The sequence below is a fragment of the Euzebya tangerina genome, assembly GCF_003074135.1.
In the GTDB taxonomy this organism is placed as follows: domain Bacteria; phylum Actinomycetota; class Nitriliruptoria; order Euzebyales; family Euzebyaceae; genus Euzebya; species Euzebya tangerina.
Window position 1 is genome coordinate 689,033 of sequence record NZ_PPDK01000001.1, and the last position, 115,343, is coordinate 804,375.

107 protein-coding genes and 2 pseudogenes (2 of these 109 running past the window's edge) are annotated in these 115,343 nt (G+C 68.3%); 61 read left to right on the forward strand and 48 right to left on the reverse strand.

What is annotated here, in order from left to right; translation table 11 throughout:
• Positions 1-484, forward strand: the 3' portion of a protein-coding gene (gene rplI, locus C1746_RS03250) for a 50S ribosomal protein L9 (protein ID WP_116713260.1). Its footprint begins 140 nt before the window's first position; the window shows 484 of its 624 coding nt (coding positions 141-624); its start codon lies off the left edge, out of view; it ends in the stop codon at positions 482-484.
• A gap of 156 nt (positions 485-640) precedes the next feature.
• On the opposite strand, the gene C1746_RS03255 is transcribed toward rplI, so the two are convergent.
• Entirely contained in the window at positions 641-2,026 is a 1,386-nt protein-coding gene (locus C1746_RS03255) for an L-serine ammonia-lyase (protein ID WP_205711674.1), read from the reverse strand.
• Positions 2,027-2,107: 81 nt separating this feature from the next.
• Here C1746_RS03255 and C1746_RS03260 point away from each other — a divergent pair, with 81 nt between their 5' ends.
• From C1746_RS03260 to dnaB, 6 genes are all read left to right on the forward strand, one after another.
• Positions 2,108-3,130 (forward strand): LacI family DNA-binding transcriptional regulator, encoded by a 1,023-nt coding sequence (locus C1746_RS03260; protein ID WP_116713261.1) that lies wholly within the window; start codon positions 2,108-2,110, stop codon positions 3,128-3,130.
• 72 nt (positions 3,131-3,202) lie between these two features.
• A complete protein-coding gene (locus C1746_RS03265) occupies positions 3,203-4,654 on the forward strand; it encodes a sugar ABC transporter substrate-binding protein (RefSeq protein ID WP_116713262.1) in 1,452 nt (483 codons plus the stop codon).
• 88 nt (positions 4,655-4,742) lie between these two features.
• Positions 4,743-5,687 carry a carbohydrate ABC transporter permease gene (locus C1746_RS03270; protein ID WP_116713263.1) on the forward strand — a complete coding sequence of 315 codons (945 nt, stop codon included), beginning with the start codon at positions 4,743-4,745 and terminating at the stop codon, positions 5,685-5,687.
• Positions 5,684-6,514 (forward strand): carbohydrate ABC transporter permease, encoded by an 831-nt coding sequence (locus C1746_RS03275; protein WP_116713264.1) that lies wholly within the window; start codon positions 5,684-5,686, stop codon positions 6,512-6,514. The genes C1746_RS03270 and C1746_RS03275 overlap by 4 nt, the downstream gene beginning before the upstream one ends.
• Positions 6,511-7,479, forward strand: a complete 969-nt coding sequence (locus C1746_RS03280; RefSeq protein WP_116713265.1) for a glycoside hydrolase family protein — start codon at positions 6,511-6,513, stop codon at positions 7,477-7,479. Before C1746_RS03275 ends, C1746_RS03280 begins: the two co-directional genes overlap by 4 nt.
• A 230-nt stretch (positions 7,480-7,709) precedes the next feature.
• Complete coding sequence (gene dnaB, locus C1746_RS03285; RefSeq protein WP_116713266.1) at positions 7,710-9,188, forward strand: replicative DNA helicase; 1,479 nt, start codon at positions 7,710-7,712, stop codon at positions 9,186-9,188.
• A gap of 27 nt (positions 9,189-9,215) precedes the next feature.
• Here dnaB and C1746_RS03290 read toward each other — a convergent pair whose 3' ends face one another.
• Genes C1746_RS03290 through C1746_RS03300 form a run of 3 tightly spaced genes read right to left on the reverse strand, consistent with a single transcriptional unit; the run spans position 9,216 to position 13,242 of the window.
• Positions 9,216-10,073, reverse strand: coding sequence for an aldo/keto reductase (locus C1746_RS03290; protein WP_116713267.1), 858 nt, complete (start codon positions 10,071-10,073; stop codon positions 9,216-9,218).
• 29 nt (positions 10,074-10,102) lie between these two features.
• Positions 10,103-12,547, reverse strand: coding sequence for a glycoside hydrolase family 3 C-terminal domain-containing protein (locus C1746_RS03295; protein WP_205711675.1), 2,445 nt, complete (start codon positions 12,545-12,547; stop codon positions 10,103-10,105).
• Positions 12,544-13,242 carry a nitroreductase family protein gene (locus C1746_RS03300; protein WP_116713269.1) on the reverse strand — a complete coding sequence of 233 codons (699 nt, stop codon included), beginning with the start codon at positions 13,240-13,242 and terminating at the stop codon, positions 12,544-12,546. Before C1746_RS03300 ends, C1746_RS03295 begins: the two co-directional genes overlap by 4 nt.
• Positions 13,243-13,396: 154 nt before the next feature.
• On the opposite strand from C1746_RS03300, the gene C1746_RS03305 reads away from it, so the two are divergent.
• Positions 13,397-14,506 carry a DUF4349 domain-containing protein gene (locus C1746_RS03305; protein ID WP_162867325.1) on the forward strand — a complete coding sequence of 370 codons (1,110 nt, stop codon included), beginning with the start codon at positions 13,397-13,399 and terminating at the stop codon, positions 14,504-14,506.
• Between the two features lie 211 nt (positions 14,507-14,717).
• Positions 14,718-14,975: a hypothetical protein gene (locus tag C1746_RS03310; protein ID WP_116713271.1), complete on the forward strand. Its 258-nt coding sequence runs from the start codon at positions 14,718-14,720 to the stop codon at positions 14,973-14,975.
• Between the two features lie 12 nt (positions 14,976-14,987).
• Here the strand turns inward: C1746_RS03310 and C1746_RS03315 are convergent, their stop codons facing one another.
• Both C1746_RS03315 and C1746_RS22910 read right to left on the reverse strand, forming a co-directional pair.
• On the reverse strand, positions 14,988-16,679 hold the full coding sequence (locus C1746_RS03315; RefSeq protein WP_116713272.1) for an aminotransferase class V-fold PLP-dependent enzyme: 1,692 nt from the start codon (positions 16,677-16,679) through the stop codon (positions 14,988-14,990).
• A gap of 42 nt (positions 16,680-16,721) precedes the next feature.
• Positions 16,722-16,856: a hypothetical protein gene (locus C1746_RS22910; RefSeq protein ID WP_276309948.1), complete on the reverse strand. Its 135-nt coding sequence runs from the start codon at positions 16,854-16,856 to the stop codon at positions 16,722-16,724.
• 154 nt (positions 16,857-17,010) lie between these two features.
• On the opposite strand from C1746_RS22910, the gene C1746_RS03320 reads away from it, so the two are divergent.
• On the forward strand, positions 17,011-19,164 hold the full coding sequence (locus C1746_RS03320; protein WP_116713273.1) for a serine/threonine-protein kinase: 2,154 nt from the start codon (positions 17,011-17,013) through the stop codon (positions 19,162-19,164).
• A 27-nt stretch (positions 19,165-19,191) separates the two neighbouring features.
• Here C1746_RS03320 and C1746_RS03325 read toward each other — a convergent pair whose 3' ends face one another.
• The 16 genes from C1746_RS03325 to C1746_RS03400 form a co-directional block, all read right to left on the reverse strand.
• Positions 19,192-20,955, reverse strand: coding sequence for a GGDEF domain-containing protein (locus C1746_RS03325; RefSeq protein WP_116713274.1), 1,764 nt, complete (start codon positions 20,953-20,955; stop codon positions 19,192-19,194).
• A 40-nt stretch (positions 20,956-20,995) separates the two neighbouring features.
• Complete coding sequence (locus tag C1746_RS03330) at positions 20,996-21,619, reverse strand: TetR/AcrR family transcriptional regulator (protein ID WP_116713275.1); 624 nt, start codon at positions 21,617-21,619, stop codon at positions 20,996-20,998.
• Positions 21,616-24,204: an efflux RND transporter permease subunit gene (locus C1746_RS03335; RefSeq protein WP_116713276.1), complete on the reverse strand. Its 2,589-nt coding sequence runs from the start codon at positions 24,202-24,204 to the stop codon at positions 21,616-21,618. Before C1746_RS03335 ends, C1746_RS03330 begins: the two co-directional genes overlap by 4 nt.
• Before the next feature lie 107 nt (positions 24,205-24,311).
• Entirely contained in the window at positions 24,312-25,460 is a 1,149-nt protein-coding gene (locus C1746_RS03340; RefSeq protein ID WP_116713277.1) for a M24 family metallopeptidase, read from the reverse strand.
• 12 nt (positions 25,461-25,472) lie between these two features.
• Positions 25,473-26,549: a DUF4432 family protein gene (locus C1746_RS03345; protein ID WP_116713278.1), complete on the reverse strand. Its 1,077-nt coding sequence runs from the start codon at positions 26,547-26,549 to the stop codon at positions 25,473-25,475.
• Positions 26,530-27,282, reverse strand: a complete 753-nt coding sequence (locus C1746_RS03350; RefSeq protein WP_116713279.1) for an SDR family NAD(P)-dependent oxidoreductase — start codon at positions 27,280-27,282, stop codon at positions 26,530-26,532. The genes C1746_RS03345 and C1746_RS03350 overlap by 20 nt, the downstream gene beginning before the upstream one ends.
• Positions 27,279-28,061, reverse strand: a complete 783-nt coding sequence (locus tag C1746_RS03355; RefSeq protein ID WP_205711676.1) for an SDR family NAD(P)-dependent oxidoreductase — start codon at positions 28,059-28,061, stop codon at positions 27,279-27,281. Before C1746_RS03355 ends, C1746_RS03350 begins: the two co-directional genes overlap by 4 nt.
• Positions 28,058-29,839, reverse strand: a complete 1,782-nt coding sequence (locus tag C1746_RS03360) for a transketolase C-terminal domain-containing protein (protein WP_116713281.1) — start codon at positions 29,837-29,839, stop codon at positions 28,058-28,060. The genes C1746_RS03355 and C1746_RS03360 overlap by 4 nt, the downstream gene beginning before the upstream one ends.
• Positions 29,829-30,359 carry a cupin domain-containing protein gene (locus C1746_RS03365; RefSeq protein WP_116713282.1) on the reverse strand — a complete coding sequence of 177 codons (531 nt, stop codon included), beginning with the start codon at positions 30,357-30,359 and terminating at the stop codon, positions 29,829-29,831. The genes C1746_RS03360 and C1746_RS03365 overlap by 11 nt, the downstream gene beginning before the upstream one ends.
• Before the next feature lie 34 nt (positions 30,360-30,393).
• A complete protein-coding gene (locus C1746_RS03370) occupies positions 30,394-31,068 on the reverse strand; it encodes a GntR family transcriptional regulator (protein ID WP_116713283.1) in 675 nt (224 codons plus the stop codon).
• A 2-nt stretch (positions 31,069-31,070) separates the two neighbouring features.
• Positions 31,071-32,249 carry a CaiB/BaiF CoA transferase family protein gene (locus tag C1746_RS03375; RefSeq protein ID WP_162867326.1) on the reverse strand — a complete coding sequence of 393 codons (1,179 nt, stop codon included), beginning with the start codon at positions 32,247-32,249 and terminating at the stop codon, positions 31,071-31,073.
• A gap of 61 nt (positions 32,250-32,310) precedes the next feature.
• A complete protein-coding gene (locus C1746_RS03380) occupies positions 32,311-33,633 on the reverse strand; it encodes a substrate-binding domain-containing protein (protein WP_116713285.1) in 1,323 nt (440 codons plus the stop codon).
• Positions 33,633-34,607, reverse strand: a complete 975-nt coding sequence (locus tag C1746_RS03385; RefSeq protein WP_116713286.1) for an ABC transporter permease — start codon at positions 34,605-34,607, stop codon at positions 33,633-33,635. Before C1746_RS03385 ends, C1746_RS03380 begins: the two co-directional genes overlap by 1 nt.
• Positions 34,604-35,584, reverse strand: a complete 981-nt coding sequence (locus tag C1746_RS03390; RefSeq protein WP_116713287.1) for an ABC transporter permease — start codon at positions 35,582-35,584, stop codon at positions 34,604-34,606. Before C1746_RS03390 ends, C1746_RS03385 begins: the two co-directional genes overlap by 4 nt.
• Positions 35,581-37,095, reverse strand: a complete 1,515-nt coding sequence (locus tag C1746_RS03395) for a sugar ABC transporter ATP-binding protein (RefSeq protein WP_116713288.1) — start codon at positions 37,093-37,095, stop codon at positions 35,581-35,583. The genes C1746_RS03390 and C1746_RS03395 overlap by 4 nt, the downstream gene beginning before the upstream one ends.
• Before the next feature lie 22 nt (positions 37,096-37,117).
• Positions 37,118-38,305 carry a Gfo/Idh/MocA family protein gene (locus tag C1746_RS03400; RefSeq protein ID WP_116715545.1) on the reverse strand — a complete coding sequence of 396 codons (1,188 nt, stop codon included), beginning with the start codon at positions 38,303-38,305 and terminating at the stop codon, positions 37,118-37,120.
• A gap of 128 nt (positions 38,306-38,433) precedes the next feature.
• Here C1746_RS03400 and C1746_RS03405 point away from each other — a divergent pair, with 128 nt between their 5' ends.
• Complete coding sequence (locus C1746_RS03405; RefSeq protein WP_205711677.1) at positions 38,434-39,426, forward strand: MBL fold metallo-hydrolase; 993 nt, start codon at positions 38,434-38,436, stop codon at positions 39,424-39,426.
• Positions 39,427-39,451: 25 nt separating this feature from the next.
• On the opposite strand, the gene C1746_RS03410 is transcribed toward C1746_RS03405, so the two are convergent.
• Entirely contained in the window at positions 39,452-39,943 is a 492-nt protein-coding gene (locus C1746_RS03410; RefSeq protein WP_205711678.1) for a GNAT family N-acetyltransferase, read from the reverse strand.
• Between the two features lie 105 nt (positions 39,944-40,048).
• On the opposite strand from C1746_RS03410, the gene C1746_RS03415 reads away from it, so the two are divergent.
• Positions 40,049-40,489 carry a helix-turn-helix transcriptional regulator gene (locus C1746_RS03415; protein ID WP_116715548.1) on the forward strand — a complete coding sequence of 147 codons (441 nt, stop codon included), beginning with the start codon at positions 40,049-40,051 and terminating at the stop codon, positions 40,487-40,489.
• Between the two features lie 28 nt (positions 40,490-40,517).
• On the forward strand, positions 40,518-40,955 hold the full coding sequence (locus C1746_RS03420; RefSeq protein ID WP_116713289.1) for a VOC family protein: 438 nt from the start codon (positions 40,518-40,520) through the stop codon (positions 40,953-40,955).
• Between the two features lie 23 nt (positions 40,956-40,978).
• On the opposite strand, the gene C1746_RS03425 is transcribed toward C1746_RS03420, so the two are convergent.
• Entirely contained in the window at positions 40,979-43,900 is a 2,922-nt protein-coding gene (locus C1746_RS03425) for an AfsR/SARP family transcriptional regulator (RefSeq protein ID WP_116713290.1), read from the reverse strand.
• Positions 43,901-43,980: 80 nt separating this feature from the next.
• The gene (locus C1746_RS03430) at positions 43,981-45,117 is read right to left on the reverse strand and encodes a class I SAM-dependent methyltransferase (RefSeq protein ID WP_116713291.1); all 1,137 of its coding nucleotides are present in this window, start codon (positions 45,115-45,117) and stop codon (positions 43,981-43,983) included.
• Between the two features lie 236 nt (positions 45,118-45,353).
• On the opposite strand from C1746_RS03430, the gene C1746_RS03435 reads away from it, so the two are divergent.
• The 4 genes and pseudogenes from C1746_RS03435 to C1746_RS23105 all read left to right on the forward strand — a co-directional run bounded on the left by C1746_RS03435 (position 45,354) and on the right by C1746_RS23105 (position 48,245).
• Positions 45,354-45,974 (forward strand): hypothetical protein, encoded by a 621-nt coding sequence (locus C1746_RS03435; protein WP_116713292.1) that lies wholly within the window; start codon positions 45,354-45,356, stop codon positions 45,972-45,974.
• The gene (locus C1746_RS03440) at positions 45,964-46,635 is read left to right on the forward strand and encodes a class I SAM-dependent methyltransferase (RefSeq protein WP_116713293.1); all 672 of its coding nucleotides are present in this window, start codon (positions 45,964-45,966) and stop codon (positions 46,633-46,635) included. Before C1746_RS03435 ends, C1746_RS03440 begins: the two co-directional genes overlap by 11 nt.
• A 71-nt stretch (positions 46,636-46,706) precedes the next feature.
• Positions 46,707-47,429, forward strand: a pseudogene (locus C1746_RS23100) (glutamine amidotransferase); the annotation flags it as partial.
• Positions 47,430-47,474: 45 nt separating this feature from the next.
• The gene (locus tag C1746_RS23105; protein ID WP_414627950.1) at positions 47,475-48,245 is read left to right on the forward strand and encodes a dioxygenase family protein; all 771 of its coding nucleotides are present in this window, start codon (positions 47,475-47,477) and stop codon (positions 48,243-48,245) included.
• On the opposite strand, the gene C1746_RS03450 is transcribed toward C1746_RS23105, so the two are convergent.
• The gene (locus C1746_RS03450) at positions 48,238-48,633 is read right to left on the reverse strand and encodes a VOC family protein (protein WP_116713295.1); all 396 of its coding nucleotides are present in this window, start codon (positions 48,631-48,633) and stop codon (positions 48,238-48,240) included. The genes C1746_RS23105 and C1746_RS03450 overlap by 8 nt on opposite strands.
• 17 nt (positions 48,634-48,650) lie before the next feature.
• Positions 48,651-49,310: a hypothetical protein gene (locus tag C1746_RS03455; protein WP_116713296.1), complete on the reverse strand. Its 660-nt coding sequence runs from the start codon at positions 49,308-49,310 to the stop codon at positions 48,651-48,653.
• A 139-nt stretch (positions 49,311-49,449) separates the two neighbouring features.
• Between C1746_RS03455 and C1746_RS03460 the strand changes: the two genes are divergently transcribed.
• The 17 genes from C1746_RS03460 to C1746_RS22915 all read left to right on the forward strand — a co-directional run bounded on the left by C1746_RS03460 (position 49,450) and on the right by C1746_RS22915 (position 65,346).
• A complete protein-coding gene (locus C1746_RS03460; protein ID WP_116713297.1) occupies positions 49,450-50,331 on the forward strand; it encodes an MBL fold metallo-hydrolase in 882 nt (293 codons plus the stop codon).
• Between the two features lie 12 nt (positions 50,332-50,343).
• The gene (locus tag C1746_RS21865; RefSeq protein WP_162867327.1) at positions 50,344-50,814 is read left to right on the forward strand and encodes a hypothetical protein; all 471 of its coding nucleotides are present in this window, start codon (positions 50,344-50,346) and stop codon (positions 50,812-50,814) included.
• Entirely contained in the window at positions 50,811-52,346 is a 1,536-nt protein-coding gene (locus tag C1746_RS03465) for a xylulokinase (protein WP_162867328.1), read from the forward strand. The genes C1746_RS21865 and C1746_RS03465 overlap by 4 nt, the downstream gene beginning before the upstream one ends.
• Before the next feature lie 91 nt (positions 52,347-52,437).
• Complete coding sequence (locus C1746_RS03470) at positions 52,438-53,646, forward strand: sugar ABC transporter substrate-binding protein (RefSeq protein WP_116713299.1); 1,209 nt, start codon at positions 52,438-52,440, stop codon at positions 53,644-53,646.
• Complete coding sequence (locus C1746_RS21870; RefSeq protein WP_162867329.1) at positions 53,643-55,157, forward strand: sugar ABC transporter ATP-binding protein; 1,515 nt, start codon at positions 53,643-53,645, stop codon at positions 55,155-55,157. The genes C1746_RS03470 and C1746_RS21870 overlap by 4 nt, the downstream gene beginning before the upstream one ends.
• Complete coding sequence (locus C1746_RS03495) at positions 55,154-56,170, forward strand: ABC transporter permease (protein ID WP_116713303.1); 1,017 nt, start codon at positions 55,154-55,156, stop codon at positions 56,168-56,170. Before C1746_RS21870 ends, C1746_RS03495 begins: the two co-directional genes overlap by 4 nt.
• A gap of 10 nt (positions 56,171-56,180) precedes the next feature.
• Positions 56,181-57,197: a thiamine pyrophosphate-dependent dehydrogenase E1 component subunit alpha gene (locus tag C1746_RS03500; RefSeq protein WP_116713304.1), complete on the forward strand. Its 1,017-nt coding sequence runs from the start codon at positions 56,181-56,183 to the stop codon at positions 57,195-57,197.
• Complete coding sequence (locus C1746_RS03505) at positions 57,190-58,227, forward strand: alpha-ketoacid dehydrogenase subunit beta (protein WP_205711679.1); 1,038 nt, start codon at positions 57,190-57,192, stop codon at positions 58,225-58,227. Before C1746_RS03500 ends, C1746_RS03505 begins: the two co-directional genes overlap by 8 nt.
• A complete protein-coding gene (locus C1746_RS03510; RefSeq protein ID WP_162867330.1) occupies positions 58,220-59,476 on the forward strand; it encodes a dihydrolipoamide acetyltransferase family protein in 1,257 nt (418 codons plus the stop codon). The genes C1746_RS03505 and C1746_RS03510 overlap by 8 nt, the downstream gene beginning before the upstream one ends.
• A gap of 11 nt (positions 59,477-59,487) precedes the next feature.
• On the forward strand, positions 59,488-59,880 hold the full coding sequence (locus tag C1746_RS03515) for a YjbQ family protein (protein ID WP_162867331.1): 393 nt from the start codon (positions 59,488-59,490) through the stop codon (positions 59,878-59,880).
• Entirely contained in the window at positions 59,877-60,356 is a 480-nt protein-coding gene (locus tag C1746_RS03520) for an RpiB/LacA/LacB family sugar-phosphate isomerase (protein ID WP_116713308.1), read from the forward strand. The genes C1746_RS03515 and C1746_RS03520 overlap by 4 nt, the downstream gene beginning before the upstream one ends.
• Positions 60,357-60,360: 4 nt before the next feature.
• Positions 60,361-61,767: an FAD-binding oxidoreductase gene (locus tag C1746_RS03525; RefSeq protein WP_162867332.1), complete on the forward strand. Its 1,407-nt coding sequence runs from the start codon at positions 60,361-60,363 to the stop codon at positions 61,765-61,767.
• 63 nt (positions 61,768-61,830) lie between these two features.
• On the forward strand, positions 61,831-62,622 hold the full coding sequence (locus C1746_RS03530) for a GntR family transcriptional regulator (protein WP_162867333.1): 792 nt from the start codon (positions 61,831-61,833) through the stop codon (positions 62,620-62,622).
• A 172-nt stretch (positions 62,623-62,794) separates the two neighbouring features.
• Positions 62,795-63,511, forward strand: coding sequence for a DJ-1/PfpI family protein (locus C1746_RS03535; RefSeq protein WP_205711680.1), 717 nt, complete (start codon positions 62,795-62,797; stop codon positions 63,509-63,511).
• 70 nt (positions 63,512-63,581) lie between these two features.
• Positions 63,582-64,160 (forward strand): TetR/AcrR family transcriptional regulator, encoded by a 579-nt coding sequence (locus C1746_RS03540; RefSeq protein WP_162867334.1) that lies wholly within the window; start codon positions 63,582-63,584, stop codon positions 64,158-64,160.
• 71 nt (positions 64,161-64,231) lie between these two features.
• Complete coding sequence (locus C1746_RS03545; protein WP_116713312.1) at positions 64,232-65,176, forward strand: SMP-30/gluconolactonase/LRE family protein; 945 nt, start codon at positions 64,232-64,234, stop codon at positions 65,174-65,176.
• A gap of 38 nt (positions 65,177-65,214) precedes the next feature.
• Positions 65,215-65,346 (forward strand): hypothetical protein, encoded by a 132-nt coding sequence (locus C1746_RS22915; protein ID WP_276309949.1) that lies wholly within the window; start codon positions 65,215-65,217, stop codon positions 65,344-65,346.
• On the opposite strand, the gene C1746_RS03550 is transcribed toward C1746_RS22915, so the two are convergent.
• Positions 65,327-65,680 carry a DoxX family protein gene (locus tag C1746_RS03550; RefSeq protein WP_116713313.1) on the reverse strand — a complete coding sequence of 118 codons (354 nt, stop codon included), beginning with the start codon at positions 65,678-65,680 and terminating at the stop codon, positions 65,327-65,329. The two genes, C1746_RS22915 and C1746_RS03550, sit on opposite strands and share 20 nt — an antisense overlap.
• A 693-nt stretch (positions 65,681-66,373) precedes the next feature.
• On the opposite strand from C1746_RS03550, the gene C1746_RS03555 reads away from it, so the two are divergent.
• Genes C1746_RS03555 through C1746_RS03565 form a run of 3 tightly spaced genes read left to right on the forward strand, consistent with a single transcriptional unit; the run spans position 66,374 to position 70,467 of the window.
• Complete coding sequence (locus C1746_RS03555; RefSeq protein WP_162867335.1) at positions 66,374-69,037, forward strand: FtsX-like permease family protein; 2,664 nt, start codon at positions 66,374-66,376, stop codon at positions 69,035-69,037.
• 9 nt (positions 69,038-69,046) lie between these two features.
• Positions 69,047-69,889 carry an ABC transporter ATP-binding protein gene (locus C1746_RS03560; RefSeq protein WP_116713315.1) on the forward strand — a complete coding sequence of 281 codons (843 nt, stop codon included), beginning with the start codon at positions 69,047-69,049 and terminating at the stop codon, positions 69,887-69,889.
• The gene (locus tag C1746_RS03565; RefSeq protein WP_116713316.1) at positions 69,886-70,467 is read left to right on the forward strand and encodes an ATP-binding cassette domain-containing protein; all 582 of its coding nucleotides are present in this window, start codon (positions 69,886-69,888) and stop codon (positions 70,465-70,467) included. Before C1746_RS03560 ends, C1746_RS03565 begins: the two co-directional genes overlap by 4 nt.
• A 260-nt stretch (positions 70,468-70,727) precedes the next feature.
• On the opposite strand, the gene C1746_RS03570 is transcribed toward C1746_RS03565, so the two are convergent.
• The 3 genes from C1746_RS03570 to C1746_RS21875 form a co-directional block, all read right to left on the reverse strand.
• Entirely contained in the window at positions 70,728-71,084 is a 357-nt protein-coding gene (locus C1746_RS03570) for a hypothetical protein (RefSeq protein ID WP_116713317.1), read from the reverse strand.
• Between the two features lie 622 nt (positions 71,085-71,706).
• Positions 71,707-73,407: a DEAD/DEAH box helicase gene (locus C1746_RS03580; RefSeq protein ID WP_116713319.1), complete on the reverse strand. Its 1,701-nt coding sequence runs from the start codon at positions 73,405-73,407 to the stop codon at positions 71,707-71,709.
• Between the two features lie 14 nt (positions 73,408-73,421).
• Positions 73,422-73,589 (reverse strand): hypothetical protein, encoded by a 168-nt coding sequence (locus tag C1746_RS21875; protein WP_162867336.1) that lies wholly within the window; start codon positions 73,587-73,589, stop codon positions 73,422-73,424.
• A gap of 65 nt (positions 73,590-73,654) precedes the next feature.
• Here C1746_RS21875 and C1746_RS03585 point away from each other — a divergent pair, with 65 nt between their 5' ends.
• Both C1746_RS03585 and C1746_RS03590 read left to right on the forward strand, forming a co-directional pair.
• A complete protein-coding gene (locus tag C1746_RS03585) occupies positions 73,655-74,995 on the forward strand; it encodes a hypothetical protein (RefSeq protein ID WP_162867337.1) in 1,341 nt (446 codons plus the stop codon).
• Positions 74,996-75,070: 75 nt separating this feature from the next.
• Entirely contained in the window at positions 75,071-76,246 is a 1,176-nt protein-coding gene (locus C1746_RS03590) for a hypothetical protein (protein WP_116713321.1), read from the forward strand.
• Positions 76,247-76,368: 122 nt separating this feature from the next.
• On the opposite strand, the gene C1746_RS03595 is transcribed toward C1746_RS03590, so the two are convergent.
• The 4 genes from C1746_RS03595 to C1746_RS03610 all read right to left on the reverse strand — a co-directional run bounded on the left by C1746_RS03595 (position 76,369) and on the right by C1746_RS03610 (position 81,816).
• A complete protein-coding gene (locus tag C1746_RS03595; RefSeq protein WP_162867338.1) occupies positions 76,369-77,007 on the reverse strand; it encodes a CHAT domain-containing protein in 639 nt (212 codons plus the stop codon).
• Positions 77,004-78,440, reverse strand: coding sequence for a hypothetical protein (locus tag C1746_RS03600; RefSeq protein WP_116713323.1), 1,437 nt, complete (start codon positions 78,438-78,440; stop codon positions 77,004-77,006). Before C1746_RS03600 ends, C1746_RS03595 begins: the two co-directional genes overlap by 4 nt.
• Before the next feature lie 948 nt (positions 78,441-79,388).
• The gene (gene dcd, locus C1746_RS03605; RefSeq protein WP_116713324.1) at positions 79,389-81,320 is read right to left on the reverse strand and encodes a dCTP deaminase; all 1,932 of its coding nucleotides are present in this window, start codon (positions 81,318-81,320) and stop codon (positions 79,389-79,391) included.
• 10 nt (positions 81,321-81,330) lie between these two features.
• Positions 81,331-81,816 (reverse strand): hypothetical protein, encoded by a 486-nt coding sequence (locus C1746_RS03610; RefSeq protein WP_162867339.1) that lies wholly within the window; start codon positions 81,814-81,816, stop codon positions 81,331-81,333.
• Positions 81,817-82,003: 187 nt separating this feature from the next.
• On the opposite strand from C1746_RS03610, the gene C1746_RS03615 reads away from it, so the two are divergent.
• The gene (locus C1746_RS03615; protein ID WP_162867340.1) at positions 82,004-82,975 is read left to right on the forward strand and encodes a hypothetical protein; all 972 of its coding nucleotides are present in this window, start codon (positions 82,004-82,006) and stop codon (positions 82,973-82,975) included.
• 27 nt (positions 82,976-83,002) lie between these two features.
• Here the strand turns inward: C1746_RS03615 and C1746_RS03620 are convergent, their stop codons facing one another.
• Together C1746_RS03620 and C1746_RS03625 are read right to left on the reverse strand one after the other, a co-directional pair.
• On the reverse strand, positions 83,003-83,623 hold the full coding sequence (locus C1746_RS03620; RefSeq protein WP_162867341.1) for a hypothetical protein: 621 nt from the start codon (positions 83,621-83,623) through the stop codon (positions 83,003-83,005).
• Positions 83,613-83,978: a hypothetical protein gene (locus C1746_RS03625; protein ID WP_116713328.1), complete on the reverse strand. Its 366-nt coding sequence runs from the start codon at positions 83,976-83,978 to the stop codon at positions 83,613-83,615. The genes C1746_RS03620 and C1746_RS03625 overlap by 11 nt, the downstream gene beginning before the upstream one ends.
• Before the next feature lie 383 nt (positions 83,979-84,361).
• Here C1746_RS03625 and C1746_RS03630 point away from each other — a divergent pair, with 383 nt between their 5' ends.
• Positions 84,362-85,045, forward strand: a complete 684-nt coding sequence (locus C1746_RS03630; protein ID WP_240598947.1) for a hypothetical protein — start codon at positions 84,362-84,364, stop codon at positions 85,043-85,045.
• Positions 85,046-85,067: 22 nt separating this feature from the next.
• Here C1746_RS03630 and mobF read toward each other — a convergent pair whose 3' ends face one another.
• Positions 85,068-87,836: a MobF family relaxase gene (gene mobF / locus C1746_RS03635; protein WP_205711681.1), complete on the reverse strand. Its 2,769-nt coding sequence runs from the start codon at positions 87,834-87,836 to the stop codon at positions 85,068-85,070.
• A gap of 296 nt (positions 87,837-88,132) precedes the next feature.
• Here mobF and C1746_RS23110 point away from each other — a divergent pair, with 296 nt between their 5' ends.
• The 3 genes from C1746_RS23110 to C1746_RS03650 all read left to right on the forward strand — a co-directional run bounded on the left by C1746_RS23110 (position 88,133) and on the right by C1746_RS03650 (position 91,510).
• Complete coding sequence (locus tag C1746_RS23110) at positions 88,133-88,963, forward strand: bifunctional DNA primase/polymerase (protein WP_205711682.1); 831 nt, start codon at positions 88,133-88,135, stop codon at positions 88,961-88,963.
• A 250-nt stretch (positions 88,964-89,213) separates the two neighbouring features.
• On the forward strand, positions 89,214-89,768 hold the full coding sequence (locus C1746_RS03645) for an RNA polymerase sigma factor (RefSeq protein ID WP_162867343.1): 555 nt from the start codon (positions 89,214-89,216) through the stop codon (positions 89,766-89,768).
• Entirely contained in the window at positions 89,765-91,510 is a 1,746-nt protein-coding gene (locus C1746_RS03650; RefSeq protein ID WP_116713332.1) for a serine/threonine protein kinase, read from the forward strand. Before C1746_RS03645 ends, C1746_RS03650 begins: the two co-directional genes overlap by 4 nt.
• Before the next feature lie 274 nt (positions 91,511-91,784).
• Here the strand turns inward: C1746_RS03650 and C1746_RS23115 are convergent, their stop codons facing one another.
• From C1746_RS23115 to C1746_RS03675, 3 genes are all read right to left on the reverse strand, one after another.
• A complete protein-coding gene (locus C1746_RS23115) occupies positions 91,785-92,360 on the reverse strand; it encodes a cation efflux transmembrane domain-containing protein (protein WP_116713334.1) in 576 nt (191 codons plus the stop codon).
• A gap of 67 nt (positions 92,361-92,427) precedes the next feature.
• Positions 92,428-92,811: a DUF1003 domain-containing protein gene (locus tag C1746_RS03665; RefSeq protein ID WP_116715550.1), complete on the reverse strand. Its 384-nt coding sequence runs from the start codon at positions 92,809-92,811 to the stop codon at positions 92,428-92,430.
• A 411-nt stretch (positions 92,812-93,222) separates the two neighbouring features.
• Entirely contained in the window at positions 93,223-94,242 is a 1,020-nt protein-coding gene (locus C1746_RS03675) for a DUF389 domain-containing protein (protein ID WP_116713336.1), read from the reverse strand.
• Positions 94,243-94,518: 276 nt separating this feature from the next.
• Between C1746_RS03675 and C1746_RS03680 the strand changes: the two genes are divergently transcribed.
• Positions 94,519-94,770: a YggT family protein gene (locus C1746_RS03680; RefSeq protein WP_116713337.1), complete on the forward strand. Its 252-nt coding sequence runs from the start codon at positions 94,519-94,521 to the stop codon at positions 94,768-94,770.
• A 13-nt stretch (positions 94,771-94,783) separates the two neighbouring features.
• Here C1746_RS03680 and C1746_RS03685 read toward each other — a convergent pair whose 3' ends face one another.
• The 7 genes from C1746_RS03685 to C1746_RS03715 all read right to left on the reverse strand — a co-directional run bounded on the left by C1746_RS03685 (position 94,784) and on the right by C1746_RS03715 (position 101,752).
• Entirely contained in the window at positions 94,784-96,082 is a 1,299-nt protein-coding gene (locus C1746_RS03685) for a sensor histidine kinase (RefSeq protein WP_205711683.1), read from the reverse strand.
• A 52-nt stretch (positions 96,083-96,134) separates the two neighbouring features.
• Positions 96,135-96,812, reverse strand: coding sequence for a response regulator transcription factor (locus C1746_RS03690; protein WP_116713338.1), 678 nt, complete (start codon positions 96,810-96,812; stop codon positions 96,135-96,137).
• A gap of 46 nt (positions 96,813-96,858) precedes the next feature.
• Complete coding sequence (locus tag C1746_RS03695; protein ID WP_116713339.1) at positions 96,859-97,770, reverse strand: metallophosphoesterase family protein; 912 nt, start codon at positions 97,768-97,770, stop codon at positions 96,859-96,861.
• Positions 97,767-98,405, reverse strand: coding sequence for a DedA family protein (locus tag C1746_RS03700; RefSeq protein WP_116713340.1), 639 nt, complete (start codon positions 98,403-98,405; stop codon positions 97,767-97,769). The genes C1746_RS03695 and C1746_RS03700 overlap by 4 nt, the downstream gene beginning before the upstream one ends.
• 96 nt (positions 98,406-98,501) lie before the next feature.
• Positions 98,502-99,269 carry a PepSY domain-containing protein gene (locus C1746_RS03705; RefSeq protein WP_116713341.1) on the reverse strand — a complete coding sequence of 256 codons (768 nt, stop codon included), beginning with the start codon at positions 99,267-99,269 and terminating at the stop codon, positions 98,502-98,504.
• Positions 99,270-99,383: 114 nt separating this feature from the next.
• A complete protein-coding gene (locus C1746_RS03710) occupies positions 99,384-100,352 on the reverse strand; it encodes a lysylphosphatidylglycerol synthase transmembrane domain-containing protein (RefSeq protein ID WP_162867346.1) in 969 nt (322 codons plus the stop codon).
• A gap of 53 nt (positions 100,353-100,405) precedes the next feature.
• Positions 100,406-101,752, reverse strand: coding sequence for a DedA family protein (locus C1746_RS03715; protein WP_116713343.1), 1,347 nt, complete (start codon positions 101,750-101,752; stop codon positions 100,406-100,408).
• A gap of 163 nt (positions 101,753-101,915) precedes the next feature.
• Between C1746_RS03715 and C1746_RS03720 the strand changes: the two genes are divergently transcribed.
• The 16 genes and pseudogenes from C1746_RS03720 to C1746_RS03795 all read left to right on the forward strand — a co-directional run.
• The gene (locus C1746_RS03720; protein ID WP_116713344.1) at positions 101,916-102,878 is read left to right on the forward strand and encodes a glycosyltransferase family 2 protein; all 963 of its coding nucleotides are present in this window, start codon (positions 101,916-101,918) and stop codon (positions 102,876-102,878) included.
• Positions 102,879-102,928: 50 nt separating this feature from the next.
• The gene (locus C1746_RS03725; RefSeq protein WP_116713345.1) at positions 102,929-103,327 is read left to right on the forward strand and encodes a YkvA family protein; all 399 of its coding nucleotides are present in this window, start codon (positions 102,929-102,931) and stop codon (positions 103,325-103,327) included.
• A gap of 24 nt (positions 103,328-103,351) precedes the next feature.
• Positions 103,352-103,643 (forward strand): annotated as a pseudogene (locus tag C1746_RS23120) (KUP/HAK/KT family potassium transporter); the annotation flags it as partial.
• A gap of 248 nt (positions 103,644-103,891) precedes the next feature.
• Complete coding sequence (locus C1746_RS22685; protein WP_162867208.1) at positions 103,892-104,347, forward strand: phosphoribosyltransferase; 456 nt, start codon at positions 103,892-103,894, stop codon at positions 104,345-104,347.
• Positions 104,348-104,762: 415 nt separating this feature from the next.
• Positions 104,763-105,554: a M48 family metallopeptidase gene (locus tag C1746_RS03740; RefSeq protein WP_162867347.1), complete on the forward strand. Its 792-nt coding sequence runs from the start codon at positions 104,763-104,765 to the stop codon at positions 105,552-105,554.
• Position 105,555: 1 nt separating this feature from the next.
• Positions 105,556-106,356: a serine/arginine repetitive matrix protein 2 gene (locus C1746_RS03745; protein WP_116713348.1), complete on the forward strand. Its 801-nt coding sequence runs from the start codon at positions 105,556-105,558 to the stop codon at positions 106,354-106,356.
• Positions 106,346-107,326, forward strand: a complete 981-nt coding sequence (locus C1746_RS03750) for a ParB N-terminal domain-containing protein (protein WP_276309950.1) — start codon at positions 106,346-106,348, stop codon at positions 107,324-107,326. Before C1746_RS03745 ends, C1746_RS03750 begins: the two co-directional genes overlap by 11 nt.
• A gap of 77 nt (positions 107,327-107,403) precedes the next feature.
• Positions 107,404-108,072 (forward strand): hypothetical protein, encoded by a 669-nt coding sequence (locus C1746_RS03755; RefSeq protein WP_116713350.1) that lies wholly within the window; start codon positions 107,404-107,406, stop codon positions 108,070-108,072.
• 15 nt (positions 108,073-108,087) lie between these two features.
• Positions 108,088-109,665: a M23 family metallopeptidase gene (locus C1746_RS03760; protein WP_205711687.1), complete on the forward strand. Its 1,578-nt coding sequence runs from the start codon at positions 108,088-108,090 to the stop codon at positions 109,663-109,665.
• Positions 109,666-109,842: 177 nt separating this feature from the next.
• Positions 109,843-110,493, forward strand: coding sequence for a hypothetical protein (locus C1746_RS03765; RefSeq protein ID WP_162867349.1), 651 nt, complete (start codon positions 109,843-109,845; stop codon positions 110,491-110,493).
• A 30-nt stretch (positions 110,494-110,523) separates the two neighbouring features.
• Positions 110,524-110,784 carry a DUF6112 family protein gene (locus tag C1746_RS03770; protein WP_205711688.1) on the forward strand — a complete coding sequence of 87 codons (261 nt, stop codon included), beginning with the start codon at positions 110,524-110,526 and terminating at the stop codon, positions 110,782-110,784.
• Between the two features lie 126 nt (positions 110,785-110,910).
• Positions 110,911-111,225: a DUF6112 family protein gene (locus tag C1746_RS03775; RefSeq protein ID WP_116713353.1), complete on the forward strand. Its 315-nt coding sequence runs from the start codon at positions 110,911-110,913 to the stop codon at positions 111,223-111,225.
• A 49-nt stretch (positions 111,226-111,274) separates the two neighbouring features.
• A complete protein-coding gene (locus C1746_RS03780) occupies positions 111,275-112,591 on the forward strand; it encodes a TrbL/VirB6 family protein (RefSeq protein WP_116713354.1) in 1,317 nt (438 codons plus the stop codon).
• On the forward strand, positions 112,588-114,042 hold the full coding sequence (locus C1746_RS03785; RefSeq protein ID WP_116713355.1) for an SCO6880 family protein: 1,455 nt from the start codon (positions 112,588-112,590) through the stop codon (positions 114,040-114,042). The genes C1746_RS03780 and C1746_RS03785 overlap by 4 nt, the downstream gene beginning before the upstream one ends.
• A gap of 85 nt (positions 114,043-114,127) precedes the next feature.
• Positions 114,128-114,565 carry a hypothetical protein gene (locus tag C1746_RS03790; protein WP_116713356.1) on the forward strand — a complete coding sequence of 146 codons (438 nt, stop codon included), beginning with the start codon at positions 114,128-114,130 and terminating at the stop codon, positions 114,563-114,565.
• Positions 114,562-115,343, forward strand: the 5' portion of a protein-coding gene (locus tag C1746_RS03795) for a TraC family protein (protein WP_205711689.1). Its footprint extends 535 nt past the window's final position; only the first 782 of its 1,317 coding nucleotides appear in the window; it begins with the start codon at positions 114,562-114,564; the stop codon falls past the right edge of the window. Before C1746_RS03790 ends, C1746_RS03795 begins: the two co-directional genes overlap by 4 nt.

Here is a 115,343-nt window from a genome sequence, read left to right on the forward strand (position 1 = left end):
CGAGGCGCTCAAGCGGTCGCGCCTGAAGCGCGAGGCCGTCGAGATCGCCGAGGCCGAGGAGCAGGCCAAGGGCCTGACCGGTCGCGTGCTGGTCGTGGAAGCCACGGCCGGCGAGGACGGCACCCTGTACGGGTCCGTCGGGAAGCGCGACGTCGCCGAGGCGCTCAAGCGCACCACGGGACTGGAAGTGGACAGCAAGCGGGTGGACCTGGACCGCCCGCTGAAGACCGTCGGCCAGCACGACGTCGGTGTGAAGCTGCACCGCGAGGTCACCGTGATGATGGTGGTCGACGTCGTGGCCGACGAGGTCATCGAGTCCGGTGCCGGGGAGCTCGAGGAGGCACTTGCCGAGGTCGACGAGCTGACCGCCGAGCAGCAGGCCGCCACAGAGGCCGGCTACGCCCCGGTGGACGCCGAGCCAGCCTCAGACGGCACCATCGGCGCGACCGCTCCATCGGTGGCCGCGGAGGACGAGGACGAGTAACCCTCCCAACCAATTGGATTTTGCGGCCCCTCGGACCCCTGCGGTTCGGGGGGTCGTGTGCTGCGGCGGGCCCCCGGGCGTGTCACGTTCCGAGCACCACGACCCGGCACCCGACCTGACACCCGACTCGGACCCCAAGCGGCCCGAGCCGCGTGGTCAACACTCCGGGTGATTCACGGCGAGGCCGCCCTCGGAGGTCTCCTTGTACTCCTCGCGCATGTCCTCACCGGTCCGCTTCATCACCCGGATGACGCGGTCCAGGCTGACGACCTCCTGCACGACCGAGTGCAGAGCCAACTGGGCCGCCGAGACGGCCTTGGCGACCCCCATGGCGTTGCGCTCGATGCACGGCGCCTGGACCAGACCTTTGATCGGATCACAGGTCAGCCCCAGGTTGTGCTCCATCCCGATCTCAGCCGCCGTCGTCACCTGCCCAGGCGTCCCACCGAGCAGCTGGCACAACGCCGCCGCGGCCATCGACGTTGCGGTCCCCACCTCGCCCTGACATCCCACCTCTGCTCCGGAGATGCTGGCGTGGGTCTTGACCAGCATGGCGATCGCAGCCGCCGTGGCCAGAGCGTCGTGGATCTCGACTCGGGAGAAGCCGTGCTGCTGGGCGGACTGCACGAGCACGGCGGGGACGATGCCCGCGGCCCCGTTGGTCGGGGCCGTGACAACCCGGCCTCCGGCCGCGTTCTGCTCCTGAACGGCGAAGGCGTAGGCCTGCGCCCGCGCGATGGGTGCGTACCCGAGGTCGACGTCCCCCCGGTGGACCTGGGCCAGCAACTCCGGTGCCCGACGCTGGACGCCCAGCCCGCCAGGCAGCACACCGCGCCCGGCCAGGCCGGTGTCGATGCACTCGTTGAAGGTGTCCCAGACCAGATCGAGATGCGTCGTCGCGGCCGCCCCGTCGTCATGGGACAGCGCTCGCTCGTTGGCCAAGACGACCTGACCGACCGTGCCGCCCATCTCCTGTGCCCGCTCGAGCAGAGATGCGGCGTCACCGAAGGGATGGGGGACCGGTCTGGGCTTGCCGGCGCCGTCGCCGTCGGCCACCTCCTCCGGCCGTCTGATGAACCCGCCGCCGATCGAGCACCACGTCTCCGCGGCCACCACCTCGTCTCCCCGGCGCAGGTGGAATGTGACGGTGTTGGGATGCGGCAGCTGTTCGTCCCTGGTGTCCCGTGCACGGAGGAAGTTGACGTCGTCCGGCTCGAGCCTGATGTCGATCCCGTCGAGCATCGCCGTGAGGCACGGGTCAGCGGCCAGCGTCTCGCGCAGTGCCAGGACCGCGGCCGGGTCGCAGGAATCGGGTGCCCAGCCCATCAGCCCGGCCATGGTGGCCAGATCGCTGTGGTGCCCGCGGCCGGTCGAGCCGAGCGACCCCTTGAGATCGACCGTGATGTGCCCCCGGGTGTGGCCGGCATCCAGCAGGCCCTGACGGAAGGCCGCGGCCGCACGCATCGGCCCCACCGTATGACTGGAGGACGGGCCGATGCCGACCCGGAAGAGGTTGGCCAAGCGGATGTTGATGGGCGACATGAGGGGATCGTCGCACAGTTCGAGTGATGAGCGTTGCCCCTTGACTCACCCTCGACCGTCCGCTAGAAATCGATTTCTCAGATGCCTCGCAAGCCCGCCACCATCACCGAAGTCGCCGCACTCGCCGGCGTGTCGGCACCAACCGTCTCACGCGTTCTGAACGGCAACACCTCGGTGCGGGCCGATCTGCGGGAGCGCGTGCTGAGTGCGGCGGAGGGGCTGGACTATCGGCCCAGTCCCATGGCGCGCGGCTTGCGGACCGGCCGGTCCTCGACCGTTGCATGCATCGTTCCGTTCGTGTCGAATCCCTCGGCTGTTGATCACGTTCGCGGGATCGTCGAGGGCGTTCGAGGCGTCGACACGCCACTCAGCCTGTACGACGTCGAGCGACCGGGCGATCTCGTCGCCCATCTCGATCACCTCGACCGCATGCGCCCTGCCGGACTCATCGTCGTCGCACTCCACGTGGGTTCGGAGGCAGTCGACGGCTTCGCCGCCGCCAACGTCCCGCTCGTGCTGCTCGACACGACCCATCCCGGAGTATCGAGCGTCGTCCTCGATGAGCACGGCGGTGCGGACCGTGCGGCTCGGCACCTCGTGGAGCTCGGGCATCGTCGCGTCGCCTTCATCGGCGACGACGAGGACAACGAGTTCGGCTTCACCTCCTCACGTGAACGGCGGATCGGCTTGGAACGCGGTCTTCGGGAGCTGGGTCTGCAACTGGATCCGTCCCACGTTCGCACGGGCCCGCACTCCCGTGCCGTCGCAGCGGCGCACACGACCGAGTTGCTCCTGGCCGAGAATCCTCCGACTGCGGTTCTTGCGGCCTCGGATACCCAGGCACTCGGCGCGATGGACGCGATTCGTTCCGCCGGGCTGACCGTTGGTGCCGATGTGTCGGTGATCGGGTTCGACGATGCCGCCATCGCCGCCGATGTCGGTCTGACCACGATCGACGGCCAACTCGTCGCCGCCGGCCAGAAGGCAGCTCGGCTTCTGGCCCGCCTGATGACCGATCCCGCATCCGATGCCACGACGGTCGTGCTCGACGCGCGACTGCGCGTTCGGTCCTCGACCGGCCCGCCTCCTCACGACGACCCGTGACACCTGCCCCAAGCGACGCGATGGACCACTCCTGTGGAAGGGACCCGTCCAATCCGACGAGCAAGGGAACCGATGAAGACAACAACGCGAATCGGCGCGCTGATGACAGCGATCGCCATCACAGCCGCCGGGTGCGGCTCCGACTCTGCGCCAAGCGCTGAGGAGCCGGCCGCTGACCCGACGCCGACCACGGAGCAGGCCGGGCCTGACACCACCGATGATGACGAGTCCGTTGCGGCCGAGGACGTGACGGCGGACGGCTCGACCACCGGCGATGCCGCCGCGTGTGACGGCGAGATCGACGAGCCCGTGACCGTCACCGCCTGGAACCATGCGGGCCAGGGGAACGAGCAAGATCTGATGACCGAACAGATTGCCGACTTCAATGCTGGTCCGGGAGCCGAGCTGGGCGTCACCGTGGCGGTGGAGTTCCTGCCCGACGGCACCTACGTCGAGACCGTCCAGTCAGCTGCCGCGACGGGTGACCTGCCCGACGCACTCGACTTCGACGGTCCGTTCCTCTACAACTACGCGTGGGCGGACAATCTGATCCCGATCGACTCGTGCGTGCCCGATGACGTGGAGCGCAACCTCCTGCCGTCGATCCTTGCGCAGGGCACCTACGACGGCGAGCTGTACTCCGTCGGAACCTTCGAGTCCGGGCTCGGCATCTACGCCTCGCGCAGCGTGCTCGAGGAGAACGACATCCGCATCCCGACGTCGCCGCGCGACGCCTGGAGTGCCCAGGAGTTCGACGAGATCCTGCGCACGCTGCAGGCTGCCGGCTTCGAGCACCCGCTGGACATCAAGTGGTACTACGGGGGCGGGGCGACTGCGGAGTGGTACACGTACGGGTTCTCACCCGTGATCCAGTCCGCCGGAGCTGACCTGATCGACCGATCCGACTACCGGTCGGCGGACGGCATCGTGAACAGCCCGGAGGCCGTCGCTGCGCTGGAGCTGTTCCAGCAGTGGGCCGAGGACGGACTCATCGACCTGGAGTCGACCGACGACCTCCCGTTCCAGGAGGGCACGGTACCCCTGTCGTGGGTTGGGCACTGGCTCTACGGCCCCTACGAGGAAGCACTCGGCGACGACCTGGTGGTCGTGCCACTGCCGGACTTCGGAGAGGGCAGCGTCACCGGCCAGGGATCCTGGAACTGGGGCATCTCGTCGACCGCCGAGGAACCGGACGCCGTGTGGGCGTTCTACGAGTTCCTGCTGTCCGATGAACAGCAACTCCGCTGGAGTTCGACGATCGGCGCGCCTCCGGCGACACAGTCTGCCGCCGCCAGTTCGGAGCTGTTCGGTCCCGGGGGCGACCTGGAGATCTACATCGACCAGCTCTCGACCTCCTCGGTTGCCCGGCCTCAGACGCCCGCCTACCCAGCGATCACCGAGAGCTTCGGGGCCGCGTTCGCCAACATCCTCCTCGGGGCCGACGTGCAGTCCGAACTCGATCGCGTGGCCGACGAGATCGAGCAGGACCTCGTCGCGAACGACTTCTACCCGGCCACCAACTGATCAACCAGTTCCTTCCACAGGAGTCCGCCGGGTCCTCGTCGCTCGCAGACGACGACCCGGCGGTCCTGTCCTCACGACAGCCACCACCATGACCGCCACACCAATTCAGCCGGGCATCGCTCCGGCTCAACCGACGCCACGCCGAGCCGGCCGGCGTGGACGCCGATCTGACGGGCGAGCTGCCTCCGGCTTCCTCGCACCGGGCGGGCTGCTCCTCGGCCTCTTCGTCGTCGGACCGTTCATCGCCGCGATCGTGCTCTCACTCACGAACTGGCGACTGGTCAGTCCGCTCCCGACGCAGTGGGTGGGGCTCGAGAACTACCGCGCGATCATCGCCGACTCCCAGTTCTGGATCGCGATTCGCAACAACCTCACCTTCGCCGTCCTCGTCGTTCCGCTGCAGACCATCCTCGCCCTCGCCATGGCCGTGCTCGTCAACCGCCCGGTTCGGGGACGGGTGGTCATCCGCACCATCTACTTCCTCCCCGTCGTCACGGTGATGACCGCCGCGGCGGTCATCTGGCGGCTGCTGCTCACGCCGGACGGAGCGGTGAACAGCGTCCTGGGCACCATCACCTTCGGTGCGCTCGAACCGAACTGGCTGACGTCAACCACGGCGGCCATGCCCGCAGTCGTGCTCGTGTCGATCTGGCAGGGAGCTGGCTTTCAGATGGTGATCCTGCTGGCAGCCCTGCAGGGCGTGCCGAGTGACTTGTACGAGGCGGCATCGATCGACGGGGCGACCCGCTGGCAGACGTTTCGACACATCACCGTGCCCGGCATCCGCAACGCGCTGATCTTCGTCGTGACGGTCACGACGATCCTGGCCTTCCGGCTGTACGACCAGGTCGTCGTCTTGCCCACCCCAGCGGGCGGCCCGCGGGACGCCACCCGCACGATGATGCTCGAAATGGTCCAGACGGGATTCGGCCGGCAGTTGATCGGACGAGCGTCGGCGATTGCGGTGCTGTTCTTCGTCATCGTCCTGGCGCTCACCGCGCTGCAGCGCGCACTGTTCCGAGAGTCGCCATGAGGCGACGTGGATCGTTGGCCCTCTCCGCGGTCATGCTCGCGCTGGCCGCGTTTTCCCTATTCCCGCTCCTCATCGCGTTGGCCGGCGCGTTCAAGGACGACGCCTTCGTCTTCGCCGAGGCCGGATCACTCCGATCGGTGATACCCGAGCCGTTCGTCGGGCTCGAGAACTTCCGAGACGTCGAGCGACGGACCGACCTCTTCCGCCCCTTCGCCAACTCGGTGATCATCACGACGTCGATCGTCGTCGTCGGCGCCGTGGTGAACTCGCTGTTCGGCTATGCGCTCGCCCGACTTCGCTTCCGAGGCCGAACACTGCTCGTCGCGCTGATCGCCTCACTCATCATCATCCCGTTCGAGGCACTCGCCATCCCGCTGTTGCTGCTGTTCGCCGAGATCGACTGGCTTGACAGCTACCGAGTCCAGATCCTGCCCTTCATCGCGAACCCGTTCTTCATCTACCTCTTCTACACCTTCTTCCTCGACATGCCCGTCGAACTCGAGGAGGCCGCCAAGGTCGATGGCGCAGGACCAGTACGGGTCTTCGTGTCCGTGATCGCGCCGTTGGCGCGCCCCGCCTACGCAACAGCGGCGATCCTGACGTTCCTGTTCTCGTGGGGTCAGTTGCTGTGGCCCACGATCGTCACGAGGAGCGCCGAGGTACGTCCCCTGCCGCTCGGCCTCGCCGTCTTCCAGACCAGCCCTCCGGTCCAGTGGGGCGACATCATGGCCTTCGTCTCGTTGATGACGATCCCGACGGTCGTGATCTTCATCTCGTTCCAGCGACACTTCGTCGAGGGCATCGCATCCCAGGGCATCAAGGGATGACGCTGTTCCTGGACGACCGGTGGGTGTGGGACTTCTGGACCATCGAGCACGAGGACGTGCTCCACCTCTACTTCCTGCAGGCACCGCGGTCACTGCGCGACCCGGATCTCCGCCATCTCAACGCCACCGTCGGGCACGCCACCTCGACCAACCTCCTCGACTGGACTGTGCACGGTGACGCCCTCGCGCCGGGTGAGCCCGGACAGTGGGACGACACGGCGATCTGGACGGGAAGCGTCATCCAGGACCCGCACGGCTGGGCCATGCTGTACACCGGTGTGACCTTGCAGGCGGGGCGTCCGGTGGAGCGCATCGGCCTCGCCCGGTCGACCGACCTCCACCGCTGGACCAAGAGCCCGCTCAATCCCGTCATCGAGACCGACGACCGCTGGTACGAACCGCCGCTCAGCACGCGCTGGAATCATGGCTGGCGCGATCCCTTCGTGGTCGCCAGACCGCAGGGGTACGAGGTGCTCATCTGTGCTCGGACCGCTGACGGTCCGAGCGATCGACGGGGCGCAGTGGCCCGAGCGACCTCACCTGATCTCGAGCAGTGGGTGGTGCACGAGCCCGTGTTCGCACCAGGCTGCTTCGCCGAGATCGAGGTGCCGCAGACGGTCGTCATCGACGGCGTCCAGGTGCTGATCGCATCGACGCAGCGGACCCGGCCGACAGACGTCGTCTGGGACGCGGGTTTGGTCGGGACACGCTGCTTCGCCCGCCACGGCCGTGGGTGGGACGCGCACACCGGCGCGTGGCTCGTCGGCGACCGCGCGTGGACGAACTACGCGGCTCGGGTCGTGGAGGCGTTCGGGCGGTGGTGGCTGATGAGCACCATCGCCCACGATCGAGGAGGCTACGTCGGCGCCCTGTCCGATCCCACGCCCTTGGAGCGGCTGCCGGAGCTCGTCCGGCACCCGAAGCCGGGTCCGGTCGGTCGCAGCCGACCCGACCCGTCCGCGTGACGATCTCCCCGCACGCCCGATGGATGACCGAGATAAGACGAACCTTCACCCACGTTGACCACAGCTGTGGACAAGTCTGTGGATGAGTGGCCGTCGGTTGTTGAGCACTTCTGTGGTTCTGTTGACCGCCGGGGCTCCACCTGTGGGCCCGTCGACGCCTGGTGACGGATCGTGCGAAGTGCCGGGCCACCACTGGTGGATGTCACACCTGACTGGCAACCTGACCCGTCATGTCCTCACCTCCCGACTACGCCACGGCCGCTCCTCCCTCAAGCGGGAGCAGCGGTTCTGGCGGGTTCGAGCGGACCCCGCCGTACTCCCTCGAGGCTGAGATCAGCGTGCTCGGGAGCATGCTGCTGAGCGCGGACGCAATCGCCGAGGTGGCCGAGCTGGTCAGGCCCGAGGACTTCTACCGCGGGGCTCATCGGACCCTGTTCGAGGCCATGCGGGACCTCTACGACCGAGGCGAGCCGGTCGACACCGTAACCCTGGCCGACGAGTTGACGAGGCGAGGGAAGCTGGATGACATCGGGGGGGCGTTGGCCATCGCCGACATCTCCGCGCAGGTCCCCACACCCGCCAACGCCGTCTACTACGCCCACATCGTCAGCGACCGCGCGCTGAAGCGCCGGTTGATCGAGGCCGGCAGCTCGTTGACCCGGCTGGGCTTCGACCCGGAGACGAGCGGCGTGGATGCGGTGGATGCCGCCGAGGCCGAGGTCTTCGAACTGGCCAACAACCAGCGGGGCAACGACTTCGTCCCGATGCGTGAGCTGCTGCTGGAGGCCTTCGAGACCATCGAGAAGCTGCACGAATCCGACTCGACCATCACCGGACTGGAGACGGGCTTCACCGATCTGGACGAGTTGACCTCGGGACTGCAGCCCGGCCAGCTCATGGTGCTGGCGGCCCGACCCGCGATGGGGAAGTCCACGCTGGTCACCAACATCCTGTCCCACATCACCGCGGCGCAGCGCAAGCCGGCGATCATCTTCAGCCTCGAGATGAGCCAGATGGAGATCGTCAACCGCATGCTCTCGGCAGAGGCCAGGATCGACTCCGACCGGATGCGGACGGGGAAGCTGAAGGCGGAGGACTGGCCGAAGCTGTCCAAGGCCATGGGCAAGCTGGCCGAGGCCCCGCTGTTCATCGACGACACGCCCGGTGTGTCCATGATGGAGATCCGGTCGAAGTGCCGGCGCATCGCCCAGCGGCACGGGCTGTCGCTGGTCGTCGTCGACTACCTGCAGCTGATGGAATCCCACAAGACCAAGACCGACGGTCGGGTGCAGGAGGTGGCGGAGTTCAGTCGTGGCATGAAGGTCCTCGGCAAGGAACTCGGGTGCCCCGTCATCGCGTTGTCCCAACTCTCGCGCAAGCCGGAGGAGCGGCCCGACAAGCGCCCGCTGCTCTCCGACCTGCGTGAGTCCGGCGCGATCGAACAGGACGCCGACATCGTGGGGTTCATCTATCGCGACGAGGTCTACAACCCCGACACCGAGGCGAAGGGCGAGGCCGAGTTGATCATCGCCAAGCACCGTGCCGGCCGACTGGCCACGGTGAAGCTGTCCTTCCTCGGCCACCACTCACGGTTCGCCAACATGGCCCGGATGCCCAGCAGCTACGGCGGCGGCTCGGCCGCGGCACCGCCACCGGCAGCGGCACCAAGCGCGAGCGGATACGGGGCCGAACCGTCGGACGCGTTCTAGCCTCCTCGGCGCCGGTCGGCGTCGGCCCTACTCGGCCATCGCGGTGAGTCGGGCCACCTGGTCGTCGGACAGCTCAAGCTCGGCCGCACGGACGTTCTCCTCCAGATGCTCCGGCGAGGAGGTCCCGGGGATCGGCACCATCACCTCACTGATGTGCAGCAGCCAGGCCAGGGAAACCTGAGCGGCCGTTGCTCCGGTCTCCGCCGAGACCTCGGCCAGCGCGCCCGAACCTTCAGCCAGTTCAGCAGCGGCGATCGGGAACCACGGGATGAAGGCGATCCCCTCACGGTCGCAGTGATCGAGCAGCTCCTGTGACTGCCGCACCGTCAGGTTGTACAGGTTCTGCACCGAGACGATGTCGGTGGTCTCCTGTGCGGCGGTGAGGTCCTCCACGGAGACCTCGGACAGCCCGATCGAGCGGATCTTTCCCGCCTCCTTCAGCTCGGCGAGGCGACCGATCTGCTCAGCAGCCGGCACCGACGGGTCGATGCGGTGCAGCTGGTAGAGGTCGATCTGGTCGACGTCGAGTCGACGCAGGCTCATCTCGACGCACTGCTGCAGGTAGTCGGGGTGTCCGACCGGACGCCACTCGTTCGGACCCAGCCGTGTGAGGCCGCCCTTGGTCGCGATCAGGACGTCGTCGTAGGGGTGCAGCGCCTCGCGGATCAGGTCCTCACTCACGAACGGCCCGTAGGAGTCCGCGGTGTCGATGAAGGTGACGCCGAGGTCGACGGCGTCGCGCAGCACCTGGATGGCTCGATCGTGGTCTGCCGGCGGACCCCAGATCCCGTCTCCGGTGATGCGCATGGCCCCGAAGCCCATGCGGTTGATGGTGTGACCGTCGAGGTCCAAGGTGCCGGCGGCTGCTGCTGGTCGTTCGCTCATGGCCCATCGATGCCCGTCCGGCGCCGATGTCAATCCGGATGGGGCTCTGCCACGCCTCTCAGGCCACCTGCCTCCTCGGTGTCTGCGGAGGCGCGTCCGACGTTCAGTGCCGCGATCAGCTGGTCCACCACCGCCATGGCGAGCGGTTGCCGGGCGACCATGGGCAGCACCCGTAGTGGCCCCTGCTCGGCGCCGATCCGCATCATCTTGCGCGTGAGGGGGTCGGTCTCGTCCGGCAGCACCTGACGCTGCAGTGCCGTGAGCGTCCGGGCGAGCACTCGGCCCCGACGGGTCTGCTGGAGATCTGCCATGGTCGTATCCCGGGTGAAGGGGACGATCGGTCGAGGCGGCGGGACCGCGTGGCCGAGCAGCACGCCGAGCTCCTCGTCCGTGGCCACCGCTCCCAGCGGGCCAGGCACAGCCGTCACGACGTCGTCGCTCTCGATGTCGACCGTCACCACGCCGGCGATGTCCCGCGAGGAGGTCCCGATGCGGATCTCGAACCTTCCCGCCTCGACCAGCCAGTCCGCCGCTGCGACGTCATAGACGGCGAAGGCACGCCGGTCCAGCCGTACGGTCACCCGCCGCGACGTGCCGGGGTCAAGTGCCACGGCGACGAAGCCCTTCAGCTCCTGCTCGGGCCGGTGGACGGTGGACTCGACATCGTGGACGTAGACCTGAACGACCGCCGTCCCGGACCTCGACCCGGTGTTGGTGACCTCGACGCTGACGGTCAGGTCGGTGCCAACCCCCTCCACGGCCGGCGAGCCAAGCTCGACGGTGGTGTAGCCGAGGCCGTGGCCGAAGGGAAACCGCGGCTCGACGTCGAAGGTGTCGTGGAACCGGTAGCCGACGAACAGGGTCTCCCGGTGCACCACGCGTGTTGGGTGATCGGCGAAGTCGGCGTCGGCGGCCAGGTCGGCGACGGCGACCGGGATGGAGTGCGCCAGCCGGCCACGAGGCTCGACCTCGCCCAGCAGGACCTGCGCCAGCGCGGACCCACCGGCCTGACCGCCAAGCCAGGCCTCGATGACCGCCGCGGGCTCCTCCGCCCAGGGGATCTCCACCGGTGCGCCGTTCTGCAGGACGACGACCACCTGACTCGCGACCGCGCAGATCGTCCGCACCAGGTCGTCCATCGCCGGGGGCAGCCGGAGGGTGTCCCGGTCCCAGCCCTCGGACTCGATCAGAGCCGGTAGCCCCACGACCAGCACCACCACATCGCAGGCGGCGGCCAGTCGGACGGCTTCGCCGACATCCGCAGCCGACGACTCCCCGGTCTCGCCGTCGTACCCCGGGGCGAAGGGGACATCACGGCCCAGCCGCTGACCCAGCGCCCCCAGCAGGTCGTCGACCCGGGTCGGGTTGACGCGGGAGCTGCCGCCGCCCTGGTAGCGCGACTCGCGGGCGAACTGGCCGATCACGCCGATCGAGTGCTCGCTGGCCAGCGTCTCCGCCGCGAGGGGCAAGATTCCGTCGTTGGTGAGCAGCACGGTGCCCGCGGCGGCTGCGCGCCGGGCGAGGTCGTCGTGCTGGTCCATGACGTCGGTGCTGTCACCGGCGGCTCGAGGTGCGGACCTGACACCGCTGGCCATCCGCCCCTCGACGGCCCGTGCCGCCAGGGTGGCCAGGTTGCGGCACGCCCGATCAACCGCCTCCGACGGCAGCCGACCGCTGTGGATCGCGGCTCGGACCTCCCCGTCCCAGACGCCGGCTGAGCCGGGCATCTCGAGGTCCATCCCGGCGGCCACACTGGTCGTCCGGTCGGCGGTCGCGAACCAGTCGCTCATGACCACCCCATCGAAGCCCCACTCCTCGCGCAGGATGGACGTCAGCAACTGCGCGGACTCGCCCACGTGCTCGCCGTTCACCAGGTTGTAGGCCGACATGACCGTCCACGGCGCGGACTCGCGGATCACGATCTCGAAGGTGGCCAGGTACAGCTCGCGGAGGGTCCGCTGGTCGATGATGGCGTCGACCCGCATCCGGTAGAACTCCTGGTTGTTGGCCACGTAGTGCTTGGCACACGCCCCGACACCCTGCGATTGGATTCCGCGCACGGTCGCCGCCGCCATCTTGCCGGTCAGGAACGGGTCCTCCGAGAGGTACTCGAACGTCCGGCCACCGGCGGGGTGCCGAACCAGGTTCATCGCCGGCCCGAGGACGACGTCGACCTCGTGGTGTCGGGCTTCGATGCCGAGGGCGACGCCGATCTCCTCGGCCAGCTCGACGTCCCAGGTCGATGCCAGGGTGATCGCTGGTGGAAAGCACGTCGCGGGCCGCGCATCGCTCATGCCGAGGTGGTCGTCGGCCTCGACCTGCCGACGGATGCCGTGGGGACCGTCGGCAACCCGGATCGCCGGGATCCCGTCCACGGCCTCGGTGGTCCAGAACGTCGCGCCGGAGAGCAGCCGGATCTTGGTGTCGAGGTCCAGGCCGGCGACGACGTCGGCGGGCGATTCCTCGCTGGTCACACCCACACCATCACCTCGTCCAGCGGCTTGCGCGTGATGTCGGGCACCTCGGCGTCGGCAGCGGGATAGCCGACCGGCAGCACCAAGTAGGCCTGCTCGTGCTCGGGCCGCCCCAGGATCTCGGCGAGGAACCCCATCGGGCTGGGCGTGTGCGGCAGCGTGGCCAGCCCGATCTGGTGGAGAGCCGCGATGAAGAAGCCGGCGGCGATGCCGCAGGACTCCGTGCTGTAGTAGTTCTTGGACCTCCCCGTCGGTGTCGGGGTGTAGCGGTGTCGGAAGAGGACCACAAGGTACGGGGCATCGGTGAGGTGGTGCTTGACCGCGTCCGTGCCCAGCGGCGCGAGGGCCTCCAACCACTCCTCGGGAGCTCGCTCGTCGTAGAACGCCCGCTCCTCCTCTTCGGCCGCGGCACGGATGCGGCGTCGGACATTGAGGTCCTCGACGACCACGAACGTCCACGGCTGACGGTGGGCGCCAGAGGGAGCGCTGGACCCGATCTCGATGGCCCTCCGGATCAGCGCCGCCGGGACGGGATCCCCGGAGAAGTGCCGGACCGAGCGCCGCGCACGCATCTGTCGAGCGAGCTCCTCCGCGGTTGCCGCCATCGCCGCCGGCGACATGCGGACGAAGTCGAGCGGGCGCATCACGGGCTCGTGGCGTGGTGCCTGAGGAGATGGCAGCGGGGGATCAGCCATGCGTCGGATCGTAGGCGGAGCCCGGGTCCGGGCGGACCCGCAATCAGTTCTTACATCCGCGGTCATGGCTGAGGTGGTTCTGCAACTCAAGCGGCGTGGTCGGCGTCGGACGCTACATACCCACCACCCGCGTGACCGCACGAAAGGCCCTCCGATGACCCGCACCTCCACCGCAGACCGATCCCGCCGACGGACCCTCCACCCTCGACGCCTCCTCGCCATGGTCCTGGTCCTGCTCCTGCTGCTGGCCGCCTGCTCCGCGGGTGACGACGGTGACGCTGAGGCCAGCGACGACACCGCCGAGGCCGGTGATGCCACTGCAGCGGCCGAGTTCGGCGATGACGAGGCCTTCGACGAGGAAGCCATGGAGGAGGCGGAGGCGGACGAGGCCCTCGGCCTGGCCGAGAGCGACCCCGACGGCCGCGATGTGGCCCAAGCCGAGCCCGCCGCACCGGAGGCCGCAGAGGACGGCTCCGCAGCGCCACCGCCCACCACCGCCTCGACCGGCGAGCGGATCATCAAGGAGGGGACCGTCACCGTCCAGATCGAGCCGGGTGAGTTCGACACTGCCTTCGGGCAGATCGTCGCTCGCGCCCAAGCCCTCGGCGGCCACGTGTCCGGGACCTCCTCCTCGACCAACCCGGGGCCGGACGACACGACGTTGACCTCCGGACAGGTCACCATCCGTATCCCGGTCCAGAGCTTCGAGGACCTGCTGACCTCCCTGGGCGACGCCGGTGAGGTGGTCGATCGCAACATCACCAGCCAGGACGTGACCGCGGAGTTCACCGACCTCGAGTCACGTCGTCGCAACCTGCAGGCTCAGGAGCGCTTCTACCTGGGGCTGCTGGACCAGGCACAGGGCGTCGAGGACGCCATCGCGATCCAGCAGCAGCTGGACGGGATCCAGTCCCAGATCGAGCAGATCACCGGTCGGCTGAACCTGCTGGAGGATCGGTCGTCGTTCTCGACCCTGACCGTCCTGCTGCAGGAGCGTGGAGCCACGACCCCCGAGCCCGTCGACGAGGAGCCGGGTGGACTGGCCCCCTACATCGACCAGGCCATCGAGACGTTGATCGCCACGGTGGGCGGCCTGATCGTGGTGGCGACGTTCCTGAGCCCCTTCCTCGTGATCCTCGGCGTGGCCTACCTGATCTGGCGGACGGTCTTCCGCGGGCGTCGGACCATCGTCCCGCCCAGCCAGGTCACTGGCCCACAGGCTCCGCCTGCGGCGTCGGAGCCTCGAGAGCCGGTCGACGCGTAGCCCTCTCTCCAAGGCAAGGTTCCCCACCACCGCAAGTCCCTCCCCGGTGGGGAACCTGACCTCACCGTGGGGAACCTGACCTCACCGTGGGGAACCTGACCTCACCGTGGGGAACCTGACCTCACCGTGGGGAACCTGACCTCACCGTGGGGAACCTCACCCTCCAGGCCGACGCACCGAGCAACCCAACCCTCCCCGCTACTGTGGGACCATGACCCCGGAGACCTGGGCCGACGTCGGCAACTGGCTGCTCCTCGCCGTGGGGGCGGCCATGTTCTTCGGGACCGGCTTCGCGGTCCTGTCGTTCCGACGCAATGGCGTGTTCCCTGGCCAGGAACTGGACGACGACGGCCTGCCAACCCATGAGCCGGCCCTCAGAACCGCCTACGTCAAGATCGTCCTGGGACTGGTCCTCGGGGTGTGGGGCCTCGCCGGCCTGACCGCCGGCACCGTCATCGGCCTGTCGTAGGCAGTCCGAGGCCTACCCCGCCACCTCGGCGGGGAGCGGGAACCAGCGCAGGCTCTCGAAGTCCTCGCTGACCTCTGGCCAACCCGGGTCGACCGCTGGTCGACGACGGTGCAGCAGCTCGTGGGCCGCTGCCAGGTGCTCTGACAGCGACACCTCGTCCCGACCTCGGGCGGGCCGCGTCTGGGTGAAGCCGTCCTGTCCGATGACCAGATCCGCCAGCCGCTCGATGCCGGCCTCCGTCGCCTCGCGATGCTGCCACCGACCAGTCCGCGCGTCGAAGCGGTAGTCCGCCAGCAGTTCGATGCCGTGACCCGCCACCAGTTCAACGGCAGACAGGATGTAGCCGAACTCCTCCTCATCGATGAAGTAGTTGAAGTTGACCCGCACCCAGCCCGGCTTGATGCCCTCACAGCCCGTGCCGATCTCACGCTCCAGGGCACGGGAGGCGTCCACGTCGATGCCGAGCAGTCGGTGCCCGTACGGACCAGCACAGGAGCACCCGCCACGGGACTGGATGCCGAACAGATCGTTCAGCAGGGCCACGACGAAGTTGTGGTGCAGGTACCGGCCAGGGCGGTCATGGGCCACCACGAACGAGACGATCGAGAGGCGCTCGCGCTCGAGCGATCCGAGGATCTCGATCTTCGGGTGCACCCTCCACCGGTCGATGGCCCGGGTGATGAAGGCGTCCTCACGACGACGGATCTCGTCGGCCCCGACGGAGTCCTTCAACGCGAACACCAGACCAGCGCGGATCGAGCCGACGATGTCGGGAGTCCCGCCCTCCTCCCGGTGTTCGATGTCGTCGAGGTAGTGGTGCTCGGTCGGGTTGACGTACCACACCGTGCCCCCACCGGGCACGCTGGGCACCCGGTTGGTGAACAGGTCCTTGCGGGCCACGAGGAGCCCGGGCGTCCCCGGCCCGCCGACCATCTTGTGCGGGCTGAGCACCACGGCGTCGAAGTAATGATCGGGGTCGCTGCCCTGGTCCTTCCCTCCCTCAGGCGCGACGTCGATCTCGACGTAGGGGGCCGCGGCTGCGTAGTCCCAGATCGCCAGGGCGCCGTGCTCGTGGAGGAGACAGCTGACGGCCGTGGTGTCGGTGATGATGCCCGTCACGTTCGAGGCGGCCGAGAAGGAGCCGATCAGCAGGGGACGGTCGGCGTGCGCCACGAGCTTGGCCTCGAGATCGGCCAGGTCGATCCCGCCATCCAGGTCCTCGTGGATGGTGACCACGTCGGCGATGGTCTCCCGCCAGGCGAGGTCGTTGGAGTGGTGCTCGTACGGCCCGATGAAGACGACCGGGCGATCGGTGGGCTCGAGCGTGACGTGGTCACTCAGGCGCTCGGGGACCCGCAACCCGAGCACGTGGACCAGCCGGTCGATGGCGCCGGTCGAGCCCGAGCCGCAGAAGAGCACGGCGTACTCGTCGTCCGCCCCCACGCAGGACCGGATGATCTCCCGTGCGTCCTCTCGGAAGCGTGTCGTCTGCAGACCGGTGCCGGAGGACTCGGTGTGGGTGTTGGCGTAGGTCGGCAGGACGTGATCGCGGATCGCGTCCTCCACGAAGTCCAGGGCACGACCCGAAGCCGTGTAGTCCGCGTAGACCACCGGGCGGGTTCCGTAGGGCCCGTGCATCGTCTGCCGGGACCCGATGACACCATCCCGAATGCGGTCGACCAGAGCCTGCACGTCGGTGCTCATGATCGGATCGTATCGCCGACTGCGGGCCGGTCCTCCTTGCGGCTAGCTCATGACCGGCTGGTGGCTTCGCTTCCGGGCGTATATGGCCTGATCGGCCCGTTCAAGCGCGGCGCTCAACTCCTCGTCGTCGGACAGCATCAAACGGCCCACCGACACCCCGACGGTGATGGTGTGCACGGCGGAGGAGCCCTCAATCGGCCCTGCGACCACTTCGGCAGTCGGGTTGCCATGCCGCTATTCCGGCCGGTGGCTCTCTAAACCACTACGGCGCGCAAGGTAGCGTTCGAGGCGATGGGCGGATGTGTTCAACTCAATCGACGGGTGACAGCCCGTGTCGGCTGAGCCCCTCGACCTCGGTATCCCTGGACTGACGGACGCGGTGCTCGTTGGGAGTGGAGGCCACGCAACCGTCTACCGCGCCAGGCAACCAGCCTTCGGCAGGGTCGTCGCCGTCAAGGTGATCACGGCTGCGCATAGTGATCCGCAGGTCCGACAGCGCTTCGAACGCGAGTGTCGTGCCATGGGCCAACTCTCGGAACATCCCGCAATCGTGACCGTCTACGACGCCGGTTCAACGGAGAGCGGCCATCCCTATCTGACCATGGCCTATGTTCCCGGGGGGTCGCTCCAGGACGACCTTGATCAGGGAGCCACGTGGCCTTGGTCCAAGGTGCTTGCGCTGGGCGTGAGGATGAGCGGTGCTCTGGAAGCGGCGCACCAGGCGGGAGTTCTGCATCGTGACATCAAGCCCGCCAACATCCTGAGTTCGAAGTACGGGCCGCAGTTGGCCGACTTCGGCATCGCACGGGTGGCCGGCGGGCACGAGACCGGTACCGGCATCGTGACGGCGACTATTGCGCATGCTCCTCCCGAGATCCTCGACGGTGTGAGACCGTCGGCTGCGTCGGACATCTACTCACTGGGATCGACGCTATATGCCATGTTGGCTGGTCGGCCCCCGTTCATGGCTGATCGTGAGGAAGAGTCTGTGCTTCCGATGATCGTGCGGATTCACGCTGATCAGCCGCCTGACCTACGGCAGATCGGTGTTCCGGACGCGGTTGCCGACGTGATGGAAGGCTGTCTTTCGAAGAGTGCGGAGGCACGCCCGCAGCGTGCAGTTGAACTTGGCCGGGAACTGCAGGCTCTACAGCGACAGATGAGTGTGGAGGTGACTCCTCTGCACGCTCCCGACGACGAACTGACCACCGTTAAGGTTGAGGTCGCGCCGCCGAGGGAGCCACGACCGAGGCCGGATTCGCCAGTCACTCGCCGACGCGATCTGAAGCTCTCAGCGCTCGCGGTCGGCCTCGTCGCGTTACTGGCAAGCGGGTGGTGGTGGTCCACGACGCTTGACCGCCAGGCCGATGACAGTACGGCTGCGGAAACGACGCCTAACGAGGGCGCCGAGGAATCGCTGCAGCCAAGCTCCGATCCGGCACAGATCACTAACTCCCCACCCCCCGATGAGCAAATCCCTACCCCGTCAGCCGTGGCGTCCGCATCCGCGGCTCCGCCCGACGTACTGAGCAGCATCGACGTCGGCACGGCAGCCTTCTCGATCCTCAGCGATCCCATCTTCGATCTCTGGGCCCCCGCTTCCGGCCCGGCTGCTCTGGTTCGCATTGACCCCTCAAGCGGTCAAGCCACCGGTCAGGTCCCGCTCGGCGGAGTGCCCGAGACACCAGTTCGTGCCGGTGCCTCTAACCAGTTGTGGGTGACGCTGATCAGCAGCAACCAAGTGGTGCAAATCGATCCTGTTGCCGAGGTGGTAACCGCAACCGTCGAGGTCGGAGCCAACCCTTTCATCCCTGCCGTCACTGACGACGCCCTGTGGGTTCCCAACCGCGACGACGGAACGCTCTCGCGGATCGACATCAGCAGCCGACGGGTGACCGACACGGTGTCGGTCGGGGAGAATCCCAGGACTCCCACCATCGTCGGAGGTGCCGCCTGGGTCAGCAACGGCGATGATGGAACGCTTTCCCGGGTTGATCTGGACCGGCGTGAGGTGACTGACACGGTGCCGATTGGGGGGTCTCCATCCGCACCGGTGTTCTTCGACGGCACACTATGGCTAGCTACCTCCGAGCCTAGTCGTGTTGTGCAGGTCGACCCGGCGAGCGCACAGATCCTACGAGACATCACGGTAAGCAACGGCGCACAACAGCCCGTCGTTGGCGGCGGCGCTCTATGGGTGGCCAATCGAGATGCGGGTGCGCTCACACAGATCCGTCCCGATCAGGCAATCGTGGAGGCGACGTTCGACATCGGTGGGCGCCCGATGACACCCGCGGTCATCGATGGGGCGCTGTGGGTGCCTGACCGGGTGAACTCGACGGTAAGCAGATTCGATCTCGAGCAGATGAGGGTGACAGGTGTCGTGGAGGACCTAGGCCGACCTGACACCCCTGTCGCTGGGCCCGGAGGCGTTTGGGTGACTGACATCGAGAACGGTCGTGTCGTTCTAATCAGCACTCGGTGATACGTAGGCGCCTTGCGGCGCACCGCGCTACTGGAAGACGGGCTGGCGGCTTCGCTTGCGCGCGTACATGGCCTGATCGGCCCGCTCGAGCGCGTCGCTCAACGCCTCGCCGTCGGCGACCATCGCCCGGCCGACGGAGACGCCCACGTTGATGGTGTGCCCGGCGGACGTGCCATCGATCGGCTCGGCCACCACCTCGGCCAGTCGGGTTGCCATCGCGCTGGCCGCCTCGGGGTCGACCCCCGCCAGTACGACCACGAACTCGTCGCCACCGGTGCGGGCCACGGCGTCCTCAGGTCGGACGGCGCTCTTCAGCCGGTCAGCGACCTGGCACAGCAACTCGTCCCCGACGGCGTGACCGTAGGCGTCGTTCACCGGCTTGAAGCCATCCAGGTCGAGGGTGAGCACAGCCAGGTCGTCGACGGCGCGCAGGGGCTCGGTGTGCTTGTCGAGGCCGGCCCGGTTCAGCAGGCCGGTGAGGGGGTCTTGGTGGGCCGCGTCGATCAGGTCCGAGGTACTGCGGTTCAGCTCGCCCACCGCCAGGCGCAGCCGTTGGCCGAGCCCCCCGGCCGATCCGTCGGACAGGACCGGCGCCGTCAGGTCTCCCTCCGCCAGGGCGTGGAGTTGGTCGTCGACCAGCTGCAGGCTGGTGCGGATCTCGTCCATCGCCCCGGCGATGCGCCCGATCTCGTCATCGGTGCCGATCGCGGCGGCCTCGAGGGAGAAGTCGCCCTCAGCGATCTGTGTGGCGGATTCGACCAGGGTGTCGACCCGTCGCGTGAGTCGGCGTAGGACGGAGATGGTGGCGGTGATGACTGCGATGACGACGGAGATCAACGCGCCGAGGCTGATGAGGCCCGTTCGCTGCGCCTGGTCCGCCCGGCTGGCGGCATCGGCGTACAGGTCGTCGGTGATCTGATCCGCCAGCAGCGATACGTCGGCCCGGTAGGCGTCACTCAGCCGCAGGAGGTCAGCGACGCCCGCTTCGTCGAGGTCGAAGGGTCGTTGGCCACTGTGCTGTGCGTCACGCAGGACCTGACGCCACGGACCGGCCGGGTCCTCGCCGGGTGCCGGCGGACGCTGGCCTTCCTCGATCCCACCGTTGATCCAGATCCTCGCCTCGGCCAGCTTCTCACGGGTCGCGTTGTTCGGACCCAGCAGCTGACGGGGCGCCTGTGGCCCCGGTGCCCCCGGCGGAGCCGCCTGCGCGAACGCTCCCACGTGCAGCCGCCACATCGCGTCGGCAGTCTCGTGCCCGGCGAGGACGACGGCGTTCTGGGCAGCGGCCAAGCCCAGCCAGCGGCTGTCCAGCCCGGCGACGCGGGAGGCGCGCGCGGCGGTCGTGGCAAAGGCCAACTCGCCGTGCAGCCGCCCGAGGGCCTCGCTTCCGGCTCGGAGGTCCTGGTCTGCGATCGCCTGTCGGACCGCGATCAAGCGGTCGTACAACTCCGTCACTGCGCGTTGCTCGTCGACCGTCAGGTCGGCTGCCTCGATGGTGGCCATCGAGGCGTCGCTCTGCTCGGCCAGATGCGCGAAGGTGAGTCCAACCTCGTCGGGGACGGGGCCGCCGCCCGGGTTGTCGATTCGCAGACGATAGAGCCAGCTCTCGGCGCGAAGGGCGGCCTCGATGTCGGTCAGGACCGCCAGGTCGTCGAGGTGCTCGACCTCAGCAGTGGCCACACGGGCGTCGGCTTGGGCACGGAGGGCCAGAGCGGCGAGGGCGATCACCGCGACGAGCAGCGGGACGCCGGCGAGGATCAGCAGCTTCGCGCGCAGGGAGAGGGAGGTCATGGGGGTGTCTTCGACCCCTCCCGTGCAAGATTGAGAACTACTACTCTTGGTCGAGACGGCTCACGGAACGTGGTGCGGCATGGCCGGTCAGCCAAGCGTCGACGTGCCGGTCCACCAACTCATCCGTGACCGTTGCCAACGCGAGCGCGGTCACCGCGAACAGCGGCCCCATCAGCTGCATGGTGGCGATCTCGATGTCGAGGTCGTCGCGCAGCCATCCCTGTGCGATGCCGTCCCGGAGCAGCGGCGTGACCGGAGAGTCGCCCAGCGACACGATGTGTTGGCGGGCGACGGCGAGATCCGGATCGCGGCTGGCCCGATTGGCCAGCTTGATCAGATCGGGCAGCGCCTGCTGGGAGCAGAGCGCCGCCCCGACCGCTTTCAAGAAGGCGCGGAGGTCAGCGATGGCATCGTCGGTCCGTTGGACCGGAACGGTCGGCGGGACGCTGGCTGCCAACGCGCTCGCGATCAGATCGTCGCGGTCGGAGAAGTGTCGATAGACCGTCGCCCGACTGACGGCCGAGATCTCCGCGACCCGGCTGTGCGTGACCGCTTCGATGCCGCCGTCCGCCAGCAGCCGCAGCACTGCAGCGTGAACCTCCTCGAGGGTCCGCTGCACCCGCGGGTCGGTCTCGGCCTCCCGCGACTCCTCCAGGTCCGTCACTCGGCCAGCACAGCAGTGGAGTCGTCGGGGTGGCGGTCGTGCGCGTCACCCTCGACGGCGTGGAGGTGTCCGCCGCGCCGTCGACCGTAGAGCACCAGCAGCGGCGGGAGGACCGACAGCGCTGACAGGAGGGCCAGTCCCACGGCGTACACGGTGACGATGCCCATGCGTTGGAACGGGACGATCGAGGCGAAGATCAGCGAGGTGAAGCCCAGCACCGTGGTGAAGGCGGACCCGGCCAGGGCTGCGCCGGTGTGGGTCAGCGAGTCTCGCAGGGCCGTCGGCACGTCACCGCCGGCCTCCTCCAGATCGGTCACGAAGCGCTCGCCCAAGTGGATCGAGAAGTCGATCCCGACCCCGATCACCAGGGCCGAGATGATGGCGGTGATCGGGTCGAAGGGGATGCCGGTGAGGTACATGAGGCCGAACACCCAGAGCACCACCACACCGACGGGGAGGGTGATGATCACGCCGAGCAGTGGCTGCCGGTTTCGCACCGCGTAGACGCCGATCAGCAGCAGCAGCACGGCCCCGAGCGTCGTCAGCAGACCGGTGATCTGGGAGGATGAGAGGCCGTCGATGACACCGTCGGTGATGATCTCGTCGGAGGTGACGGTCGTCGCAAGGCCCAGGTCCTGAATGGGCTGAAGTGCCTCGTCCATGGACGCCTGCAAGGTGGCGGCCCCGACCTCCTCGGACTGGGTGCGGACCGAGAGCCGGGCGGCCGGCGCGTCATAGGCACCAGCCTCGGGGTCGATCTCCGCCGCGAGGTCCGAACTACCGCCCACGTCGACGACGCCCTCGACGTCCACGAGGTCGGTGCGGAGCTGATCGACCACCTGGACGAACGCCTCGTCGTTCACGGCGTCCCCCTCGACCAGGACCTGTGTGGTCTCGGCCAGGCCACCTCCGAAGTCGCGCTCGAGTACACCGACCGCCTCGACCAGCGGGGAATCCTGTGGCAGGAACGCGGTCACGTCGAACTCGACGTCCAGTTGCGTGAGCGACCAGGCTCCGCCGGCCGAGAGGACCAGGACCACGCCGAGGACGACGTAGGGGGCCTTGAGCGCCGGGGTCAGCGCGAACAGGGCAGCGCGGGCGAACGGTGAGCGCTCAGAGGTCGCGACCTCATGGCGGGGCACCGTGGGCGCATCACGTCGCTCACGGATGCGGTCCAGCAGCAGACGACCGGCGGGCAGCACGGTCAGGGTGAGCAGGAAGATCACGACGATGCCGGCGGCCGCCAGAACACCAAGGTCCTGGATCGCCGGGATGGGAGAGACCAGGTTGGTCAGGAACCCGATGGCGGTGGTCACCATCGACAGCAGCAGCGCCACGCCGATGGTGGGCCCGAGCTTGGCGACGGCCTCGCGAGGGGTGGGGCTGGCTGACCGGTTCAGCTCCTCCCGGTAGCGCGATTGGACGTAGATGGTGTAGCTCACGCCCAGGGCCAGCAGCAGGATCGGCACGATCTGCGTGGGCGGCGTCGCCTGGCCGATCAGGCCCAGGTAGTTCGGTCCGAGGAGCACGGCGATGCCCTGGAGCCAGGTGATGCCGATCATGACCGACACCAGCGCCAAGGCCATGTCGGCAAGCGACCGCCGGACGGCACCCAACAGTCCCAGGTTCTGACCACGACTGGCCCGCAACACGAAGGCCAGGACGATCAGGATCACCAGCGCGGCGATGCCGAAGAGACGACCGACCTCCGCCTGGAAGTCCTCACCGGGGTCAGCGACGAGGAGGAAGGAGAACGGTAGAGCGTCCAGGGGCGGGGCTTCGGCCTCCAGGGTGTCGGCGAACTCGCCCTGGGCCGTGGCCAGGGCGGCTTCGTCGGCGAAGGCGGTGTCGTCCAGGGTCAGGAGAACCAGGCCGGACGGCGCCTGCGTGGGGTCCTCACCGGCGGACAGCTGTGCCGCGAAGCCCAGTCCGCCGCCGCCCTGCCCGGGGGCGCCGCCGCCGGGGGGCGCCTGGCCCTGAGGGGCTGCCTGGTCAGGGGCTGCCTGGTCAGGCGCTGCCTGATCGGGCGCCTGGGCCTCTTCGCCCGGGCCGGGCGTCTGACCGTCGGCTGCCTGACCCTGTCCCTGTTGGCCCTGCGGTGCCGTGCCCGGCGGAGGCGCCTGCCCTGGTGGCGGGCCGCTGAGTGCCAGCTCCTGCAACTGGTCGACCTGGGCGTCATCGCCAGCCGCCAGATCGATCCCCTGCTGGGCAGCGGCCGCGATGGCCGGCGTCAGGTAGCCGATGGCGGCGCCCGGCGCCCCCTCGGGGGTGAGCAACGCGTCGCCGAAGACGTCCTGGGCGACCCGTTCGATCGTCAGCTGGGTGGCTGCACCATCGGCGGAGATCACGTCCTCGCCCGTGACGACCACCTGCAACGTCGTCGTCCCGGCGTCGTCGAAGCGCTCGGCGAGCTCCTCCGCGGCGAGCACCTCGTCGTTGGTGGGCGAGAAGGCGGAGGAGTCGTTGGACAGCTCCTGCTGCGGCGCAAACGAGGCCAGGAGCGCGGTCAACAGGACGACCAGGATGATGGTGATGCCGGGTCTGGCGGCCACGGCGGTGGTGATGGGTCGAAGCAGGGCTTGCACGGGGATCTCCTCGGCAGGGTCACAGTGAGACTGACCGTCTCAATGAGACGATGTGTCGCATAGTGCCACGCCGACGGGTGCCGTGCACCCCCGAGTCTCCGGGGACGTCAGACGGAGGGCAGCGCGGGCGGGATGTCGAAGGGGCTGAGTGGCTCGTTGCCGTCCTCGGTGATCAGGAACATCTTCTCCAGACGGACGCCCCCGACGTCGTCACGGTAGCCGCCAGGCTCGACCAGGACGACCATGCCCGCCTGGAGGACGGCGTGCTCCCCGGGGATGATGCGCGGCCACTCGTGGACCGAGGTGCCGATGCTGTGGCCGATGTGGACCGGGTTGGCAAACCCGGCGTCGGTGATGATCGAGCGGATCGAGGCGTCGAAGTCGTGGGCGGTCACGCCGGGCCGCAGTGTCTCCAGGACCTGCTCCCAGGCGTGGTGGACGAGCCGGTAGAGATCGGCCAGCGCAGGCGTCGGCTCCCCGATGCAGGTCGTGGTGCAGGAGTCGCCCCAGTACCCGTCGACGCGGGGAGCCAGATCCGCGATGATCGCATCCCCCGGTCCCATCTCGCGCGTGCCGGGCCAGCCGCCGACCGCCGCGGTCCGGGCCTGTCCGGAGACCAGGTCGCCGGTGACAGCGCAGCGCTGGCCAGCGGCATCCTCCATCGCCGCACGCACGTCGTGGAAGAGCTCGAGCTCCGTCCGCCCCTCGTGCCCACCTGCGCGGACGACGGCGTGGCCGGCGGCCGTGACCTCGGCACAACGGCGCAGGGCGGCAACCTCCGCCTCGGTCTTTATGGCTCGCTGTCGGTTCAGCGCCTGGGTCAGCGTCCGTGTCGCGGTGGCACGCTCCTCCACAGCGCGGGTCACGGCTGTCAGGACCTGTGCCCCTTCGACGGCGACGACCCCGCCGACGTCCAATTGGTCGAACAGCTGGGCGACGCTGGCCGCGTACTTCTCGCCCAGCGGGCGATGATCGGTGAAGCCCAGACACTCGTAGCTGACGATCACCCCGTCCGACGTGCCGACCGCCGACGCCTGCGCGACCGGCACCTCGAGCTCGTGGCAGACCAGCCCCACCGTGCCATCTCGGCTGATGACACCGGTCGTGGGCCCCCCGTCCCAGGGAGAGGGTCCGGCCTCGACCGCTGCGATGTGCTGCAGCCCGTACGCGACGGCCTCCTGCGAGGTCAGCACCGCCCAGTCCGCCTCGAGCTCGTCCAGGACCGCCTGGACCCGTCTGGTTCGTTCGTCCGTCATCGCACGTTCCCTTCAGGCGTGGGCTGGCCCCGGTGGGGGAAGCCCCGCCAGATCGTCGGTCAGTTCCAGGGTGAGGTCGTAGGAGACCGACTCGTCCGGCTCCAGCGTCCGCAGCCGGCCGCTCTGCCGCGCCGTCGCTCGGCCCTCCGGCCCGTTGGTCGATGGCTCCAACCCCAGCACGTAGGTGCCGTCGGCCAGCATCCGCCACACGAACACATCGGGGAGCACCGCCGTGTCGAACCGCTCCACGAACGCCAGGCCGAGCCGGTCGTTGGCCAGGGCCACCACGGCCCGCTCGCCGTCGAACCGCAGCTGGGTGACCTCCTCGACGGCTCCCCGCTTCGGCTGGCCCATGCGGTCGAAGCCACGCACCGTGTGGTCGCCACGTGGGATGGCCTCGACGGCGGTGGTCACCAGTCGAGCCCCTTCGTCGAGGAGGGGCCAGCCGACGTTGACGTGGTACAGCAGCATGTGCGGTGTCGGCACGTGCCCGCCATTGGTCACGACGTCGCGGAGGGTGATGATCGGCCGCCGGAGGTCCATCTCAACGCGTCGTCGCAGCGTGAGCACCTCGGCGAAGACGCCCGCCTGCCGCACCAGCCCCTCCGCCCAGAGCGTGCCGGCATCATGGTCGACGCCGTAGCCGAGCAGCCGCGCCGGCTCGCCACTCAGCCGACCGTGCAGCGGGAAGGCCGACGTCGTCTTGGGCGGGTACGCCAGGTAGCGGGTCTCGTCCTCCTCGGGGAACATGGTGTGGTCCAGCCCCGCGGTGGCCAGCAACCCGCCGCCGAAGGAGCGGAGCCACCCCAGGTGCTCCGCTGTGGCCAGGCCGGGTGCGCGAGTGCCCACAGGGGAGATCCAGCTGATCGGCATCCCACCGAGCCGGCAGGCCCCCAGGTCGAACCCACGATCGACCACGACGTCCAGCGTCAGCCCGGAGGGGCTCGCGAACTCGAGCAGTCGAGTGCCGCGGCCGGCACCATCGGACAACTCCACCAGCCGCACGTCGGCGACCTGGCTGCCCCGGCCGACCCGCTGCCGCCAGGCCACGGGATCCGGCGGCAACCACTCAGTGCGTGACCCAGCCACCGTCGATCCCGATCGTCTGGCCGGTGATGAAGGATGCGGCGTCGCTGGCGAGGAAGCCGACCAGGTTGCCGATGTCCTCGGGTGTCCCGCGTCGCTTGAGCGCCTGTTGGTCCAGGACCCACTGGTTGTACCCCGCCGGGTCGGGGTGGATCGCTTCGGCCGCAGTCGGGAAGGCGCCGGGTGAGATGGCGTTGACGGTGATCCCGTCCGGCCCGACCTCTCGGGCCAACGTCCGCGTGAAGCCGATGATACCGCCCTTGGATGCGACGTAGTCCAGCAGTTCGGCGAACCCCACGAAGAAGGTCAGGGACGCCACGTTGACGATGCGTCCGGCCGCGGACTCCTGCAGTTGCGGGTGCAGGGCCCTGGCGCAGAGGAAGTAGCCGCGCAGGTTCACCTCGAGCGTCCGGTCCCACTCCTCCGGGGTGATCTCCGTCCACGGTCGCGAGGCGTAGACCGCCGCGTTGTTGATCAGGATGTCGGCGCCGCCGAGATCGTCTGCTGCCTCGGCCAGTCGGCCCACGGCATCGAGGTCGCGCTGGTCGCACTCGACGCCCACCGCGTGGCCGCCGGTCCTGGTGAGACTCGTGACGAGCGCCTCCAGCCCGTCGGTGTCCACATCCGCGCAGATGACCGTGGCGCCGTCGGCGGCCAGCCGCCCGACGATGCCGTGCCCAAGCCCACCCGCGGCGCCGGTGACCACCGCGGTGCGACCGTCCAGAGGTCCGCTCATGGGTCGAGGGTCCTGGTCTGGTCGGCCGAGGTCGGCGCGGGTGCGCCGTAGGCCAGGAAGCCGCCGTCCACCGCCAGGGTTGTTCCGGTGACGTAGCTGGCGTCGCGTGAGAGCAGGAAGGCGATCGCGGCCGCGATCTCAGCGGGAGCGCCGACCCGCCGTGCCGGGATCCGGTCCAGCAGCCCGTCTTCGTCGATGAGCCCCATCTGGATGGCGTTGGCGACCATCGGTGTGCCGATGTAGCCGGGTTCGACGGCGTTCACGCGCACGCCGCGGGCCGCCCACTCCGTCGCCAGGGCGCGGGTCAGGCCCACGACGCCGGTCTTGGTGGCGCAGTACGGGGTCCGGCCGGGCATCCCGCGCTCGGAGTTTGAGGAGGCGAGGTTGACGATCGCGCCGCGTCCGGCCGCGAGCATGCGCGATCCCACGACCTGGCAGCACTCGAAGACGCCGGTGAGGTTGACCGCCACGACCTCGGCCCAGCGGGCGGGGTCCAGCGACTCGCTGGCGCCGATGCGCTGGATGCCGGCGTTGTTGACCAGGTCGGTGATGGGGCCCAGGGTGCGTTCGGTCTCCTGGACGCCGGCCTCGATGGTGGTGCGGTCGGTGACGTCGACGTGGACGGCGAGCGCCGGTCCGGGGAGGGTTGCGGTCAACGCCTCGGCCTGCTCGGTGTCGACGTCGGCCACGGCCACGGCCACGCCGTCGGCGGCCAGCCGCTTTGCCGTCGCGGCCCCGATGCCCTGGGCAGCGCCGGTGATCAGGGCCACCCGGCTCACGGCGCGACCTCGGCCAGTGCCTGCGCCCACACGTCGTCGTCGACGCGGACGTAGTGGACCTTCTCGTGTGCTTCCAGGGTCGGGGCCCCTCTCCCGGGGACGGTGTCCAGGACCAGGGCCGCCGGGCTCGCGACCGATCGGGCCGTCGCGAATGCGGCCCGCAGTGCGTCGTGGTCGTGCCCGTCCAGGCGCTGGACGTGCAGCCCGAAGGCGGTGAGCTTGTCGACCACCGGCTCGAGTCCCATGACGTCATCGATCGCCCCGTCGGCCTGCTCGCCGTTGTAGTCCACGAAGAACGTCAGGTTGGCCAGCTGGTGGTGGGCGGCTGCCATGAAGGCCTCCCACACCGCGCCCTCGTCCAGTTCGCCGTCGGAGAGCTGGCAGATCACGTGCACGTCACGACCGGCAGAGCGCTCGCCGAGGGCGATCCCGACGGCCTGGGAGGGCCCCTGTCCCAGCGAGCCACCGGTCACCTCGAAGCCCGGGGCGTCCTCCAGTGGCGACTCCTCGATGGCCGACCCGTCTGCTCCGTAGGTCGCCAGTTGCTCGTCGTCGTAGACCCCGAGGGCGCCCAGGGTGGCGTAGAGGGCGATGGCGCTGTGCCCGGTCGAGAGTACGAAGCGGTCAGTCGGCTGCCCGTCCGCGCCGTGTCGCAGGACATCGGCGAAGACCACGGCCATCACGTCGGCGAGTTGCAGGCCCTGCCCGGCGTAGCCCTGCCCTCGCCGCCGACACATGTGCACGACGTTGTGTCGGATCCTCCGGGCCAGGTCGTGGCTGTGGCCACTCCAGGCGACGATCGGCTGCGGAGCCGCCTGTGCCGGATGCCCGGCGGGCGCGATGGCCCTCCGCCCTCGGATCACCTCGGCGATGGCAGTCGGCGACAGACCTGCCTGGTCACGGACGTAGTCGGGGGTCCCGTAGGCCTGCCAGGCGTCGGACAGACCAAGCCGGGTGACGGGCACGCCGACGCCGTGGTCGGCCAGGGCGAGCGCCACGGCGGCGCCAAGCCCGGCATGGCGCACGTGGTTCTCGACGGTGATCACCCGTCTGCGAGACCGGGCCAGATCGGCCACCACCTGGGCTGGGAAGGGCTTGAGCGAGGCCACGTGGAGATGGGCAGCAGCGGCGCCCAACTCGCGCGCCTCACGCACCCAAGTGGTCGCCAGACCGGTCGAGACGACGGCCACGTCGTGGGCGCCGTCGGCCAGCACGCGGTGGCTGGGCAGCTCAGGGGTCGGGTCGTCGAAGAGCAGCGGGACCTGACCACGCATCGCCCGGATGTAGGTCAACCCACCGCGGTCCAGGGCGGTGTCGAGGGCCTGCCGCAGCTCGGTTGCATCGGCGGGGTCGAGCACGCGCATGCCGGGCACCGCACGCATCAACGCCGCGTCCTCGATGGCCTGGTGCGTGCCCCGGAACCGGCTGGTGACACCGGGCAGGAATCCGACGATCACGGCGTTGCTCGGGCCGGTGGCCAACGACATCGAGATCTGATCGTAGGCCCGGCGGGTCAGGAAGACCCCGAAGCCGACCACCACCGGCCGCCATCCGGCCTTGGCCAGGCCGCCCGCGATGCCGATCAGATTCTGCTCGGCCATGCCGACCTGGATGAACCGGTCACCGAACGACTGGGCGAAGGGGAGGACGTCGGTCCACTTCGACAGGTCGGCACTGAGCACCACGAGGTCGTCATGGCGCCGGCCTGCTGCGACCAGCGCCTCGGCGAACGGTGCCGTGACGGTCCGGTGCGTTCCGGCGATGGTCTCAGCCAGCATCGGGCGCTCCCGGTCCCGGCAGTGGCTCGGATGCCCAGTAGCGGGAGCGGAGGTGATGGGCGACACCCGGGGAGTTGACGGCAAACAGGTCGAAGGTGCCCTCGTAGTCCTCCGGCAGGTGGAAGCCGTGTGGCGTGCCGGCGGGTACGTGGAAGAGGTCGAGCGGGCCGGCGTCGTGGACGGTGTCACCGATCGTGACCTGCGCCTCGCCGGCGATGACCAGGTACAACTCATCGCCGTAGCCATGGACGTGGGTGGGCCAGGCGGCCCCAGCCCCGGCTCGGATCAGCACCCAGTCCATGCGCCGCTCCGGCCACAGCAGCAGGTTGATGGGCATGGCGCACGTCGCCGCGGGGAAGTCGGCCCGGACGGCCTCGTCGTACACGTTGGCCTTCAACGAGATGTCGCCCCGAAGTTGGGCGAGGTGCTCGTCCAGTTCGGCGACCGCGCCAGCTCCGTCGCCGCTGAGGCGATCGAATCCATGGCGGTCGTAGAAGGTGCGGTCGTGGGGGATGGTCATGGGGGCTCCGGGTCTGTCGAGTCGTTGGTCGACCTCAGTCGGTCAGCAGCTCGAACGGGTCGTCGGGGGGTTGGGCGCCGTCGGTCAGGTGCGCGAGCAGCGACACGTAGCCGTTGTGGACGTGGCGGGAGGTGACCTCGGCCACACGGTCGAGGTCGGCAGCCCGGACCGCGGCGAGCATCTCGCGGTGCTCGACGATCGACTGGGGGACCCGTTCGCTGGCGACCCGCAGGAGGTCCCAGGGGAAGTCGGCCCACAGATCGGCGATGCCGTCGACGAAGGACTCGGGACCGGAGCGCTCATAGAACAGGAAGTGGAACCGTCGATTGAGTTCGGAGATGCGGAGACCGTCCGCAGCGGGGTCGGCCTCCTCCATCTCGTCCAGGATCCCCTCAGCAGCCATCAGATCGGCCGGCGTCATCCGCATGGTGGCGCGCTGCATCGCATACGGCTCGACCAGCCGCCGCAGCATGTAGGTCCCCTTGACCCGTTCGAGGTCGACCTCGGCGACTCGGACGCCTCGGTGGGCGGTGCCCACGAGCAGACCCTCCGCCTGCAGCTGCCGAAGTGCCTCGCGAACGGGGGTGATCGAGGTGGAGTACTCCTCCGCCAGCTCGTCCTGCAGCACCCTGGTCCCGCGCTTCAGCTCGCCGTTGGCGATTCGCTCACGCAGTCCTCGAGCGATCATGTCCTTCTTGGTGACGGCCACACTCACTCCAACATCTCGAGGGCCTGGTGGTCGAACGGGTTCCCATCTTCCCCCAACGTCGGTGGCCGTTCTCGCATCCGGACCGTCCCGAAGGCTCGCGCGGCCAAGCCGTCGATCGTCGTGACCGAACCTGCACCGCGAGCCGGGACGGTCTGGACGATGCCCCGTTCCCCGAGCACGGGGTGATCGAGCACCGCGCCCACGTCGTTCAGTCGCGCGTACGCGAAGCCACCGGTCGCCAGGAGCTCGACGGCCTCGTCGACGGTGACCGAGGCGAAGGCCTCGCGGACCAGCTGGTCGACGGCCTCCCTGTTCCTGACGCGGTCGAGGTTCGAGATGAAGCGCTCGTCGTGGGCCAGATGGGAGGCGTGCAGGATCTGGTCGCAGAACCTCGACCACTCCGCGTCCTGCTCGATGGCCAGCAGCACCTTGCCGTCGGTGCAGGGGTAGACGCCGTACGGCGCGATGGCGTGATGGTGTTGGGGCATGCGGGGGTAGGTGATGCCGGCATTGGCGGCACTGGTGAGCATCGGCCCGAGGAACTCGGCCGCGACGTCGAGCATGGCCACGTCGAGGAACGCCCCGTGTCCGTCCTGCCGCAGCCGGTGGACGGCCGCAACAACGAGTGTGGCCGCGTAGATCCCCGAGGCGACGTCGCACATGGACACGCCGACACGGGTGGGTGTGTCGGGCGTGCCGGTCAGGCTCATGATCCCGCTCTCGGCTTGGACGAGCATGTCATAGGCCTTGCGGTCGGCGAAGCTGGTCTCGGCCCCGTATCCGGAGATGTGGCACACCACCAGCTGTGGGTACTCCTCGCGCATCCGCCGCTCGGTCAGGCCCAGTCGACCCGCTGCTCGCGGGGACATGTTGAGGACCAGGACGTCGGTGTCGTGGAGCTGCGCCATGAACGCGTCGCGCTGCCCAGCGTCCGACAGGTCGACGGCGACGGAGCCCTTCCCACGGTTCAGCCACCAGAACTGCGCCGACTCACCGGCGGCGTGGTCGTCCCAGTGGCGGGCGAAGTCACCCTCGCCAGCTCGCTCCCACTTGGTCACCGTGGCCCCCATGTCAGCCAGGATCCTGGTGCACAGGGGCCCGGCGACGGACTGCTCGAGGCCGATCACCCGCACCCCGCGGAGGGGGGGTGCGCCGGGCGACGATCTGGTGGCGTGTGACACGATGTCCTCTGCGAGGTGTGGTGGGGCGGCGGTGATGACGGGTGAGGCGGTGACGGACCGCTCAGGAGTAGGCGTCCGGGAAGCTGCCGAGGTCACGGCAGCCGCACAGGGCGTAGAAGAGGGGTCCGAGCTCCTCCGCGATCGCCTCATCACGCTCCTCCGCCGTCTGGATGGCTGGCTGCGGCACGATCCAGCGCTCGGGCACCGGCGTGCCCTCCAGGATGTCCGCAGCGGCCTCGATGGCGGTCCGCCACTGGTAGTTGGGGAAGGTCGGGGCGACGGCGTTCAGGTCTCCCTCGGCCCAGGCCTGCAGGAACTGGTTCTCGTCCTCGCCGACGATCAGCGGGACCTCCAGACCCGCGTCCTCGAAGGCTTCGATCGTGGGGATCGCTGCTGCGCCGGCGTCCATCCACACCGCGTCGATCTGGCCGAAGCGCTGGATGGCGTCGGTCACGATCTGCTTGGTGGCCGTCGGGTCCTGTTCGGTGAACTCCACCGCCACGACGTTGACGTCGGAGTCGCGGAAGGCCTCGACGGCGGCACCCCAGCGCCACTCGAGCTCGGCCACGCCGGGCAGGATGCGCAGCGCCAGGACGTTGGCGCCGGGCTCGGCGTTCTCCACGATGAACTCGGCACCCTGGTAGCCGAACAGGTAGCCCCCGATCGAGCTGACGTAGGTCGTCTGGCAGTCGCTGTTGACCGGGCTCGCCAGGACCACGACCGGAAGGCCGGCGTCGCAAGCAAGTTCCACAGCGGGCGTCAAGGCGTCCGCAGTGAAGGGAGCCACGATGAGCACGTCGCAGGTGCCGCCGTCCACCAGGGCTTCGATGTCGGCGATCTGCTGGTTGTCGTCACCCTCGGCGTCCACGTAGTTCAGCGTGACGTTCTCGATGTCCTCGGCTGCGGCCTGTGCCGTTGTGGCGCCCTGGGCACGCCAGCCGTTGCCCTCGGAGATGTTGGAGAAGCACACCTCGCCCTCGCCGTCGACGGCGAAGTCGGTCGTCTCGACCATGGTCGGGTCGAGTTGCTGCAGCCAGGGCTGGTCGTCGGGTCCTTCCGGCGTTGCATCAGCCAGCGCCAGCTGGGCCTCGAAGTCCTCCTGGACGAAGAAGTCGGTCTGGGCCAGCAGGTCGTCACCGCCGTCGTCGGCCGGCTCCTCCTCCGCTGGCTCGTCATCCGCTGCTGCGTCGTCAGCAGGCTCTGCGTCAGCGGACTCGTCCCCCGCCGGCTCGTCATCGGCAGGCTCGTCCTCGGCTGCGGTGTCGTCGGCCGCCGCGTCGGTGGTCTCCTCGTCGCCGTCATCTGCCGTGGAGCAGGCCGCGAGCAGGAGCGTCAGGACCATCAGGAGGGCCCAGAGGGTCCTGGCTGGGTGTCGGCTCGTCATCAGTTTCCCTTTCGAGTGGATCGGGCTGCGATGGCCACAGCGCCGATGAGGATCAGCCCCTGCACGGTGAGTCGGAGGGGTTGTGGTAGTCCGAGGAGGTTCAGGACGGTGAAGAGGGCGGCCAGCGTCACGGCGCCGGCGACGGCCGCTGGGACCGACCCCTTGCCGCCGCCGAGCACTGCTCCGCCGAGCACGACGGCGGCGATGGCTTGGAACTCGAGTCCCGTGCCCAGGTCCAGGGAGACGCCGGTGAAGCCGGAGAGGAGGAAGGCGGCGATGCCGGCGAGGGTGCTGGAGAGCAGGAATGCCCGAAAGCGGACTGCGGCGGAGGGGATGCCCGAGACACGGGCGGCGCGGGGGTTGCCCCCGACGATGGTGATCTGGTTGCCGAAGGTGGTGCGGTGCAGCAGGACGCCAGCCAGGATCATGACGGGGACGGCGATCACCACCGACCACGGCAGCTGCCGGAGCAGAGGGTCGACGGCGAAGCCGCCACGACCCCACTGGCGAAACGCCTCCGGGAGGATGTTGCTGGGGACGCCGTCGGTCACCAGCCGGGCCGTGCCATCCAGGACGAGCAGCATGCCGAGGGTGCCGAGCAGGCTGGGGACCTTGAGCAGCAGCGTCACAGCGGCGTTGATCAGTCCCACCACCAGGCTGACACCCATGATGACGGCCAGTCCGAGCAGCCAGCGGCCGTCCTCCCCGCCGACGACCTCCGAGGCCAGGATGGCCGAGAGCGTGACCTGCGAGCCGACGGACAGGTCGAAGTCGCCGGCCGTCACGACGAAGACCTGGCCGACGGCCAGCAGGGCGGCCGGCATGACGGGCTTGAGGAAGAACGTGAGGAAGTTCGACGGGTCCAGCAGGGTGGTCTGCAACGCCACCATGGCCACGAGGACCGCCGCCATCACGAGGTACGGCGCCGCCTGGGCATCCAGGCGCAGTCGGCTGGGCAGAGCGAGCGTGCTCATCGGGCCGGCTCCGTCCGGCGCAGCTGGTAGCTGGCTACAGCGGCGATGATGACGAGGCCCTCGACGATGGTCTTGGCGAAGGGGTCGACGCCGAGCACGTTGAGGACGACCTCCAGCACCGCGAAGATCACAACAGCCGCCACCGTTCCCGGGACGCCGCCGCGACCGCCCCCCAGGGCGGTGCCGCCGAGCACGACGACCGCGATCGACTCGAGGTCGTAGCCGCCACGCGTGCCGACACCGGTGTCGGGCCCGCCGAGCCGGCTGGCCAGGTACACGCCGGCCAGTGCGGCGAGGATGCTGCAGACCACGTGGGCGGCGACGATCACCCGCTCGACACGGATGCCGGAGGCACGGGCGATGTCCTGCGACCCGCCGATGGCGTAGACGTGGTGGCCGGTGCGGGACCGACGGAGCCAGAGGTGGGCAGCGACAGCCACGATGACCAGGACGACGAAGGAGAGCGGGACCGCGCCGAGGCTCCCGTAGCCGAACTCGCGGAAGCCCTCCGACACGCTGCCGACGCGACCCTCGACCAGGGCGTTCAGGGCCCCGTTCAACAGCAGCGCCGTGCCCAGGGTGGCGATCAGCGGATTGACGCCGAGCCGGGCGATGACCAGGCCGTTGACGGCTCCGACCACCCCTCCGGCGGCGAGCGCGGCCACCACGGCGGGGACGGCCATGCCGGCCTGGCCGTCCATGACGGCCGCCGTGACCACCGCGCCGAGGGTGACCGTCCAGGCCACGCTCAGATCGAAGGACCCGACGACCATGGCCAGGGTCTGGCCCACGGCGACGAACCCCAGGGCCGTCGATCCGATCGCGATCGTCCGCAGGCTCGTGGAGGAGAGCATGCTCTCGCCACTGAGCGTCGTGATCGCGAGCGCGGCGATCAGGACGGCGATCAGGACCAGCCAGATCGGCTCCACCTGGCGGCGCGACCACAGCGGTGCCATCACAGTCGAGGCCGTTGTCATGCGGCACCCGAGAGCTGATCGAGGGTGATGCCGGTCGCCAGCGACATCACGTCCTCCTCGGAGGCATCCGCCGGCAATTCCCCGGCCACGGTGCCGCGGCGCAGCACCACCACGCGGTCGGAGACCCCCAGCAGTTCGGGGATCTCGGAGGAGATCATCACCACCCCCATGCCCTGCGTGGCCAGGTCGCGCAGGACCGTGTGGATCTCAGCCTTCGAGCCGACGTCGATGCCTCGCGTGGGTTCGTGCAGCAGGAGCACATCCACATCGGCCGTGAGCCACTTGGTGAGGACCACCTTCTGCTGGTTGCCGCCGCTGAGCTCGGCGACCGGCTGCTCGGCGCTGCGGTACTTCAGCGCGAACCGGTCGAGCAGGGCGATGATGCGGTCGCGCAGTCCCTCGGTGCGTCGGAGCGCCGCTGCGGTCATCCCCGCGTTGGTGCGGATCGACAGGGTGACCACCAGACCCTCGCCCTTGCGGTCGGCCGTGACGTAGCCGATGCCGCCAGCCACCGCCTGGCGGGGAGACTGCACGTCCAAGCGCGTTCCAGCCACGTCGACGGACCCGTGCGTGAAGGGGACCAGACCGAAGATGCCGTCGGCCAGCTCGGCCTGCCCGGCCCCCTCCAGGCCGCCGATCCCGAGCACCTCACCACGACGGAGGGACAGGGAGATCGGCCCGACCCGTTCATTGCGCACCGCATCGAGGCGGAGCACGACCTCACCGATGTCCTCGGGCCCTGCCCAGTCGGGGTAGTACTCGTCGAGGTCGCGCCCGACCATCAGCCGCACCACGTCCTGCTCGGTGAGCTCGCCGACGTCCCGTTCGGCGACGCGCTGCCCGTCGCGGAGCACGACCACCCGGTCGGCCAGGTGGAAGACCTCCTCCAGCCGGTGGCTGATGTAGACGACCGCCGTCCCGGCTGTCGCAAGATCTCCGATCAAGGTGAACAGGGCCGCGGCTTCCTGTGGCGCGAGCGCCGCAGTGGGCTCGTCCATGATGAGCACGCGGGCGTCAACGGCCAGTGCCTTGGCGATCTCCACCATCTGCTGTCGTGCCAGCGTCAGGTCGCCAGCCCGATCGTCGGGCCGCACGGCGTCGGCGACGCCGAGGCGGTCGAGGAGCGCCTGGGTCGCCCGATGCATGGCGCGACGATCCACCACGCCGCGGGCGCGCGGTTCGACGCCGAGGAAGACGTTCTGCGCCACGGAGCGCTCGGGGAGGATCGACAGCTCCTGGTGGATGATGGAGATGCCGGCACGACGGGCTTCCAGCGGGTGCTTGAAGCGCACCGACTGGCCGTCGACGACGAGATCGCCCGCATCCGGCCGGTGGACACCGGTCAGCAGCTTCATGAGCGTGGACTTGCCGGCGCCGTTCTCGCCGACCACGGCGGTGACGCTGCCTGGCGCGATCGTGAGGTCGACGGCGTCGACGGCCACGAGTGCGCCGAAGCGCTTCGTGAGCGCGCGCGCTTCCAGGATCGGTTGATCCGACGACGGTGTCGACATGATGGCAGGTGCGTCGCGGTGTCTAGATGATGACGTCGGAGACCGCGCCGTCGTCCTCGCGCAGGATCAGGTTGGTCCGTCCGTCGGGCAGCAGCTCCTTCTTGAGGACGATCTTCCCGTCGTGCCGCTCGATGTCCTTGGCGATCCGCGGCGTCTCGCCGTGTCGCCACTCGACGTGCACCGGTTCCCAGGCACGGGTCTCCACGGACTTGTACGCGGCGTCCATCACGGCGTTGACGACGTAGCCGTCGTAGAAGGTCTCCGCGGGTTCGCGACCTTCGTCCATGGCGTCGAACATGTCGAGGAACATGTCGACGTAGCCCAGCGCCGAGGCCTCACCGCCGACCGGGAACAGCCAGCCCGCGTCGGTCTCGGCCTTCTCGGCGACGTAGCCGGCACCCTGGCCGGTGGAGTACATCTCGAGCCCCGTCCGCAGCCAGTGATCGATGCGCACGATCCCGTCGGTCCCCGACACCTCGTCGCGCAGGTCCATGCCTCCCCGGAAGGTCCACGAGCACTCGAACTGACCGATGGCGCCGTTGTCGAACCTCACCAGCGCGACCGCGTTGTCCTCGAGGTCGATGGGGTGGACCAGCGTGTCGGCCCAGGCCATCACCTCGACCGGCCGGTTCCCCTTGCCGACGAAGTTTCGGATGATCTCGATGCAGTGGCACGACATGTCGATGATGGCGCCGCCGCCGGCGGTCTCCTTGTTCCAGAAGTGGGCGGTGTGGGGTCCCGGGTGAGCTTCACGGCTGCGGACCCAGGTGACGTCGCCGATGGCGCCGTTGTTCACCGCTTCGAGGGCCTTGAGCGTCTTGGGGGTGTAGCAGAGATCCTCCAGGTAGCCGGCGAAGACGCCAGCCTTCTCCACGGCGTCCAGCATGCGCTTGGCCTCCTCTGCCGTGCGTGCCAGGGGCTTGGTGCACAGGACGGCCTTGCCAGCTTCCGCGGCGAGCATCACGGCCTCCTCGTGCAGGGAGTTGGGCAGCCCGATGACAACTGTGTCGGTGTCCGGGTGGTTGATCGCCTCCTTCATGTCGGTGGCGGTGTGGGGGATGTCCCAGCGGGACGAGAACGCGTCAGCACGCTCCTGGGTCCGCGAGTAGACGCAGCCGACCCGGTCACGTCCACGGAAGGCGTGCAGCGTCTCGGCGTAGAAGTTCCCGATCAGTCCGGTCCCGAGCAGGGTGATGGCGTGGCTCTCCACAGATGGCTCCTGGGTTGCAAGTCGTCGTGTTTCGTGCATCTCATCGCAGATCATGCATGATGTCAAGAAGAATATTTGTTTAGGTGAATCGTGTATGATCTGGCATCCCCGTTCCGAGGAGCCACCCCGTGTTCACAGCCGACCGCGTCCAGATCACCGTCGTCATGGAGAACCAGATCGACATGCTCCTACCGGATCTCGACCCGGACGCGGGGGCGCTGCACTGCGTCACCCGCAACGGCCTCGTCGAGCACTTCGACCCCAAGCACACGATCCCGGTGGCCGAGAACGGCATCTCCCTGCTGGTCGAGGCGTGGCGGGGGAAGCGCTCGAGCCGCGTGCTGTTCGACGTGGGGATCACCGGAAGCGCGATGGCCCACAACCTGGCCGCGCTGCGGATCGACCCGGCCACGATCGACCACATCGTCATCTCGCACGGTCACCCCGACCACTACGGCGGGATCCACGGGGTGCTGGAGCTCACCGAGAACCGCCGTACGCCCGTCGCAACGCACCCCGACGCGTTCCTCCCCCGGTACGCCGTCATGCCCGACGGTCGCACCTCACCCTTCTACAACCGCGACTTCACCGCAGACTCACTGGACGTCCGAGGTGGGGCCCCGGTGCTGACCAGAGAGCCATTGGACCTGGGCTGGGGGCTGCGCACGACGGGTGAGATCCCACGGGAGGTCGACTTCGAGGGCCCCCGCCCACCGGCCGAGCCGATCGGCGCCCCCGGCTTGTACCAGGTCGATGATGATGGCGCGTTCGGCCTGGACGAGGTGTGGGACGAGCAGGGACTGGTGATCGACGTCGCAGGCGAGGGGCTGGTCGTGCTCACCGGCTGCGCCCATGCCGGGGTGATCAACACCTGCCGTCGTGCCGTGGACCTCGCCGGTGGCGACCGGCGGGTTCGTGCCGTCATGGGCGGATTCCACCTGGGATTTCCGACGACCCCCCAGGAGAACGTCGCCAAGACCGTCGACGCCTTCAGCGAGATGGGCGCCGACATGGTGATGCCGATGCACTGCAGCGGCCTGCGCGCGCACGCCGCGATGCAGGCTGGCCTACCGGAGGCCTACGTGCAGCCGGCCGTGGGCTCGGTCATCACGATCGGCTAGGTCATCGAGGTCGGCTCGACGTGTGTCAGTTCAGCTGCTTCCAGAAGACCACCTTGTGGTCGCCTGGGCCGTAGAACTCGCGGATGCGGGCTTCCTCCACGTAGCCGAGTCGGGCGTAGAACGCGCGGGTGCGGGTGTACTGGTCAGTGGAGGAGGTCTCGACGACGAGGGTTCGTGCTTCGCCCTCACCCCGACCGCGGAGATCGTCCTCGACGTGGTCCATCACCGCTGCGCCGATGCCGGTGCTCTGGTGGTCGGGGTGGACCGCGATGAAGTAGAGATTCCACATCCGGTCGGCGTACGGCTCGGGCGCGAACTGGGCCGCGGCGACGACGGTGCCGTCGGCGGCCTCGACCACACGCCACTCGTGGCCTTGGAGGCTGCCGTCGAGTGCTCCGTGGAGCATGTCATCGAAGAACTCGGCCTCGTCGGCGCTGAACATGTCGGCGTCGACGGCGATCTCCTTGATGCGGGCCAGATCGTCGGCGGTGGCGGTGCGGATGGTGTGCGTGGTCATGCCGTTCTCGAGTCTGTTCGGTTGGTGATTGGTGTCGAGCCGCTGATCTCCGAGCCCGCCAGCGGCCTCGCCCGGTCGACGGTCAGCGGCGTATCGTCGTCGGACATGGGCGCAGCTGCCACCCCCCGGGTCCACGAGGACCTGCTCGCGCACCTGCGGCGGGCCAAGGACTTGGCCGACCGTCACTACGCCGCTCCGTTGGATCTCGACGGCCTGGCCGCGGCGGCGGGGGTGTCGAAGTACCACTTCCTGCGCTGCTTCACCGCGACCTACGGCGTCACACCCGCCCGCTACCTGACCGAGCGCCGGATCGCCCAGGCCCAGGACCTGCTGCGTACGTCCAACCTGGCCGTGACCGAGGTGTGCCTGCTGGTCGGGTTCTCGAGCCTCGGGTCGTTCTCCACCAAGTTCCGGGCGCTGGTCGGGATGAGCCCCTCGGCCTACCAGGCATCCTATGCCGAACGAGGGGTCCCGAAGATCCCCGGCTGCTGGGTGTTCATGCGGGGCTGGCAGGGCCCGGAGGACCGCAATTCTGGAGAAGCGTGAGTCCGCCGGACCTCGCTACGGTCCGATCATGACGATCACACACATCTCACTCGCCACCGTCTGGGTCACCGATCAGGACGAGGCCAAGGCGTTCTACATCGACACCTTGGGCTTCGAGGAGGCCACCGACATGACGATGGGCGACGGCTACCGCTGGGTCGCTGTCCGGCACCCCGACCACCCGGAGCTGGAGGTCACCCTGATGGTCCCCGGACCACCTCTGACCGATGAGCACGCCGAGGCGATCCGGCGGTCGCTGGCCTCCGGCGACAACCCCGGGCTGGGTGTGTCGACCGACAACTGTCAGCAGACCTTCGAGGAGTTGGAGGCCAAGGGTGTGACGTTCGTCCAGCCGCCCGCCGAGCGGCCCTACGGGGTGGAGGCCGTCTTCCGCGACAACCAGGGGAACTGGTGCGTGTTGGTGGAGCGCACGGAGTACGACGGCAGCGAGTTCCCGCACGCCTGATCCTCACCACTCCGCCACCACCATCACCGGCTGATCAGCGCCTCGACGGCCACCAGCGCCGCGGTCACCAACTCAGCCGGTTCGCGTTGCGCGCCCTCCTCGCGGAGGCGCTGTGCCACCCGGAGACCGAGCCGCTCGGCCAGGGCGGTGGTCGCCACGGCCACGCGACGACGCTCGGCCTCATACAGGGCAACTGACGAGGTGGCTCCCAGCAGGAGGGCGGCCACCTCATCGCTGCCCATGCGAGTGAGGAGCACGGCCACGTTGCGCAGGGTGCTCTCCTGCACGCTGACGCTGCCCGACCCGCGAAGGGCCTCCAGCGTCTCGCGGGCGTGGTGCAGCACGGTCGCGGGATCGCCGTGCCGTGCGCGCAGGGCGGTGGCTCCGCTGCTGGCGGCGACGATCACCAGGTGACCACCAACCGCGTGGCCCCGCTCGATGGCCACCTCGAACGCGGCCAGGGCCGCCTCGGGGTTGTGTCCGGCCTCGGCCTCGGCGCGGGCGTAGGCCGCCCAGGCGTCCAGCAGAGGGCTTCCCAGCTGCTGGGCGCGCCGCGAGACATCTGCGGCCGCGCGACGGGCCGCTGCGAAGTCACCCACGTAGGCCCGCGAGAGCGCCACGCCGACCAGACCGGCCGTCGCCTGGTAGCCATCCCCGGCCTCCTCACCAACTCGGAATGCTTCGAGGTAGGCGGCTTCGGCACCGTCGTCGACCCCCCACAGCCGGATGTTGCCCAGGACGTTCCAGCCAGCTGCTGACACTGGCGTTGCCTCTCGCCGGGCGAGCAGGGGCTGGACCAGCCGGTGCGCCTCGCCGAAGGCGCCGCGAGTGGAGGCCTCGATCGCAGCGGCAACGGTGACGCCATCGCTGAGTGTGTCTGGCACGCTCGATTCCCGGCCGTTGCCGATCAGACCCTGGGCAGCACGGGCGCTGCGGAGGAGCTCTGGGCGTTGAGTCTCGAAGGCGTACTCCGACACGCCACACGCCAGCCGTGCCAGTGCTCCAACGTCACCACGGTCGACCACCCGATCGGTGACGCGCTGCAGGTCGGCCAGGCACGCGTTCAGCTCGGTGATCCGCTCGATCTCGCCCGGCGTCCCGAAGCTGGCTGCGGTCGCCTCGGCCATCGCCAGCACCACGTCGGTGTGCCGCGCCTCGGCCGCCGCCGAATCGCCGACCTCCTCCAGCTCCTCGGCCGCGCAGGCCCGCAGCGTCTCGAGCAGCAGGAAGCGTCCGGGCTTCCGGCGCGCCACGAGTGAGTGCTCGACCAGTCGGCCGAGACTGGCCGCCGCTCCCGGGATGGCGGCACCAGCAGGGCCGAGCAGGCCCTCCGCCTGCGCCACGGTGAAGGGACCCGCGAAGACCGACAGCCACCCGAAGGCGCGCCGGTCGGCGTCGCCGAGTTGTGCGGTGGACCAGGCGACCAGGCTGCGCAGGTCCGAGTGCGCGGGGTGCGGCACGGGTCGCGCCGCCTCCAGCAATGCCAACCGGTCGTCGAGCCGGTCCCGCACGGCCTCAAGACCCAGGTTGCGCGTCTGGCGGGCGGCCAACTCGATGGCCAGCGGAAGACCGTCCAAGGCCACCACGACGTCCGTGGCCGTTCGGCGCTGCTCGGGGTCATCCAGGTCGAGGCTTGGGCCAACGCGTGCGGCGAAGAGGGTCAGCGCAGCCGCCGGGTCGTCGCCAGATGACCGGGTTGGCAGCGGCTCGACGTTGCTGATGTGCTCCCCGTCTATCCCAAGGGGGATGCGGCTCGTCGAGAGGATCGTGGTTCCGCGCGTGACCTCGAGAAGTGCATCGGCGACGTCGGCCACCTGGGCGACGGCCTGCTCGCAGTTGTCGAGCACCACCAGTGGGCCTGTGGCGCCCAGTGCCTCCGCCAGTGGGGAGAGCGTGACCATGTCGGTCGGTGTGCCACAGCCGACAGCCAGCGCAAGACGGCCCAGCACGTCCGGACGGTTGCGCGCGTCGAGCAGGTCAGCCCAGACGACGTCGCCCTCCTCGCGTCGGGCGACCTCCAGGGCCAGCCGCGTCTTGCCAACCCCGCCTGGCCCCAGCAGCGTCACACACCGGTGGGTAGCCAGGTCCCGCCTCGTCCGCTCGATCTCGTTCTGTCGGCCGTGCAGGCTCGAGCGCGGCGGCGCCGGGCGTGCCCGCCGCTCCGAACGGCCAGACGGCGGGTCGGCCGGGCCGACCACGCTGGGCAACTGCCCACGCAGCAGGGCGGTGTGGACCTCCTCCAGCGCGGCTGAAGGGTCCAGACCCAACTCGGTGACGAGCCGATCCCGGAACGCCTGCACGGCGCTGTCGGCCTCGGCCAGCCGTCCGGTGGCGGCCAACGTCCGGACCAGCAGCACCACACCGGGCTCGTGCAGTGGGTCGATGCTGAGGACCGAGCGGGCGTCGGTTTCGGCCAGGGCGACCTCGCCGGTCTCCAGGGCGGCCACGCCTCGGTCGACCTGCGTCAGCAGTCGCCTGCGGAGGAGCCGAGCGGCATCCTCGACCAGGCCGTTCGCCTCCAGGACCGCAGGGTCGTCGGTGCGCCACAGCTCGAGCGCCTGATCCAGCTGCTGGCGGCGCTCGGCCGGGTCGGCGACGCGGGAGGCCTCCACCACGAGGTGCTCGAAGCGCACGACGTCGACCGTGACAGCGGGCACGGTCAGGCGGTAGCCGGGCGGTGCCCGCTGGATCGTGTCCGGTCCGCCCAGGTGGTGCCGCAACCTGGCGAGCTGCGATTGCAGGCTGTTCCGTGCGGACGGCGGGGCTGCCTCCGCCCACAGCAGGTCGATGAGGCGGTCGGTGGAGACGGTCCGGGGTCGGTTGATGGCCAGCGCGGCCAGCAGGCGGCGCTGGTGGCCCTCCGGGATGGCGGCGGGCTCCCCGTCCACCTCGACCACGAGCGGCCCGAGGAGCGCGATGCTCACCTCATGCGGAGTCTCCGCCATGCCACCAGTGTCGCAGACGTCGATCGAGCGAAGGCGTTGGCCGCCGCCCGGGGGCACGCTCGCGAGGACGGGCACCTCGCTCAGGCCCTGCCGAGGTAGAAGCGCCACATGTCGTTGTCGACATCCAGGATCCGCACGTCGGCGACACCCGCCTCGTCGAACCAGTCGAGCACGTCGGCCGGACGTGCGAGGGACCCGTGGGCCACCGGGCCGTCCTCGGCGCGAGTGGCCGGAAGGCAGTGCAGGACGCTGAAGGCGTATAGGAATCGCTCGTAGGGCTCGGCGGGGGCGGTGAAGGCCTCGGCCGTCTTCTCATCGGCGACCAGCAGGTAGCCGCCATCCCGGAGCGCCCGACGAGCGGACCGCAGCGCGGCGACCGGATCAGCGATGTCGTGGAGGGTCTCGAAGCAGGTGACCAGATCCACAGGGTCCGGCGTCTGGAAGGTGGTGGCGTCGCCCAGCGTGAAGCCGACGCGGTCGGCGACTCCGACGGCTGCGGCGTTGTCGCGCGCAGCCGCAATCGACGCGGCATCGAGATCGACGCCGCGGACCACGGCGTGGGGGTAGGCCCGGGCCAGGGCGATCGAGGACCAGCCGAGGCCGCATCCGAGGTCGAGCACCCGGACGGTGTCACGGCTCACCAGCGTCTGATGGACCGACCCCATGGCGGGCAGCCACGAGCTGGCCATCTCGCCGGAGATCATGGGTCGGTTGAACCCGGCGATGCCCTCGCGGATCTCCGCGCCGTAGGCCGAGAAGGCAACCCCGGCACCCGAGGAGAAGGCCCCCCGGACGTCGGGGGTGGTTCGGCCCAGCCCGACCAGAAGTGATCCGGCAGGAGCCTGGTGATAGGGGCTCGTCGGATCGAGCAGGACCTCGGCGTGGGCGGCTGAGAGCCGGTACACACGGTCATCCGCAGCGGCCGCGGCGTCGTCGACGTCGATCAGGTCGGCAGCTGCCTGCTGCTCAACCCACTCCTTGACGTAGCGGTGGTCGGTCCCGGTGTGGGCGGCGAGCTCGGCGGCGGTGCACGGCTGTGCCGCCAAGGCTGCGTACAGCCCGGTGGCCAGGCCGACATCGACGGTCAGCAGCTCCATGCCGCCGAGCAGGCTGCCGAAGAGGCGCTCGGCCAGCACCGCACGGGCATCGACGTGTTCGGGTGCGGTCTCGGGCGGCGCCGTGGGGTCGCTGATGGGTGGGTCTGAGAGGTCAGTCATGGTGCTTCCTAGGTCGATGTGGTTTGGGGGCGTCCGTCCGAGGTGGATCCGAAGACGTGCGCCGCAGCGTGTCCGCCTGGTGGTGCACGACCGGTGCAGCGGCAGTGCAGTGGTCGGGAGCGCGAGGTCGCCGCCCGTGCACGACGCCCGCACCAGCGGCGCACCGGGGGCGCCGCACCGTGTCGGCACACCGAGCCGGCACCCCTGTCGGCACCCCCCTATGCAAAGGAGATGCCATGCGCATCCGGAAGTCCATCATCATCGTGTCGATCGCTGCGCTGCTGGCGGCGCTGGCCGCCACGGCCGTCCTCGCCCGACCGAGCGCCGGCGGCCGCTCACTGGACGTCGAGGTTGCGGAGATCGGCGCGAGATTCGTCTTCGACCCGGACGTGGTCGACGAGGACGGCGTTCCCCTGCGCGGCAACGACTTCGTGACCGAGGGCTACGTCTACGAGGCGGGCACGCTCACCTGCACCGACGGCGTCTGCGACGGTGTCATCTACGACGAGGACGGCACGCCGTCACCGGAGTTTCCCGACCGCCTCATCGGCTCGTGGACCTGCTGGGGCACCCACACCGAGGATGCGGCCACCACCACCAGCGGCGACATCGTCGCCACCACCCAGGTGTATGACTTCGAGGAGGAGCTGGGTGAAGAGTCGGTCGTGACCACCGGCTTCGAGCGGGCCGACGACGTGCCGATCGACCGGGCCATCGTCGGTGGCACCGGCCGCCCGGGAATCGATCGTGGCGTCGCCACCCAGTCGTTCCAGGGCCTCAACAACGCCGAGACCGTCATTGACGGCGCACCGGTGTTCGGGGTCACCCTCTTCGTGGAGTTGAACCGTGCCGGCTGAGCACATCCCGGCCATCGACGTCCCCGCGCCGTTCCACAACGGTCGGCGCGGCCGCTGGAACGCGTGGTTCTTCGCCACCTTCGACCGCTACATCAACGTCATCCTCCGTCGCCACAAGTCCCGGGCGTTCGCTGGGATCGCCCCCGGCGACGTCCTGGAGCTCGGCCCGGGGGTTGGGGCCAACTTCGCGTTCATCCCATCGGGAAGCAGGGTGCTGGCCGTGGAACCGAACCGGGCCATGCACCCGCGGCTGATCGCGCGGGCGGAGGATCACGGACTGGATCTCGAACTGCTCGAGGTCGGCGCCGAGGTCCTGCCGCTTCCCGACAACTCGGTCGGCGAGGTCATCTGCTCGCTGGTGCTGTGCACCGTGGAGCAGCCGGAGCGGGTGCTCGCTGAGATCCGCCGCGTCCTGCGGCCTGGCGGAAGGTTCCGATTCGTGGAGCACGTCGCCGCTGCGCCGGTCTCGCCGCGCCGCTGGCTGCAGGAGGCATTGACGAGGCCCTGGGCGTGGGTGTTCGAGGGCTGCCGGCTCTGCCGTGACACCGGCCGCGTGATCCAGGACGCCGGGTTCGCCCGGGTCGAGATCACCCGCCGACGACCCGCCTGGTCGGTCTTCGTGCCAGTCAACAGCATGATCTACGGCGTCGCGACCACCTGAGGAGGGCGCGGGTCGCTCTGGACGGCAGCCCGTGCGGGGGGGCCACCGGCCTGACGTATCCTTCACATCTTGTGAAGCCGTTCCTGCTCATCGCTCATCGGGTCGTCGATCGTGCCGCCGACAGCGAGTACGAGGCCATGCGACGCTTCGCGGGCCTGTCGCACCAGCAGCTCCATCGGGTTCGGGCAGAGCAGGCGCCGATCGGCCCGATCGACTTGGAGGACTGGTCCGGGATCATCCTCGGAGGTGGCCCCTACAACGCCTCAGATGCGGAGAAGTCGCCAACCCAGCAGCGGGTGGAGGCCGAGATCGCGGCGCTCCTGGACGACATCGTTGCTGAGGACTTCCCGTTCCTCGGGGCCTGCTACGGGATCGGCACGCTGGGACGGCATCAGGGCGCGGTCGTCGACCGGACCTACTCCGAGCCCGTCGGCGCCAAGACGATCCGGCTGACGGCGCAGGGCCTCGCCGACCCGCTGTTCGGTGCACTGCCCGAGGCCTTCGAGGCCTTCCTCGGCCACAAGGAGGCCATCGCCGAGCTGCCGGACCACGCGGTCCGGCTGGCCTCCTCCGACACCTGCCCGGTGCAGGCGTTCCGCATCAGGACCAACGTCTACGCGACGCAGTTCCACCCGGAGCTCGATGTCGCGGGCATCCAGACGCGCATCGACGTCTACGCCCACGCCGGCTACTTCGAGCCTCATGAGGCCGAGGAACTGAAGGCCCGCGCCCGCGCGGCCCGCGTGACCGCACCACCGCAGATACTCCGTGGCTTCGTCCGGCGCTACGCCCGCGACCGCCCCACGACGGCGGATCCACGGCTTCCACGCCGGCAGCTCATGCGCTCGGCCGGTGTCCTTGCCGCAGCGGTGCTGGCCAGCGGCTGCACCGAGGCGGACACCTCCGACGGGGTGGCGGACATCTCGGAGCCAGCCGTCGACGGGGCCCCCCGGCCGGAGTCCGGTGAGCCCACGTCGTCGGGGAGTGCAGCGCCGGGATCGACCGCGCTGTCCGACCCGGTGCCAGCAGACTTCGAGGACCTGCCCATCTGCCAGACCACGCGCTCGGCTGCCGAGGGGCCCTTCCCGAACCTCGAGATCCTGGACCGGCGTGACATCACCGAGGGGCGTCCCGGGCAGCCGGTCCAGCTCGGGCTGCGCGTCGTCGACGCCGAGTGCCAGCCCATCGAAGCGGCGGTGGTGACGGTGTGGCACGCCGACCACTCCGGCGATTACTCCTCCTACACCGACGGTGGATCCGGGAAGGACGAAGAAGCGGGCACGACCTTCCTCCGCGGCCAGCAGACCAGCGGCCCGGACGGGGTCGTCGTCTTCGACACGGTGTTCCCAGGCTGGTACGAGGGCCGCGCCGTCCACATCCACCTGTCCGCGGAGGCCCCCGAGGGTCGGCAGCTGACAACGCAGCTGTACTTCCGGGAGGACCTCACCGCCGAGGTCCTGACGGAGGGCCCCTATGCCGAGTTCGGCCAGCCCGACACCAGCGTCCAGGCCGACGGCCTGGCCGGCGACCCGGCGGCGGAGGGGACCCAGCTGGTCAGCCGCCGCGTGGACGGGAGCATCCAGGCACTGCTCAACATCGGGCTCACGTGAGCTCGGAGATCTCGAAGAGGTGCCCGTCGGGATCGCGGAAGAACGCCCTGATCTCGCCGCCCCGATCGACTGGATCGGCCAGGAAATCCGCGCCACGGCTGGCCAGGAGCTGGTGCGCGGCGCGGCAGTCGTCGACGCGGAATATCAGCTGAGCACTGACGAGATCGGGGGCCCGGGGAGGGGCCAGCACGACGGTCGGCTTTCCCGGTGTCGGCTCGCCACCGGTCACCAGCAGGAGCCAGCTGCCCTGCACGTCCAGCACGACGGAGGTCCCTCCGTACTCGCCGCACACCGAGGCATCGAGGACGTCGACGTACCAGTCACGGCTGGCCGCGGCGTCCGCGACGACCAGCATGTGCGTCACCGCTCGGGCGGCGAAGGCCTCCATGACGGCAGGCTACGTCGTCAGCCGGCGCAGATCGACACCGTTGTCGTGGCCATGAGCGCAGTCGGTTCTGGCAGTCCCGGCCGCATGTCACCGACCGTGGCGATCAGGAGGTACCCGCCCGGCGCGGGCATCTCCTCCTCGCTGAGTTCCCACAGCCCCCAGTGCGACGCCGACCCGGGGTCCACGACGGCGCCGCTGGTGTGCACGTTGAAGGCCGGATCGTCACCGACGACGATGATCTGCTCGTCCCGCTCCTGGATGAGGGTCCGCGAGATGGACGGAGCGAACACGCGGTACCACGGGCCACCATCTCGGGGATGCAGGCTGAAAGCGTGACCGGATCCCAAGGCCATCACCGGGCTGTCGGTTGCGTTGAAGAACCGGAGTGCGAAGGCATCACCTGCTCGCAGACGAGCCGGACCCGCTTCCAATCGCAAGCCGTCGACCTCCTGCGCGACCTGGTCGTTGGTCCCGGGATACTCATCGAACGGCAGAGCGGGTGCCGGCATGGGGCACTCCTCGTCCGGTCGAACTGGCGTCTCCTCTACGGTTGTCGTCACGCTCGGCCCGTCGATGCCGTTCGTCGAGGCAGTCAGGGTCTTAGGCGTCGTGCACCCAGCGGCCAGACAGAGCATCATCACCAGCAGCGAGCCCCGGAGCCGAATGGTGTTCGCCATACTCGGTCATGGTGCGTCGAGACCGAGTAGCCGCGCGGTGAACGATGGGCAACGACGGTCTTGGACGTCCACCCTTGACACAACCATACAAGTATAGTCATGTATGTAGCTCAGCACGGCGGAGCAGTGAGGAGCAGCGATGGCCCGGTACTCGATCTGGCTGGTCCAGACCGGCATCATGGCGGAGTTCCCGCGCAGCGGGATCTTCTACGGACAGCACAACGCCGGGACCCTGGAGGTCCCACTCGGATTCGTGGTGGTGAAGGGCGAGGGCCACCTCGTGGTCGTCGACACCGGCTACGACTGGGGCCGGTATGGCGAGGAGTTGACCTCGATGTACGGCGTCACCAACCCAGGCCCGCCGCCGGACCAGCTGCGTCGCCTCGATCTCGAACCGGACGAGGTCGACCACGTCCTGCTGACGCACGCCCACTGGGACCACATGGGCTTCCTCGACGCCTTCCCCAACGCGACCGTGCACCTGCAGCGCCACGAACTGGACGGCTGGGTCGCCAACCTGTCGAAGCCACCGCGACATGGGTTCCTGCACACCGGCGTCGACCCGGTCGACTTCCGCCAGCTCATGGAGCGGACCTTCGCCGGGAAGGTCGTGCTGCACGAGGGACCGATCGACCACGTCCTCCCGGGGATCCACCTGCGCACCGCCTTCGACGGGCACACCCACGGCGGTCAGTACGTCATCATGGACGTCGATACCGCGGATGGCGTCCAGCGCTGGGCGGCCGTCGGGGACGCCATCTTCTGCCTGGAGAACCTCACGGGCTCAGACGGGTCGGGTGTCTACGTGCCGGTTGGCGGCGCCACCGGCTCGCAATCCCGTGTCCTCGCCACCTACGACGACGTCCTCGGCGCCGTCGGCGGCGACCCGCACCGGATCGTCCCGGTTCACGACCTCGATGCCTACCAGCGATTCCCATCGACCAGATTGCAGTCCGGGCTGCACATCGCCGAGGTGACGCTGGCGGATGATGAGCCCTCCCGCATCGCCGCTGCCGTCTAGCACACGCCCGAGATGTCTCACGCTCAGGACCTGTTGGCCATCCACCGTCGGATCCAGGATGAGGACGTGGCCGCCGCCGTCCAGCTGTGGACGGTGTTCGGGCGACTCAAGAACGAGCTGAACCTGCTGCAGGTCGTGGCGATCGCCACCGTCGGTGGGGAAGGCAACAAGCCGGCCTACCGCCGGCGGATGGAGGCGTCGTCCCGTCGCATCGATGTCGTGGCCGCCGATCTCGAGCGCCTCCGCGAGGACGACTGGTCGCCCCACCTCCGCGGACTCTGGCAATCACTTCGCTCGTTGGCCGACCAGATCCGGCTCCGAGCAACACGCGACCCGCGCGACGCGACCGAGCTGTGGGAGCGCGCGATGGAGGCCTACGCCCTGGGCCGCGAGTTGGCGAAGACCCGGTGGGCGTTCGAGATGCGCCCCGAAGGACTTCCGCTTCGTCCGGAGGCAGCCGTCGACTTCCGCCTGCTCGCGTGACGGATGTCGTCCTGGGGGTGGACGTCGGCTCGAGCGCGGTGAAGGTGGCCGCCGTGGCGTTGGACGGCCAACTGCTCGGCACCGCCGAGGTTCCGTACCCCACGACCCGTCCGGCTCCCGGTCGAGCACACCAATCAGCGGAGGACTGGTATCGCGCAAGCTGCCAGGGCATCCGCCGATGCCTCGCCGACACGTCGTTCCACCCGAGCCGTGTCGCTGCGGTCGCAGTCGACGGCCCGGCACACAACGTCGCGCTGCTCGACGATCGGGATCGAGTCCTCGCTCCGGTGATCCACTGGTCCGACACCCGGGCGGCCGACCTGGCCGGGATGCTCGACGCCACGCACGGCGCGGTCATTCGCCAGCAGACCCTCCATCACCCGAAGGCGTCGTGGACCTTGGCGCAGCTGCGGTGGGTGGCCGAGCATCAGCCAGGCACCTGGGCCCAGGTTCGCCGAGTCGCGGTGACCAAGGACTACGTGCGGTTCCGACTGACCGGCGAACACGCGACCGAGTCCTACGACGCCCTCGGCACCCAGCTCTACGACACAACCACCGACCAGTGGTCGCCAGACCTGCTGGCCCTGCTCGAGTGGGGCGATCGCGAGCTGCCTCCGATTCGACCGGCAGGAGCCGTCGCAGGGACGGTGACGCCGGCTGCGGCGGTTGACTGCGGCCTGCCGGCCGGTACCCCCGTCGCCGTGGGCACCAGCGACACGCTGGCCGAGTCAGTGGCCGTGGGTGTGACGGATCCCGGGCAGGCGCTCGTGAAGCTCGGGTCCTCGGCCAACGTCCTGGTGGTCACGGACGCTCCGGGCGAGGCCGAGGGCGCGCTGACCTACCCGCATCTGCGCTCCGGACGCTGGATCCAGGTGACGGCCACCAGTGCCGGAGCCGCTGCCGCTCGCTGGTTGCGGGATGCCGTGTTCCCCGAGCATGACCGGACCGCGGACGATCTCGGAATCCCGGCCTACACCCTCATGGAGCGGATGGCCGCGGCAGTTCCCCCGGGCTCCGCGGGCCTGCTGTTCCACCCCTATCTCAATGGTGAGCGGGCCCCGATCGACGACCCGAAGCTGCGAGCCCACCTGCTCGGGATCTCCTCGGCGCACACGCGATCGCATCTGGTCCGGGCGGTGTTGGAGGGTGTCGCCTACTCGGTCCGGCACTGCTGGGACGCCCTGACCGGCCCGGCCGTCCATGACGATGCCCAGCCACTGCCCCTGTCGTTGATCGGCGGCGGCGCACGGAATGCCGTCTGGGCCAGGATCGTCTGCGACGTCCTCGGCACGCCCCTCGCCGTCACCACCGGGCCGGCCGCAGCAGTCGGATCGGCGCGGCTCGCGGCGACGGCTGCGGGGCTGACGCTCGACACGGCCGCTGACCACCCCTGGGGCATCGATTGCAGCCGGCTCGAGCCTGACCCCCAGGCCTGTGGCATCTACGACGAGCTGATGGCGATCTATCTGGACGCCATCCACGCCGTTGCACCGCTGAGCCACCGTCTCAGTTCATTTGGCCTTTCGACGTGAAGGACCAGTCTTTGAAATAGGACTGGACAACTATATACAAGTATGTACTACTACCTCCCACAGCTTCGAGCCGACAAGTGGGAGCACGGTCATGACACAGACAAGCCGGACGTGGATACGAGCAGTGGCGGTGTTCGCGGTGCTGACCCTCATGGTGGCCGCCTGCTCCTCGACGGAGGACACCGAGGACGCTGCGGACACCCAGACCGATGACGCCGACACGGCTGCGGCGGAGCCGACGGACGAGGCTGACCCGGAAGACCAGGCAGGCGACGACGGCGACTCGGGTGGCGACGACGCGACCGAGGAGACTGCCAGCGAGGATGCTGCGGCTGCGTCGGGGGACGACCAGGGCGCTGATGAGGGCGAGATCACGGCGACACCAACTGCTGATCTGTGCCCCGACGACGGCACCACCTACGTCGTCGGCTACGACACCTTCTCCGAGAGCCAGGAGTTCGCTGCGGCCCGCTTCGACGGCCTGCAGATGTGGGAGGAGGAGTTGGGCTGCATCGAGATCATCCGGGCCGTCGACAACGCTGATGGCGCCACCGCTCTCGCCAACGTCCGCACCTTCATCAACCGGGAGGTGGATGGTGTGCTGCTGCTGCAGGTCGTCTCCGACGCCCAAGCCGGCATCGTCCAGGAGTTGGACGAGGCGGGCATCCCGGTCATGGCCACCGACATCGCCGCGCCCGGCGCCCCCTTCCTGAGCGCAAGTGACGCCGAAGCGGGCGTCCAAGCCGGCGAAGCGCTGGTCGCGGCACACCAGGACAGCGGGGCCGAGGAGTCGCCCTGGGTCGTGTTGGTCAAGGTCCCCGCTGCCGGCGAGGTCGTCGGCCAGCGGATGGCCGAGGCCGAACGGGTGATCACCGAGCAGCTCGACGTCCCCAGCGAGCAGGTCGTCTCGGTGGAGGTGACCCAGCAGACCTCCGAGGAGGCCTTCAACGCCACCCGACAAGCCCAGGGCGTCATCCCCGACGACGTCCCGGTCCTGGTCACCGCGGTCAACGACGAGCTGGCCCTCGGTGCCTTCCAGGCTCTCGACCAGGCCGACCGGGGCCGAACCCTGACCGTGGTCGGGATCGGTGGGCTCTCAGCTGGCCTCCAAGCCACCTGCCAGTTCGACCAGTGGGCCGGCACGGTCGACTTCGACCCCTTCGGCCAGACCGGCTACATCGTCTCGATGATGCTCCGGCTGATGAGCGGGCAGGACGTCCCCGACGAGTTCTTCACGCCCACCGAGGTCATCGGTCCCGAGCAGGTCGCCGAGCGCTACCCGGAGCAGTGCCCGGCGTGATCCGACCGGACCAGCAGCCGAGGTCAGCTGTGGCCCCGGTCATCGCAGCCACCGGACTGCACAAGCGGTACGGCGGCGTGCAGGCCCTCCGCGGCGTGGACATCGCCGTCGCGGCCGGAGAGGTCGTCGCCATCGTCGGCGAGAACGGCGCGGGGAAGTCCACCTTGGTCAAGGCGCTCTCGGGCGTGATCGAGCCCGACGCCGGAGAGATCGCCGTCGACGGGGTGCCCCACCGACTGAGCAGCCCGCGTGTCGCACAGGCCGTCGGCATCCGGATCGCCGCCCAGGAGTTGCAGCTGGCCGTCGACGTGTCGGTCACCGAGAACCTCCTCATGGGACAGCTCCCGACGCGAGGCTGGCTGGGGACCGTCGACTGGGCTGCCGCGCACGACCTGGCGGAGCAGCGCCTCGCTCGGCTGGGTGTGCACCACGTCGACGTCACCCAGTCGATCCGCACGCTCTCCGTCGTCGACAGCGCCTTCGTGCAGATCGCCCGGGCGATGAGCGAGGAGACCAGGGTGCTGATCCTTGACGAGCCCACGGCCCCGATGGACGCCACGGAGGTCACCCAGCTGCTCGAGGTCATCCGGACGGTGTCAGCGACCGGCATCGCCGTGCTCTACATCTCCCACCGCCTCCCCGAGATCTTCGCCATCTGCCATCGCGCGGTCGTCCTCCGCGACGGAGAGATCGTGGCCGAGTTCGGCGTCGATGAGATGACGACCGAGCGCCTCGTGGAGGCGATGGTCAGCGGACGGATGCGCGAGTTCGACGTTCCTGACCGTCCGGTCGGCGACGGTGGGTTCGGCTTGGAGGCGCACGGCGTCCGAGGCCGTGTGATCACCATCGACCACCTGACCGTTGCGCACGGCGAGGTCGTCTCGGTCTACGGGAGCCTCGGGTCGGGCCGGGAGGAGGTGGCGCCGAGCCTGCTGGGCCTGACCGGATCCGTCGCGGACCTCACCGTCCAGGGCCGCTCGATCGGGCGTGTCACGACGCCGGCGGTGATCGATGCGGGTGTGGGGTACGTGCCGGCAGAGCGGCGGTCGGAGGGTCTGGTGCTCGAGCGCAGCGTCGCGGAGAACCTCACCTTGGGGATGCTCGGCCAGCTGTCCAACCTCGGTGTGGTCGATCGACGCCGCGATGCCGAGATCGTCGCCACCTGGATCGCGTCACTGGACATCGCAACCGACTCCCCGGAGACCCCGGTCCAGGCGCTCAGCGGAGGCTCCCAGCAGAAGGTGCTGTTGTCCCGCTGGCTGGCTGCAGGCAAGCAGGTCCTGGTCCTCGAGGAGCCGACCCGCGGTGTTGACGTGGCGACCAAGGCGGAGATCTACCGCACACTTCACCAGCACGCGGCGAGGGGCGGCTGCGTCCTCATCGTCTCCTCCGACATCGAGGAGGTGGCGCGGGTCTCCCACCGGGTCCTGGTCATGCGCGACGGTGGCATCGTCGCGGAGTTGCACGGCGCCGAAGAAGCCGACATCGCGGCGCGGGCGATGGCCGCATGACGGCGTCCACCCACGCGACGAACGACTCCACCGGGCCGGTCACACCGACTCACGACGCACCAGGGTCCGGCCGCTCCCGCCGGCGACTGCGGGGTGCCCGCAACCAGGGGCTCCTGGTGATGCTGACGCTGCTCGTCGTCACGTTCTCGGTCATCAGCCCCTTCTTCCTGCGCCTCAACAACTTCTTGGACATGGGGGCGGTGGTCGGGATCCTCGGGCTGATGGCCGTGGCCCAGACGCTGCTCATCGTCTCCGGAGGCATCGACATCTCGCTCGGCTCCAACGCGGCGGTCTGTGCGGTGAGCTTGGTCATCCTCCATCAGGGCGGCCTGCCGATCTGGGTTGCCGCCGGCCTCGCGCTGTGCATCGGCATCGGCATCGGCCTGTTCAACGGCGTCATCACCGTGTGGGGCGGCATCGACCCGCTGGTGACGACGCTGGGCACCCTGTCGATCTTCCAGGGCCTGGCGTTCACGATCTCGGGAACCCGGACGATGATCATCCGGTCTGAGAGCTTCGCGTTCCTCGGCCGCGGCGACGTGCTCGGCGTGCCCATGCCCCTGCTGCTGTTCGCCCTGGCCATGGGGCTGGGCTTGTTCGTCGAGCGCCGGACCCGCTTCGGCCGAGCCGTCTACGCCGTCGGGGGGAACCTCGAGGCAGCCCGGAACTCCGGCCTGCACGTCGACCGGATCCGGCTGGTCCTCTACGTCCTGTCCGGTGCCTCAGCCGCGATGGCCGGGATCATCGTGGCCTCCCAGCTGAGCTCCGCGGCCCCGCAGATCGGCGCCTCCTATCTGCTCAGCGTCATCACCGCGGTGATCCTCGGCGGCGCCAGCCTGCGGGGCGGCCGCGGCTCGCTGGTCGGCACCCTCATCGCCGTCGCCATCCTCGGCGTGCTGCAGAACGGCTTCGCGCTGCTCCAGTGGTCAGCGTTCGCCCAGAGCATCGTCCTCGGCATCTTCCTGATCGTCGCGGTCCTCGTGGACCAGCGGCTTCGCACCCGAACCACCTAGGGGAACTCCGTTGCCACCGTCCACCGCAGACCTTCGCCAGCCACCACAGGTCACCCTGCCGTCGCTCACCGACGTCGGGGAGTCCGAGGCGCTGGCGCTGTACCGGTCGATGTTCCTGATCCGCCGCTTCGAGGAGACGGGCAACGAGCTGTTCCTCAAGGGCCGGGTGCCCGGCACCATCCACCTCTGCCTGGGTCAGGAGGCCGTGGTCGTCGGCACCTCTGCAGCACTCGAGCCCGAGGACCGGATCACGTTGACTCATCGCGGCCACGGACAGGCGCTGGCCAAGGGTGTCGCGCCCGGTCCGCTGTTGGCCGAGATCATGGGCAAGGTCGACGGCGTCTGCCGCGGCATGGGCGGCTCCCTCCACGTCGGGGACTGGAGCGTCGGCGCACTCCCGGCCATCGCCATCGTCGGTGCCTCCAGCCCCATCGCCACCGGCCTGGCCTTCGCCGCCAAACGACAGGGTACGGGACGAGTGGTCGTCAACTACTTCGGCGACGGTGCCGCCTCCAAGGGCGAGTTGCACGAGGCCATGAACCTCGCCGCCCTGTGGGAGCTCCCGGTCATCTTCCTGTGCGAGAACAACGTCTACGCCTCGACGACCCACATCAGCGAGTACCTGCCGAACGACACGATCGCGGAGCGCGCCACGGCCTACCGAATGCCAGGTGTCTCCGTCTACGGCAACGACCCGCTGACCGTTCGACAGGCCGTGGCAACGGCAGCGGAACGCGCCCGCCGAGGTGGCGGACCGACGCTGGTGGAGTGCCTCACGTATCGCCGTGGCGGACACAAACGCGACGACCCCGGCAGCTACCGCAACGACGACGAGGTCGCAGCGTGGATGGCCCGTGACCCCGTTCCGGCCTTCCGCGCTCGGCTGCTGGACGAGACCGGGCTGACGGCGGCCGACGTGGAAGCCGTGGAGGCGGCAGTCGAGGCCGAACTCGACGACGCCCAACGCTTCGCCCACGAGTCCCCCCACCCCCCGCTGGAGCAGCGACTGGAGTTCGTCCATGCCTGACACCGCAACCGCAAGCCCCGGCCCCCGGTCCGAACGGGGGATGACCATCGTCGAGGCGATGCGCCAGGTCCTCCGGGAGGAGATGCGGCGCGACACCGACGTGTTCGTGCTCGGTGAGGACATCGTCGTCGGCGGGGCATTCCTGGTCACGCTCGGGCTGGCCGAGGAGATGGGCACCGACCGGGTCATCAACACGCCCATCTCCGAGGCTGGATTCCTGGGCCTGTCGATCGGGGCCGCCATCGAGGGCCTGCGTCCGGTGGTCGACTTCCAGTACGGCGACTTCCTGTACACCGCCGCGGACCAGTTGATCCAACAGGCAGCCAAGTTGCGCTACATGTCCGGCGGGCAGGTCACGATCCCGCTCGTCATCCAGTTACCGACCGGCGCGTCGGGGCGGGGGGCCCAACACGCCAACTCGATGGAGAACCTCTTCTTCGGGCTGCCCGGGATCCACATCGTCACCCCCAGCACGCCAGCCGATGCCCGAGGGCTGCTCTCCGCTGCGATCCGCAGCGACGACGTCGTGCTCTACATCGTGCACAAGCACCTGTACGGCAGCCGCGGACGGCCGCTCGAACACGCCGACACCAGCACCGGCGACATCGGCGACATCGAAGTGCCCATCGGCGTGGCCGACGTCAAGCGGACCGGGTCGGACCTCACGGTCGTCGCCAACCACGTGATGGTCCACCACGCACTCCGCGCGGCGGGGACACTGGCCGATGAGGGCATCGACGTGGAGGTGATCGACCCCCGAACGCTCGTGCCCTTCGACCTCGACACCGTTCTCGCCTCGGTCGAGAAGACCGGCCGTCTGCTGGTCTGCGAGGAGAACCCCGGGCGCGGCGGCTGGGGTCCGTGGCTCATCAGCCAGGTGGCCGAGCACGCGCTGTTCAGCCTGGACGCTCCGGTGCGGCGGCTGGCCGCCGATGACACGCCCATCCCCTTCTCGCCGCCCCTGGAGAAGGCCAGCCTGCCCTCGCTCGAGGGCATCACCGCCACGATCCGGGAGATGTGCCATGGCTGAGGACGGTTCTCCTGATGGCCTCGTTCGTGTGGCGGTCGACCTGCCCCACGTCGGCGAGGCCATCGCCGAGGCCACGCTGGTCGAGTGGCGTGTCGACGTCGGCGACCACGTCACGAAGGGCGAGGTGATGTTCGAGGTCGACGTGGACAAGGCCGTCGTGGAGATCGAGTCCTTCGTCGACGGAGTGGTCCTCGAGCTGTTGGTCGAGCGGGACACGTTCGTGATGCCCGGGCAACGCATCGCCGTAGTCGGGGTCGCGCCCGACGGCGTGCCGCTGGATGCGGAGGTGCTTGCCGAGCCCGACGAGGATGCCGGGCCCGACGAGGATGCCCAGCCCGCGGCTGTTGGCGCCGGCGCGGGCGGCTCGGCGTCGAGGGCTGACCGCGATGCAGCCCAGACCACGGGGTCCCGGCATGCGGGTGGCGGACGGCCGACGGTCTCGCCCCGCGCACGGAGACTGGCCGCCGACCGGGACATCGACCTCTCCCAGGTCGCAGGCAGCGGACCAGGCGGCGTGGTGACCGAGGACGATGTGGCACGCCACGCGTCTGTCGACGGAGCCGTTGCGGCAGCCCTCCCACCCGAGGAGACAGACGGGAGCCCGCTGGGGGATCACCGGCAGCGCGTGGCCGACGCAACAACCCGGAGCAAGCAAGAGGTCCCGCACTTCTACCTCGATGTGGAGGTCGACGCGACGCCGCTGGAAGCCCATCGCGCACAGCAGCCGGAGCGGCCCTCGGTGACTGCGTACGTGGTGGCGGCGTGTGCACAGGCACTCCGGGACGCGCCAGAGCACGACGCACACTACCGACGTGGTCGACTGATCTCGCACGCGACCCCACGGATCGGAGTGGCGGTAGCGGCCGAGAGTGGCCTGGCCGTCCCCATCGTCGTCGACCCGCCGGCTGACGTCGGCGCGCTGGCCGGTGCACTGCACGACGCCACAGCTCGTGCCCGGTCGCAGCGGCTGAACGCCGAGGACTTCGGCGAGCGGTCGCTGGTCGTCTCCAACCTGGGCATGTTCGGCATCGACCGGGTCCTACCGATCATCTCCCAGCCCGACCCCTACATCCTCGGCGTCGGCAGGATCACCGACCAGGCCGTCGTGGCTGACGGTCAGGTCGTCCCGGGGCGCCGGCTGATCCTGACCCTGTCGGTCGACCACCGAGCGCAGGACGGCGCCGCCGCTTCCGCCTTCCTGGCTGCTGTTGCCCGGCTGCTCGAGACACCCGAGGCGTGGACCCGATGAGCCGGGGCCCGATGAGTGTCATCACGATCGACACCCGCGCCACCTGGGATGCCCAGGACGTCACCGACCTGGTCGCTGCGGCGATCCCCGACGACGCCGGCAACACGCTGCTGCTGTCGACGCCGCACACCACGGTGGCGCTGGTCGTCGCCCCAGCCGATGAGCCGATGCTGCGCGACTTCATCCGGTTGGCCAAGCGCTGGCCTGCCGACCTGGGCCCCTTCGAGCACTGGCTCGAGGACAACCCGAACGCCGAGGCTCACATCCAGAGCGCGGCCTTCGGAACCCGGTTGCTGGTGTCGCAGGAGGAGGGCTCGTTGGTGCTGGGAACCTACCAACGGATCGTGCTGCTCGAGTTCGACGGGCCACGCACCCGGACCATCGACGTGCGAGGTGTGACGTGAGAATCCCCATCGGCAGCGACGCCAACGGATACGGACTCAAGGAGCACGTCAAGGCCTGGCTGACCGAGCATGGCCACGAGCCGGTCGACCTGGGCTGCACCGGCCCCGACGACGGCGAGGACTACCCCGACGTGGCGCTCAGGCTCGCTCGGAGCGTCGTGGCCGAGGACCACGACCGGGCCATCCTCATCTGCGGGACGGGCATCGGCATGGCGATCACGGCGAACAAGGTGCCCGGGGTCAGAGCCGCCTGCGCGCACGACCCCTACTCGGCGGAGCGGGCGCGGAAGTCCAACAACGCCCAGGTCCTGACCTTGGGTGCACAGATCATCGGGCCGCAGGTCGTCGACGTGCTGCTCGACCACTGGATGCGCTCGGAGTTCGCCGGTGGCCGTTCGGCGCGCAAGGTCGCCAAGATCAACGCGCTCGATGCTGCTCACCCCCCGACCGAGTCATCCCCCGACGAAAGCTCGTAGGCACATGGACACCTCCTCGATCAGCTCCTCACTTCGATCAGACCAGGTCCTCACCGGGGACGACGAGGTCCAGAAGCGGTCCCGTGATTGGTGGCCGCTGGCGTACGTGCGGGAATCCCGTGGTGAGCTCGCACCCATGCCAGCGGCGGTGGTCCGACCGGAGAGCACCGATCAGGTGGCCGACATCGTTCGCTGGGCCGCCCGTGAGGGCCACTCGGTGGTGGTTCGTGGGGGCGGCTCCGGCGTGTGCGGTGCGGCCACGCCGCCGGGTGGCGCGGTGGTCCTCGAGACCACCGCGCTGGATGAGATCCAGATCGACGTCGACGCCAAGATCGTGACCGTCGGCGCCGGTGTCTTCGGCGACCGCCTGGAGGCCGCGCTCAACGCCGAAGGGCTGACGCTCGGCCACTCGCCGCAGTCGGTGGCGGTCTCGACCGTCGGCGGCTGGATCGGGACGTCTTCGGCCGGGCAGATGACCCCCGGGTACGGCTTCATCGAGGACCACGTGATCGGACTGACCGCCGTCCTGGCCGACGGGACGGTCGTCGACCTCAAACCGACACCGCGCTCGGCAGTCGGGCCGGATCTTCGGCGGCTGCTGATCGGCTCGGAAGGTCGGTTCGGCGTCGTCACCCAAGTCGTGCTGTCCTGTCATCCGGCCCTGCGAGGGATGGTGTGGCGCGCCCACCAGCTGCCCGATTTCGCCGCGACCTGGGCGTTGGCCCACACGATCCAGCACAGTGGCGCGGGCCCGACCGTGCTGCGGGGCTGGGATGCCGACGACGCCACCGCGGCGTTCGGTTCGCTGGGCGCGCAGAGCGGAGCCGTGTCGGTCGTCGGGTTCGATGAGGCACTCCCAGGGCTGCAGGAACGGGCCGCCGTGGTCGAGCGGGCCGCTGCGGACCTGGGCGGCAGCCGTCTTGACGATGTCGCCTACGGTGAGGCGTGGTGGCAGCACCGGCTGGGTGCCGTCCACACGTTCCGCGACGTCCTCGGGCCCGAGCGCGCCTGGGGTGAGCTGACCATCCTGGACACGGTGGAGGTGTCGGTGTGCTGGCCCGACGTGGCTCGCACGTACGCCGCGATGACCGCGGCCATCAGTACTCACGCGGCCTGGGTGCGCTGTCACTACTCCCACGTCTTCGATGCCGGACTGGCGCTGTACTTCACCTTCGTCGTCGAGGGGGAGGACGTGGACGGCATGGAGGCGACGTACCACCGCACCTGGGAGGCCGCCATGACCGCGTGCATCTCCTCGGGCGCGTCGGCATCGCACCATCACGGGATGGGTCGGCTCAAGGCCAAGTGGACCGCACAGGACGTCGGGGACGGTGCCGCCGCGCTCCTCGAGCGCATCACCACGAGCTGTGACCCCGCCGGTGTGCTCAACCCCGGCGCGCTGTTGCCGTGATGGTCGTCTGAGGCGTCGGCGTCGGTGCGCCAGGCCCTCGGGGTGGGTACGTAAGGTATGGACATGTCTGCACCGCCGACCCTGGGCGATCTCGACCGAGAGTCACCCGTGCCGCTGTACGTGCAGATCGAACGTCGGTTGCACGGGATGATCGCCGCTGGGCAGCTGGGCACGGGGGCGCGAGTTCCCTCGGAGATCGACCTCTCCGAGTCGTTCGGCGTATCCCGGATGACCGCTCGAAAGGCACTGGACCAACTGGTCGCGACCGGGATGCTGTTCCGGAAGCAGGGCAAGGGCACGTTTGTCTCCACCAGACGGATCGGGCATGGGCTCTCGACCAAGCTCAGCTTCTCCGCTGCGATGGACGCCCTGGGGTTCTCCCACGAGACGACGGTCCTGCGGGCCGGGATCGTGGATGCCCCGACGCACGTCGCGGCTGTCCTCGACCTGCCGGGCAGCGCAACGGTGGTGGAGGTCAAGCGGGTCCGTCACGTGGAGGGCGAGGCCGTGGCACTGCACGACACCTACGTGGTCTCGTCATACGCAGCCATCCTGGATCATGACCTGACCGGTTCGTTGACGCAGGCGATGACCGAGGTCGGCGCAGCGGTCGTCACCGCCAAGGACACCGTCTCAGCCACGCTCGCCGGACATGCCGTCGCTCGACACCTCGGCGTGGCAGAGGGCGCGCCGATCCTGCAGATCGTCGGTGTCGGTTATGCGGATTCGGCGAAGCCACTGCGCTACACCGAGGCGCAGTACCGAGGTGACCGGTTCACCTTTGATCTCGACGCAGGCCCGCCCTCGGAGCTCGGCTTCGACATCGCCGTGAAGACGATCGGTGATCTGCGATGAGCGCGGCCGGGCGGGCAGTGAGGGGAATCCGATCCCTGCTGGGCCTGGCGCCACAACAGGAGCCTGACGGCTCCTACAAACCCTCCAAGCTGGCGCTTCGTCTGGCAACATCCGCGACCACCAACTTCAGCGATCGGCGGTACACGCCCTACGACGGACCACGGTCCCGGTCATGGTGCTCGCAACCGAAGCGAAGAACATGACCATGGCCAACGGCGAGCAGTTCTCGACGGGCAATCACCCGGTTGAGCTGTTCGTCCCCCTGCTCCACCTGCGCAACGCGGGCTTCGACGTCGAGATCGTGACACCCACCGGAGAGCCCGTCGCGCTGGAGATGTGGGCGTTCCCCACTGAGGACGCCGCGGTGTCGGCCATCCGCAACGAGCTCGAGCCGGACTTCGAGCAACCCCGACGTCTGGTGGACGTCGTGGCGGAGTCCTTCGATGAGCCAGGGCGGTATGCCGCCGTCTTCGTTCCCGGTGGGCACGGCGCGATGCTCGGCCTTCCCACCGACCCCAACGTCGGCGCCCTCCTTCGATGGGCACACGACAACGGTGCCTTCACGATCAGCATCTGCCACGGACCAGCTGCGCTATTGGCCACCGCGCTGGGAGGCAACGAATTCCTCTACGAGGGCTACGACATGGCTGTCTTTCCGCACGTAGTGGACCGGCAGACACCCCGAATCGGTTACATGCCGGGGCACATGCCATGGCCGCTGAGCGACACGCTCGAGCAGTCCGGCGCGCGGATCGTCAACACCAAGGCTGACGAGACCGTCCACGTGGATCGCGGACTCATCACCGGAGCGAGTCCCCGTGCCGCCAACGCGCTGGGTGAGTTGGCAGCCACGACCCTCCTCGACGACGCACGAACCAGCGGTTGGTAGCCGTGGCTGGAGGGCGCCTCGTGCGGATTACTGACTGATCAGTCCAAAACGGTGGTAGGGTGTGGCATCGATGGCTCGTCACAAGGCGTTCGACCCCGAGGCCGCGCTCGACCGTGCCGTCGATGTCTTCCGTGACGGCGGCTTCGCCGGGACCTCGATCACGGATCTGTGCGTCGCACTCGGGATCGGCCGGCAGAGCCTCTACGACACGTTCGGCACCAAGGAAGACCTGTGGACCTTGGCGCTGGCGCGGTACCGAGCCCGACAGACGCAGATCATGCTGGCCTCACTCGAGGCCGACGACGACATCGTCCGGTCGCTGGCAGGCGTGCTCGCCTGGCTGATCGATGACATCCTGCGCGACCCGCGCGGGTGCCTGGTGGTGACCGCCGCGACGGAACGTGTGCCCGAGGATGAGCGGACCACCGCGCAGGTGGTCGAGCAGTTCCAGGCCATAGCTCGGACGCTGGCCGACGCCATCCGGCACGGGCAGGCAGTGGGACAGATCAGGGACGATGTGGATCCGGTCGTCCAGGGACGGCTGCTCCTGACGGTGATCCAAGGTCTCAGGGTCGTGGGCGCGGCCGAACCGCACCGCAAGACGATGCAGCACACGGTGGACGCCGTCCTCGCTCCGCTGGCCGCCTGACGTGATCGCGGACCACGCTCCGGCGACGGCATGACCACATTCTGGACCGATCAATCAAGAAAGGACCCTTCATGTCTCCTCAACGGCTCCTCCTTCTGATCCTGTTGACCACATCCCTCCTCGCGTGCCAGTCCGGTCAGACCGCGGTGTGGGAGATCCCCGGCGACCGTGTGTTCCCCGAGGGGATCGCCATCGACCCCGGGTCGTCGTCCTTCTACGTCGGCTCGACCGAGGACGGGACGGTCTACCGCGGGGACGTGGAGGACCCGGGCGGTGGCATGACCCAGTTCCTCCTCGGAGGGCAGGACGGACGGACCACGGTCACCGGTCTGGCGGTCGACGAAGCCGGTCGCCTGTTCGTCGCCGGCCGAGACTCGAACCGCTTCTTCGTCTACGACACCGAGGATGGGGGCCTGCTGGCTGACCTGACCCCGCCGGAGGCCGAGCGGACGCTGCTCAACGACATCGCCGTCACGCCGGAGGCCGCGTATGTCACGGACTCCTTCCGGGACACGCTCTTCCGCATTTTGCTGGACGGTGAGGAGATCGGCGACATCGAACCCTGGCTGGACCTGTCCGAGACACCGATCGAGTACGAGTCGGGCTTCAACCTGAACGGCGTCGAGGTGACCACCGATGGGCAGACCCTGCTGACCGTCCAGTACAATACGGGTCAGCTATACCGGATCGAGACGTCGACCGGAGCCATCGAGGAGGTCGACCTGGGCGGTGAGGCGCTTCGGACCGGAGACGGCATGGTGCTGGACGGGAGGACGTTGCACGTGGTCCTCGGCGGCCCTGGCGAGATCGTCACGGTGGCGCTCTCCGAGGATCTGCGCCGGGGTGAGATCGTGGATCGGACCACGTCGGAGGAGTGGCGCGCCCCGACCACCATCGCAGCAACAGGAGAGGACCTGCTGGTGGTCAACTCGCAATTGAACATGACCGGCGCGGACGAGCAGCCGACGTTGCCGTTCTCCATCACGTCGGTCGCGCCGTCCACCGGTGGGGGCTGACGGTGCATCCCTGGGCTTGGCATCCCGACGACGTGGTCATGTCCGCACGTCTGTTGCGCGTCGGCGCTGCCCACGACCTCCTCAACGCGTGCCTCGACCCCGTCGTCCAGGGCGGCGACGCCACCGAAGAGCAGCACCGACCGCGCGTCGTCACAGCGCCAGCACGCTGAGCACCGCAGTGATCGCCGCGAGTGTGCCGAGCACGGCGGCAGGCGCCGCCGCGGCGGGCGGGTCGTTGGCCCGCACGTGGTAGCTGATCGCGCCAAGGGTGAGGAGCACCAGCCCGCTGCTGGCGGCGACGGCGATGCCGGGGATCCAGTACCCGACCACGAGGCCGACGGCGGCCAGCAGTTCGAGGCTGCCGATCGTGGCCTGCAAGCCTCCGGAGACGCCGAGGTTCTGCATGTCCTTGGTGGAGGACTCGTCGCGGATCAGCTTCTGCGTGCCGGCGGCGCCGAACGCGAGGGCGAGGAGTGCGCCGAGGGTGATGGTGTACCAGGCCATGATGGCCGTCCTTTCACGGGGGTAGATGATGCACAAGTGAACCAAACTGTTTGGTTTGATATTCCCGTCCGCTCATTTCACCCGCTCTGGACCCGCTGCGAGGGCGAGACGCTCGGCCGAACGGGACGCCCTGGTGCTCGAGTGACACCACCGGACTGCGGTTCCGTGTGGAGCGGGTGAGGGGAATCGAACCCCCGTATCCAGCTTGGGAAGCGGAACCGATGAAACGGCTCAATCAGCGCAAATGACCTCTGAACTGGGGTTTTCCTAGATTTCCGCATCCCGCTGAATACCGTCTCACACCACTGTTGCCCGCTGCTCTGGTCACGCTCTGGTCATGAAACCTCGGTTTGAATTTGAACGGGCATCCCTCGGTTTCGTGAACGCGTCCGGCTCGCAGTGTGGGCCGTGGATCATGGACGACTCGTCATCGAAAGGGGGGCCCGGCCGCTACGGATTTGAGGGATCTGGCCGCCTTCTAGTCGCGTCGGCCGTTGCCCAGTTCGTCGTTGACGTCGGCAAGCAGTGTGCCGACGGAACGGATGACTACGACGAGACCCATCGATCCTTCGGGATGCGATGAGTGTGTTAGGTTTCGCGCGTGCAGCGCGTGGAGATCTCGTTGTGATCGACCCGGTGTGGCGGGTGGCGCCTTGCGTGCTGTGGCGTTACCCGCAATTGGTGGTTGGGTTGGTGGCGGGGGCGTTCGCGCTGGCCCTTGCGGTGCTGTCGGGGCCGGTGTTGGTAGCGGCCTCAGGAACGGCGGCCTTTGGGTCGGTCGTCGAGGCCGTCCCGGATGCGGCCAATGCCAACGAGCGGCCGGTGGTCCGAGCGGTGTTGGCCGGGGTCACGTCGGGGCCGGTGGAGGATGTGGTGTCTGCCCGGATGGCCGGGCTGCCGGAGGCCGGCGAGTTGGTGGTGACCCGGCGCCCGATTGGCTACTTGGACTTTGCGGCGCAGCCGGAGGTCGTGGTGTCCAACCCGGCGACCGGTGCCACGTCGGTGGCGGTGCCGTTCTCGGCCTCGGGCGCGGTTGACGGCCTCGTGCCGACGACCGAGGGCGTGGGTGGGACGGGGGTGTGGGTTCCGGATGTGGTGGCATCTGAGCTGGGCGTCGGGCCTGGGGATGAGGTCGCCTACAGCATCAACTATCGGGAGGCGGGGCTCCGCGCGACAGAGGCGGGGCTCCGCGAGACCGTCGTTGAGGTGGCTGGGGTCTACGCCACAATTGAGGGTGATGCGGTCCCGGTGGACGGGACGGGGGTGTGGGCGGATCTTGCGGACCAGCTTCCTCCGTGGCCGATTGGGTCAGGTCGGGAGACCCCGCAGGTGCCGCTGTTGGTGGCCGACCGTGCCGTGTTCGAGCAGCTCGTCGCTGAGGTCGGGGAGGTGGGGTTGACGGTCTGGCAGGTCGGCCTTGCAGCGGTGGCGATCGAGGAGGCTGAGCGGTTGGCCGCGGCCGCCGAACGGCTTGACCGGGAAGCCTTTGACCCGACCGGCAACCTGCGGACGATGATCGATGATGCGTCCGAGGGGATGGCGTCGTTGGAGGTGTTCACCGGGATCGATCGACTGGTCGAGCAGGGGCGGCGGGCCCGCGCGGAGACGGCGGACGGGGTGTCCTCAGTCCGCGTGATCGGTGTGGGTGTGTCGGCGTTGGTCGTGGTGCTGGCTGGGCTGGCCTCGGCCTGGCGCCGTCGTGATGAACGGCAGGCCCTGTTGGATGCCGGACGGTCTCCCGTGCAGTTGGCGGCTTTGGCTGCGGTGGAGTCACTCGTGGTGGTGGGCGTGGGCACGGCGCTGGCGGTGGTCGCGCTGCCGTGGTTTGTATCCGGAATCGTTGGCGTGGCTGGGCCGGCCCTGTCGGTGGCGGCCATCGGTGGTGTGGTGGCGGTGAGCGTTGGGCTGTTGGCGGCCACGTCTGGGGTTCAGGCCTGGCGGGTGTCGCGGGCCTACTCGGGTCGTGCGGAGGAGTCGGTGCGACGGCTGCCGTGGCGGGTGGTGGTCGTGGCGGTCGGAGTGGTGATTGCGGTGCCGGTCTTGCTGGATGACGAGCGGGGCTTCTCCACGGGCGCCGCACTGTTTCCCGTTGCCGTCCTGGCCGCGGCTGCGGTGGGTGTCGGTGAGCTGTTCCGCACGGCAGCGTCCGCCGTGCGGCGGGTCTGGTCCCCTGGCCGGTTGGTGGCCCGGCTGCTGGTGGCGCGGTCCAGCCGAGACCGTGCCGTCGCCGCGGCAGTGATGGCCACGACGATGGCGTTTGGGGCGGTGGCCTACACCACCCTGTCGGCTGAGGCGGTGGCTGAGGCGTCGGAGGACAAGGCCACTGCGCAGGCGGGGTCCAACGCCACGGTGCGGATCCCCACCGCCACGCTGCTGGACGACGGCGCGGCTGATGCGGCTGGGGTGCCCGAGGCGTCCACGGTGGTGTGGCGACTGCCGCTGATGCAGGTGGATGAGGAGCGGGCCGGGCTGCTGGCGGTCACGCCGGAGGCGTTCCTGGACGGGGCGCTGTGGAGCCCGCGGTACGGCACCGATGATCCGGTTGCCCTGATGGGCGCGTTGACCGCCGGGACCGGTGGGTTCCTGCCGGTCGTCACGGAGGCAGCGCGGGCCGTGGTGCCCGACCGTGGTGTCCTGACCCGCAACGGCTTTGAGGACGTGCCGTATGAGGTGGTCGGCCGCGTGGCGGCGCTGCCGGGCGGGTTCGATGATCGACCGACGTTGCTGGTGGATGCGGCCTCGTTGTTCGAGCGTGGCGGCCCCTCCGCCTCGCCACTGGGGGATGTGTTTGAGTCCGACGATCCTGACGGCGTGTTCGTTACGGAGGTGTGGTCGACCCGGCCGATCGGCGAGCTCGTCGCAGACCTCCGCGCGGCAGACGTTCCCTTCGACGAGCCGACGACCCTCGCGGGGGCGTTGGCGCAGCCGACGCTGCTGGCTCGCGGGTGGACGGTGGATTACCTGCTGGCCTTCGCCGCCGTCGCGGCGGTCCTGGGGTTGGTGATCGTGGTCGGGACCTCGCTACGGGACCGCGCACGCCGGCGGCTGCAGACCCGAGCACTGGTCGACCTGGGGCATCGGGGCCGGACGATGGGCTGGGTCAACGTGCTGGAAGTCACACTCATCGGGGTGGCCGGCACGGCAGCCGGGGCGCTGCTGGCCCGCCCCGTCGTCGCGGTGATCGCCGACCGGCTGGACCCGCTACCGACCCAGGCCCCCGCGCTGACCGTGGGTGCGGGAACCGCCGTGGTGGCCGCGGCGGCCGTGGCGTTCGTCGTGGCCGCCACCGCCGCCTCGGCACTGGCCGGTCTGGTCCCGGCCCGAACCTCGATCAACGAGGCGCTCCGCGATGAGTGAGGCGGCGTGATGAGTACCGCGACACTGCGCTGTTCCCAACTGGTCAAGGTCTACCAGGGCGCCGCGGAAGAGGTCCAAGCCGTCCGGGGGCTGGACCTGGATCTGCAGCCAGGCTCGGCAACAGCAGTGCTGGGCCCCTCGGGCTCGGGCAAGAGCACCCTCATCCGCCTGCTCGCTGGGCTGGACCGGCCCTCGGCGGGCAGCGTCAGCCACGGTGAGGTGGTCGTGACCGGCTTGACGGGCCGACGTCGACGGGCTTGGCGGCGGCGCTGCACGGCGTTTGTCCATCAGCGGCCCCGGTCAAACCTGATCGAACACCTTGACGCGCTGGATCACCTGCGCGTGGCCGCCCGACGTCGAGGAATCACCGCCGCCCGCATCGAACAGCGGCTCGAGGAGGTCGACCTGGCCCGCCACGCCCGCCGTCGACCCGAGGAGCTCTCCGGCGGCGAGCAGCATCGCCTGGCCCTGGCCGCCGCCACCCTCGGCACGCCGCCATTGCTGATCGTCGACGAACCCTCCGCCCACCTGGATGACGCCAACACCGAACTGGTCATGGGCCTCCTGCGCCGCACAGCCGAGGCAGGCTCGGTCGTGGTCTACACCACACACGACCCCAGACTGATGGCACACGCGGACCGGGTCGTGCAGCTGCGTCACGGGGTTCTGGCCTCCGACACCCGCCCCGAGACACGAGCCCAGCAGTCGGTCGTTGATGCCTCGGGCAGGGTCCAGTTGCCGCAGAGCGCCCTCGACCAGCTCAGCGACAAGCTCGTCACGATCGAGGTGACCGACGACGGGATCGTGCTCCGATCAACCGACCCCGACCCGGACCGGACCGGTGACCCATGACCCCGCTACTGTCAGCCGTCTCCGTCGAACGCCAGTTCCGGGTCCACGGCGACCCCGTCACGGCCCTCCGGCCCATCTCGCTGGAGGTCCAGGCCGGCGACTTCATATCCCTGACCGGGCCGTCAGGCTCGGGTAAGAGCACCCTCTGTGCGCTGCTAGCCGGCTGGGACACCCCCGACGGTGGCCGGATCGACCGGGCCGAGGGCACCACCTCGGTGTTCACACCCCAACGAGCCGTGCTCTTCGACACCCTCACCGTGACCGAGAACCTCGGCCTGGCCGGCCCCGTCGACCCGGCCCTGCTCGACCAGCTCCACATCGCCGAGCTCGCCAACCGCTACCCCGAGGATGCCTCCCTGGGCGAGCGGCAGCGCATCGCCATCGCCCGAGCCGTCGCCGCAGGAGCCGACATCCTCATCCTGGACGAACCCACCGCCCATCAAGACACCGAAACCACCCAATCCGTCATCGTCACCCTCACCAGCGTCGCCACCCGCGGCACAGCGATCGTGGTAGCCACCCACGACCCAGCACTCGCAGAGGCCGCAACCCGAACCACCACCCTCAACGGACCCTGATCGGACGTGGTGGACCCATGGTCCATCTGGGAGCCGTTGAACACGGGCCGGGGCGCCTCAGGCTGGGTTCACGGGCGGACTCGTCTCTGTGTCCGAACGGGCCGTCAACGGTTGCTTCGACGCGCCAGGACTGGACGCTGGTCACGACCGGGCGCCGCGCATCCCTGGCAGACGAGCCACGCCCGCCGTCGCGAGTGGTACAGCGAGCATGACCACGGCAATCGCCCGTAGGGGACGTGGTCACCGTCGAGGCGGCAGTGCTACGTGCCAGGCCCCAGATCGGCAACACACCCATTGGGATGGCGACCAACGCGCCGAGACTGGTGAGCAGCCAGGCGCGCCAGGCGGTGATCCTTAACAGCAGCTCGGGGGGCTGAACCGACGTCGCGCAGCACCAGGTGGTCGCGGCGCGATTCTGCGGCGAGCAGATCGAGGCCGCCCGCAACGATGAGCAGTGCCAGGACACCAGACGCCGCGATGGCCAGCGAAGCGATCTGTGGCACGTCTATCTCGGCCGGGCCAACCTCACGACGGGTGGTATGACCGAGCGTGTCGGCGATGGACTCCGCTCGTCGATGGTCGGCATCCGTGACCGGCCGGCGCAGCGTCACGACCAACTGGACACGCTGTCAGTCCAGGGGCACGAACGGGGTACGCGGGACGATATCGGTCAAAGTGCTCCACTCCGAATGACGCTGACCTGCGCTTTTTGTGGAGCGGGTGAGGGGAATCGACCCCCGTATCCAGCTTGGGAAGTTGTTCACAACTCCCTAGCACCTGGAGAGGATGCTGTCAAACACGCAGTTCAGCGTCATTCCTGCGAGGGCGGACGTGTCCCGGATGGACTCTGGTAGACACTGCTCGTTCGCATTCGTTCGCACCCAGTATCTCGCACCCTGCATACTCAGGGTCGCCATACTCAGCGCCATCAAGGCCAAGACGGCTGCGACCAACACACTGCGATCCCTGATCATCAGGTGGCATCCAAGGCGCGCCGGTACAGCGCGAAGGCGCCAACCCGAGCGCACTCATCGGGGTCGGTGGTGCTGAACGGCCGCCGGGGAAGGACAAGAGCTTGGACTTCATATGGCAGTTGACCACTCGAAGGTCGGCGCTGTTGGCCCGGATCGTGACCTTCAGTCCGCCGCGATCCATCCGATCAAGGTCGCCGGCGGCCGGACCCTGGGCGGGTCGTCGCCGACCTGGACCGAGACCAACCCCGACGGGAACGGAACGATGTCAGCGGCGGTGCAGATCACGCGCGTAGAGAGGAACGCCGCCCTCGCCGGCGAGCCAGCGGGTCGCGGCTGCCAGTCTCTCTTCGAGTTGCTCGATCGTGGCGTCATCGACGCGGCGGATCCCGGTGGCCCTATTGAGCGTGGCGTTGACGTCGCGGAACTCGGTCTGGTGGCGGTACGCGATCCTGCGGGCGATGTCGCTGTTGCGCTTCTTCAGCGTCTCGCGGCGCCGGTGCGGCGGCTCCTCGAGAACGTCCCTGCTCTGGGCGGTGCTGGTGGCCAGGGTAGGCTGGGTAGAAGAGAGGGCCCGCTTTAGCCGGATGACCTCCGCGGCGTTCAGCTTGGCGAACTCTGGGTTGGCGGCGAGGAATTGCTCGGCCTCGGCGAGTGCGGCGCCGTCGAAGACCTCCCCGGAGGCGATCATTCCCTTCACGGTCGCGCGGGCGGCGATCGGGACGAAAGTGGTCGGCGGCGGGTCTTCCTCGTCGCGCGGGTCGGTGAGCGCGTCGGGGTCGTCGTCGAGGTCGTGGTCGCGCTCCTCCTCGATCCGGGCGGCGTTGTCGCGGAGCCGCGGGTCGGCGGGGATGAAGTAGTAGGCATCCTCGTGTTCGGTGTCGGTGTGGCGCACGATCCGGCCGACGGCCTGTCGGAAGAACAGTTCGGCGGTGGTGTTCGTGGCGTGAACGGCGACGCGGAGTCGCGGGATGTCGACGCCCTCGGAGACCATGCGGACCGCGACGATCCATGGTTCGTCGGACGTCGCGAACCGGTCGATGTGCTGCTGGGATGTGGGGTCGTCGGACACCGCGACGACGGCGTCGACGGCGTGGTCGTCGCGAATGATCCGCGCGATGGCGTGGGCGTGGTGCTGGTCGATTGCGAGGATGAGGCCGCCGGCGTCGGGCTGGTCGCTGCGGAGGCGCAGGAGGCAGTCGTGGGCTTCGCTGATGAGACGGCGTAGGTAGTTGCCGTCGGGCATGAGCGCGGTGCGGAGGCGGCGGCCCTGCTCGTTGTGCCATAGCGGTGTGTCGAAGTCGCACGAGATGGTCTCCCCGGGGCGGGAGCTCCACTCGAACTCGCCGTCGACGGTGGTGAAGAAGACACGCCGGCACGCCCCGTCGGCCACGGCTTGGCCGTACCCGTACGTGAAGTCGGGGTCTGAGGATTCGTCGGTGTAGCGGATGAACGGGATCGGGTTGGTGTCGCTGCGGAACGGTGTGCCGGACAGGGCGATGCGGTGCAGGGCGGGCGCGAAGGCGGTCCGGAGTGCGTCGCCCCAGCTGCGCTGCTCACCGCAGTGGTGGATCTCGTCGAACACCGCGACGGTGTCGGTCCTCGAGCAGTACATGGCGAACAGGCCGGGGTTGGAGGCCACCTGTGCGTAGGTGACGACGACGCCGCGGAAGTCGTTGGTCCAGGTGCCGTTGTGGTTGGCCCAGGCGGGGTTGAGGGCGATGTGGTGGGAGGCGTAGAGGCTGTTGGCCCACTGCTCGCGCAGGCGGGTGGAGGGGACGACGACGACGATCTGCTGGGCGGCGCCGTTCGTGAGGAGTGCCTCGAGGACCGTGGCCGCCCAGCGTGTCTTGCCGGCGCCGGGCGTGGCGACGGCTAAGAAGTCCGAGGGCGGGGTGGGGTTGCGGTAGAGGTCGAGGGCCTGGCGTTGCCAGTCCCGCAGTGTCATGGTCGTGGTGCCGTGAGGCATCGTTGTCCCTTTCGTCAGGTTGCATGGCGGGCAGAGCGGGTCACCTTTGAGGGCTGACGTGAGTCCGCCGGCGGCGTGCGGGTGCGGTGGTCGGCGTGCCAGCCGTCCGGGAGGTCAGCGCAGCACCGGGCGCACTCGCCGGCGCTGAACAGGGCGAGCGTCTGCTTGTCGGTGGCGGTCATGTGACGACGCATCGAACCTCCTCGTGTACGTTGCGCTGCCTTAAAGCATCACGCATACTGTTGGCGTGGCAACATACGAACCATCACGCTTTCGTATTACGGTCAGCGCTGGAGAGGTCGACGAGCAGGTCGCGGTCCGGCCCTTGGTCGCCGTGACACGCAGCCATGCGTGGGACGCTGATGGCGGCTTCTTCGCTCCGCCCCTCGCTGGCTTTCACGCGCTCCCCAGCGACGAGGACTACGTCTGGTACGTGAGCGGTGAGCATCTGCGACCAGGCGCCGACACCGACGCACTGCTCGACCACTACCCCCCGGACTCTGACCTCGCGGCGATCGTGGCCGAGCGACCGGAGGTCGTGGTCCTGCCTCCGGAGTTCTTCCTGCACTGGGCAGACCGCTTCCCTAACGAGGCCTCCTGCGCCGACGAGGCGGTCTTTGAGTTCGTGGAGGAGTGGGGGCCGGTTGGCGGTGAATGGACATCGACAGCCGAGGTCGACTACCAGCCGCGTGGATGGGGTGACTTCACCAACCCCGATGCGTTGTCGCCGGAGGAGCTTGAGGCCCTCTACGACGAAGGTGACCCGGAGGTATACCTCGCCCTGCTCCCCTCGGACCAGCGCCTCGAATACGAGTTCCGCAACCGCGATCTGCCAGAAGACGAAGACCGGGCACGAGCAGAGATGCAGCGGCACTACGCCGAGGTCGAGAACGTCAGACGGACCTACCGAGGCGAGGCAGTCCGGCGCTGGTCGCGCAACGTCCGTACTCCCGAGCTCGCCGGCCCCTACGACGAGGAGCTCACGTGGTCTGAGGACCAACTCGCGCTGTACCACGGACTCTTGCCGCCCGACCGTGGGGACGACCCGCGGCACCTGCTGCCCACGCAGATGACGATCACACGTGGATACGCCTACGATGTCGACGGCATCAGGTCGACGCTCCTCGGGTTCGCCGCGCTGTTCGAGGCCTTCGCGCTTCTCGCTCCCAGCCACCTGACGGAGGCCGCGCTCGCACAGCCGCCTCCCGCCGAACTGGCCGACGCCTTCACCCGCCGAGGGCTGAGGCCGCCGGCCAGCACCTTCGAGCTGGTCTCGAAGATGCTGAGCGCGTTCAACGCCGGCGCCCGTGCAACCAGCCGCCTGGTGCTGACCAATGGTGAGGTCACCTACGGCCGAAGCCTCCCGGACACCCTTCACGGGACGCTCGCGCAGCTCCTTAGGTTCGCCAGCCATGGCACCCCGGCCCGACGCTGCCAGAACGAGACGTGTGGGCGGTTCTTCGGGCATCAGCAGGGCCGCGCCGAGAAGGGCCACAACCGCTCCGTCGGGGTCAAGTACTGCACGCCGCGATGCGCTCGGGCCCAAGCGTCGCGGGAGTGGCGTCGACGCCAACGTGACACCACCTGAACTGTTTGGACCGATCACCGCTGCTCCTCCGCGTTGTACGTTGACGGGCGACACCGTGCCACGAATACTTGCTCCATGTCGAGGGACGAACAGTCACATTTCCGTATCACTACGTGGCCGGACGCCGTTGAGGTTCCCCCGCTTGTCGGTGTTCCGCGGCTCCTTGCTGTCGTCGACAGCCAGTGGCCGGAGGAGCCCGACAACAAGGACTGGTGGATCGAGCTTGACGACGAGACCGGCGACTTCCAGCGACTTGAGATCGTCCCGGGCGCCCACGGCAGCCTTGACCTCGCCTATGTCGCCCGGCCGCTGTACGAGGGCTACCCCGATGTCGCTGACGGGCTCCGCAGGATCGGTGCTTCGGTCGACTGGCCGCCCGTGGCGGTCTTCTCCTCCTCAGAGGTCGAGCTCGTCGAGCTGCCTCACGAGCTCGTGTTCCGCGACTTCCTCGACGTCGACGTCGAGGACCTGAACAGCGTGCTGAAGTGGTGCAGTCGGTACGGCCCTCTCGTTCCCCAGCGGCTCTACCTGCAGGCGGAGGAGTTCCGGCCCGTGATCGAGCCGCGCGCGAGCACTGAGGACCCACTGGAGCTGCAGCTGTACGCCGGTGACGAACCGGACCTTACCGAGCACGAGATCGAGCTCGACGAGATGCCGGACCGACTCGGCGACTCTCCGGAGTCGTACGAGGGGACCTACCAAGCCTCCGCAGGGCCCGAGTTCCGGGCGGCCTACGGGACGGCGCTCGGCCAGCAGCAGGCGCACTTCCGGCTATACCAGGCGGTCGTCAAGTCCTGGCTGGAGCTGCGTCCCGACACAGACCTCACACCCGCGGCGCTCCTCATCGCTCCTCGAGAGGAGTTGGCAGCACTCTGGGAATGCCGCGGGCTCCCTGTCCCGTCCACGGCCATCGAACTGATCCGGAGTATCCAGCGTTTGACGAACGTCGAGACCGTCCTGTCGCCCCGGATCGAGGTTGCGCCGCCGGGGGCAGAGCGCAGCGGCCTCGCGTTCGGTCGGCCGATCGCCCGGATCCTGCAGGCAATGATGCTGCAGGTCGTCGACTGGGTCGCCGCTGGCGTTCCAGCCAAGCAGTGCGCGAACGAGACGTGCGCGATGTGGTTCGCTCGGCAGTCAGGCCGGGCGGAGTACGGACAGTACCGCACCAAGGGGGTGCTGTATTGCTCAAGGGCCTGCGCCCGGGCGCAGGCACAGCGCGAGTACCGACGACGTCGCAAGCGCGACCAGTGACCATCCACGCGGCAGCGACGACCGCATGAGAACCCCGGTCTGCCTCGGATTCAGACATCCCGTCGCAGTTCGCTGTCCCGACCGCTACGCGTAGTCGCTGCGGAGGCACAAAGACCGACGGTCTAGATCATCATAATGGGTGAGGCGAGATCGAGGAAGGTGCGTGTGTCCTCGTATGCCGCGTACTCGGCCACCCTGTTGAGCCCTTCCTCCTCCAGGGTGTCGACGACGTCGGGCTGGGACCGGTGTGCCGTCGCGAAGAGGAACGCGTCATCGAAGCGGTCATGCGCAACCAGTCCGATAGCGAGCAGCGCACCGAACACCGTCGCCGGGCGGAAGTGGACGGGCCACAGGTGGCCGGCGACCGCTTGCCGCCGCCCCGCGGCGGTGGCGGCGACACCGACTGTGGACGGGCCGCCGAGCGCTGTTACCGAAGCGCTGTCGCAGGTGTTGAGAACAAGGAGTCGGCGGCCGTTGTCGGGCGGTTGCATCGTTGCGAACTGAGACAGCGAAATGGTGAGTGCCTCCGTCAGGGCGACGGCGGTCTTGTCCGGTCTCCAGTGACCGAAGTGGGCATGCGACGACACCCACAGCACGTCCAGGTCCGAGGCGGTGTAGGCGTTGACGAAGTCCGCTCTTGTCCTCTGCGTCCCGTCGACGACGTCGACGTCGATGCCGGCACGGGTGAAGTTGTCAGAGACGGCCTCGACCTCGGCCTGACCCGTCAGCAGGTCGCCATGCCACAACTGCACGCGCCTCACAGGCCGGGCAGTGGAACCTCGTGGCTGACCACGAGAGGGACTGGGGCACTGGTCAACTCCTGGAGAACGGGACAGATCGGAAGGCGGTCATGCCCGATATGGACGAGCTCGGTACGGGGATCGGCACCCGCCAGGAGGGGTACCAAGAGATCGCGGTCGACTGCGGCGCGGGTGACGGCTTCCAGGGTGGCCGCGTGTTCAGGGACCGGTCTGCCGACGTCCCTGTCGTCGGGTAGGGCCTCGAGAGCCGGTCCGTTGCCGGCGTCGATCTCCGACAGGCCCAGTGTCGTGTTCATTATCGTGGTCAGGTCGGCGGGTAGCGGGGTCGTAGCGGTGCCGGCAACGCTGCACCACAGCATCTGATGCGCGTCAATCCTGAAGGCCAGCAGCGGCGTCTCCAGCGGCTCTTCTTCGACGCCCGCCCGGGTGCGCAAGAGCGAGGCGACGAGGGCGGCGTCGCCCGCTTCTGCCAGGACTCTGGCCGCGGGGGCGAGGATCGGGAACAAACGGCCCCGCATGTGTGCCGCATCCTCAGACCCATTGGAGACGTTGCTGATGTGCGCGCTGGCGGCACGCGTCGCGGTGAGGAGTTCCTCCGCGCGACCGCAGGCCTCGTCTGCGTCCCCAGCAACGCCGTTGACCAAGAGCTGGAGCCGCTGAGGCGGCGTGATGTGAGCGTGCAGTTGGTTGAGGGCTTGATTCGCCAGGACCTTCACTGGCCGGTCGAGGTGCCTGCTGACCTTGCCGGTCAACTGAATAGCGAGTGCCACTCGTACCTCAGGGTCGAGGCCTTCATCGTCGGACAACCCGTCGAGGTGCGCTGTGATCGCGGGCACCGCGGGATGTCTCACCTGGTCCAGCACCGTGGCTATGTCGCACGCCGGGATGAGCAGCGGCCCTGCCTCTAGCCGCAGCAAAGCGTCCGGGAGCCGGACGGCAACCTCCCTGGCCACGTCCTTCATGTAGCCACCGGACCAGGCCAGATGGCAGACAGCCCCGGCCCAGAACCAGAACGGCTCTCTTGCGACCGTGTTGTGTACGGCGAGGACGTGGAGCGGACGGCCTACGTCGACATTGGCTGCGAACTCCTCGGGCATACCATCGATCATCGGCGCCACTGCCCAATGCCATGCGACGTCGAATCGTCCCGCCGACAAGGCCATCATGAGCGGCGTACGGGAGGTGACCAGCCTCAACAGGTCCACTCCGGCCCTGACCACCGGGTCCTGGGGAAGCGGTGAGAGGTCACGGAGAAGGTCTGTAGCGACGCCTTCTAGGTGGTCGAGACCATCGTCCAGGTTCGTGCCCAACCATCCATCGATCGCAGCCGTCACAATCCTCAGCGATTGCGTGTCTGATAGGTCGACGGGCATGTCGGAGAGGCTCTGGAGGTGAGCCGTCAGGCTCGGTAGGAGCTCGTGGAGTGCTGCCATGCCCGCCAGTCTGACGGAGAGTCGCGGCAAGGCTCGTCCAGGGCGTCGCTCCTCACAGAGGTGGTCGCCTCGTAGCCCCTTGCGGTCCCAGCACCCCGTTGGTTGTCAGGGAGCGACCGTCCCGCCCGCAGTGGGCCGTTGCAGACGATCCGGTCCTCCCGGCGACCGCAGCGATTCGCGGCCAGACTCCCCAGTCAATTAGCCTTCGGTTCGGGGCGGCCGCGGCGACCGCCACGAGGTCAACCGGAGGCACACCCGAGCCACTGGATCGGTCGGCATCAAGAGGCATCAGCCGTGGGATAGCCCCGGCTACCCGAATGGTTCGCATCAACCGCGTCGTGGGCCCAAACGGTCGCTGCTTGAGACCGGAGAAGGAGCCGGCTTGTACCAGCGCGCCGAGAGCGACCGGGAAGCCGCTAGGACTCCCAACTACTGTCCGTTGGCTGTCGGTGCGGCAGACCGGTCCGGGTGCGACTCGGAGGCGCCAGTAGTGGGGGCACGCTCGTTTCCGCCGATCCACGGGGCTGGGGGAGGCTGGGATACCGGTCTGTTCGATCACAGGGGACGACGCGCCGGCGGTGTCATCCTCGGTGGTGGAGCGCCGGTAGAGCACCAGCCCGGCTGGAAGGATCAACAGGGTCGCCAGGAGGCTGAGCAGCATCGCGTAGACCGTCACCAGCCCGAGTCGTTGGAACAAGACGATGGAGGCGAAGGCCGCTGTCGTTGCTTCGCCAGAAGCGGGCGCATCCGACCTCGTCGTCGGCCGCGTCGGGACCGCCCGTGTGCGTGTGGGACTGACCGGCGGTCGAGGCAGGCCCGAGGCGCCCGGTGCCCACGGGCCACACCGCCGCGTGGTCGCGGGTCCAAGTCGGGCGCCGCTGCGCTGACCGGTCCGCGCTGCACCCCGCCCGCGCGGCGGCACACTGGCGCCGCGGGCGTGGGGGTCGTTCAGGAAGGTTGGATCCCGGGCCGGTCGCGCCAACGGTTTCGCATACGGCGGAGGCGTTCGTTGTCGCGGTCGGTGTGGACCTTGGAGAACTCCGGCCCGGTGGGGCAGTGGTACTTCCGGGCCGAGGCGGGGTCCTCGACGATGTCTCCGTCGAGTTGCTGCAGTACCAGTTGGGCGATGCGTTGCCCGGGTGTCAACGACATCGGGACCTCGCTCAGGTTCACCAGCTCGAGGGTCAGCGATCCTTTGTAGTTGGGTTCAATGAACGTGGCGGTCGCCGTGACCAGCCCGAGTCTTCCGTAGGAGGATCGGGTGAGGACCTGCGCCGAAAGGTCGCCGGGCATCTTCAGGTACTCGAGGACGTGCGCCAGGACGAGCTCGTTGGGGTGCAGTACGAACGGCTGTCCCCACCGCTTCTGGGTATACGCCTGGATCGCGCGTGCTTCGGGTACCTTCTCCAAGGGGTTGAAGGCCTCGATGCGGTTGGAGCGGAACAGGACGAACTTGTTGCCCAGCCGCAGGTCGACGCTCGCCGCCCCGATGCTCAGGTCCATCAGCGGAGTGATGACGAGACCCCTGTCAGGTCCTTGCTCGAGGCGCCGCCGAATTCCGGTGGAGCTCAGGGCGGCGCCCGCGATGTCGGTCAGGGGCGGGTCCGGATGCAGTTCCGGTTCCGTGCGGACGTCCGCCGGGTCGGTCGCTGCTTCCCACTGGCTGAGAAACTCGGTGACGTTGAGGGAGTAATTGACGAGATCGCTGACGGGGTATCGGGTCCCACGGTGGATGGCGACCCAGCCGCCGTTGAGGATGTCGGCGTCGTCGAGTACCTCCGCCTGCTCGGACCGGGTGGTCGGGAGGCCGTGCTCGACCCTGGCGGCGACGCGCGCGACGTTGGCTGCTGCGGCGGCGGGGTCCCACCCCTTCACGTCCCAGTCCTTCACCGCGGCCATGATCTCCGTGGTCTGGCCTGAGACGTCCTGTGTGAGCAGTCGTGCCCATTCGTCGGGGAGTTCGTCGATCCGGCCCTCGAGGTCACGCCAAGGGGTGATCAATGGCTCCATGACGGCGGGCACGTCGGTGTCCTCCAGCCAGCTCACCATCGCCTGCAGGCGCAGCCAGGAGGGTGGATGGGTCTGGGTGTGGCCGTGCGCGGAGGCCGCATGCAGGAAGGATCCGAAGGCAGCGAGCGCCGCCGGCCCGAACCGGTGGATGCTGTAGGCGTCGCAGATCAGCTCCTCGATCCACGCCGTTCGCCATTCACTCAGGGTGCTGACCTTGACGTCTCCGTCGACCCCCTCGGGGAGGGCCACCGTGTCGGCCTCCTCCTCGAAGGCCTCGGGGGTCGTGAATCGTTCGAGCGTCGGGCGTTCCCGTGTGGCGAGGTGGGCGACTTCGTGGCCCAGGAGGACCGGCCGCCAGGTCGAGGAGGCACCGGTGAGCCGGGGGACCTGGAGCAGCGCCATCGACGGTGTGCGCTGTACGTCGGCTCCTTCGGCGGTCAGGTTGCTGAAGAGGATGTCCTCTAGTGAGCCGATGACGGTGCCGAAGTGGTCGGGGCGTCCGACCGTGACGACCGCGATGCGGGTTCCCGACAGGAGTTCGTCGCAAGCCCGTTCCGCGGCAGCGGTCAGTGCGGGCGGCACCTCGGCCTCGACGGCGCGCAGAACGAAGTCGTCGACCTTCTCCACTACGCGGTTGACGTGCTTGAGGAATCGCTCCGTCTGCAGCCGGCGGACGGTTGGCTGGCTCTCCCAGGTCTTGTGGAACGCGTCGCGGACCGCATCCGGGTAGGTGGCCACGAGCCCGAGCGCTGATCTTAGCCCCGCACGTGACTCATCGAGCCCGCCGAGGATGTCAGTGATGAGCCGCTCGTAGCCGTCCAGCCGGGACAGCAAGATGCGTCGGAGCTCGTCGGTGAGGGCATCGGCCACCGGCGACGACCTACATGTCGGAGGTGATGAGGACCTCGCCGGTGGACCGCGAGGCCATCGCAGCGCGGGCGAGCGATTCGAAATAGTCCCTCAGCTGGGCTGCGTTGTCCGAACGGCCGTCCATGACCTCTGTCAGCCGGTCCAGCAGCTGCGCCAGACGGGGGCCGATGGATGCATCCTTAGGGGTTTCGGTCCCCGACGGGGTCGTGCGCAAGGCCGCGATCACGACCCGTGCGTCGCTGACCGGACGTCTGGCCCTGCTGTTACTGGACCGCTCGTGTCCCGGGAGGTCCACGCGTGCGGTCGCGGCGACACCGACGATGGCGTCACCGGCAGCCTTGAGGGTGCGGCGTCCCGCGTCATCGATTCTCTCGCCGGCTTCGAGGGCATGCAGGGTGGCGACCGCATTGATCGCGGTCGCGGCGAGGCCAAGGGTGCGATCCCGGCCCGTCGCACGCGTGTCGTGGGCCGTCGGCTGGGTGCTGGTGGCGTTCATGGCATCTCCATTGTCCGTGTCGATCATCCTCGCACGTCGCCGGCATCGGATGTCGGCCGGATGCGGGGATTCCCCACATCGTATCGAACATGTGTTCGACAGTCTGCCGCGGTAATGGTCACAGGACCAGCATATTCGGGTATTCCTCTCTCACCGTGGAGGCTCCACGATGAAGTAGGATCAAGGGGTGCAGCCAGAGGATTTCCTGCGGGACCGGAAGGGGTGGGGCGATGAGGAGGCTGTCTGGGAGGCCGGCCCGGTCCCGGATCTGGCCGCCGCGTGGGGACAGCACCGGGTCGCATCCGCGGTCCAGGCTGCGCTGACGGAGGCGGGGTGGTCACACGAACGCCTGTCTTCGGCCCAGGGTGCACCTGGACAGGGCGAAGGGGTTAGACGACGGCTTCGGGGTATGACGTGGATGTCCCTCTCGGACCTAATGGCCTGGACGATGCTGTTCGGCACTCGCATCGTGGAGGGCGTCTTCGAGGCGCCCTACACCCCGCCGGGCCTGCTGGTCGCTCCGAGTTGGCGGGAGGGCACCATGTCCCTTCCGGAGCTGCAGCAGCGCGGCGTGGACACGATTGACTGGGACGACGCGTGTGGCTGGTTGGCGTCGACGTTGTCGGGGGCGGAGTCCGGACCGAGCCGGCTCTACGATGCGTCGGCGCTGCGGTTAGTCCTCGGGCTGCGCCTCGTGGAGCGCGGATTCCCCGCCGAGGGCGTCTGGCCGTCGGAGAGGGAGGACGGTGAGGTGGCGGCGACGCTCATGCTCGGCTCACCGCCGGTGCGACCGGTCACCGTGATCCGGCTCGCGCGGCGTGATGAGGCCGCCGGGTTGGCCCGCGATGCCCGTGCGGCTGCCAGGGTGTTACTGGGCGGCGTTGCCGACCCGGAGTCCACCGGGGGCCGGACGATCGTGGTGGCCGCGTCGGGCCGGGCTGCGACCTCGACGGTGGAAGGGATGTTCGACCACGACCCCTGGAACCATGCCGGGGCGAGCAGCACACCGGTCGGGTTGTTCCGCGATCTGATCGAACAGGAGGCTGACGCCACGATCATGCGGTCGGCGACGGTCGAGGTCGATATCGTGTCGGCCGCCCTCGAAGAACGGCACGGCGTCGTCGTGCTGGAGGTCACCAAGAGGCAGTTCGTCGACTGACGGCCCGATCGCGTACAGATCGCGGGTTCAGGGGCAGGTGAGAACCGGTTCCATCTTGATGATGTCGGGAAACCCGATCACGTGAACAGTGTCGCCGCCCACGGCGATGGAGCCGGCCTCGGCGCGCTGGAGGGGCCCGCAGTGGTGGTCCCTGTCTGTCGTCACCAGCACCAGTCTCTCCTCCGGGGGCCCTGGCCACGGATCGGTCCAGCCGATGAGGACGGCAGCGCCCAGAAGCACGACCCCGGTGACGACGAGGCCACGGCCGAGTCGGATCTGATCCCGGGCGGTGTCGCCCGCCTTCCTTCGCGCGGCGGCCAGTGCGATGAGGCTCGAGGGGCGCGGCGTGGACTTAAGCGAGCCATGTGCCGCGGACATGGCCGCGAGCAACCCGCCGGTCGCCGTGGCGGCCGAGAGCACGAGGAGCACACCGGCGACACTGCGTGTTGTGCCACTCAGCCTCTCCGCGCCCAAGGGGCCGCCGACCAACCCGATCGCGGTCGCTAGGCCGACGATGAGACGGGCTCCTTCAACCCATCCCTTCGCGATCGTGCGGAGCGTCGCCAGGTAGGCGGCGTCGTGTTGGTGCAGACGCGCCGCCAGCGCGATCTGCTCCGCGGTTGCCTGCCCGTGGAACTCAACCGCCAACGGCACCACCGTCCCGCATGATCGCTGCGGCCCCACAGCCACCTTTGGTGCCGGAAGGGCGTCCAGGGTGCTCGACCCTGCACAGGCATGCGACGGTGAACCGCATCGGTCCCCGCCACTTGTCACGCGGCCGGGAGTTGTCAGCAGTGGCCCCGGCGGCGACCGCTTCGATGGTGATGTCGTCGTTGCGGATCTCCTGCTCGAAGACGTCATCGCACCGCGGGCAGGTGCCGGCGACCACCACGACGCGGTTCTCGCGATCCACCTGAACCGATCCCACAAGCGCCCTCGCCCACTCTTCGCTGTCGTTCATGTTGGCGAAGGTCTGGTACTGGACGGGGTCGTTCGCGGGCAAGCGGGTACTCCTTTGCGGGGGCTGTCGGGAGACGGACCGATGACGGCATCAAGGCGGTCAACGTAGTCGACCTGTCGGCCCTCGAGCCGCAACCGGTGCATCTACGGCGGGTCCACTAGGGTCCACCACAGGACCGGTGATGTGCGCGCCGTCACCTCAACCGAGCGCTCAGGTCTTACACCGCCGACGGGGACTCATGCCTACGAGGGCTGACGTCCCATGCACGGTGCGTTGTGGCGTCCAGGGGGTCGTGGCGTATTTGCAGTGATACTGAACACGACCGCGTTGTGCATGAGCCTGCCCAAGATCGCTAACGTGAGCTTTCCTGAAGGGGCCTTCCTCAGAACCGTCGATCAGCCCAAGGAGGACTCCGGTTGCCGACGATGCTCCAACCGGCATGCGGCTCCGAGGATCCTGGTCGGGACGGTGTGGAGTTCGGAACTTATCTCGATCGCGAACTCCCCTCGACGCAACAGATCTCGCACCAGCTGGTCGTCACCGCTGACAGCGACCACGCCGATCATGAGAAGTACGGGAAGGCACCGGAGACCCGGCGGGAGCTTGAGGACAGAATGGCTGCACTCGTTGGTGCCAAGCCCGGCCAGGTGCTTCTGCATCTTCCGCAAGCGAAGATGATGACGAAGGAGGCAGACGTTCGGGTTCGGGTCAACGACCATACTGTCCTCCAGCTCCGCGAGTGGGATGACATTCACACTGGCCGTATCAAGGCGCTCAACGAGGCGCATCAGTCGTTGTGGCGCCTTGCCGTCTACGTTCATCCTGATGTCCACGCGGACAAGGAGATGGTGGCCCGCGTCAACGCGTACGCCGCCGACGAGTTCAAGGTGAAGACGCGCGTCAACGCTCGGGTTGGCAGCGAGTTCACCGCCGTCGTCTTCGACCAGTTCGCACACACTAAGAGCTGGCAGTCGACCGACCGCCCCGCCACGGTAGTCGCCGCACACGACGAAGCTGCAACGCTGCAGCAGACTCTGCAGACAATGGACGACAAGATCCACGCTGCTCGAGAGGGCACAGACGAAAATGGCGAGAGCTCAGAAGACTGAGTTCTATTGGTGCCCACCGCTGCTAGCAGACGCGCCCGACACTCCTGGAGGCGGCTCGGCGGGTTGACAGCTCTGCTTGGAGTTGCGCGTGGTGGGTCCATCGGTGCTGTTCGGCTTGTGCCTGGTGGTGGGCGGTCTGTTGCGCACCGGAGTTGGACAGGATCCCGGACAGCTGATCGTTGGACGCCGGGGGTGTGGTCGGGTAGTGGTGTTGTTCGTGGTCGGGGTCGGTTGGGTTCGTGAGGTGGATGGTGTTGGTGTCTCTGCCGCGCGTGGTGCCGACGTACAGGCTTTCGCGGGTCATGCTAGGGGTGGCGAGGAGGTGGGCGGTGTCGTGGGTGGCGCCTTGGGCGCGGTGGACGGTGACGGCGTAGCCAAGCTGCACATGTGCGGTGGCGTACTCGGCGGGCAGAGTGAGGGTGTTGCCGCGGGGGCTTGTGCAGGTGATGGTGCCGTCGGGGTGGATGGCGGTGAGTTGCCAGTGGTCGCCGTTGCGGACCCACTGTCCGGTGCTGGTGGTGAGCCGGCGGTTGTTGCGTCGGGTGATGATGGCGTCGCCGACCATCGCCAGGGTGCCGTCGGCCAGACGCACCGCCGTCGAGGTGTCGACCAGACCGGTGGCGATGCGGAGGGTTTGGGCGTGGCTGTTGAGTTGGGTGACGGTGTCGTGAGTGGCAGCGATCATCAAGCTGGACCGGCCCTGGTCGAGGTCGGCCTGCCACGCATCAACTAGGGTCGCGACAGCCTGGTCGGGGTCGGGGGTGTGGCGGATGCGGTCGTGCTGCTGGTAGGTGCGGATGGCGGCGGGGTTGCCGTCACGAAGTTGGAGCGAGGCCTGCTTCTCCCAGTCGTTGGTGAACCGGTGGATGCCGGTCAGCTCTGGCACGTCCTCACGCTCGTGCACGAGCAGGCTGAACGCGCCGCCGGCCTGGACCGAGCCGAGCTGGGCCCAGTCACCCAACAGCAACACCTTCGCGCCCTGCTGACGGGCATGGGCGACTATCCGGTCGAGGGCGTGGGTGCCCGCCAGGGACGCCTCATCAAGGATGACCAGCTGCCCCGGATGCAACCCGGTTCGGCCGGTCTGGTGGGTGTGGAGCCACTTGGCGGTGTTCTCCGTCCCGACGCCCAGGTCCTCGGCGAGGACGGCGGCGGCCGCCGCAGACGGTGCCAGGCCGATCACCGATCCGGTGCCGTAGGTGCTCTCCCAGGCGGCCCGCATCGCCCGCATGGTGGTGGTTTTGCCGGCACCGGCCGGGCCGACCAGGAGATCCAACCGACGACCAGAGGTGCCGATCGCGATCAGCGCCGCCGACTGGTCGTGCGACAGCGGCCGGTCAGGATCGGCCGTGGCGGCCTGCGCGAGATGCCGGACGGGCACGGTCGGCCCGCCGGTCTCCTGTGCGGTGGCCAGCAGTCGGGCTTCGGCGTCCAGCAGGGTCTGGGCGGTGAACACCGCACTGTGGGCGGGTCGGAACACACTGGTGCCATCGGGTCGTTGCAGCTCCGGGCCGACCGGCGTCAACTCGGGTGGGGTCAGCCGCACCGACAGGCCCTCCGCCGCCGCAACGATCTGGTGGATAGCTTCCTCTCGTGCTGTCGGGTTGGGGATGCGGATGCTGATGGTGTGGCGGGATGCTTCGGCGTGCAGGTTCCAGTACCGCCATGTCGACCGACGCTCGCCCACCACCCCCACCACCCGCAACGCGATCCGGCTGACCTGCTCCTCAGAAAGCACCGTGAGGTTGTCGATGTCCCGGCCGACGACCTGACCCAGCAACCCCGCTGGGTCCTGGTCGAGCACGTTCTGGGCTTGCCGTTGCCACTCATCAGTCAGCTCAGTGAGGGATCGGACGGTCTTGTCGGGTCGGGTAGCGATGGTGGCCTGCTGCCGCAACCGGATGATCGTCTCCGCCGACGGGCCGTGCCCATGCTCGGCCCGGTACTGGCCGATCAGGTCGTCCTTGACCGCGGCGATGTCGGCTGATCGGGAGGAGAACAGCTCAAGCAGCTCCTCTGGGATGCCGGTGATCTCCCAGCCGGCGTTGCGGTCGGCCCCACGATCCCGGGGTGCCCAGGTCACGCCGAGGGTGTGGGTGAGCCGGTCGGCCAGCAGGGCGTTGTAGTGCTCTGACAGCGCTACGACCGCGGCGTGTAGCGGTCGGCCGTCAAGGCTGCGCCAGCGGCCATCGAACACCGCCCGGGCTTTGTTGGCGATCACCACATGGGTGTGCAGCTGCGGATCGCCGGCGCGGGAGTCCCAGTGATCAAACCCGGTCGCGATGATCCCGTGGACGGGGGCCTGGGCGACCGGCCCATCCGGCCCGGTCGCACCCGCCCTGGTGGCGGCAACCTCCCGTTCGACCAGCCCGATCACATCACCGATCGCGCCGTGATGCGCCGCCACCACTGCCGCACGAACCTCGGGTGTTGCGAGTGCCCAGAGGACCGACACCGACTTGGGCACACTGAATGTGTAGTCAAACCCCGCCACTGCGCGACGCCCCGACTCCGGCTTGTACACCGGGAAGCCCCGCCCCAACGGCTGGCCGGTGATCGGGTCGCGGCCCTCCCCGAGCAGCCGCCGCAGCTGGTCTTCGGTGACGACATCGCCGGGGGCGATCCAGCCGTCCCCGAGGCTAGCGACGCCTGTGCCGAGCCACCGGCCGGGCGGGGTCCCGTCGGCGGTGTAGTAGCCCACCAGCGGATCTGACAGTGATCGGTCACCATCACCGACGGCGACCGAGGCGAGCAGGTAGCGGTAGCCGGCGCCGGCCGACATCACCCGCATCGACACCGTCACTAGCCACACCACCCGTCACAGAGGTCCACATTCGACAGGTGCGCTCGCGGTCCCCAGACCGGCCGTCACACGGCCGGCATCTGCAAGACGTGTGAACGAATGGGGGTTGGCAGTTGGATGATGGGGTGGAACGGGGCTGCTGGTTCGGGGATGGGCGGGGTCGGTGGGGCGACGGGTGTACCTGGCTGATGGGTTCGGCTCGCGATGGAGTCGGTTGGCGGAGAGGTCTGGGTGCTGGTGTGACGACGATGATGGTGGCGGATCTTTTAGGCGAGGTTGTGAGGATGACCAGGCGCGATGCCGCCTTGCGCTTTGCTGCGGCAGGACTCCCGGTGTTTGTGTGTGTGCCAGGCGGGAAGCGTCCGTTGACCCGACACGGGTTTCACGACGCGACCATCGAGGCGTCGCAGATCCAGGGGTGGTTCGACCGATGGCCCGAGGCCAACCTGGCCATCCCGACGGGCGGCGCCAGGTTCGATGTGGTCGATGTCGATGTCCGGCCGTCCGGGTCTGGCATGCCGACGCTGCGACGAGCTGACGCGGCCGGGCTCTTGGATGGTTGGGCGTGCAGGGTCACCACACCATCGGGTGGACAGCATCTGTACTTCAACACAGAACCATCGCGCCAGCAGCGGTCGTGGACGTCGGCCGGCACGCACATCGACTTTCGCGGCGACGGCGGCTACGTCCTGGTCCCACCCTCGGCCGTGGACACTCCGGCTGGGCCGGACAGCTACCGACTGTGCGCTACCGGGACCGGGTCTGGCCGGGTTGACGCGGGTCGACTGCGCCGGTTCCTGACTCCCCCCGCGGGCCCATCTCCGCCGCCGTCGGGGCCGGCACGGTCGAGTCGGGCACGCTGGGAAGGATTGGCGACGTGGGTGGCCACCCGGCCAGAAGGCACCCGCAACGCATCGTTGTTCTGGGCAGCTTGCCGCGTCGCCGAGGCGGGAGCCGCGGAGACACCTGTGATGCTTCTGCTGCGTGACGCGGCGCTGCGCTCGGGACTGGGCGAGCGGGAAGTCACTGCGACGATCCGCTCAGCCAGCCACACCATCGGGAGCGCCAGCCCGCAACCGGTAGTGCGTCGTCCCCAGCACGGCCTATCGCGCTGAACCAACTGTCGGGCTCCCGCACAGCCCGAGTCGCCGGCTGGCCGATGCCGTGACACATCTGGCGTGGCCGGCACGTCATAGACGGGTGATGATGCCGACAACCAGCCGAGTGCCAGACACCGACCCCAGCCATGGCGGCCCACCGGCCTTGCCAGGTAAGGACGGCTCAGCCCGGGCATCGTCGCCGTCGGCGAGACCCGGTCCGGTGCTAGCCTCTGCCCCGAAGGTCGGGCGGATACGGGATCGCGGGTTGAGCGCAGGACAGCGAGCAGGCGAGGGCGGCGAGGATCTGAACGACCTGGCTGTCCGGGCACGATCGGGCGACACCCAGGCGCTGGACCGGCTACTTGAACGCATCGATGCTGACGGGCTGGTCCGGGTTCCCGTCCGGCGAATCATCACCGACCGCACCACCGTCGAGGACGTCTGCCAAGACCTGCTCATCATCGTCGCCGAACGCATCGATCGGTGGGACGGCCGCAGCCGGTTCACGACCTGGCTGTATGCGGTGGCCAGAAACCGGGCCATCGACACGATCCGTCGAAACCGACCGACCGAACAACTACCCGCCGAGCTGCCACGCGAACAGCAGCGGGTCAGCTCGCTGATCGCGGACCGGCTCCGAGTCGACGAAGCACTAGCGGACCTGCCCGACAACTACCGCCAACCCGTGGTGCTGCGAGACGTTGACCAGCATGACTATGACGAAATCGCAGCCATGCTCGACCTGCATCCGGCAACCGTCCGGACCCGGGTGTCACGAGGACGGGCCATGGTGGCAGCACGATGGAGGCGTGAGGGATGACCGAGAGACTCCAAGGCCGGTACCGCATCACCGAGCTGTTGGGCAGCGGCGCCTTCGCCACCGTCCACAAAGCCCACGACGAGCAACTCGATGACTGGGTTGCCATCAAGATCCTGGCGCACAATCACAGCGTCAACCCCGAGATGCGCGGCCGGTTCATCGCCGAAGGACAGATCCTGCGCCGACTGCAGTCCCCCCACATCCTGCAGGTCCACGACCTTGCCGAGACCGACGACGGCCGCCCCTACCTGGTCACCCAACTTGCCGACCGTGGCACCCTACGAGCCCGTGTACAGCAGGCACGCGCCGACGGGTGGACGGTGGATGACCAGTCGCTGCTCCCCGTCGCTCAAGCCCTGGCCTTCGGCATCGACACCCTGGCCGCAGCCCAAGTTGTCCACCGCGATCTCTCCCCCTCCAACCTTCTGCTGACCACAGCCCCCGCCGACCCCAACGGCTCATCCGACCAGCTGGTCGGAGCAGACGAACGCCTCATCATCGCTGACCTTGGGTTCTGCAAAGACCTGGCACTCAGCAGCGGCATCTCCGCCACCGGCGGCACCGACGGGTTCGCCCCACCCGAACAACACACCCTGGGCGCAGCAGTGGACGTCCGATCCGACCTCTGGGCCGCCTCAGCCGTGCTGCACTGGATCGCAACAGGCCACACCCCCAAGCGAGCACCCATCGCAGAGCGGGCCATGATCACCGCAGGCCTGACACCCGCGTTCGCCCACGCCGTCGCCGAGGGCCTCCACGACCACCCGGCCGAGCGACCCACCTCTGCCGACGCATGGATTGGCGCCATCACCTCTGCCGCAAGACCCGCCGGAGCCGGCACAACCACAACCGGCACGGACGATCGAACAGCAGCAGTACGCACCCGGCCGCACCTCATGATCGCCGCCGTTGCAGCGATCTTGCTGCTCGGCTTGGCCACCCAAGTCCTCGGCAACGATGAACTCCCGCCCGCATCGGTGACCATCCCCGGCACCGCCGCCGAGGCTGCACAGAACGAGGCACCACCCGTGCCCATCGACGAAGACGTCGAGAACGACACCCAACCCACAGGGTCGACACCAACCATCCAACCCTCGGCCGCACCAACCGGGGAAGAGTCCACCGAGCAGGAGCCAACAGCGCCGCCGCTACCCATCGATGTCGGCACCCCAGTAGGCGGCACCTGGTCCTTCCACATCGTCAACCGCAACGATTGGGAGTACGACGTCGAGGTGACCATCAGCGCCGCCTACGGGTTTGACAAAACCACCAGTGACTCCGGCCCCGGCGATGCCCGAACGGTCACGGCAGTCGATGGCGGCTACGAGTTCACAGCCATCCCAACCATCACCGACCGCGACTCACCAGAAGTAGACCAGGCATCCGCAACCGCGCGCTTCGGCAACGACATCCTCACCGGCGCTCTCGGTGCCGACCCCTGCCCATCAGAAATTTGGAACCAAACGGGCGGCACCGACTACGGCATCTACTGCCTCCTCGATGAGGGGCATGACAGCCAAAGCAGCGGCGAATCCTGGACCACCCGCCCCGAAACCGACATCGACAACATGCTCGCCACCATGCAAGACCGCGACCCCATCGCCTACTCCTTCGACATCAGCACCTGCGAGATCTGGCTACTGCCCAACGGCGACGTCATGCCCGCCACACGCGGCAACAACTGCGACATCACCGGCCGCACCGTCATCCCCGAAGGCACACCCGGAGGACTCGACCGCTAGAACCCGTGCTGACAACAATCGGTGCCAGACCGATCCGCTCGGCTGGACACTGACCAAACCACGCCACGGGTGGAATAGTTGCGCCCACCCTGAGACCGGCGAGATGTCACCCGGGTTCAACCGCGGAATATACGCGCTCAAGGCCTGGTCAATTCTCGTTGGGAACGACCAACACGGGCTCGGGCTGGCTTGTAGCAGCTGTCCGACGACGGCCGAGTGGGATGAACCCAAGATGCCGCGCCGATGGAGTTTGACGACGATCAGATCAGCCCCCTCACGTTCGGCGACGCAGATGAGGGCCTTGGCCGGATTGAAGTGTTCGATCCTGTGGCGGTACGCCACGCCCCTCGCAGCGGAGCACACATCGCCTCTGCCCCCACGTGGCGCCGATGCCACTCATCGCAATCGGCAGGACGACAACGGATGGGCCGTCCTCGAGCAACACCACGATCACTTCAGGGTTCGAGTACGCCGCACAATCGCCCCCAGTTCCGCCCAGGGAGTCCAAGCTTGGTTGGCCTCGCGGTTGCCTGTTCGTAGTGACAGCCCCTCGATGATCAGTGCCAGCAGAGTAGGCCCGATCGCCAGTCCAGGATTGGTGATCTCTTCTGAGTTGCCGATGATCTTGTGGACCCGTTGAGGACCGAGAAGACACCCCCGAGCCAGAACAACACCAGCCCGACCACGAGGCCCAAAAGTACCGCTCACGCCCTCGACCAAAAGGATGGATGGCGGAGGGTTGCTGTCGGGCACGGCGAGCGCCAAGCAGCAACAGAACCTCGTTGCCGGAGTCTGCAACGGAGTGCAGAGTCTCGGCCAAGAGATGTGGACCCCGTGAGGAGGATGCCAACCAGCTTCGCTACGGCCAACTCCAATACTGGCGGGGAGTGCGGCAACACGTTCAAGCAACGGAAAGCTCACCCGTGGCTCTGGCCGTTCTCGATCAGCTCCCGCAGCCGCCGGATCTCGTCTTCCATGACACGGATCTCTTTGATGTCGGCCAAGGCCTCTCGGTTCGTTTCATAGTCGTGCATTGCAAGCTTCGCCGAGATTTGGTCTGACCGTTTCGCTGCGATCAACAGGATCGCTCTTCGCAACGCCGCCAGGCAGGAAAGCGCCAAGTTCAAGAGGATGAATGGGTAGGGGTCAAAGCGACTGCCAAAACACTGTTGACGAGCATCCCGATGGCAAGGAAGAGCAGCGCACCGAAACACGAACGCCCACGAACCCATTCCGTTGCGCAGGGTGTCTGCCGCCCACTCTCCCCGAGTCAGATCGCTCTCGTCCCGATGGAGATCCATGACGCGGTGGTGGCCGACCCCGGGTGGGCCGTCGGCATACGACGTGTGCTGGCCCGGCCCTACTACCAGTTTGCCCATGGCGATCCCGCCGAAGACGAGTATGGGGCCGTCTCGTGGGATCGTATTCCCGCGGGAGAGGTGGAGCTGCGCCGCGAGAGTCGGGTGGCATCGTCTGAGCCTACGACCTCGGTCACGTCCACGGGTTTGTGTTGGACGGCCCCGACGCCACCCACATCGTGTTGGAAAACGGCCCGACGTGGCTACGGCACGATGTCGTCGTTCCCCTGGGCGCCGTCGCAGACGTCACCACCGATCATGTCATCCTGAGGTTGACCAAAGACCAGGTGATGGACTTGCCGCAGATCCGGGTCCATCGGTGGGACCACGGGCAGAGCGACCTAGCTTGAACGGTTACTGCGCTTCAACGGTGACCGAGGCATCCGGGCCGAGCACGGTGCCGACTACCGACTGCACTGCCTCCTCATCAAGATCCCCTGGTGATGAGGTCGGCACGGTCACGGAGTTGCCATCGATCTGGATAGGTCCGAGGGTCGGACCCGTCGACCCGACGGAGTCGGCGACTGCAGCCGTGACGGTCGTGGCGGTCTGGGCTTGACTGACAGCTGCGGCGTAACTTCGGCCAAGTGGAACACACAGCAGGCCTGCGGCCAGCACCATACCCGCAAGCCCAGCCAGAACGCCGGGCGCGCGCGACCGCAAGCTCGGCAACGGGGCCCAACGAGTCACCAGCATCACCACGGCCGCGGCCAGCGCGATGCCCACCAGATTGGTCAGGAACAACGTCAACGCTCCCTGCGCCAACAGCGTATGGCCCTGTTCCAGCATCAGACCGACCACGGCCAGCGGGGGGACCAACGCCACAGCAATGGCCACGCCCGGCAGCACGCCGGAGAGTTCGTCCCGAGTGTACGCGAACGCCCCGGCCGCCCCGGCGAACAGCGCGACGCCGAGGTCGCGAAGGTCTGGGGCTGTCCGAGCCAGCATCTGCGCGTTCGGCGTCGCGTCGGGCAGCAGAACGCCCAAGCTGTAGGCAATGGCGATCACACCGGTTGCCCCCGCGAGGATGATTCCGCTGAGATTCCCGATCTGCCTGGGCCAGGTTAAGGCCAGTGCGGCGCCCAGCGCCACGATCGGCTGTCCGAGTGGTGCGATGATCATGGAGCCGATGACGGTTGCCGCGCTGTCCTGTGAGAGTCCGAGGGCCGCGACACCGGCTGCCAGCGCCAGCATGCCACCGAAGGCAGACCGCCACCCTGGTTGGCCGTTGAAGAACACCGCCTGCAACGAAGCCCGTCGGGCGTCTGGGCTGAGCCGACGCCGCAACAGCCAGCCATCACGCGCTTCGTCCTCGACACGCTCGTTGATCTCGTCTCTGAGGCTCGGATTGGACTGAGTCAGCTGTGCTGCCATCGGGTGGGGCCTTTCCTGGGTGTCACGGCGACGAGGCGAGGTGGTGCGTGCGGTGTTGACATCGTGATGTCTCGCGAGCCGCTACACACGCTTCAGCTCGGAGGTTGACGCGAGCGAACGTCTGGTCGTCGGCCGGTCGTCGGCATCGCGGGGAAGAAGGCTCTCAGTCAGGTGGTGGTCAGGCGTTGTCAGCCGACATTCAGGTCGCGGCGGCACCTTGTGGGACGTCCCATTCGGGACTGATCCCCGTTCGCTGCGCCCAAGGAGGCCGTTGTCATGGCTGCCATCATCATCGTCGTTCTGCAGATCTTCGCGTGGGTCCTGATTGCCAGGGCTGTGCTCAGTTGGTTCAGCGCTGCGCCAGGGTCCACCCTTTCGGGTGTGCAGCGGTCCGTGGGACGAGTCACTGAGCCAGTGCTCGCACCCGTCCGCCGTCGACTCCCGCGCGTCGGCAGCCTGGACTTGTCCGTGCTTGTCGTGCTGCTGGCGATCAACCTGTTGGTCATACCGGTTGTGGCCCTGCTGTAGCGCGTCCCGTCCGTTACTCAAACCAGGGCAGCGCGATCTCCACGCGCGCACCGCCGAGGGGGCTGGAGCCAATGGTGATCTCGCCGCCGTGGGCGGTGATGATTTCTTGGACGATGGCCAGGCCCAGGCCCGATCCACCTTCATCGCGTGATCGGGCCGCGTCGAGTCGGACGAATCGTTCAAAGACGCGGTGCCGGTCTGCTTCGGGGATGCCCTGGCCGTCGTCGTCGACGCGGAGAATGGAGACATCGTGGTGCTCGGCGAACGTTGCAATCGCGACAGTTGTTGCCGCGTGGTTGGCGGCGTTGTCGACGATGTTGCGGATTGCACGGTCGAGCTGGTCGCTGCTGCCGCGGGTGCGCGCGGTCCCGATCCCGGTGCCGTCCACGCGCAGTGATGTGGTCCCGCGGAGGCGGTGGATCTGGGCGAGCGCGAGATCATCTAGGTCGACTGTGTCCAATCGAGCAGGGGCGGGACGTGCGCTGCCGCGGGCGAGGAGGAGGAGGTCATCGACGAGGTGCTGCATGCGGAGCGACTCGGCCTGGACATCGGCCAGAAAAGCGTCGTCGTTCTTCTCGGGGTGTGCAATGGCGACCTCGGTGAGCTGCCGGATCGAGGCGATCGGGCTGCGAAGCTCATGGCTGGCGTCGGACACGAACTGTCGTTGGCGTGTCTGGAACGTTTCGACTCGGTCGAGCATCTCGTTCATGGTGGATGCGAGGCGGGCGACCTCGTCTCCGGTGCCCGGAACGGGGACACGCTGGCTTGGGTCAGCTGCCTGCACCTCATCCACACGGCGGCGAATCCCATCAACCGGTGCCAACGCCGCACCGGTCATCTGCCAGGTCGTGTAGAGGACGAGCAGTACCAGGACGGGGATCCCGACCAAGAGGCTCCCGGCGAGCAGTCCCGTCACCTCCTGTACCGACTCCAGTGACTGGCCCGACACGACGCTGATGGTCCCGTCGGTGCTCTCGGTCTGGGCCCGAACGACCATGAACGGATGCTCGCCAACCGGGACACGGACCACCTCGGTGCCGCTGGAGAGGCCATCAAGCAGTGATGCCTCTCCATCGATGTTCTCGCTGGCTGCGATCACCTGACCGTTCTGGTCGATGACTTGGACCAGCGAGTCGTCCTCATCGTTGGTGGCCACGGAGTTGGGAAGAGCGCCCCCTTCGATCAAGCCCTCGATGTCCGCCGCCCTGACCTCCGCGGCTTCGACGACACCGTCGATCAACTGGTTCCGGACGACGAGTACCAACGCGATGGCGGCGAGCGTCAGAGCCACGCCCACCACGAGTGTGGTCACGGCGGTCGTGCGGCTCCGTACCGACCACCGGTCGGGTGGCCATCGTGCCCAGTCACGCATGGCGCCCATCCAGTCGGTAGCCGACGCCACGCACGGTGTGGATCGATTGACGCTCGAAGGGACGGTCGATCTTGTTTCGCAGACGTCCGACGTAGACCTCCACGATGTTCGGGTCTCCTTCGAAGGCGTAGTCCCACACATGGTCGAGCAGGTCCTGCTTGGACAGGGTTATCCCGGCGTTGCGTGCCATGTACTCGGCCAGAGAGAACTCACGTGAGGCGAGGTCGACCTCGACCCCACCGACCCAGCACTGTCGGGCGGCAGGATCTATTCGGAGTTCGCCGACCTCGATGACCGCCGGTCTCTCGGCAACGGCACGGCGGGTGATCGCACGGAGACGGGCGAGAAGGACCACGTAGGAGAACGGCTTGGCGAGGAAGTCATCGGCGCCGGTGTCAAGCGCCTCGGCCTCGTCCCACTCCCCGTCCTTGGCCGTCAGCATCAGGATCGGCGTCCAGTTGCCCTCCTCGCGGAGGGTATTGCAGATGACGTAGCCGTTGACGCCGGGAAGCATGATGTCGAGCACGATCGCGTCGTACCCGTTAGCCCTGGCTTGGCGCAGTCCGTCGTGACCGTCCAGGGCGACGTCGACGGCGTACCCCTCGGCCTCGAGCCCCCGTCGCAGGCCGGACGCCAGGCGCTTCTCGTCTTCAACAACCAGAACCCTCACGTTGTCTCCTTGTTGCTGGGGCCGTGTCCACTGGCTGTTGGCATCATCAGGATCGTAGGGTCAGGCGGTCGAAGACTTGGCCGTCCTGGTCCACGGCCCGAACCTGCATCCTGTCCTCAAAGACTGCGATGTCCAGGAAGTGCCGGGTCGAGGTTGCGGCGACGGAGAAATCAGCCAGGGCGGTCGGGCGGAGCTTGGCGCCGGCACCCGACACGATGTAGGTGGTGCCACTGATCGGGCGAAAGCGCTGATAGTCGTGGTCGTGACCCGACAGGACCAGATCGACGCCGAACCGGTCGAACAGCGGCGTGAAGGCAGCTCGGACGTCGATGCTGGAGCCGTGATGTCCGCCTGAGAACGGCGGATGATGCATCGTGGCGATGATCCAGGTGGCGTCTGACTCAGACAACGTCTGTTCAAGCCAGTCGAGCTGGTCAGCCGCGTATGGCCGGTTGGAGTCAAGTGAGATGACATCCACGACGCCGACTCGCGTCACGTACCAGCGGCCCGGCATGCCCAGCGCAGCTGCCTGCTCCTCACCGCGCGCGTCATCGTGGTTGCCAAGGACCGGCAGCAGCTGGGTGCCGCCGTCGAGGACGCCCGCAAAGGGGTCAAGGACCGCTTCCTCAACTTGGGACGGATCGCCCGATGGGTAGACGTTGTCGCCCAGAAGCAGCAAGGCATCGAAGGGACGATCCGATTCGAGGGCATCCATGGCCGAAGCCGTTCGTCGCTCGTGGTGATCAGCGGTGCCGACATCGCCTGCCGCTGCAAGTCGGACCAGTGGGCGTGCGTCTGCCGCAAACGGCTCCACCGGCTCTACTGCTGTAGGCGTCCACACGGCCGGTGGCCCACTAGAGAGTGCCGTTGACCAAACCGCGCCGGTGAGGAGCCCGAGTGCAGACAGCAGCACGATTCCCACACGCCAACGGCGGAACCGCGATCGGGGCGCCGTCATGCCGATCTGCGAACTCGAGCACGAATCCGAGAGCCCACAAACCACACGACCATGCCGCCAAGACCGACGTAGACCACAGTGTTCAGCCAGGTACTGACGGTCTCGGTTGCGCCGTAGGTCTCACCAAGCCAGAAGCCAGCGCCGATGAGCAGGGCATTCCACAGCAGCGATCCGAGCCCGGTCAAGACCACGAACGATGCCAACGGCATTCTCTCTACCCCCGCGGGGATGGACACCAGGCTGCGCACGCCAGGAATCAACCGGCCGAAGAAGACGGCCGTGCGTTGCCACCTGCCAAAGACCCTGGTCGCAGTGTCGATGTCGGTTGCCGACATCAACGGCATCTTCTCGGCAGCCTCCCGTAGTCGGCCGACACCGATCCAGGCACCCAATCCGTACAGCAACAGGGCACCGAGGACGCTGCCCACGGTTGCCCAGAGGAGTGTTGCGACCAGATTCAGACTGCCCGTGCCGCTGAGATAGCCGGCCGCGGGCAGCACCACCTCACTGGGAATGGGCGGCACCACCGTTTCGGCGAAGATCACGACACCGACGCCAGCCGCGCCGAGCGAATCGATGAGCGAGGTCATCCAACCGGCCACGCCGGTCAGCTGTTGTGCGGCAAGTGGGATCATCGACGGACAGTCTCCTTGGGTCACCTGACAGTTCCCTGACATCACGCCAACCGCCCCGGTCGTGGTGACCGGGGCGGTTGCAACGCGAGGACTCGGCTAGTTGCCTGCGGCTTCACCAGCGGGCATGTCGGCTGGTTCGCCAGCGCTCTCAGTGCCCTCACGACCGTCATCGTCATCGTCATCGTCGTCGTCGTCGACCTCCTGTGCGAGAACGTCGCCGGTGTTGGCGTCGATGATGACCTCGTGGACGGTGCCGGCTTCATCGGTGACCTCGACCTCGTACACCACGGTGCCGTCCTCGTCTTCGAGCTCGGCCGGGGCGGCGGTGCCGGGGACCGCTGCGGTCGCGGCAGCCTCGGCGTCAGCAGCGCTCAGGCTGGCCTGTTCGGCAAGCGCAGCGTTCTCCGCTGCCTCATCGGCCTCGCTCTCCTCGCCCTCGTCATCGTCGGCGCCGTCGTCATCGTCGTCGACCTCCTGTGCGAGGACGTCGCCGGTGTTGGCGTCGATGATGACCTCGTGGACGGTGCCGGCGTCATCGGTGACCTCGACCTCGTAGGCCACGGTGCCGTCCTCGTCTTCGAGCTCGGCCGGGGCGGCGGTACCGGGGACCGCTGCGGTCGCGGCAGCCTCGGCGTCAGCAGCGCTCAGGCTGGCCTGTTCGGCAAGCGCAGCGTTCTCCGCTGCCTCATCGGCCTCGTTCTCGGGACTCTCGATCGCCTCAGCGGGAACCGACTCAGCTTGGATGGTTGTGTCAGCGGAGGCGTCGGGGCTCTGGGCCCCGGCGAATGCGGCCAGTCCGGTGACGGCGGCGAGTGAGGTCACCGCGCCGACACTGACGGCTGCGACCTTGTTCTTGATCTCCATGGGAGGATCTCCTTGTCCGTTATGCCGGCCACGGTGGCCGGGTGATGGATCAAAGAGTGGGATCACAGGCTGACGGCCTCCTGACCGATCCTGACAAGGCTGTCAGGTAGCCGATCACAACGGTGACTTGCGGAGTGCTTCGGGCATGAGCGCAAGACCGATCGGGATGGGTAGCCAGTGACTGACCAGCCGCCACCCCAGGACCGTTGCGGTGGCAGCGGCTGCGGGTGCCCCGGATGCGACGAACGCCCCCACCATGGCCGTCTCGACAACTCCCACACCGCCCGGTGTCAGCGGCAAGGCAGCGACGATCTGGGCGACGATGTAGGCCAGCAGCACCGCAGTCAGCGGCGTGCCCGTGCCGACCGTGAGCGCCAGGACCGCGACGACGGCGGCGTCGAGCAGCCAGTTCGCCGCCGCCCAGCAGGCCACGCGACTCAGGGTCCGGCGGTCCCGGATCAGTTCGAGGATGTTGCGCGCGCCTCTGGTGGCACCGTCGGCCAGCGAGTCAGGATCCAACCGGTTGCGCAGCGGCCCTCTCGCCACGGCTGTGACCAGTCGGCGGACCCGCCTGCCCAAGGCCTCGGGATCCTGCAGACCTATCGGGACGACGACAGCGATCGCGATCACGCCGACGGCTGCCACGACCGCTGAGACACCGATGCTGCCAAGGTGGCCGCTGAACAGCCCGAGCAGCGCGGCTATTGGCAGCATCAAGGCCAACACGACCGAGGAGAGCAGCCCTGTCGCCCACATCGCCGTTCCGGTGACCACCGGGTCCAAGCCCCGGTTGCGGAAGCTGGCCACCACGAGGGCGAAGGCGGCACCTGTGCCTCCGGGCAGTGCTCGGCCGATGGCGTACCCCATGACCGTGGATCGCTGGACGACCGATTCTGGAACGGCCTGGCCACCAGTAGTGATGAGAATGTGCAGCATGTGGCCATAGGCGAACAGAGCTAAGCCCTCCAAACCGCCCAGCAGCGGCGCCAGCCACCATGAGGCCTGGGCGATGGCGATGCCGGTCTCGCGGAGGCCCGCCAGTTGTGGCAACACCAGGTAGACGGCCAATCCCATGCTGCTCATGATGAGCAGGGACCGTCCCAGTCTGCGTGCGACCGACCGTTCGGGCTGGGCCATCAGGGCGGCGCGGGATCCGGCACGACGCCTGGCGAGGGGGCGATGCTTCGGGCAGTGAACTCGACACCCGCTGCGATCAGCGTGCCGACCCCGAATCCCGCAACGACACCCGACAGCGACACGTCAGCTGAAACCAGATCGGCCAGCGCGACCGCCAACGACGTGGCCGTACCGGCTCCGGCCAGGCGAATGGAGAGACGGAGGTCTGCCTGCCCGACCGCGGCAACCGTGGCGACGACAGCCGCCATCACCCAGGCAACACTCAGGGACGGAAAGCTCGTACCCGACAGCGTCGTGGGCAGGGCAGTACTGAGCAGCGTCGCGACCAGGCCGGCCAGGGCCGCGGCAACCGCGGGACGAATCGCGGCGCCGCGGCCTACCCGCCACCAGGTGATCCCGACAACACTGGCAACGAACCAGATGCCGATCGGCGGACCGAACAGATCGGTGACCATCTCTGCGTACCTTGTTGCGGCTGCCGTGGTGTGATCCGCCACCCACGATGCAACTGGCCGGTCCAACAAGACCAACTCCTCCCTGGCCAACACGTCCTGGATCACAAATCCCACGACCCAGCCACTCGCACCGACCAAGACTGCTGACATCGTCCAGCCAAGCCCTCGCGAGGCACCGGGGGTCACGCGGTTCGCAGCGATGGCCATCGGGCGACTGAACGTCGACCTGACCCACCGAACCGCCGGGGTACCGGCCAGCGCATCCAGCCGCTGCCGGACCCGGTCGGTCCTGGCCAACAGACGTCGTGTCACCGCACGGACCAGGAAGAACACCACGATGAGCACCAGCAACAACAGCGAGGCCCGTCCCGCAACCCGCTCCACCACACGCCATGACGCCCCGGCCAGATACCCCACCAACACAAAGGTCGTCGCCCACGCCACCCCACCAACCACATTGAACACCAGGAACCGGCCGTAGGGCATCTTGCTCATCCCAGCAAGACCCGGCACCAACGCGCGCAGCAGCGACGTCCAGCGACCAACGAAGACCGCCCGGCCACCACGCTCCCTCAGGTAGGCGCTCGCCGCGATGACCTTCTCGCCATACCGGCGCTGGAACGGCTCCCAAGCCACGATCCGCGGCCCGAAGTGGCGCCCCATCTCATAGCCCACCGAGTCCCCCGCAATGGCCGCGACAGATGCCACAGCGATCATCACCGGCAAGGACGCGTTCCCCTGCGCAACGACGACACCGCCGAGGATTACGGCCAGCTCGCCAGGCAGGACCAGACCGATGAAGGCAGCCGCCTCCCCAAAGGCCAGCAATCCGACGGCCACGTAGGCAGCCGTCCCCGACATCCCCAGAATGGCATCAACGATTCCGGACATGGGCCTTCTGGCACTCCATACAGGGCTGTTGATGCATGCGTGAACTCTCGCCAGAGGACCTGACAGGACGCTGACATCGCGCCCCAACGCACTCGTGTCGGTGCCCGTACAGTTCTGCACCTGGTGAGACTGATGTGACAGTCCGACCGAAGGGAGATCCCAGATGAGCGGCCAAGGTGTGACAGCTGTTGTGGCCGCCTACAACGAGGCATCCCGCATCGGGACGGTCCTGGACGTCCTCACCGGATACGACGGCTTCACCGAGGTCGTCGTGGTCGACGACGGATCGACTGACGACACCGCCAGCGTCGCGGCAGCGCACGGTGCAACCTGCCTGACCGTGACCCCAAACCGTGGCAAAGGGCATGCCATGGACGTTGGCGTCCAGCACGCCCCGACCGACGTCATCTTCTTCGCCGACGCCGACATCATCGGCTTGACACACGAGATGATCACCGCCACCACGCAGCCGGTCATGGATGGAACCTGCGACATGTTCATCCTCATGCGCAACCACAAGATCTTCCTTCTCCGGGCCGTTCTCAGCTTCATCCCACTCCTGGGCGGCGAACGCGCCGTAACCAAACGCCTGTGGAACGACGTTCCAGAACGCTTCAAAGACCGGTTCCGCATCGAAGCAGGCCTCAACTTCTACGCCATCCACTACGGGCACGGATTGCAGTACCGCGTGTTCCCCGGGGTCACCCAGACCGTCAAAGAGCTCAAATTCGGGATCCGCGAAGGCCTGCGACGTCGCCTGGCCATGTCCACCGAGGTCGCAGCGGCCGTCTGGGACCTCCAACACAACGAGCTACCACCAACACGGATCTCCCACCGACGTGCCGCCATGCAGATCGTGCTTTCCACCGTGGGCATGCTCATCGGTGTTCTCGTTGTTTCAAGCGCGATAGCGGAACCCGTGCCGTTCTTCCAAACCGTGTTCGCGGGCGAACTGCAGGAAGATCCGGGCGCTGCACTTCCCAGCGCCATCCTGGGCATCGCCGCAACGCTTGGCGGCGGAGCCCTGCTGAGCATCGGCGTCGCCATCGCCACGCTCAACCTCGCCGTGTTCGTTGCAGGACTGGTCCGCATCGTCGCCGCAGGCCAAGCACGTCTCAGGGGTTGACGCCTGCTCACTCAACCTATCTTGGAGCCAACTTGACGACGCCCGCATCGATGGTTGTGATCGGTGCTCTCGTCATCGTGATGACGTGGGTGGCGCTGATGGTGCTTGCTGCCCGCCTCCCCGAGGGTGCCCTGCGGGAGTTGGCAGGATTTCTGCCCGACTGTGTGACCACGGTTCGGCGCCTTCGGAAGAATCCTCTCGTGCCTCGCCGTGCCAAGGTTGCGCTCGCACTTGCCGGCCTCTGGGTGATCTCCCCCGTCGACCTGATCCCCGAGTTCCTGCCGATCATCGGACCGCTGGATGACATCGTGATAATTGCGCTTTCGTTTCGCTACGCCGCCAAACAGGTCCCACGGGACACCGTCCTCCAGGCATGGCCAGGCAATCCAGACACGATCAACCGGCTTCTCGGTCAAGCAGCCACCCCCGATCCGCCCTCTGCCAACTGAGCCCGCCAGATACGCTTCGCGGCCATGACAACCAGTGGCCGTCCTCCGGCCAAGACCGCGCTGACTCTGGGCCCCCTCGGGGTCGTGTACGGCGATATCGGCACCAGTCCTCTCTATGCCTTCCGGGAGTCCTTGGAGGCCCGACCGAACGTGGTCCCGACGTCGGAGAACATCCGGGGTGCTGTCCCTGATCACGTGGTCGTTGATCATCGTGATATCGTTCAAGTACCTGGCCCTGGTGATGCGTGCGAACGCCAATGGTGAGGGCAGCATTCTGGCCCTCACCTCGCTGCTCCCCAGGTCTGGGGACTATCACGGCACGGGCCGTCGCCGAGTGTTGATCCTCATCGGCGTCTTCGGGACTGCCCTTGTTGTACGGCGACGGCATGATCCCACCGGCCGGTGTGTCGAACCGCCCTTCGAGACACCTACGACTCGTGCTACCACTGCGCCGGCAAGTCCTCCTACAGCGTCCTCCCCATCACGATGTCGATCGAGCGGGGGATGGTTCACGATCACCTCAGCAGATACATGGACGGTTCATCCGACACAGTTCGCAACACAATGTCGATGCGTCTTGCGGCTCTCGTTCGGCTCTTCTTCAACCATCACGCTGACTGCGTCGGCGACTTTGACCGCGTGGTCGCAGTCCGATCGACTCGGCGGGCTGCACCTGCATCCTTGCTGCAGACGCTGCCAGAGTTTCGAGACTTCGACCTCGATGCCCTTCGAGCGACCGAGGAAGGCTTCGTCGCAGACTCACGCCTGGCGGGAAACCGAGTTCTTCTCATCGATGACACCTTCACGCGCGGAACATCGATGTTCACCGCGGCAGCAGCAATCAAGCGCGCGGGTAGTGAAGTTTTCGGACGGGTTGCCATCGGCCGCCGCGTGAACCCTTCATTCGAGAACAGCAAGCCGATGTGCGAACGGCTGTCGTCCGTTCCGTTCGACATGTCTCGATGCTGTCGATGCGATGGCGTCGTCACCGAACCACCCCTCCGGGACTCGATGTTTTGACGCTCCCAGCGCGACAGCGATGAACGTGGCAGCGAGGCCGGCTGCCAGGCGCCCTTCGCGTTCCTAGAGCCGATTAACTTGGCGGTGCGTGGTCGCGCGGTCCGCCGGGTAGACGTCGTCGTACCCAGTGCGGATCGATTGGCCGAACGTCGAGGCCCTACGCCGTCGGTTGGAACTGACCACCGAAGACAGGGCGAAGGTGTCGCCCGCCATGGCCCTACGGATAGAGGGTGCCAGCAAACTCGTTGACACAGCCAGGCCGCTCGCCTCGTCCAACCCAGCAGATCTGCCAATTCGAGGAGCGGAGACTTGTTGTGCCGTGGATGCATCTATGACTGCCGGACGCGGGTGTGCTGGAGCCTGTACGAGGATTCCTTCTGAAGGCGGGGACAGACCGGTCTCGCCCCCAGCGTCGATGGTGCGCCACTGGGCCGAGGTGCCGCTGCTGTGGCTGTGCAGCTTGGTCACGATGGCCGGTGCGGTGACGGCGGGCTACTTCATTTGGCAGGACCGGTCGGTTCCGGAGTGGGCGCTGGGCTCCACGGTAGGGCTGCTTGCTCCGGTGGTGGCGGCTGTTGCGATCCGCTGGTTGTTCTGGTCGCAGATCATCAACGCGGTGCCGGTATCGCCGAATCAGTTGCCTGATCTGTTTGGACTCTACGAGTCGTTGGTGGAGCGGATGGGATTGGGCTACCGGCCACGTCTGTTCGTAGTCAATGGCAACGGGAGGGTGAATGGGTTTGCGGCGAAGTGTCGCGTGCGTCGTGGCTATGTGGTGTTGTCCAGTGATCTGGTCGACGTCGGCTATGAGCTGGATGAGTGGGACACTGTCCGTTTCGTTCTGGCGCACGAGTTGGCGCATATCAGGTGTGGGCATGTGGCGCTATGGCGCACAGCGATCCGGTTCCTTCCCGGCCTTGTACGGCTCGATCGGAGTCTGACGCGGGCGCAGGAGTACACCGCGGACCGGACCGCGGCGTTCTTTGTCCCCGAAGGTGCGGCCGGCCTGATGCTGTTGTTTGGGGGAAAACGGGTTCATCGGCACGTAGACGTCGGGGCATACCGGGAGTCCGTGGCTGAGCTGGGCGAGAGCATCTGGTTGCGGCTAGCCAATGCGTTGTCAGATCATCCGGTCGGGTTCCGGCGCATGGAACCGCTGTTGCAGGTTGACGAGCGGGGGTGGGACGTCCATGGACGCATGTTCTGACGTGGAAGCTCTCAGCCAACCGGGGTTCCTCACGTCGAAGGGACTTCGTACGACGTTGGATCGGCTTCATGCCGGTGGGCAGGGGGCGTGGCGGACCGACGGGGAGGCGGCCGCGCTGCTGCGCTACGCGGGGGAGCGGTATGCCGGGTTGGCCCGCAAGTTCGGGCAGTCTGCGGAGGATGCTGCTGCGGCTGCGTTTGAGGCGATGCTGTACCCGTCGACTCGGACCGCGGCGGATCCGTGGGCGGTGGTGACGGTGGCGGTGCGGGCGACGTTGATTGCGGAGCACCGGGCGGCAGGGCTGTTGACGTCAGTCAACCGGGCGAGGCGTGCCAGCTACTCGGTGTTTCATGACGCGGAGCGGTTCAGCGACCGCGATCAGGAACTCATCGAGTTTCACCCAGCCCTGCAGACTGCCGATCAGCCGAACGATCCAGAGCCTCCGTTCGCCGTGGCCTACCAGGTTGCTGACGTGCTGGTCGGTCTGGGGTGGCCGCGGGTGCAGGTGGAGATGGCCGTTGAGTACGTGTGTGGGCAAGTGGCCGACATTGGGGCGCGTCGTGCGGCGTATGAGTCGTTGCGTCGGGACAAGGCGATCCGTGTCCGACTGGATCTGTCTCACGAGTGTTGGATCGTGCTGTTGCGTCTGACCTTGGGACACCCGTCCGGGACGGGCGTTCTGCGGGATGGACTGATTGCGCGGCTGCTGCTGGGGGACAGCGTCGCCACGCTGGCTGCCAGTCCTGAGGTGCTGTCTGCGCCTCCTCTCCGTGGCGGCGGTGTGGTGGTTGATGGTGGGTAGCCGTGCGGGATTTGTGGAGGTGGATCGGCCACTGGGATCAATCACGGTTGGTCGGCGTCATCGTCGGGATCTGGGTGATCTTGATGATCTGGTGGACTCAATTCGGCGGCTGGGGTTGTTGCAGCCGATCACGATCACCCCGGAGGGGCTGTTGTTGTGTGGCGCACGCCGGTTGGAGGCGGCACGGCGGCTGGGGATGCGAGAGATCTCGGTGTGGGTCCGGGCTGGCATCTCCGGCCGGTTGGAGCAGTTGCTGGCGGAGCAGCATGACAACGCGCAACGCAAGGAGCTGACGCCGATCGAGGCTGCCGGGCTGTATCGGGAGATGAAGGCGCTGATCTCAGAAGACAATGCCCGACGGCAGCAGCGCAGCCGTTTCCAGTCCGAGGCCGCTGCGACGGATCGGTCGGGTCGTGACGGTCCTGTCGATTCGACAGCACCGGATGATCGGACGTCGAGGTCCCGTGCCGCACAGTTCGTGACCGGCCGGAACGGCTACACCCGGCTGGAACAGGTTGGCCGACTCCAACGCATCGCAGAGGACCCCACCATCGCCGAGACGGTTCGCGAACGGGCCGAGTCGGCGTTGGCGGCCATCGAGCGGGACGGCACCGTCAACGGCCACTACCAGAGCTTCCTCAACTCGACCGCAGACCCCAGCGAACCAAGGACGCCAGGACCTGGACCACGAGCGCCCTTTGAACAGCAGCAAGCCGGTGAGGCTGCGGGTGGGCGGCCGGTCCGGCCGCCGGTGGAGGAGGATCGTGGGCTAAAGGCGCGGCGTCGGGCGGTCAGGGCGTTCTGGCTGGTGTGGGGCGAGTTGGGTGGGTGGGACAGGCGGTTTGATCCGGTCGAGATCGGCAGGGGTCTCAACGCCGAGCAGTGGGCCGAGTTCGAGGCCATCGTGACCGCCACGACAACCTTCCTGGACGCGGCACGACAGGCCCGGGACACAATCCAAGCAGCCTGACCCCGTATGCCCCTGGCAGGAGGGCCCGGTGCACCTCTGGGATGAACCGGTGTCGAATCTGAATCAGGGAGCTGCGTGTGCGGGCACAGGAATTCGATCGAGCACCGCTGGTCGCGATGAGTGTCGCGGTCAGCCTGGTGGTTGCCGTTGTTGGAAGCTGGGGCTTGCTCCGACAGGCGTCCCATGTGGACGCCGGTAGCCCTGTTGTTGAGCAGAGCTCGACGGAGCAGGGCGGCGCCGCCACCTCGTCGGTCAATCTGGCTGGGCCGACTGATGCCGTGGCGGATCGACCCGACGTGCGGCTTGTGCGGCAGGTGGCGTCGGCGTTGTTTGTGTGGGACACCGTCGACGGGCCTGACCGTGCGGCGGTCCAGGCCATGGTGGTCGGTCTGGGGGATCCGTCGGGGTGGGAGACCGCCGGGCTGCTCGCCGATCTTGAGTCTTACCTGCCAACGGTTCAGGCGTGGGAGCAGCTCGCCGCCCATGACGTGTCCCAGACGCTGACCATCACCGACGTGTCAGTCCCGGATTCCTGGGCTGGCATTGCCGAAACTGAGGCCGAGCGGCTGCCTGTTGGTGCGGAGGCGTTGACGGTTCGAGGGGAGCGGGTCCGGGACGGCGTGGTCCGTGGGCAGGCGGTGCGCCGGGTCGAGCTGGTTGTGTTCACCGTGCTGATCGCCTGCCCTGATCAGACCGGTGATTGTCATGTGTTGCGGCTCTCTGGTCTGAACGACCCGCTCGACTAGCCACGGAGAGTCGCTGTGAAGCATCTGCTCGTTGTGCTGGCTTTGGTTGGCGCGCTGCTGGTCCCGCCCACGATGCTGACCGGTGTGGCGGTGCTGTCTGGCATGTCGGCCGGATCCACGTGTGCACGATCGCAAGCCGGGCGGCTGCCCGGTGAGACCCTTGATCAGGTGGTCGCAGAGACTGCGGACGGCAGCAGGGTGGTGGTGCGCGGGTCGCAGCTTGAGCATGCGGCCACGATCATCACAGTCGGGTTGGGGACGCCCGGGGTTGGCGCGCGGGGCGTCGTGGTGGCGGTGACGGCGGCGTTGACCGAGTCCAGTCTGCGGATGCTGGCCAACACCGCGGCCCATCCGTCCTCGGGGGCGTTGCCCAACGATGGGGACGGCGGGGACCATGACTCGTTGGGGCTGTTTCAGATGCGCCCATCGATGGGCTGGGGGACGGTCGCGGAGCTGATGGACCCCACCTTCCAGGCCAGGGCGTTCTTCGGCGGTCCGACCGGACCAAATGGCGGGTCGCCGCCCGGTCTGCTGGACATCCCCGACTGGACCGTCGTGCCGGTCGCGGTGGCCGCCCAGCGCGTGGAGGTCTCCGCGCATCCGGACCGCTACGCCACCTGGGAGCCAGTCGCCCGAACCCTTGTGGCGGAACTCACCAGCGCTGCTGGGCCGCCGTCGGTGGGAGGTGTGGTGCTGCCCGTTCCCGACGGGTCGTATCGGATCTCCTCGGGCTTTGGGGTTCGGGCGGACCCGATCGATCCGTCGGTGCAGCGGCTGCACGCGGGGCTGGACTTCGCCGCCCCCGATGGCACCCCGATCGCCTCGGTGGCTGATGGGATCGTGGTGGCTGCCGGACCCTCCAGCAGTGGCGGCAACCGGATCATCGTGGAACACCAGGTCGGCGGGGTGGTGGTGACGTCGGTGTACCGGCACATGTGGGATCACGGCATCGGCGTGGCCATCGGCGATCCAGTGGTGGCGGGGCAACAGATCGGCCAGGTTGGCTCGCAGGGCCGCTCGACTGGACCCCACCTGCATCTGGAGATCCGTCCCGGCGGCCCCTCCCACCCCGCTATGGACCCCGAGGTCTGGCTCACCACCCACCACGCCACCCCACTTGACGGCCCCACCCAGCCCGCATGCCAGCAGGGAGGCCCGCCTTTTCCGTTCCAGGGGCCCGATGGTGGGTTGGTTGCCGACCCGACCGGCACGGGCGGCCAGGTCACTCCCCGGCTGGCCCACCTCGTTGCTCAGGCCCGCCCTGCGTTCCCAGCCAGCGAGTGGGTGTGCTGGTCGGAGCGACCGGGCAGCCGGTCGGAGCATCCGCTTGGCCGGGCGTGCGATGTCACGTTCGGCAACCCCATCGGTGCGTTCCCCGACGCCGACGCGGTCGCTGCGGGCTGGGCGATGACGCAGTGGCTACAGACCCACGACGAGGCGCTCGGGGTGACCTACCTGATCTGGCAGGGGCAGATATGGAGCCGGGCCCGGGCGGTAGAGGGCTGGCGTCCCTACAACGGCGGCGGGATGCATGACCCACGCGACCCGACGGGCGGCCACTTCGACCACCTCCACATCACCGTCGATGCTTGATTGACCATCCTGACCGTCAGCGACAAGAATCGGCCGCAGAGACGTCAGAACCGAGCGAGTCGGGAGTTTGTTGACACACGGGTGATGGTTGGGCCGTCAGACCTGCTGATGGCCCGTCGGGCCAGCCAGATGTCGAACTGGGTCACAGTGACCCGTGTTGGAAGACGGGAGATGGATATGGCAGTGATGGATGTGTTGCGGGACCGGCCCTGGGTCGGGGTTGCCTTGGCGGCCGGGATGACGGTCATCGCCCTGGTGATGACGGTGGGTGGCGGATCGGGGTTGGAGGGCTGGGCGGTTGGCACTTGGGCGTGTCAGGGCACCCAGGCCGGGGAGGGCAGCTTTGCCAACGAGCGGCATGACGGGCCGCCGGCGGCCTTTGAGGAGGTGGCCGAAGGGTTGGACGACTACCGGGAGTTCGAGGCCGCGCCCCCGGAGGATCAGACCCGGTACAGCAGCGGCGGGATGTTGACGGCCAGCGGCCGGATCTCGGTGTGGGAGAACGGCGCGTTCATGACTCAGGGCATGGGCGTCCGTCGCGAGGATGTCTCCACCGGACGGTGGTCGGTCGTGGATGGTGTCCCGCTGGTGGAGTTCGCAGATGACGGGGTGATCCCGGAGCGCATCGAGCAGAACTACGCGGTCGACGGCGACTTCGGCAACGACAGCGCCCGAATCCTGTCATGGGACAGCCTCTCGTCCTCCAGGCTGTTCAACGCCCAGGTCAACTGGGCGGATGAGTCGGTCTCCTTCACCCTCAACAGCAACCGTGTGATCTATGACGGGACCTGCACCCGCATCTCTGACACCCCGACCAGGCTGTCCTGACCGGCTGTGGCCACAGCACTGGAACCGCGTGTGTTCCCTGACCTTGACGCCATCGCCCGGATTGACGGCTTGGGCGACACCGCAGGAGCACTGGCCACCATCGTCCTGGTCGTAGCCGTTGCGGTGCTGATCGGCTCTGGCGTCGCGTGGGCCCTGGCAACAGCGGTCGGGAACCCCCGTGTAGCCCAGCGAGCCCGGACGGGACTGGGCGTAGCGATCGCCGCAACCGTCCTGGTTGGCTCAGCCACGGTGCTGATCAGCTTCCTGATCCGCATCGGCAGCCGCCTCTAGCCCCACCCACGCGCGCACACGACCGCTACCAACCAAAGGCCCAGCGGTGGGGGCTGGTGTGTACCTGTGTGATGAGGGACCGCCCCCTGGTTGACCAGTCCGATCCTGTGCGAGGGAGAAGTGTCTATGTCTGCTCTGTCCGTTGTTGCCACATCGTTGGTGGTGGCCCAGATCTCGATCACGCCGAACGAGACAGGGCTGCCTGGCATTGCAAGCCTCCGTCAGATCGTGGGGGCGGCGATGACCATGGGTCTGGTCTTGTCGGTCCTGGCGTTGATCATCTCCGCTGTGGTGTGGGGGTTTGGGGCCAACAGCGCTAACCCGCACCTGGCCGGCCGCGGCAAGCTCGGGGTGCTGGTGTCCTGTGGCGCGGCGGTGATCTGTGGCGCGTCGGTCAGCCTGATCAACTTCTTCTGGGGCGTCGGCCAAGGCGTCGCCTGATGCCACCCACACGCATCCCACACCAGATATGTGAAGCCGGGGTGGTGTGATGGGCATCTGTGATGTCCCGGCCATCGCGGCGGTGTGTGCCAGCGCCGGCGAGGGCGCGGCGACGCTGGTCGCGGCCCCGTTTGCGTGGCTGGCCGAGGCGATGGGCGGCGCTGCAGCGTGGATGATCGAGTCGCTGTGGCAGCTCTTTGACACCACCACCTCGGTGGATCTGACCAGCCCCGCCTACATCGGCGTGTACAACCTGGTCTTCGGCCTGGCGGTCTGGTTAATGGCCATCCTGTTCCTGCTCCAGCTGATCGGCGGGCTGCTCCGCCGCGACCCCCGCGCCCTGTCCGGTGCGCTGCTCGGTATCGCCAAAGGGCTGCTCGGCTCCTTCCTTGCGGTCGGGATGGTTGGGCTGGGCTTGGAGATCACCGACCAACTCGTGGTGGTGATCGTTCAGGCTGCCGGGACCAGCATGACCCAGCTGGGCGAGGAGCTCGCTGTCGCCGCCGTGGCCTTGGGTGGTGTCACCGTCAACGCGGCCGGTGCCGGGGCGATCGTGACCATCTTCCTCGCCGGGCTGATGATCACGGCGGCAGCGCTGGTGTGGTCCAGCCTGTTCATCCGCAAAGCCCTGCTGCTGGTGGCAGTGGTGTTGGCGCCGATTGCGCTGGCGGGGTACTCCTGGGACGCCACCCGAGGGTGGTTTGCCAAGTGGGCATCGTTCGTGCTCGCGCTGATCGTCGCCAAGGTGGTGATGGTCATCATCTTCCTGGTCGCCACCGCCCAGATCGCCTCGCCCATCGAGGCCGACCTTGCTTCGGTCTCTGATGCCGTTGCGGGCATCGTGCTGCTGCTCGTCGCCGCGTTCGCGCCGTACATGGCCTACAAGTTCCTCTCCTTCGCCGGCATCGACAGCTACCAGCTCACCAGCGCCGAGCAGGACACAAAAGGGGCGCTGGCCAGAAGCATCCCCAGACCCAACATGCCCCGACGCGACCCTGCACGCGTCATCAACCCCACCGGCAGCCCCACAGGTCAGACACCCGGCCCTGTGGGCGGGGCGGCCGGGCAGCCCGGGGCTGCTGGCCCAACCGGCGCCGCGGGAGCCTCCGGGGCCGGCGCTGGCCAGGCCGGAGCCGCGGGCGGGGCCGCCGGTGCTGCAGGGGGTGTTGGTGTGGCGGCTGGTGTGGTCTCCGCCGCCGCATCGGCTGGCCCGAAGCTCGGCAAGGCCGTCGCAGCCCAGACCAGCCAGCAGACCCAAGCGGCCATCCACCAGCCGCCCGTGTCCCAACCCGATCGTGCGGCCGGGCGCCCTGCGCCACCCAACCCCCACCCCGGTCCAGCCGGCCCGCCGAGTGATGCGACATGACGGGCCCGACGACACAGCCGCAGCTCGATCCCGTTCGGCTGGCCCGGCTCCCCGCACGAGGCATCCTGCTGGGCCTCACCCTGGGTCAGCTGGTCGCGGGCAGCGTGGCTCTCGTGGCGCTCCTTGCCGGCCTGTACATCGCCGGAACCTCCGGGGTGCTGGTCGCCGCTCCCGTCTGGGTGCCGGCACTGCTTCTGACGGTGGCGCGTGTCGGGGGCCGCCCGGTTGTGGCCTGGCTGCCGACGGTGGCTGCCTGGCTGCTTCGTCGCCACCGCGGTCAGACCCGACTGCGGCGGCGAGACCTCATGCCGCGGCCGACCGGGGTGGTGGACCTGCCCGGCGACACCGGCTCCCTGGTCCAGTACACCGACAGCCAGACCGGCACGGTCATGCTGCATGACCCGACCCGACGTTGGCTGATCACCATCGCCGAAGTCTCCCACCGCACCTTCGCGCTGCAAGATGGCGCCGACCAGCAACGCCGCGTCCACGGGTGGGGACGGCTGCTGGCCACCATCTGCCGCTCCGGCCAAATCGCCCGAGTCCAAGTGCTGGAGGAGGCAGTGCCGGACTCCGGCAACGCCCTGAACGAGTGGTGGGAGCAGCACGGCAGCGATGACGGCTCCTGGGTGGCCCAGACCTACGCGGCCCTCATCAAGGCCGCCGGGCCCACCGCCCAGCGGCACCAGACCAGCATCGCCATCGCCCTGGATATTGCCGGCGCAGCCCGACAGATCCGGGCGGCCGGTGGCGGGCTGACCGGTGCCGCAGCCGTGCTCCGGCAGGAGATGACCACCATCGCCTCCGCAGCCCAAGCCGCAGACCTCACCACGCCGACCTGGATCACCCCCCACCGGCTCGCCACGCGCATCCGGACGACCTATGACCCGTCAATGGCCGCGGGCCTGGAACGGCTGGGGGAGCATCTCGACATCGCCGAGGTCGGCCCGGTTGCACTGGATGAGCGGTGGGACGGGCTGCGGACTGACTCCGCCCACCACGCCGTGCTGTGGATCTCGGCCTGGCCGCGGTCCCAGGTCTATCCCGGGTTCATCGCCCCCATTGTCCTGGCCTCCGGTGTCAGACGGACCATCACCCTCATCGCCGAGCCGGTCCCGGCGGAGACTGCCGCCCGGTCGATCCGGCGGTCCAAGACCGAGTACCAGGCCGACGCTGCCCAACGCGTACGGATCGGCCAGACCGAACACGTTGACCGCACTGCGGAGTACCACGACGTTCTCCAACAGGAGGCCGACCTCACCGCAGGGCACGGCCTGTTGCGCTACGCCGCTCTGATCGCGATCTCCGCTCCCACTCTCGATCAGCTCCAGGCTGCGACCGCCCAGATCCAACAGGCCGCCATCCAAGCGTCCTGCGACACCCGTCTCCTCGTCGGCCAGCAACCCCAAGCGCTCATCGCCGCCGCCCTGCCGCTGTGCCGCGGCCTCTAGCCGGCCAGACCAAGAACACCCTCGCCAGCGTCTGATCCGGCCGCAATCGAGCCAGACCGCAACCACCCTGAAAGGTGATGCAGCCATGCCCACGCCCCCTGACCCCACCACGGCCATCGCGGCCGACTCGGCCCGTGTCGCACTGCAGCGGCTGGCAGACGCCAGCCGCGGGTCGATGGAGCCGGCGGAGGCCTACCAGCTGCTTGGCGCTGTGCATGCCGGCATGGCGTCACTCGACGCGGTCCTCCGTGCGGTCGCGCATTGGCACGACGAGGAGGCCCCGTACGCCCACACCCGGGGCAGCCAGGCGACCGGCCACGCCGACGCATCCGCCGCCGCCACCCACCTCCGCGATGCCGCGGCCCTCATCTCCCAGGCTGGCGCGATCGTCGATGCCGCCTGGGCCCGCAACGGCCGCATCAGCTGGCCACCGCCCACCCGCCAGACAGCCACCCCGGTTCGCCCACCACAGCCGCAATCGCCGACCCGGCGGGGCGGCCGAGACGACGGACTCCACCGGTGAGACCGGCCGCCACCCGACGTCGCCGTCGGCGCGGCGGGCAGGACCGGCACGCCTCCGGATTGGGTCGGCCGCTTCGCGTCCCGGCCCACCGGGACACCTCCGCTGCACTCGCCGGGATCTACCCGTTCCTGGCGGAGAGCGGCCTTGGCCCGGCCGGCATGTTCGTCGGCCAGGACCTGCACAGCGGCGGCAGCTTCACCTACGACCCGTGGGTCCTTTACCAGCAGGGCCGCATCACGGCCCCCAACATTGTCATCGCCGGGATCGTCGGCGCCGGCAAGTCTGCCCTCGCCAAGTCCCTGTACACCCGCTCCATCCCCTTCGGCTACCAGGTCTACGTGCCCGGCGACCCCAAAGGCGAACACACCCCCATCGCCAAGGCGGTCGGCGGTCAGGCCATCACCCTCGGCCACGGCCTGCCCCACCGACTCAACCCCCTGGACGCCGGCACCCGACCCGACAACACCCAACCGCACACCTGGCAACTCCAGGTGGCTGCGCGACGACGCGACCTCATCGGCGCGCTCGCCGAGACCATCCTTGCCCGGCCACTGGCCCCCACCGAACACACCGCCATCGACACCGCCCTCCACAACACCGTCACGACCTGCACCACCCCAACCCTCCCCGGAGTGGTCGACCACCTCCTCGCCCCCGCCCCCAATGTCGACCCGAGGCTGATCGAGGACGGCAGAGACCTCGCCCACGCCCTCCGGCGGCTCGTCGCCGGCGATCTCGCCGGGCTCTTCGACGGCCCCTCCACCGTCGCCCTGGATCC

Coding starts and splice junctions, on each gene's coding strand:
- C1746_RS03255 (WP_205711674.1), bottom strand. CDS start 2,026: ATGTCGCCCATCAACATCCGCTTGGCCAACCTCTTCCGGGTCGGCATC.
- C1746_RS03260 (WP_116713261.1), top strand. CDS start 2,108: ATGCCTCGCAAGCCCGCCACCATCACCGAAGTCGCCGCACTCGCCGGC.
- C1746_RS03265 (WP_116713262.1), top strand. CDS start 3,203: ATGAAGACAACAACGCGAATCGGCGCGCTGATGACAGCGATCGCCATC.
- C1746_RS03270 (WP_116713263.1), top strand. CDS start 4,743: ATGACCGCCACACCAATTCAGCCGGGCATCGCTCCGGCTCAACCGACG.
- C1746_RS03275 (WP_116713264.1), top strand. CDS start 5,684: ATGAGGCGACGTGGATCGTTGGCCCTCTCCGCGGTCATGCTCGCGCTG.
- C1746_RS03280 (WP_116713265.1), top strand. CDS start 6,511: ATGACGCTGTTCCTGGACGACCGGTGGGTGTGGGACTTCTGGACCATC.
- dnaB (WP_116713266.1), top strand. CDS start 7,710: ATGTCCTCACCTCCCGACTACGCCACGGCCGCTCCTCCCTCAAGCGGG.
- C1746_RS03290 (WP_116713267.1), bottom strand. CDS start 10,073: ATGAGCGAACGACCAGCAGCAGCCGCCGGCACCTTGGACCTCGACGGT.
- C1746_RS03300 (WP_116713269.1), bottom strand. CDS start 13,242: ATGGCTGATCCCCCGCTGCCATCTCCTCAGGCACCACGCCACGAGCCC.
- C1746_RS03305 (WP_162867325.1), top strand. CDS start 13,397: ATGACCCGCACCTCCACCGCAGACCGATCCCGCCGACGGACCCTCCAC.
- C1746_RS03310 (WP_116713271.1), top strand. CDS start 14,718: ATGACCCCGGAGACCTGGGCCGACGTCGGCAACTGGCTGCTCCTCGCC.
- C1746_RS03315 (WP_116713272.1), bottom strand. CDS start 16,679: ATGAGCACCGACGTGCAGGCTCTGGTCGACCGCATTCGGGATGGTGTC.
- C1746_RS03325 (WP_116713274.1), bottom strand. CDS start 20,955: ATGACCTCCCTCTCCCTGCGCGCGAAGCTGCTGATCCTCGCCGGCGTC.
- C1746_RS03340 (WP_116713277.1), bottom strand. CDS start 25,460: ATGACGGACGAACGAACCAGACGGGTCCAGGCGGTCCTGGACGAGCTC.
- C1746_RS03350 (WP_116713279.1), bottom strand. CDS start 27,282: ATGAGCGGACCTCTGGACGGTCGCACCGCGGTGGTCACCGGCGCCGCG.
- C1746_RS03360 (WP_116713281.1), bottom strand. CDS start 29,839: ATGCTGGCTGAGACCATCGCCGGAACGCACCGGACCGTCACGGCACCG.
- C1746_RS03365 (WP_116713282.1), bottom strand. CDS start 30,359: ATGACCATCCCCCACGACCGCACCTTCTACGACCGCCATGGATTCGAT.
- C1746_RS03380 (WP_116713285.1), bottom strand. CDS start 33,633: ATGACGAGCCGACACCCAGCCAGGACCCTCTGGGCCCTCCTGATGGTC.
- C1746_RS03385 (WP_116713286.1), bottom strand. CDS start 34,607: ATGAGCACGCTCGCTCTGCCCAGCCGACTGCGCCTGGATGCCCAGGCG.
- C1746_RS03390 (WP_116713287.1), bottom strand. CDS start 35,584: ATGACAACGGCCTCGACTGTGATGGCACCGCTGTGGTCGCGCCGCCAG.
- C1746_RS03395 (WP_116713288.1), bottom strand. CDS start 37,095: ATGTCGACACCGTCGTCGGATCAACCGATCCTGGAAGCGCGCGCGCTC.
- C1746_RS03410 (WP_205711678.1), bottom strand. CDS start 39,943: ATGACCACGCACACCATCCGCACCGCCACCGCCGACGATCTGGCCCGC.
- C1746_RS03415 (WP_116715548.1), top strand. CDS start 40,049: ATGGGCGCAGCTGCCACCCCCCGGGTCCACGAGGACCTGCTCGCGCAC.
- C1746_RS03420 (WP_116713289.1), top strand. CDS start 40,518: ATGACGATCACACACATCTCACTCGCCACCGTCTGGGTCACCGATCAG.
- C1746_RS03425 (WP_116713290.1), bottom strand. CDS start 43,900: ATGGCGGAGACTCCGCATGAGGTGAGCATCGCGCTCCTCGGGCCGCTC.
- C1746_RS03430 (WP_116713291.1), bottom strand. CDS start 45,117: ATGACTGACCTCTCAGACCCACCCATCAGCGACCCCACGGCGCCGCCC.
- C1746_RS03435 (WP_116713292.1), top strand. CDS start 45,354: ATGCGCATCCGGAAGTCCATCATCATCGTGTCGATCGCTGCGCTGCTG.
- C1746_RS23105 (WP_414627950.1), top strand. CDS start 47,475: ATGCGCTCGGCCGGTGTCCTTGCCGCAGCGGTGCTGGCCAGCGGCTGC.
- C1746_RS03450 (WP_116713295.1), bottom strand. CDS start 48,633: ATGGAGGCCTTCGCCGCCCGAGCGGTGACGCACATGCTGGTCGTCGCG.
- C1746_RS03455 (WP_116713296.1), bottom strand. CDS start 49,310: ATGGCGAACACCATTCGGCTCCGGGGCTCGCTGCTGGTGATGATGCTC.
- C1746_RS03460 (WP_116713297.1), top strand. CDS start 49,450: ATGGCCCGGTACTCGATCTGGCTGGTCCAGACCGGCATCATGGCGGAG.
- C1746_RS21865 (WP_162867327.1), top strand. CDS start 50,344: ATGTCTCACGCTCAGGACCTGTTGGCCATCCACCGTCGGATCCAGGAT.
- C1746_RS03470 (WP_116713299.1), top strand. CDS start 52,438: ATGACACAGACAAGCCGGACGTGGATACGAGCAGTGGCGGTGTTCGCG.
- C1746_RS03495 (WP_116713303.1), top strand. CDS start 55,154: ATGACGGCGTCCACCCACGCGACGAACGACTCCACCGGGCCGGTCACA.
- C1746_RS03505 (WP_205711679.1), top strand. CDS start 57,190: ATGCCTGACACCGCAACCGCAAGCCCCGGCCCCCGGTCCGAACGGGGG.
- C1746_RS03510 (WP_162867330.1), top strand. CDS start 58,220: ATGGCTGAGGACGGTTCTCCTGATGGCCTCGTTCGTGTGGCGGTCGAC.
- C1746_RS03515 (WP_162867331.1), top strand. CDS start 59,488: ATGAGTGTCATCACGATCGACACCCGCGCCACCTGGGATGCCCAGGAC.
- C1746_RS03525 (WP_162867332.1), top strand. CDS start 60,361: ATGGACACCTCCTCGATCAGCTCCTCACTTCGATCAGACCAGGTCCTC.
- C1746_RS03530 (WP_162867333.1), top strand. CDS start 61,831: ATGTCTGCACCGCCGACCCTGGGCGATCTCGACCGAGAGTCACCCGTG.
- C1746_RS03535 (WP_205711680.1), top strand. CDS start 62,795: ATGGTGCTCGCAACCGAAGCGAAGAACATGACCATGGCCAACGGCGAG.
- C1746_RS03540 (WP_162867334.1), top strand. CDS start 63,582: ATGGCTCGTCACAAGGCGTTCGACCCCGAGGCCGCGCTCGACCGTGCC.
- C1746_RS03545 (WP_116713312.1), top strand. CDS start 64,232: ATGTCTCCTCAACGGCTCCTCCTTCTGATCCTGTTGACCACATCCCTC.
- C1746_RS22915 (WP_276309949.1), top strand. CDS start 65,215: ATGTCCGCACGTCTGTTGCGCGTCGGCGCTGCCCACGACCTCCTCAAC.
- C1746_RS03550 (WP_116713313.1), bottom strand. CDS start 65,680: ATGGCCTGGTACACCATCACCCTCGGCGCACTCCTCGCCCTCGCGTTC.
- C1746_RS03560 (WP_116713315.1), top strand. CDS start 69,047: ATGAGTACCGCGACACTGCGCTGTTCCCAACTGGTCAAGGTCTACCAG.
- C1746_RS03565 (WP_116713316.1), top strand. CDS start 69,886: ATGACCCCGCTACTGTCAGCCGTCTCCGTCGAACGCCAGTTCCGGGTC.
- C1746_RS03580 (WP_116713319.1), bottom strand. CDS start 73,407: ATGCCTCACGGCACCACGACCATGACACTGCGGGACTGGCAACGCCAG.
- C1746_RS21875 (WP_162867336.1), bottom strand. CDS start 73,589: ATGACCGCCACCGACAAGCAGACGCTCGCCCTGTTCAGCGCCGGCGAG.
- C1746_RS03590 (WP_116713321.1), top strand. CDS start 75,071: ATGTCGAGGGACGAACAGTCACATTTCCGTATCACTACGTGGCCGGAC.
- C1746_RS03600 (WP_116713323.1), bottom strand. CDS start 78,440: ATGGCAGCACTCCACGAGCTCCTACCGAGCCTGACGGCTCACCTCCAG.
- C1746_RS03610 (WP_162867339.1), bottom strand. CDS start 81,816: ATGAACGCCACCAGCACCCAGCCGACGGCCCACGACACGCGTGCGACG.
- C1746_RS03630 (WP_240598947.1), top strand. CDS start 84,362: ATGCTCCAACCGGCATGCGGCTCCGAGGATCCTGGTCGGGACGGTGTG.
- mobF (WP_205711681.1), bottom strand. CDS start 87,836: ATGCGGGTGATGTCGGCCGGCGCCGGCTACCGCTACCTGCTCGCCTCG.
- C1746_RS23110 (WP_205711682.1), top strand. CDS start 88,133: ATGACCAGGCGCGATGCCGCCTTGCGCTTTGCTGCGGCAGGACTCCCG.
- C1746_RS03650 (WP_116713332.1), top strand. CDS start 89,765: ATGACCGAGAGACTCCAAGGCCGGTACCGCATCACCGAGCTGTTGGGC.
- C1746_RS03665 (WP_116715550.1), bottom strand. CDS start 92,811: ATGGATCTCCATCGGGACGAGAGCGATCTGACTCGGGGAGAGTGGGCG.
- C1746_RS03675 (WP_116713336.1), bottom strand. CDS start 94,242: ATGGCAGCACAGCTGACTCAGTCCAATCCGAGCCTCAGAGACGAGATC.
- C1746_RS03680 (WP_116713337.1), top strand. CDS start 94,519: ATGGCTGCCATCATCATCGTCGTTCTGCAGATCTTCGCGTGGGTCCTG.
- C1746_RS03695 (WP_116713339.1), bottom strand. CDS start 97,770: ATGACGGCGCCCCGATCGCGGTTCCGCCGTTGGCGTGTGGGAATCGTG.
- C1746_RS03700 (WP_116713340.1), bottom strand. CDS start 98,405: ATGATCCCACTTGCCGCACAACAGCTGACCGGCGTGGCCGGTTGGATG.
- C1746_RS03705 (WP_116713341.1), bottom strand. CDS start 99,269: ATGGAGATCAAGAACAAGGTCGCAGCCGTCAGTGTCGGCGCGGTGACC.
- C1746_RS03710 (WP_162867346.1), bottom strand. CDS start 100,352: ATGAGCAGCATGGGATTGGCCGTCTACCTGGTGTTGCCACAACTGGCG.
- C1746_RS03715 (WP_116713343.1), bottom strand. CDS start 101,752: ATGTCCGGAATCGTTGATGCCATTCTGGGGATGTCGGGGACGGCTGCC.
- C1746_RS03720 (WP_116713344.1), top strand. CDS start 101,916: ATGAGCGGCCAAGGTGTGACAGCTGTTGTGGCCGCCTACAACGAGGCA.
- C1746_RS03725 (WP_116713345.1), top strand. CDS start 102,929: ATGGTTGTGATCGGTGCTCTCGTCATCGTGATGACGTGGGTGGCGCTG.
- C1746_RS22685 (WP_162867208.1), top strand. CDS start 103,892: ATGTCGATGCGTCTTGCGGCTCTCGTTCGGCTCTTCTTCAACCATCAC.
- C1746_RS03740 (WP_162867347.1), top strand. CDS start 104,763: ATGGTGCGCCACTGGGCCGAGGTGCCGCTGCTGTGGCTGTGCAGCTTG.
- C1746_RS03750 (WP_276309950.1), top strand. CDS start 106,346: ATGGTGGGTAGCCGTGCGGGATTTGTGGAGGTGGATCGGCCACTGGGA.
- C1746_RS03765 (WP_162867349.1), top strand. CDS start 109,843: ATGGCAGTGATGGATGTGTTGCGGGACCGGCCCTGGGTCGGGGTTGCC.
- C1746_RS03775 (WP_116713353.1), top strand. CDS start 110,911: ATGTCTGCTCTGTCCGTTGTTGCCACATCGTTGGTGGTGGCCCAGATC.
- C1746_RS03780 (WP_116713354.1), top strand. CDS start 111,275: ATGGGCATCTGTGATGTCCCGGCCATCGCGGCGGTGTGTGCCAGCGCC.
- C1746_RS03785 (WP_116713355.1), top strand. CDS start 112,588: ATGACGGGCCCGACGACACAGCCGCAGCTCGATCCCGTTCGGCTGGCC.
- C1746_RS03790 (WP_116713356.1), top strand. CDS start 114,128: ATGCCCACGCCCCCTGACCCCACCACGGCCATCGCGGCCGACTCGGCC.